This is a genomic window from Bacillus sp. SSR7 (assembly GCF_055902415.1).
Genome location: NZ_JBVVXV010000015.1, coordinates 1 through 115,343, shown reverse-complemented (window position 1 = coordinate 115,343; position 115,343 = coordinate 1). Strand labels below are relative to the sequence as shown.

Below are 115,343 nucleotides of genomic sequence, written 5' to 3'. Positions count from 1 at the left end.
TTTTTTATAATCCCTTTACAACTGCAGTTCCGACTAAGATCCATGCCACAATAAATGCCACACCACCAAGAGGTGTAATTGGGCCAAAGAACTTAATACCCGTCGTACTTAATGCGTACAAACTACCTGAAAACATAATAATCCCGGCTACCATAAGCCAGCCAGCAGTAGTTAAAAGTGATGATTGAATTTTATCCATCAATAAAGCAACTACAAATAGTCCGCCTGCATGAAACATTTGATATGTAACACCTGTTTTCCAAACTTCTAACATTTTCGCAGAAACTTTATTTTCTAAACCGTGTGCTCCGAAAGCCCCTAACGCAACAGATAGCCCCGCTGCAATACAACCTAGTAAAAAGAAAATTTTCATCTTAATTCCCCTTTTTTACTTTTATCATAAGCAATTTTTTCATATAAGCCAAACGATTTATCCTCTAAAAATCAAATAAAGAATTACCGTTTGCATCACTTTCTTTTATATATACTGGCTCATCAGAAACCGGTGCAATTGGTTGCATCGTGATTGGTTGTGATCCAATTATTTGTGATTGAATTTGTGGCTCTCTATACGTAGAAGATTCAACTTGCTCATCTAATAATAAATCACATAAAGCACGCACAACTAATACATGCTCTTTTGATTTTTGTCCTTCACTACTTTTTGCCTTTGCAATTTCATTCGCCATTTTATTTAAAATTTTATCACTCGATATTTGCATTCCTCGTCACCTCTTACTTTGTAGTTCTTTCTCAAATTGACCCAGTTTTTCTACTGAACCAAATACTATTATCATATCATGTTCTTGCAGTTTTTCCTGCCCCGTTGGATTATGTATAACATTCCCATTTCTCAAAATCGCTAAAATTGTTACATCAAATTGATTTCTCACATCACTCTCTAGTAACGATTTACTAGCTAAAATAGAGCCTTCGCCGACTGCAATTTCTTCAATTACAAATGACTGCTCCACACCATACAGTACTGTATCAATATAATGAACTGTTAACGGATTCGCAATACCTTTTGCAATATGAATTCCTGCCATACTAGATGGATTAATCACCTTATTTGCCCCAGCTCGCCTTAATTTTTCTTCGGTTTCTGGTTTTTCCGCTCTTGCCACAATTTTAATTGCATCGTTTAATCCTCTTGCCGTTAACGTAATAAATACATTTTCAGCGTCATTTGCTACGATAGCAACTAAACCAGCTGCCTTTGAAATCCCAGCATGATGTAACACTTGGTCTTCTGTTGCATCTCCATGTACATATAAAAGTTTTTCCTTCTCTAATATGCTTTCATCCTTATCCACGACGACAAATGGAATTTTCTTTTCTTGCAATTCATGTACAACTTGAAGCCCTACTCTACCGCATCCACATACAATAATATGATTTTGTAACTGTGCTATTTGTTTATCCATCTTCTTCCTCCGTACTGCATGAAATAGGTTCCCTTCAATAATCATAGCTGCCACTACACCGATTGCATACGTAACAATACCGACTCCAACAGGAATAATGAGAAGTGCAAATACTTTCCCTGCCTGCGTTATAGGTACCGCATCTCCGTATCCAACCGTTAATACAGTAATCATCGTCATCCAAAATGCTTGAAACAAACTAATCTCTTCAATTGTCATAAATCCTAACGTTCCTAGAATTACGACAAAAGTCATACATATAACTGCTATCCATAATTGCTTACGTGCATTCATATTGTGTTTCAACTCTTTTCTCTATCTACAATCTTTGCCAGTGGAAATGAAATACGTATATACTAGATACGGAATCTATGAAAGAGGTTGATATAATGAAAACATTTCTTTCCGCCTTACAATGGGCACTATTTATTTTAGCTGGAAGCCTTATTGTACCAATTAGCGTCGCAACTAGTTATGGCCTTGATGGCGCTGAAGCTATTGCATTCGTACAAAGAACATTATTTGTTCTTGGCTTTGCCGGTCTACTGCAAGCTATATTTGGACATAAACTTCCTATTCAAGAAGGTCCCGCAGGCCTTTGGTGGGGGATTTTCTCCCTTTACGCAAGTTTAGGTGTCGTATTATTTGGATCAAACAATGAGACACTTAAAGTTCTTCAATATGCTTTCTTATTAAGCGGTATCATTTGTATTATTCTTAGCGTTTTTGGACTTATTGATAAACTCGTTCGCTATTTTACACCGACAGTCATTGGAACGTACTTATTTCTTCTTGTTGCACAACTTAGTGGTTCCTTCTTAAAAGGAATGTTCGGTCTTGATGGAAAACATACAGAAGTACAACCTAACGTATTTATTCTTTCACTCATTGTTATTTTACTATCCTTTTTCATCATGAAGCTACCTATTATCGGACAATATTCTGTTCTTTTCAGTATCGTTTGCGGCTGGATATTATTCGCATGCTTTGGATTATCTAATCCAATAACACCAGTGACAGATATAATCCGTTTTCCATCCTTATTTGTTTTCGGAATGCCTCGTGTTGAATGGAACATGGTAATTACGGTCATTTTCGTTACACTCTTACTTCTAACAAATATGTTAGCAAGTATTCGTGTTGTGCAAAAGGTTGTCTCTAAATATGAAGAAAATGCTACATCAGATCGTTTTAAACAGGCCGGTATTATAACAGGAATCAATCAATTACTAGGCGGCCTGTTTTCGGCTATCGGACCTGTCGCTATTTCTGGATCAGCAGGTTTTATTGCAACGACTAATATTTATAAACGCCTCCCATTTATATTAGGATCAAGCTTTATTATTGTCGTTAGTATATTCCCAAAGATCACTTCATTCTTTGCGGCAATCCCAGTTGCAGTTGGTTATGCTGCCATTTATCCTGTATTTGCAAGCATGATCGGTCTTGCCTTTCGGGAATACGAAACGGTACAGGATAAAGAACAATTATTTAAAGTAGCGGGTCTTTCAATCTTCACAGGAATTGGGGTTATGTTCGTTCCAGCAGGAGCATATTCCACGCTTCCACCATTTCTAGCTTCGTTCCTAAGTAATGGTCTCGTTCTTGGGGCTGTAATGGCAATCTTGCTAGAAATACTATTTTCTCGTTCTACAGCAAAACAAGTATCGTAAATTGGAAAACTTCCATTATTGCACTCTACCTTTAGAGTTGTTACGATAAAATAAACATTTAATCATTGGGGTTTTGTACATCCCCAATGATTATTAATTAATATGATGAGAAAAACACTCATAAAGACGAATCTACTTCTTTTCAAAGAGGTTCGATGTCTTACTATTATTTCTTACATCTCCATGAACATATATTTGATTTAAATAAAGAAGGGACTTTTCAATATGACTTATAAAATGATTGTTTTAGATTTAGATGATACTTTATTACGTGACGACCATACTATTTCACCTCGTACGAAAGAAGCTCTAATGACTGCACAAGAACAAGGTGTAAAAGTTGTACTTGCTTCCGGACGTCCAACTTTTGGTATGCGCAATGTAGCGAAAGAACTTCGTTTAGAAGAATACGGCAGTTTCATTCTATCTTTTAATGGTGCAAAAATTATTAACTGGAAAACAAACGAAGAAATCTTTAGTAGTACGCTATCTCCTGAAATCGTTCACAACCTATTTGAAATTAGTAAAACTGAAGATGTATGGATTCATACTTATATTGGCGATGATATCGTAACAGAAGAAAATAATCCTTATACTGAAATTGAGGGCGATATTACTGGTATGCCAATTGTTGTTGTAGATGACTTTAAGGCTGCTGTTAAAGAGCCAGTAGTAAAAGTATTAATGAATAAAGAAGCTGAACGCCTTGTTGAAGTAGAATCAAAACTACAAAAACAACTAGAAGGACAATTAAGCGTTATGCGTTCTAAACCATTCTTCTTAGAATTTACTGAAGCTGGTGTTACAAAAGGAACGAGCTTAAACCAACTGATTCAAAAACTTGGCATTAAGCGCGAAGAAGTTATCGCAATGGGCGATAGCTATAATGACCAAGCAATGATCGAATTCGCTGGTCTTGGTGTTGCAATGGGCAATGCACCTGATGATATTAAAGAAATTGCAAACTATGTAACAGATACAAATATGAACGATGGTGTAGCAAAGGTTGTAGAGAAGTTCGTACTAAAAAGAGAAGCACTTGTTTAATATTTTCATTCATAAAACCTATTTGAAGTCAAACACTTCAAATAGGTTTTTATTTAAATTACCATGCTTTTGTGACTATATTTTGAACTTTGCACTATTCTCGTAGTGTAAACTTTCTTTTTGTATATAATGAAACAAAATAGACTATTTTATTTTGAAAAAGAATACAAATTTACTATAAACAAGCATACGTTAAGGGAGGCCACTTTACATGTTATCTACACCAATCGGACGATTAAGAGCAATTGGACTTATTGAAGGGATTTCTTTCCTACTACTATTATTTGTAGCAATGCCATTAAAATATTTCGCAGGATTTGCAACAGCTGTTAAAATTACAGGCATGGCTCACGGTGTTTTATTTATTTTATTTATCTTCGCAGTAATTCAAGTAACAATCGTACACCGTAAATCAATTTTATGGGCACTTGGGGCATTCATTTCATCGGTTATCCCATTTGGTACTTTTGTACTAGATGCAAAATTAAAAAACGAGCAACAATAATGAAAAGGTAGTTAACGACTGTTAACTACCTTTTTTATTTACAAATTTGGAATTTCCCAATCAATTTCCCTCTCGCCCATATTAGCTAAAATCGTATTTACTTTAGAATATGGTTTACTTCCAAAGAAACCACGTCTTGCTGATAATGGACTTGGATGTACGGATTCGATAATATGATGATTCGGATTCGTAATTAACTTCTTCTTCGCCTGTGCATGACGTCCCCACAATATGAAAATAACTGGCTTTTCACGTTCATTTAATAGCTCAATTACACGATCTGTGAAGTGCTCCCATCCTTTTCCTTTATGAGAATTTGCTTCACCTTGTCGAACTGTTAATACAGTATTTAATAATAAAACGCCTTGCTTTGCCCACTTTACTAAATAACCGTTATTTGGAATGTCATACCCATATTCATCTCGAAGTTCTTTATACATATTTAACAACGACGGTGGCGTTTTAATACCGGGTTGCACAGAAAAGCTTAAACCATGCGCTTGATTCGGTCCATGGTATGGATCTTGTCCTAAAATAACGACCTTTGTATTTTCATAACTTGTATACTCTAGAGCGTTAAAAATATCTTCTAGCTTTGGGTAAACAACATGTGTACTGTACTCTTCTTTCAAAAAATCAGCTAGCTTACGATAATACTCTTTCTCAAATTCTGGCGCCAATAATGGTCCCCAATCATTTGTTAAAATATTCTCCATATCTTCACTTCCCGTCCAATTAATTCACCATATCCTGCTTTGTAAATACTACAAATGAAATAATAAGAGACACAACTCCCCAAACAGTTAAATTCATTAAAGAAAATCCCATCGATAAACCTTGTAATGCAGGTAATTTTCCTGATAGATAATCCGTTAATGATAAATTCACACTAAAAATATATTTCGCACCTTCCCAAGATGTTGCGAATGAACTTAAAATGCCGCCCGCAATTAATGCGGCTAACATAACGCCCATACCAGCTGGTGTATTACGAATTAAAACAGAGACCATAAATGATATAGTTCCAACAACGATAGCAACAAACCAAGCTAATCCATATGCCATTAAGATGTATTGCCACTGCGGAATAAGGTGCACAAAGTTCGTATTTAACGTTTCCTTATCAATGACGAACCCTGTTAAAACAGGTAAATTCCATCCCGAGTAACCAAATACAAGCCCTGATAGTATGTAAGCAAACAAGCCTACAAGAAACAGTATGAGCGAAATAAAAAATAACATCGTCACGTATTTACTAAGGAGTATTTTCCAGCGCCGAATCGGCCGCGTAAGTAACATCTTCATCGTTCCATCACTTCGTTCTCCTGAAACGATATCAATGGCGACAATCATTACAAGAAGCGGAATAAATAATGTAATTCCTTGCTCAATAAAAGCCCTTACAAAAGTCGGTGCGCCCGGTGCCATCGGGTTAATATCATGATCTAAATAATATTGTTGCTGCTCAACTCTTACCTTTAACCAATCACGCCATTCTTCTGGCAACCTAGAATTGTTCAACCGGTTCTGAGAATCAACAATTTGCTGTTGTAATGAAACCTTCCAATCAGTTGTACCGAGCCTTTTCTGTGTCGTCTCTATTTCACGATACTGCGCGTACACAAAAAGTGGGATCAAGATTGCTAAAATAAGCATGACAACAAAAATACGTTTCTTGCGGTAAATCTTTTCTGATTCATTTAAAACTAGATTCGCAAATTCACGCATGCTGCTCACCCCTTGTGAGTTCAATAAATAAATCTTCTAGCGTAAATACAAGTTCCTTAACGCTATGTACATCTATCCCGTTTTCTACAAAATGTTTATTCCAATTACTTATAGATGCGATATTCATACGGCATAGTAATCGATCACCTTCTATACTCACTTCTCTTACTTCCTCAGCATCTTCTAGCATATCTTTTGCTTTCCCAATCGGCGTAACAATCCATTCTACGCGGTCACTTGCTGTTTTAATTAACTCTTCAACCTTGGCAACTGTTATCATCTTTCCTTTATGAATAATAGCAACGCGATCACATATCATTTGTACTTCGCTTAGCAAATGACTTGAAATAAACACGCTCATATTTTCTTCTTTCACAAGCTTATGTATAAATTCCCTAAGCTCTCTAATTCCGGCTGGGTCTAAACCATTTGTCGGCTCATCTAGTATGAGTAGTTTAGGATTTCCAAGAAGCGCTTGCGCAATGCCAAGTCGCTGTTTCATACCGAGTGAATATGTTTTTACCTTATCGTGAATTCTTTCATCCAAATGAACCATTTCAGCAATTTCAATAATACGTTCATCTGATATATCACCTAACATACGAGCAAATTGCTTTAAATTTTCCCATCCCGTTAAATATGTATACAACTCTGGGTTTTCAACGATACTCCCAATTTGACGCATCGCTTCTCTGAAATTTTCCTTAATCGAATAACCACCGATAGAAATCGTACCTTCTGTCGCCTTAATTAATCCAACTAACATTCGAATGGTAGTCGTCTTTCCAGCACCATTTGGTCCTAAGAACCCGAACACTTCTCCTTGCTTTACATCAAAGGAAATATTCTCTACAAGAGTCTTCTTTCCAATTACCTTCTTCACGTCTCGTACGGAAAGTATCGTCGTCATTTTACCCCTCCTTGTTCTAGTTTTAATTTACTTACAACATTTTGAACTAAACGTTCTGCCATATACGTATAACCTACTTCGTTCGGATGAAAATGATCAGAGTATAATAAATCTTTCCCGCGGTTTTGGAATAAATCAAATGTCGGTGTAATATATACATTTTTATTATTTATCGCTAACTTTTCTAAAGATGCATTCCAGTCTACAACAATGTTTGAAGACCCCTTTAAATCTTCTACATCTTCAAAAGGATTATATAAACCTAGCCAAAAAATAGGGCTATCTGTATTTAATTTACGAATTTCTTCTATAATTTTCTTCGCTTCATTTTGGAATGTTTCCGTATCAGGACGATATGTTTCTAAATCTATCTTTCCAAGCGATTCCCAACCCGGAAATAAATCATTTCCTCCAATCGTTAAAACGATTACATCTGCTTGCTTAATTGAATATTGAGCGCCACTACTCTCAATTTGTTTTAATAAGTCAGGCATTTTCGCACCACTAACAGCTAAGTTCGTTAAGGCAACCTTTTGCTTATAATCTTTTTGTAAATCTTCTTTCATCCGTCCAATATAGCCAATCCCTTCTTTATCACCAACACCGCGTGTTAATGAATCACCTAAACTAACGATTTGTAACGTTCCCGTTTTCTTTTTCTCTTTTGCCACTACATCGGTCTTTTTAATTAAATTTGAAGCTTTCGGATTTAATACATCATTTACACCTGAAACAAAGCCATATGCAAATAAACAGAAAGATGCAATTGTAATGAGTAGAATTACTTTTACTACTTTTGATCTCATATCAAAACCCCTTTTAGCCCTCATAGATTGTCCATAATTATACCAAACGCAATTTTGAAAAGCGATTTTCACACCTTATCTATTATGTTGTTTCCCTATGTACTAATTCTGGAAATAACTCTACGTGCTTTACATCTATTTTCTCATCATTAATCTTTTCATATAATAATTCAAATGCCTTTACACCAACATTTTTACTACAATACGAAATGGTCGTAATGCCTAAAATATCTGCCACATCTTGATCATCACAACCGATAATCGTAATATCTTCTGGAATACGAATTCCTTGTTTTTTCGCTTCCGTTACCATTCCTGCTGCAATATGGTTGCAAGATACAAGAAACGCAGTTGGTTTTACTGACATAGAGGCCCATTCCCTAATTACATTACGCCCATCTTCCACCGTAAAACAGCCTTTAAACTTCCAGGCTTCTATTGATGTTACAGCAATCTGTTGAAGTGAATCTTCATATGCTTGTTTTCTCCTTTGGCTATTAATACTGTTACTTCTTCCAATGCAATACCCAATACTTGTATGGCCCGCATCTATTAAGCTCTTCATCCCGCGCGAAAACACTTTATAATAATCAATATGCACACTCGAAATGTAGTTCGAGTCTATTTCTTCACACATAACAATAGGGCCAAACTTCGTATATTCTTCAAGCTTTTCCTTACTATTTGCCCGCGAACATATAATAACCCCATCAAGCTTTTTCATTTTTAACATATTCAAAATTTCTAATTCTCTTTCCTCACTATAATTCGTCTGACAAAGCATCATATTATAATTATTCTTTGCTGTTTCCTTTGATATTCCCTCAATAATAGCACTATAATATTGGTCATTTACATGCGGTAATAAAACGCCAATGACATTCGTTTTCCCTTTCACTAAATGAATTGCATTCACATTTTGCGTATAGTTTAATTCTTCTATAATTGCTAAAATTTCTTTTCGCTTCTGTTCATTCACATATGGATGATTATTTAGTACACGTGAAACAGTTGAAACAGATACCCCAGCAAGTTCAGCAATTTTTCTTATATTCGTCATCTCATTTTCCCCTTCTCACAAAAATTCTCCCTTGACCTGGTAAGCTTTCCACAATATATCCTTTCCTAGCAAATACTTTTTGAAAGGATATACAACTATGTTTCGACTCAAATTAGAACATATATTTTTCATTAGCGGTCTACTTATTCTCGCCATCGGCATTAATATGATGACGACAATTACTTCCTTTGGACTTAGCCCTTATGATTCCTTCTTTATTGCACTATATCAAAATTTCGGGATAAGTATCGGTTTTTGGATTTTCATGATTAACTTTGCTTTTACCCTTATCGTACTCTTTTGGAATAAAAAACAAATTACGATCGGTACAATTGTAACAATGGTTCTTATTTCTCTTTTTGTTGATTGGATCGGTTCCATTACAACTATTATGGACGCTATCCGTTCTCTTCCAAAATATATAACACTTATTTGCGGAAATCTATTCGTTGGAGCTGGAATTGGTCTTTACGTCTCTACAAATCTTTGTGCAGCACCTCAAGAAGCTTTCGTTTTAACAGTTGCTGAGAAAAAGAAATGGACATTTAGAAGGACAGAAATTTCGTTAGCATTCTTATTTTTAACATTAAGCTTCTTATTAGATGGACCTATCTATTTTGGAACAATTATTTTATCCTTTACAACAGGCTGGATTATACAAGCATTTATTCAAGTTGGTACACAAATTTTAAATAGAAAAAAACCTATTAAGCAAGCTGCTTAATAGGTTTTTTATTAGTAGAGATACTACTTAGCATCTCCTTCAATTCGATAGTTTGCTTTCAAACAATCTATTTCTTCATACCCTTGCAACGTATGTAGAATATAATCATAATCAGCAAGAGATGCACGATGCGTTACAATTACAATTTCAGCTTTTCCTTTCTCTTCAAGTGGCATTTGAATAATCTTTTCAAAGCTAACGCCACGCTCAGAGAATAACGAAGTAATTTTTGCAAATACACCAATTTCATCTTTCACATGAAGTCGTAAAAATTTCTTCACAACAATTTCGTCTGGCTCTTTTAATACTTTTTGATATTGCGGGACTACAGCACTATTTCCTGTTACCCCTAATCTAATATTTTGCATGACAGCTACTAAATCTGAAACAACAGCTGTTGCTGTCGGTAGACTTCCTGCACCTGGTCCATAAAACATCGTTTCTCCAACTGCTTCACCATACACATATACAGCGTTATATTCGTTTTGTACGGCCGCAAGAGGATGTGTATTTGGAAGTAGTGTCGGTTCAACTGTAACCTCTAATTTTTCACCATCTCGCTTCGCAAGACCGATTAATTTAATCGTGTATCCTAAACTCTTACTGTATTCAATATCTTCTTCTGTAATAGAAGTAATCCCTTTTACCTTTACATCTCCAAGCTCTACATTTGTAGAGAAACCAAGGGTAGCCAAAATCGTCATTTTTCTTGCTGCATCTAAACCTTCTACATCTGATGTTGGATCTGCTTCTGCAAATCCAAGTTGCTGGGCTTCTTTTAACACGTCGTTATATGCTCTCCCTTCATCTGACATTTTCGTCAAAATAAAATTTGTCGTTCCATTTACAATTCCCATTACTTTCGTAATAAGATCTGAAGAAAGTCCTTCTACGATACTTCGTAAAATCGGAATCCCTCCGGCCACACTGGCTTCATAAAATAAATCAGCTTTATTATCTTTTGCTACCGCTAATAGTTCCGCCCCATGTAACGCCATTAAATCTTTATTGGCAGTCACAACATGCTTCCCGCTTTGTAAAGCTTGCAAAATATATGCTTTTGCATCATCAATGCCACCCATTACTTCGATGACAACGTCGATGTTTGGATTGTCTAAAATTTCATGTGCATCTTGTGTTAATAGAGTAGAAGGTACCTCTACTTCTCTCTCTTTTTCAATATTTTGTACTAGTACTTTCGTTACTTTTACAGGACAACCTACTTGGTGTATAAGTCGCTCTTGGTGATCTGTAATGATACGAACTACCCCGCTACCAACTGTCCCAAGACCTAATAAGCCAACTTGAATTTCTTTCATAATACTGTCCACCCCTCAAAAATTGTGTTTAGATGAAATTATATGAATAAAAAATCTGAAAAACAATGTTTTTTGAACATTCGGAAAAATAAAGGTTAATCTTTACAAAGAAAACGTTGCCACGTGTGACACAATCTTTTTTTATAATACATAAGGGGTTTCTTGATACACGTAATAATTTAGCCAATTAGAGAATAATAGATTTCCATGGCTTCTCCACCTTACAAGCGGCTTCTCATTTGGATTATCATGCTTAAAATAGTTTTTCGGCACATCAATATTTAACCCTTTGTCACGATCTCGTTCGTATTCTTGCTTTAACGTATCACAACTATATTCACTATGACCGAGCGCAAACACTTGTCTTCCTTCTTGTCCAATAACAAGATGAACGCCCGCTTCCTCAGAGTTGGCTAATAACGTTAACTCCTTCACTTCTCTAATGTCACTCTCTCGTACTTCCGTATGACGAGAATGCGGGGCAAAAAATAACTCATCAAACCCTTGTAACAATTTCACATGTTGCTCACGAACTTCATGTTCAAATACACCAAACATTTTTTCCTTAAGAGGATACTTTTGAACACCATAATGATGATACAAACCAGCCTGTGCCCCCCAGCAAATATGAAGCGTAGATGTTACGTTCATTTTTGAATACTCCATAATGCGTTTAAGCTCTTCCCAATAATCTACCTCTTCAAAAGAAAGGGTTTCAACTGGTGCTCCTGTAATAATGAGTCCATCAAATTTCTCATTCTCAATATCACGGAATGTTTTATAGAAACTCGTTAAATGTTCCTGTGCGACATTACGGGACAGGTGTGATTCCATATGAAGTAAATGTACATCTAATTGCAACGGTGTATTGCCAATTAAACGAAGTAATTGCGCTTCTGTGTCTTGCTTTGTAGGCATTAAATTTAATATAGCAATTTTCAATGCCCGGATATCTTGTGTTTCTGCTCGCTCCTTCGTCATTACAAAAATATTTTCCTCCTGTAACACTTTGCGAGCTGGTAAATCTTTATCAATTATGATCGGCATGTTCTTTGCCTCCGACTAGCGCTGCTTCTAAATCTGCAATAATATCAGAAACATCTTCTATACCAACCGATAAACGAATTAAATCTGATGTAACGCCAGCTAAACGCTGATCTTCAGCACTTAATTGTCTATGCGTTGTGCTAGCAGGATGTATAACGCAAGTTCGTGCATCCGCTACATGCGTTACGAGAGTTGCTAGTTTTACATTTGCGATAAATTCTTTCGCGGCTTCTAATCCTCCCTTAATGCCGAATGTTAAAACACCACTAGCACCTTTTTTCAAATACTTTTGTGCTAACGAGTAATTTTCATTACTATTTAATCCCGGATAATTCACCCATTCAATACGTTCATGATCAGCGAGCCACTTAGCAACTGCAAGAGCATTTTCACTATGACGCTCCATTCGTAAATGCAATGTTTCTAAGCCGATATTGCTAATATATGCATTGAATGGGCTCATACAATTTCCATAATCTCTTAATAGCTGAACACGTGCTTTCACAATATACGCTGCTGCACCAAAATTTTGAATGTAACTTACGCCGTGGTAACTTGGATCAGGTTCAACAAGTTCAGGATATTTCCCATTTGTCCAATCGAAGTTCCCTCCGTCAATAACAATGCCGCCTAACGAACTTGCATGACCATCAATATATTTCGTCGTAGAATGGACGATAATATTTGCTCCGTGCTCAAATGCTTGGCATAAATAAGGAGTTGCTAATGTATTATCCACGATAAAAGGTACTTCCAACTCTTTCGCTGCATCTGAAAACTCTTTGAAATTTAAAACGTTCATCGCCGGATTTCCTAGCGATTCTGCATAAACAAGTTTCGTCTTATCATTAGCAAGGGCCACAATTTCATCAGCAGTTAAATTCGGATTAAAGAATGTAACATCAATACCAAGCTTACGCAAACTCACTCCAAATAAATTAAACGTCCCGCCATAAACTGTGGAAGAACAAAGCAAGTGGTCTCCACTACTACAAATATTTAAAACGGCAAGCATAATAGCAGCCTGCCCAGAAGCCGTTGCAACAGCTCCTACACCACCCTCTAAATCCGCTAACTTTTGCTCAAATGCAGCTAAAGTAGGATTTCCAATACGCGTGTAGATATATCCTTCTGCCTCTAAATTAAATAGCGCTGCTAAATCATCTGAAGTATCGTATTTATACGTTGTACTTTGATAAAGCGGTAAAACACGCGGTTCACCATTTTTTGGAGTATAGCCACCTTGCACACAAATTGTTCCTTTTCCCCATGATTCTCCCATCTTTTATTCTCCTTTCTTTTATACAAAATAAAAAACTGCCCCTTTCCTGAAAACAAGAAAGGAGCAGTTTGAAAACACGCTCTAAAGGCTCTTTCTTATCTCTCAGGGTTATTACCTGCAGGATTTGGCACAATTCCGTTATACGGCTGTTGCCAAGGTTTCATCGGGCCTGTCCCTCCACCTTTTCTTGATAAGACTATGCAATTACCGTTGATTTTATAGCAATAATTTCCTAATGTCAATCAGTTTTTCTGAATGTTCTAAATTAACTACAAATAATTTAATGTACATAACAAAAGAAATATATTCCATATTCATTTGAAAAAGACCTTTTAAAACCCTCAATTAATATATAGAATTAAATAAGTAGTTTAACTGTATACATTTCAGATTCTCACGAGACCTCAATATATTGAATAAGCCACCCTTTCAAAAAGATACTATACATATTCATTTCATTTCACAGTAGCATATTTAATCCTTTTGACATTAAAACTTACATAACGGAGGTATAACATGACAAACCAGAAAGACATGCACTATATACTCGCCCTATACGGCATTCTATTAGGCTCTATAGTCGGCGCAACAGTCTGGTTATTTTTAGTTACAATAAATATCGGCATTCACTTTATTTGGGGATACTTACCTACTATCTTCTCTTCTCCCCCGTATTACACCATTTGTGTAACAACTATCGGTGGTATTCTTGTTGGTTTAACTCAAAAATACTTCGGTACATATCCACGCCTTATGCCGGAAGTAATGAGTGAATATAAAAAAACAGGTAGAATTGAATACCGTTTCGTACATAAAGCCACTTTAACTGCGATTATCGTTTTAATATTTGGAGCTAGCTTAGGTCCTGAAGCAGCACTTGTTGGCATTATCGGTGGGCTTTGTACATGGGTCGGGGATCGCTTTACATTCGCCTTAAAAGGAATGAATGAACTAACAGAAGTTGGGATTGGTGCTACTTTAAGTGTAATTTTTAACGCGCCATTATTCGGTTATTTAGCTCCAAGTGAAAATGAGGGAGAGCAAATTAACGAATTCTCTAAAGGAAAAAAAGCAATTGTATATTTGGCTACCACTTTCGCTGGTTTTTCCGTTTATTTATTACTTAGTAAATTTGATAATCGTGGATCCTTTATCGTTAATTTCGGAGAAGGTTCTCTTTCTCTTAATGAATGGATTGCATTTCTTCCACTTGCTAGTATTGGTGCTATAGTTGGATTCTTTTATTTCAAATTAGAGTTCACATTAGAGAAATTAATCCATCCCTTAAAAGAATACAAACTATCGCTTGGAATTATCGGTGGCATTTTATTAGGGATTGCAGGAACTTTTCTCCCATACACATTATTCTCCGGAGAACATCAATTAAAAGATTTAGTCGTTGAATGGAGCCATTTATCCTTCTGGGTACTACTTCTTTCAGGGGTTTTAAAATTATGTATTACTGCTGTTTGTTTAAATACAGGCTGGCGCGGTGGACATATTTTCCCAATTATATTTTCTGGGTCAAGTATCGGATATGCTATAGCGTCCATTGCCCCAATAGATCCAATCGCTTCGGTCGCCATCGTCACGACAGCAATTTCAAGCTATGCACTAAGAAAACCAATTGCTATAACATTACTATTACTCATGTTTTTCCCGCTCAATTTACTATTACCGATGCTTGGGGCAGCAGCAATTGGTAATGCATTTCCACTTCCTAAAAATAACGAAGCTATAAACGAATAGAAATAGGCAGTAGGGACGAAAGTTCCACTGCCTATTCTCATTACACATGTTGCTTCAATAACGCGTATAACTCTTCAAAATTTTGCACTTCATATGTTGGCACAATCCCGCTATTATTAAATTTCTTTTCTGGATTAAACCAACAAGTATCAATTCCCGCTACATATCCACCTTTCATATCAGCGCTTAACGAATCCCCAATAATGAGCCCTTCTTCAGGAACAAAGTTAGGAATCCTTTCAAAAACATAATCAAAATACTCTTTCATCGGCTTTTGATAACCTGTATCTTCAGAAACGAAAATATCTTGAAACAAGGCATGTAATCCTGCATTACGTAATCGTTTATCTTGCGTCTTAGAAATACCGTTTGTCACAATATATAAATCGTACTCACTTTGAATTTGACTTATAAATTCAAATGCGCCTTGCATGAGCTGATTTCCTTCTTCTAAGTAGCTACGATAATTATTTTCGAATAATATCCCATCTACTTCTTCCCCGTATTCTTTAAATAAAATTGAAAATCGTGTATTTACAACTTCATCACGATTGATTTCACCTTCTTCAAAAGCAGTCCAAAGACTTTTATTAATTTTTTTATATTGCGCTTCAATCTCGCTAGTTAGAGACATCCCTTTCTCTTCAAAAAGCATACGTAATGCCGCTTTTTCCGCCTTTTGAAAATCTAACAATGTATCATCTACATCGAATAATAATGTTTTATATTTTTTCATAAGCCCTTCACACTCTCTTTTCTACAAAAACAAATTTACGTAAATCGTATCATTCTTTCTTGTAAACATAATAGGAGATATCTCATACTAAACATGAGGTGAAAACATGAAAGTCAGCAAAAATAGCGAAGAAATCTCTCGTTACATACAAACTTACAACTTCCATACTCTTTTTTCTTTTGACATCTTACCGTATGCTGAACTACATTCCTTTCAGAAGAGCGAAAAGATATGTAATGAAGGGGTTGATGTTTCTTATCTTTATTACTTAATTTCTGGGAAAGCAAAAATATATATGAGTCACAAAAACGGAAAGGTCTCCTTAATTAACTTTATTCAAGCACCTTCGTTCATTGGGGAATTAGGATTAATTGGCGTAGAATCTGTTACGAAAACGGTGGAAGTAATTGAAGATTGTATATGCTTAGCGCTTCCTCTTAAAGATTGTCAGCATCTTTTGTTACAAGATGCTACCTTTCTACAGAAACTATGCAAATTTATCGGTGAGAAAACAATTACCCGAACAGAAACTTATGCTAAAAATAATAGTTATCCGTTCGAAAATCGATTAGCGGCGTTTATTCTATTAACAGAACAAAGTAACAGTTATACAGAAAAACATACCGAGGTTTCGGAATACTTAAATGTTAGCTACCGTCACCTTTTATATGTATTAAACCAATTTTGCCAACAAAATTACTTAAAAAAAGACGGAAGAACCTATTATATACAAGATCGAATCCAATTGGAAAAACTGGCTGACGAACTTAAAATATAAAAAAGTAGCATTAACATGTACATGTTAATGCTACTTTTTTTGAGTGACGATTCTATTTTTAATTAAAATTTACTTGCTACTTTAGCTGCTTCTTCAAGACCAGCTGCAATGATTTCTTCTGCTTTATCTGGGAATTGATTATGTCCTTCAATAACTACTGTTTCCATGTTTGTTGCACCGAAGAAGCCCATCATGCTTGCTACATATTTAACAGCCATTTCTACTTCAGCTGCTGGACCTTCAGAGTATACGCCGCCGCGCGCGTTTAATAATGCAATCTTCTTATCCCCAATTAAACCAACTGGGCCTTCTGGCGTATATTTAAACGTTTTACCAGCTCGGTTTAAATAATCAATATATGTGTGTAATACTGCTGGAATCGTTAAGTTCCATAATGGGAAACCGAAAACGACTTTATCAGCTTCTAAGAATTGATTTAAATACTTATCAGCAACTGCTACTGCTTTTGCTTCCTCTTCAGTTAAATCAAATCCTTTACCTGCTTTGAATGTACCATTAATCATATCTACGCCTACATATGGTAATTCTTCTTTATATAAATCAAGTTCTATTACTGTATCATTTGGATGTGCTTCTTTATAGTTCGCTAAAAATGCCTCGTATAATTTCACACTAACTGCTTGTTCCGCTGGACGGTTGTTTGCTTTTACAAATAAAACTGTTGCCATTGTTTTTCCTCCTACTACTCACTCTTATGTTGTTATATGCTTTCAAAAAGGTATCCTTTGTAATTGTTGTTTTGTTGCTTACAAACATATTTTATCTTTATATCCAGACAATTTCGTCCTCACATAGACGTATTTTTCCATAAAAAAAGTCCACCTTCTAAAGGCGAACTAGGTCTTACGACTTTCGTCTTATACAATTCCATTTTTCACTGCATATAATGCCGCTTGCGTACGATCAGATAAATTCAACTTACTCAAAATACTACTTACATGAGCTTTTACCGTTTTTTCCGTAATAACTAAAACAGAAGCGATTTCTTTATTACTCATCCCTTTCGCCAATAACTGCAATACTTCATTTTCTCTCGCTGTTAGCACATCCACTTGAATTGAAGGCTCTTCTTCCTTTTCTTCTACAGGTAATGTTTGAGAGAGAAGAGCATTTGCTATATCAGGATGTAATTGAATATTACCTTTATATGCACTTCGAATAGCCTCAACAAGCTGATCTGGTTCTACATCTTTTAAAATATACCCGCTTGCTCCAGCCCTTAATGCTGGTAACACATGCGCCTGATCAGAAAAGCTAGTTAATACAATTACTTTCACATCCGGATATTCTTTTTTAATACACGCTGTCGCCTCAACACCATCCATTTCGGGCATATATAAATCCATTAGTACAACATCAGGATTCGTCTCCCCTACTTTTATTAGTGCCTCTTTCCCATTACTTGCTTCTCCAACTAACTCTATATCTTCCTGTGTACTTAAGAAAAATGCTAACCCTTTTAAAACGACTGTATGATCATCCACTAACAATACTTTTATTTTCACAAACTTCCCTCATTTTCACATCATAATGGTACGTTTACTTTTACACTTGTTCTTTTTTTATCACTTACAACTTTAATTGTTCCACCGACTAATTCTACTCTTTCGCGCATCGTAGTCATGCCAAGTGATTTCTTCTCTTTTATATCCTTTTCTACAAAGCCGTTTCCTTGATCTACTATTTCTAATGATACATTCTTCTCCGTCACTTTGAAATAAATCGTCGCTTCTCTAACATTCGCATGCTTACTTACATTATTTAAAGCTTCTTGTCCAATTCTCCACAGCGCTTCCTCTACTACACGTGGTAAATCACGGACACCTGTAACTTGTTCCCGAATTTTCAATCCCAAACTTTCACCATATTGCTTTAAAGCTGGTAATAATCCTTTCTCTAAACCCGCTGGACGTAGTTGCCAAATCAACGTCCTCATTTCTTTTAAAGCTCCTTGCGCTAGTTCACGCATATCATGCAAAGATCGATCTACTTTTTCATTTTGACCTTTTAAAACTGCCTCAGCGCCTTTTGTCATAAAGGTTAACGAAAATAGCTTTTGTGAGACGGAATCATGTAAGTCCCTTGCTAACCGATTTCTTTCTTCCATTCGTACAAGTTCACGCCGTTGCTCATTTAACCTTAAATTTTCTATCACGAAGGAAATATGATTTGTAATTGCTTGAAGTACATCTATCGTATTCACATCAAATTCACCATTATTTGAACTAACACATAAAACACCAAATATGTGAGTTTGAATCTGTATTGGTGTAGCAATAACCGTCCTATTAGAGGCTACCTTATGACTGATTTGATGATTTAATAAAGTAGGTTCACCTTTTTCTAATGCTTCTTTCGCTGCTTTTTTTATATCCTCTTGCAATTCTTCCTGGCAATAAGATGCCCGCAAGGATAATTCTTTCTCTTCCCTAATAAAGAATGCGACTTGATTCCACTGAAACACTTCACCTAATTGATCTACAACTTTTTCAGGCAATATATTAAATTGATGAATCGTTCTTAAAACTTGAATGAACCGTTCTAATTTCACATAATAATGTGCTCTTCGCTTTTCATTTTCATATAACTTTGCTCGTTTTAAAGCCGTTCCAATTTGGAAGGCAACTGATTGAAGCAATACTAATTCTTCTTCTGAAAAATGTGTTTTACCTGGGCTTGCCACATTTAACAAACCAAATTTTTCTCCTCCAGCCTTTAAAGGAACCGTAGCATGATGAAGAATTCCTTCTGTATCTCCCCAATTATATTCAATTGCATTATTAATTCTTTTACATTCAATAATATTAACAGCTCGCTCTAATTTCCCATCCACAAAGCCACGTAAACACCAACATTCCCCTTCACACATCGGGCGTTTGTTTTCATATGTAAGTGCCTCTGGTAATTGATAATCAATTAATTTTGTATACCTACCATTTTCATCCGCAAGAAATATCCATCCTGTCGTTAAACCTGTTACACTCAGTAATTTTTCTAGTACTGCTTGCAATACATGATATGTATCATTTGATGTATTTAGTGTTTCTGCAATCTCTTTTAATATAACTAATTCATTTGTACGATTCTCTTGAAACATAATTCGTCTCCTACATACAAGATTTTACATCGTTCCTAACATAAATCATCTACTTTTCACTTTGTACTTATTCGTAACATTGATATAATGGTGAAAACATAGTTTTCATTATATCACCTGAGGGGGCTTTTCATAATGACATTAAATAAAGCACTTACTATCGCTGGTTCTGACACAAGTGGCGGTGCTGGTATACAAGCAGATTTAAAAACATTCCAAGAACTTGGTGTGTACGGAATGACATCTCTTACGACAATCGTAACGATGGATCCACATAACGGTTGGGCACATAACGTATTCCCAATCCCAGCTTCTACATTAAAACCACAATTAGAAACGACAATTGAGGGCGTTGGCGTAGATGCTTTAAAAACAGGTATGCTTGGATCAGTAGAAATTATTGAAATGGTTGCAGAAACAATCGAAAAACATAATTTCAAAAATGTAGTAGTTGACCCTGTTATGGTATGTAAAGGTGCTGATGAAGCATTACATCCTGAAACGAACGATTGCTTACGTGACGTTCTTGTTCCAAAGGCATTAGTTGTCACACCAAACTTATTTGAAGCTTACCAATTAAGTGGCGTAAAGATTAATTCTCTTGAAGACATGAAAGAAGCAGCGAAAAAAATCCATGCTTTAGGTGCTAAATATGTCCTAATTAAAGGCGGTAGCAAGCTTGGTACCGAAACTGCAATCGACGTCCTATATGATGGAGAGACATTCGACATTCTAGAATCAGAAAAAATTGATACGACAAATACACACGGCGCAGGTTGCACATATTCTGCTGCAATTACAGCAGAACTTGCAAAAGGAAAACCTGTGAAAGAAGCAGTAAAAACTGCTAAAGAATTTATCACAGCTGCTATCCGTTATTCATTCAAGATCAACGAATACGTAGGCCCAACACATCACGGTGCATATCGTAAATTCGTTGTATCAAAAGAACTTGTCTAACCTATAAATAAAAACACCCACAGAGTGTGTATTTTCCCTCTCTGTGGGTGTTTTTATTTATAAGCTCTTCTGGTCATCCTATCTTTAAGATGCGGAACTAACCTGATTTCTACCATTTCTTTTGGAGTAATATAATGCATCATCAGCAGCTTGAATAAATTGCTCTGGTGATTGTTCATATACTGAAATCCCTACTGAAACTGTAATTTTTATTTTTGTTCCATCTAACAATTGGAATGAATGTTTTTCAACAGCTACGCGAACTTGTTCCCCCATACGCATTCCGTAAGCTAATCCCTTCTGCGGTATCAGAAGAGCGAACTCCTCTCCACCCTTTCGAAAAGCCAAATCTGGAAACGTTGAAACTTCTCTTAAAATACGACCTATTTGTTTTAACACTTCATCTCCTGCAGGATGCCCATACGTATCATTTACACACTTAAAGTGATCAATATCTATAAGTAGTAAACAAAGTGAATCATTTTTCATACGCTTATTACCAATATGATGATTCATTTCTAAATCAAACTGCCTTACATTTCCTAAACTTGTCAATGCATCTATCGTTGCATATTGCTTCATCTTTTGAAATAACTCATTGGATTGTAATACATAATTTGCGCTTATAAATGTGATATATGCTGCAACACTACTACAAACTAAATATAATGCTACTATAGACATATCCTTAAATAGCATAGAAAGTGGCACCGCTAAAATAAATAAACTATATACATTAAACCAGATCCATCTTGTAAACATAGAAACTTTCATCCGCCAAATGAAAGTAACTCCAATACCTATCAATACAATAGTATAACAAGCCAATTCAGAGGCTAAAGAGTACTCGGTTAACAATAATCGGGTAATTAAAATAATCGTAACTGTTATACTACTAGCTATCGGACCTCCGATTATAATTGCCAAAATAACCGCTAAATAACGTAGATCCAACATAATATTTTCTATATGTACACCAAAATACATTAACAGTACACTTAGTATTCCAGTAAGAATACCTACTACACATTTCTGCCAAAAAGAGAACCCTTCTTCTAACGGTTTATCTCTTAAAAGCTGACCTCCAACAAAAATAAAGGAAAGAATAATTGTTGTGTTTACAAATAAGTCCTTTAACATAAAATAATCTCCCTACTTTTCTATCTATCCTTTTCCTTATTTTATTGTATACGAAATACCTATAATTCCCAAAGATTTTTATTTTTTTGCTGTTCCACGTGAAACAGCAAAAAAATAAAAAGGACGAAAATTCGTCCTTTTCACTAACAACAGCGCGAGATTTTTCCGCCCTTTGCATTAAACCTTGCTTCTTGCGCTTCTGCAAAAAATTGTTTTTGACATACAACTTCTTCTTCTGGATGATGCTTTTTCATATGCTCTACATATGTTTCATAGCTTGGTACCCCAACAAGTAAGCTAATAAAGTGTTTCCTTTGTCCCCATACTTGCCGTAGTCTTTTAAGCATAGTTCCTCGACTCACTTTCATCTCTAGGGATATATGGTGCCTCTTTTAGCGGCATCGGCTTATTTCTTAATACTTGAATCCAAATTCGAATTGCAGAAATTAATACAGCGATTACAACGATCATAAAAATCCCACAAAGTGCCGCATCAATATAATCATTGAAAATAATTTGCTTCATTTGGGCAACATTTTTAGCTGGCGCTAACACTTTCCCTTCATCTAATGCTCCTTGAAACACCTTTGCGTGGGATAGAAATCCTATTTTAGGGTTTTCATGAAATAGCTTTTGATAACCCGCTGTCATCGTTACAATAAGCAATCCGACAGTTGGAATAAGCGTCACCCAAACATATGCCTTTTTTCCCATTTTGAATAAAATTGTCGTTCCAAGTAATAATGCAATACCTGCTAACATTTGATTTGCAATACCGAAAAGTGGCCATAATGTATTAATTCCACCAAGTGGATCAACTACCCCTTGATATAAGAAATAACCCCATCCTAATACACATAACGTTGTAGCTATTACATTCGCTAATGTAGAATCCGTTTGCCCAAATGGCTTATACACATGCCCCAAAATATCTTGAATCATAAATCGGCCGACACGCGTTCCAGCATCAATTGTTGTTAAAATGAATAGCGCTTCAAAGAGAATCGCAAAATGATACCAAAATGCCATCATGGCCGTTCCACCTATTACTTGTGAGAAAATATATGCCATACCTATCGCTAACGTTGGCGCACCACCTGTACGTGATAAAATCGTTTGCTCTCCAACGTTTACAGCGAGATCTTTTAGTTCATTTGGTGTAATAGCAAATCCCCATGAGGAAATAACTTGAGCTGCCTGCGAGACATCTGTACCGATAAGTGCTGCAGGACTATTAATTGCAAAATACGTTCCCGGTGTTAATACACAAGCTGCAATCATCGCCATGGCCGCTACAAACGACTCCATTAACATTGCTCCATAACCGATTGGCTGTGCGTGTCCCTCTTGCTCAATCATCTTCGGCGTCGTACCTGATGAAACAAGAGCATGGAATCCAGACACTGCACCACAAGCAATAGTAATAAATAAGAACGGGAATAAGTTTCCAGAGAACACAGGACCAGTTCCATCAATAAATTTCGAAACTGCTGGCATTTGTAAATCTGGTGCTACAATTAAAATACCGATTGCTAATCCTACAATTGTTCCGACTTTTAAAAATGTACTTAAATAATCACGTGGTGCTAAAAGCATCCAAACTGGTAATGCCGATGCGATAAATCCATATACAATAAGCATAATAGCAATTGTTTCTCCGCTAAACGTGAACATGCTTGCAAGCGCTGGATTTTTCGCTACATACTGCCCTCCAATAAGAGACAGTATAAGTAGGATAATTCCGATTACTGAACCTTCACCAACTCGTCCGGGCCTAATGTAACGCATATATACTCCCATTAAAATAGCAATAGGAATCGTTGCTGCTATCGTAAACATTCCCCAAGGGCTTCCGACAAGCGCCTTTACTACTACTAATGCTAATACTGCTAATAAAATAATCATAATGCCTAAAATACCAATCATTGCAATAAGTCCTGTAACAGGACCAATCTCATCTTTAATCATTTCACCGAGAGATTTACCATTACGTCTCATCGAAGCAAATAAAATAACAAAATCTTGCACAGCTCCAGCGACAACTACCCCTACAATAATCCATATTGTCCCTGGCAAATATCCCATTTGTGCCGCCAAAATTGGTCCTACTAAAGGCCCAGCCCCAGCGATTGCTGCAAAATGATGCCCAAATAATACCCATTTATTTGTCGGAACATAATCTTTTCCATCATTTAATGTATGAGCTGGCGTTTGCCGATTATTATCTAAACCGAATACCTTTCTGGCTATAAATCTACTATAAAAACGATAAGCAACTGCATACACACATACCGCAGCTACTAAGAGCCATACAGCATTAATAGTTTCACCTTGTGATAAAGCTATTACACCAAAAGCACCGGCTCCTACTGCTGCAATAACTCCCCAAAGTAAAATCGACTTCAATGTTCTCACATACAATCCCCCCAATACTATTTCTTAGTGGGATTGTACTAAATTTTCTGAATATTTAATTTGAATCCTCCCTATCATGAAGGATTTTTAGTTTATCATGTTAAAAACTTCGCATTATCTGCTATAATTCAATTTTATTTCGAAGTCGTTTCACATAATTACGACTTACTGGAATCGGTTGCTCATCATATTTATCTAAATACAGATTATATGTGCCATTATAGTAAGGCTTTAACTCTTGTACATATGACATATTAATTAAATAACTTTTATGCACACGTAAAAAATCATATGCATTTAGCTTATTTTCTAGCTCCTGGAGTGTATATGTTGAAATATACTGATTATTTGTTGTATAAATTGAAACTGTTTTGTTTTCCTTGTTTTTGCTTACATATACAATATCTTCAGGGAAAATATACCGAATCCCTTCTTGACCTTCTATCGGTAGTTTACGCAAATAGCTCTTTGCTTTCTCACCTTGCTCTTTAGCCATTCTATATAAAAGGAATTGCAAATCTTCCTCGCGAAATGGGCGTAGTAAATAATAAACTGCTTGAAAACGAAACGCTGTAATGGATTCTTCTATATCTTCACCCATAAAAATAAATTTCGTATAACAATTTACTTCCCGTAATAAACTCGCATATTCAAAACCCGTTCCATCTAGTAATTTTGAATTTAAAAAAACAAAATCTGGTGTATGCTTCTTCATCATAAATAATGATTCTGTTCCTGTATTTGCTTCAAAACATTCTACATTCCTTATATTTTCAATAAATTTTTCAGCTAAACTTTTTCGCTCTTCTGCATCTTCCATAATCAGTAAAATTTTCATTTCTTCAACCACCTAATTCTTTTGTCCGTATGTCCTGTTGTATACATTCGCTTTTATAAGGAACATTCCCTTTTTCTTACTATACCATTATTTATCTAAAAAAACAGAAAAAAGGGAACCATCATGGTTCCCCTGCCCTTTTATTCCGTTATTTGTAGGCAGTAAAACCCACTGAATGAGAAAACATGAGCTCTTAGTTTTACTACTCTAAAACATAATTGGTACGGGCCAATAATGAAATCACTTACCGATTAAAGTTTTACCTTATACTAATTCTCGTTGTTTCGTTTCTTGCCCAAGTATAATTACAGCAAATACGCCTATTAAAATTGATCCACAGAAAATCGTAAATATTAGTGATAGTGAAGCCTGTGAAGCCACTAAATATCCTACTAATAGCGGTCCAAGAATACCACCAATACGACCGAATGCTGCCGCCATCCCTGCACCTGTACCACGAATAACTGTTGGGTATTGTTCAGGTGTATAGGCATATAATGCACCCCAAGCACCTAAATTAAAGAATGATAGTAACATGCCTGCTACGATTAATACCGTTAATGACTCTGCCACTCCAAATAAGTAAGCACTGCAAGCTGTACCAATTAAATACGTAACTAAAACAAACTTACGACCAAGACGTTCAATAAACCAAGCAGCCGTGAAATAACCTGGCAATTGAGCTAACGTCATAATAAGTACGTATTGGAAACTTTTTATTAAACTAAATCCTTTTAATACCATTACACTAGGTAACCAAAGGAACATGCCATAATAGGAGAAGACAACAGAAAACCATAAAATCCATAACATAATTGTTGCCTTACGATATTCCCCAGACCAAACTGACTTTATATTTTCGGTAACGGATGGCCTTTTTTCAACCTTTTGGAATCTTGGAGAATCCGGTAAATTCCATCTTAAATATAAAGCATATAGCGCTGGAACCGCACTCAATATCATCGCAACTTCCCAACCATATTTCGGTATAACAAAATACGAGATAAGAGCTGCGATTAGCCATCCACCTGCCCAAAAACTTTCTAATAGCACAACTATTTTGCCACGTTCATGTGCTTCAACACTCTCCGATACTAATGTAGAAGCAACTGGAAGTTCTCCACCAAGCCCCATACCAATTAAAAATCGTAAAACAAGGAACATAGCAAGTGTCGTCGTTAAAGCCGTTAAACCACTACCGATAGAAAATAATAATAATGTAATAATAAAGACTGATTTCCGCCCTATTTTATCTGATAGTATTCCAAAAACGAGCGCCCCGACCGCCATACCAATTGAATTAATGCTGCCTATCCAGCCCATTTCTTGCGTACTTAATCCCCAATCTTTTTGCAATGCTACCATTACAAATGAAAGCATTCCAACATCCATTGCATCAAATAACCATCCAAGCCCCGCTATACCAAGTAGCTTTCGCTTCGAAATTTCTTTCACCTTGCCCACAAGAAGTCCTCCTTACACAGCTGTCTTTACACATCATTTTACATGTGTGAATTGTATAAGTAAAATACTTTCGTGTAAAAAATTCTCCTTCATCATTCCCAAAAAGTAAAATACTTATCCGACTATTTGATGGCAGTAAGCCCCCTCACCTCAAAATTCAGCTGAAGCAAAGGCGGACAGATAAAAAAACATGGCCATTAAACACTCGATTAGTGAGGGTCCACAATCGGTAGTAGATGAATAAAAACTCACTTTATTAAAAATGGACAAATAAAAAAGTAGCGATAGAACGCTACTTTTTTGAACGCATGACTTCTTTTAAAAATTCCGCTAATACTAACTGACGACGCCAACGCGTTGGATTGCTACATAATCTATAAAACCACTCTAAATGGATCGCTTGAATCCATTTTGGTGCACGTTTTACCTCTCCAGCCCATACATCTAAACTTCCGCCTACTCCAACAGCTATTTTCGTTTCTAAACGATGCTTATTCGTTTGGATAAAGTTCTCTTGTCTCGGGAAACCAAGTGCAACAAGCAATAAGTCTGGTTTTGCCTTTTGAATACGAGAAACAATATTCTCTTCTTCTTCTTGTTTAAAATACCCATCTTGTATACCCACAATAGATACAGCTGAATACGTCTTCGTTAAATGATCTGCTGCAGCTTGTACAACATGCGGTTTTGCACCTAATAAGAAAACTGATACTGGTTTACTGTCTTCTGATAACGCCGCAAGTAAATTACACATTAAATCAAAACCTGCTACACGTTCCTTTACAGGTGTACCCAACATACCACTTGCTTTTACGACTCCAATACCATCAGGTGTAATTAAATCTGCATTTAATAATGTTTGATGGAATGCTTCATCCTTTTTTGCACACATAACAATTTCAGGATTTGCTGTTACTACCTGAAAAGTATGTGTTCGCTCCACTTCTAGTTGTTCTTTTAAATATTGGACCGTTTCATCCATTGTCATTGTAGAAAAAGGAACGCCTAGAATATCAACTGTTTGTACTGCCATAGTTAACTATCCTCTCTATCATTACAAGTTTTTCGCTATTAATTGCTTATATGTTTCCTTTGTATCTTCATATAGTTTTTGAAGTGAGAAGTTCATAATAGCATGCTCATAAATATGTTTCCCCATTGCTGCTAATTCTCCAGTTTTCCACTTATCATACGCTTCTTCTAAAGCTAATGCTAATGCCCTTCCATCATCTGTTGGCACAATCCATCCGTACGTTTCATCTACAATTAATGGTTCAATTTCTCCAGCCCTAGTTACAATTGATGGTACGCGTTGATTTGCCGCTTCTAATAAAACTAGCGGGAACCCTTCACTATGGGAGGTTAATAAATTCACATGTGACGACGCAAATAATTGTTTTACATCTTGACGATGCCCTAAAAACTCAACTTTATTATTAATCCCTTTTTCAGTAGCCAATGACTTTAGATTTTCTTCTAACGGGCCATCGCCAACTAACAATACTTTAATTTTCTCTAATTTTGTTCGTTGTAACGCATCAAATAGAACTTCATGTCCTTTCACAGGATGCAATCGTGCTACTTGGATTGCCGTAAATACATCTTCATCAATATTGAACATTGCTTTTTTATTATAACCTTCTGCTTTTTCCTTATCGTATTCAATTCCATTATAAATAACATGCATCTTTTCATTAGAAATACCTAAAGCAGCTAAACTTTTCTTTAATCTATTTGTTACAACAAAAAATAAATCTACATTTTTTAAGGCTTTCAAATTTAATTTCGTAAAAATCCAACCTTTTAAGCCTTGTTTAGTAAAGTCTTCAAATGGATCACTATGAATAGTTGTTACCCATTTTGCCGTTATTCTCTTTTTCATTAAAGAAACATAGAAATTAGCCCTAGGACCATGCGTATGAACTATATCAAATTTTTCATTATTAATGAATTCGCTTATATTCTTTAAAATAGATAAATCATAGCGGGATTTTTGTGAAAACACATGGACTTTTATCCCTAACTCTCTTGCTTCTTTCGCAACAATTCCATCTTCAAATACCGCTAATTCTACTTCACCAGTTGGAAACTGATCGAGAAGTGAAATAATATGTGTTTTCCCTCCCCCATCTTCTGCTCCTGCATTCATATGCAATATCCTCATATTTTTTCCTCCTTTAAATCCTCGCTACATTTCCATCTATCTTTATTTTACTGTACTAAAAAATAAAAGCTAACAAAAGTTAGCTTTTATTTTGATCATTCAATTTCTAAGTCTACAATTAGATAAGCTAACACCACTACAAAATAAATCCCAACTCCTGGTGCTGTTAAAATATGTCCTGCAATATAAGCAATACCTAATGCTAACAATAAGCTTGCTGCAATCATTCCATATTTTATATTAAATATCTCTTTAAACCTTGTAATAAATACTAGTAGGATTCTTAAGCCGTAATAAATAAATGGAATCATTAGTAATGCAAAACCAATAATCCCAAAGTCATAAAACCAATCGTGGAAGTCCATTTCAATTAGCTTTGGATCTGGCTGCTTTTGTTCATTATATTTAAAATTACCTGCATAACCCATTCCTAATAACTTTTGTGACATTGGCGCTTCTTTAAAGAACTGCTTATGTCTTTCTTCATATACTTGACGTCCGCTGAAAATAAGGTTTTCTTGATTTTCTTTCTTTTGCTCTTTCTCAAGCTCTTTCTTAACTTCCTCTTCTATCTTCGCCTTTTCTTCTGGCTTTTCACCTTTATGATGAGTTTCTTCTTTTGCTTTAAGTTCTTGCTCTTTTTTCAGCTTCTCTTTAATTTCTTTTTCTTTTTGACCTTGCTGTGCTACATTTTGCTCTGATAAATAGTTATTGTGAATACCCATATTTTGTGCTAATGGTGTCTGTTTAAACGTTCCAACTACACCAGCTAATAGGACAATAGCAATTACTGCATTAAGCGCAAGGGATTTTTTGTTCGGATTTTTTCTATTAAATAATAATTGTAGTACAATGATCCCGATTGCTGCCGCTAACGTAGCACCAATTGAGCCCATTCCTACTTTCGTACCGACCTGAATTAATGAGTAAATCATTAAAAGCGATGGAATCCAATATAAAACGTGTTTCCAGCTCTTTGTTTTTTGAATAGAATATAGTACCACAATAGGGAAAATAATAGCTAAGATTGAACCTAGTTCATTCCCTGCATAGAACCAACCTCGAGAACCCACCTTCATCCATTCATAACTACCAAAGTCAGTAGATGTTGAAATAGAAATAACCATAATTGCGTTAATGATTAATGTAGAATATACAATACTATTTCGAACCTTATCACTAATATTAACTTTCTTTTTCAGTGATTTTAAAGCTAAAATGTATGATCCCAGCATGATATATATATATAATGCTTTCGCAACGAATTTAACTTCTTCACCAAGTACAATAGGATCCTTAACTAGTTTGTTATTAATAAATCCTACCCCTAAAACTCCGGCTAATAATATAAGATAAATTAAAAACTTTCTATTTCCCTTCTCTTTTGCCTGAATTAAAATGTAAATACCACCAACAGCCATAATAAGGAATCTTACTAAAATTCCAACGGTAGCACTTGACTTTAATAAAGTGATGCTAAGAGACGTTAATAAATCTAAAACAGGCTGTAAAATAATAAAAAAGAGCAAAAAACGCTCAAATCTAACCCTAGCTTGATTTGCTAACATTCCAAGACCTCCATACAAAATCTTAACATTATCTTTTAATCATAATTTTTTATCATTCAAACACACCTAGCAATTATAACATAACTCATATTCAAATCGAGAACTATTTTTCCGGCTAAAACTAGCAAGGACAAGTATTAATCAGTAATAGAAATTACTGTCCTTTCGCTATACTCCCTATTTTTACAAAAGCTATCTAACAACCATCCCCTTATTTTTGTCAGTATATACATATTTTTTTATCATTTTATACAGATGTAAACAGCATACCTAACATTGTAACATTTTACCAAATAGGTAGCATCAAAAAATGTAAAATTAATCTTTTCATATCTTTTTCAAATTACTTTATAGCTATTTTCCAAACATTTTCAAACGCTTTCTTTATGTATTTTATCCGTTTTTCTACATGTAGCGAAAAGTAATTGTTATTTCCAATACTTTAGTGTATATTTTTTCTCTGGAACATCTTTAAGAGGAAGGGATTAAGGCCATGTTATTAATCGATATATTTACGTTTCTTGGCATTATCGCCGCTGCCATTTCTGGTACATTAGTTGGTTTAAAAAAAGATTTAGATTTATTCGGTGTCCTTTGTTTAGCTGTAGCTACTGCGCTCGGCGGCGGTATTATTCGTGATATTATGATCGGTAACCTGCCTCCCGTCGCATTTGTTAAACCCATTTACTTTTTCGTAAGCGTATTATCAGCATTATTTACTTGTATGTTTTTTGAGCGTATCAATAAACTTCAAGTTGTTATTATGCTTTCTGATGCTGTTGGCTTAGGCGTTTTTACAGCTATTGGTGCAAATGCGGCAATGTCACATCATGTTGACGCCTCATTTTTAGTTGTTTCAATGGGAGTCATTACAGGTATTGGAGGCGGTATTTTGCGTGACATTTGCGCTCAAGATATCCCCTACGTATTCCGAAAAGAAATTTACGCTATCGCTTCTATTTTAGGGGCAATTAGTTTCCTAATCACATATGCAATGGGGGCACACGTATTGGCTTTCTATGTTTGTTTATTAGTAACATTCATTATTCGTGTTGTCACTGTCATATATAATGTACATTTCCCAGTTTTCTTTAAAACACATGCTAAAATTAATAAAGGTCATTAAGAGAATTCTATATGGAATTCTCTTAATTTATATACTATTCTACACACTAATATAGAGTAATTGCATATAAAAATATATAATTATATTAGAACCAAAAAATGAAAACGCTTTACAAACAGGGGGAAGAACGATGCTTGGGGTTTTTAAAAAACATAACAATAAAACAAACGTAAGTATACTTGAATTAAGTAAGAATCAACAAATCACTTTTAACGTTCCTACTAATTCTGAACTGAAAATTCAAATGGATATGCTACATATTTCAAAAGAAGATTTACAAATCGTAAAGGTACTACAGCCTTTTATTTATGAAGAAATTGATTGGATTACTGAAAAATTCTATTTCAATATTACAAAACAGCCTAATTTAATTACGATTATCGAACGTTATAGCTCTATTCCAAAACTAAAGCAAACTTTAAAAACACATATAAAAGAATTATTTAGCGGAGATATGCATGAAGACTTTATTGAACAACGTGTTAGAATTGCAAAAAGACATGTACAAATTGGGTTACATAGAAAATGGTATACTGCCGCTTATCAAGAATTATTCCGCTCTATCATAAAGATTTTAAAAACGAAAATTACAACAATTGACGATTTTTCTTATTCTATAAACGTAATAAATAAATTATTTACTCTTGAACAAGAACTCGTTATTGCGTCTTATGAATCTGAATATGAAAGAATGCAAAAAGAACTTGAAAAAGAAAAAGAAATAACAGCTATGACCATTACGCATATTGCAACAGAACTAGCATCTGTATCTGAAAAAACAAGCGCTTCTATTCAGCAGTTAACCGCTAAATCTGAAACGATTGTAGAAATTGCTAAAACAGGTACGTCATTAGCTACAACATCAGAAGAAAAAGCAAATAAAGGTAAAGAACAATTAAATGAGCAAAATAAACGAATGGAATACATTCAAACGAACATGGAAACGATTATTACAGATACACATGAACTTCTCGATATTTCTAACAAAATTAACGAAATTATAGATATTGTAAAATCAATTGCCGAGCAAACAAATTTACTCGCACTAAACGCAGCAATTGAATCTGCGCGTGCTGGGGAATTTGGCAAAGGCTTTTCTGTTGTAGCTGGAGAAATTAGAAAGTTATCAGAGCAAACGAAAGAATCTATATTTAACGTTACAAAGCTCGTTGAAAAAACAAATGAACAGATTGTTCGTGTCTCTTCTTCCGTGAAACAAATTAGCTCTCTCGTATCTGAAGGAACTGATAGTATGTCCGCAACGGACCAATACTTCCAAGAAATCGTAAAAGACATGTCTAACTCAAAAGAACAGAATAAAAAAATTGAAAATGAGTTAGAAACCATTTCACAAGTAATGAAAGGAATTCAAGACGATTCCTCAAAAATGGCTCTAACAGCTGATAGTTTACAACTAGAACTGAACCGATAGAGCGATTATGTCAGTAGAGATTCTTTATCTCTACTAGCTCTTAGTATTCATCTTCCATCAAAAAAAGAATCCGAATTGGATTCTTTTTATTTTCTAAAGAATATTTTTTGACAATATACATAACTCATATAAACACCAAAGCTTTGCAAAATAAACAATGCTGGCACAATAAGATTATAATATGCCATATCGACTTGGAAGAGCTTTAACAATACGTATCCACTAATTAACAATAAGAACAACATATATCCTTCGTTTTGTTGTTTCTTAATAAGAAAGTGTAATAAAGCGATAGACATAAACAATGTTACCGCTATATATATCAGTTTTTCATATTTGAAAAGGGTAGAATTTATCCCCTCATCTGAAAACTGATTTATCACCGGTTCTAAAAGTTTAAATCTTTCTCCCTCAATCTCTTTTAACTTTTGATCAATATGCTCTGTTACACTTTGATTTTTCGATACTTTTTCCTCACGTTGCGTTTTTCCAATTAAGACAGATTGAACATACATCTCATTCGTAATCGTATATTGTGACAGTCCCATTGTCTTAATTCCATAATTCACACTAAAATGAGCACTATAAAACAGAATAAGTATCCCTATCGTCTTTAGTAACACTTTTTGTTTCGTTGCTGATTGAAACACTTCAATTAATAATACATATATCGTGATAAAAATAGGAAGAAATAATCCCACTGGGAAAATCATATTACTACATGCAAATAAAATTGCTGAAAACACCCACATATAAGGATGATCTAATCCTTTATATAAAAGTATGTAGCAAGCAAAATAAAATAAAAATATTGCAAGTGATTCAGGAGTTAATACGGAACTCATGAATATATTTGGAATATACAGAGCATAAAATGTGGAAGCAATACGACCGCATCCTTCCCCAAAAACCATTGCCGCAATACGATAAATAAAAAATGCAGTTCCTGCGCAAAATAACACATTAAATAGTTGTAAAGCAAATAATGTATCACCAAATATACGAATAATTACTGACTCATATATAATAAACGGCAAATGAGTTACAGTCCCTATATTATTACCAATTGCAATCTCCTTTGCAGACTCATACATCACTTTCATATCACCAATTATTGGAACGTCTACAAATAACAGCATACTAAGCCTCACAACTATAGATATACTTATAAGAAAAATAAAAAATTGTTTGTCTGTAAAACGATATTGTAAAATTGATGCCACTAACAAAATGAGTATGACGAAAATTGCCAATATGATTGTTACACTTGTTGTACTTCCTCCAAAAAATTGCTTACTCGTCTCAAATGCTGTCCAACAACTATAAACAAAAAATGCGAGCATCGCACCGATCGTAATTTTATTGAAGAAAGATGAAAAATTTGTTTGTATATGATTCATATGTCCATTGCACCTCTATTTCCATTCATAACAAAACGATTCTATCATGAATGGGTACACGGCTGATAGGGAATTTCTATGACAAATACATAGTCATTACTTTTTACTTGCAATGTAAGCGAATCCTCTTTTACACTACATTTTAGATAAAATAAATTTTCTTTCAGTTACATGAATACAAATACAGAAGTTTAAATAATCCTCTTTTGGAATACGCTTTACTTTATTAAATATCTAATATGAGTAATCCAATTACACATATTATTCTGATTGAAAACAGACTATAGGGGCTGAATATATGGAAAAGAAATTCATGCGAGAATCAAAAGCAATTAAAACAACACGTGTTTTTCCTAACGATTTAAATAATCACCAAACACTATTTGGAGGGAAATTATTAGCAGAAATTGATAGTATTGCTTCAATTGCGGCTGCAAGACATAGTCGTAAACATTGCGTAACAGCATCTATTGATTCAGTTGATTTTTTAACTCCAATTCACCAAGCTGATTCTGTTTGTTATGAAGCATTTGTATGTTATACAGGGAAATCTTCAATGGAGGTTTTCGTAAAAGTAATCGCAGAAAATTTATTAGCAGGCGAGCGTAGAATTGCCGCCACTTGCTTCATTACATTTGTGGCAATAAAAGATGGAAAACCTTCGTCCGTACCACAAGTACTTCCTGAAACTGAGGAAGAACATTGGTTACACACAACCGGTTCAGAACGCGCGGAAAATAGAAAAAAAGGACGTTTAAAAAGTAAAGAAATGGCTGAGGTTTTAACTTTAAATAAACCTTGGAATATATAATGTTATTTAGCACAGGTAAGCATTCCTTTATCTTCACCTGTGCTTTTTTATTACAAATTAAATTATAAGTTACATATAGCTATCTAAACATAACGTCTATTCTTAAAATACCCCACTAACTTGTCCTTTATTTTTTTATACTATTAGTGGTATAGTAGATAATGTTTACTAAACAAGAATGATGCCTATTATTTGTAAAGGATGGTGCAATATGTCTGTTGAAGTACCAATTGTAATACCTAAAACCTTGATTATTATTCCCGCTTACAATGAAGAGGAAGCGATTGCAGATACATTAACAAGACTTTTAGAATTAAAAGAACATTTTGTAGGATTAGATATTTGTGTAATTAATGATGGATCTATGGATAAAACATCTGAAATTGTTACAACATTCCCAGTCCATCTTGTAAATCTACCTTATAATTTAGGAATTGGATCAGCTGTACAGACTGGATATAAGTATGCTTATGAAAATAGTTATGATATCGCTATTCAATTTGATGCTGATGGACAGCATAACCCCGATGATTTATATAAAATCATCCAACCTATAGCTGAAGATCAATGTGATATGGTACTAGGATCTCGATTTACGGAAAAAACCGCATATAAAGGCAGTCTTTCAAGAAGAATTGGAATATTTTATTTTACTGCCCTACTAAAATTACTAACAAAACAAACATTTATGGATCCAACATCTGGTTATCGTTCTATTAATCGCAAGGTAATTGAAATTTTCGCACAAAATTATCCGAAAGATTATCCAGAACCCGAAGTACTCATTCACTTAAAAAAGAAAAGTCTTCGCATTAAAGAAATATCTGTAAATATGCAAGAGAGACAAGGTGGACAATCTTCTATTACACCGTTAAAGTCTGCATATTACATGATTAAAGTCAGCTTGGCTATATTAATGCAAAAAATTGTGAAAGGTTGATAATCCATGCCCATAATTACCTTTTCATTTATCTTTATTCTATTATTATTTTTCCTGATTATTAACTCGATACGTAAAGGAACTTTAGAAACAAAATACGCCATTCTTTGGATTTTTGTTTGTATCGCAATGGCGATTTTAAGCTCTACAGATAAGATTATAAATTGGATTGGGAAGCTATTGCACGTAGAATACCCACCATCTGTTTTATTCCTGTTCGGGCTTTTATTCTGCTTTATTTTAATTTTTGATTTAACTCGTAAGGTTTCTAAACAGCATCACCAACTTGTAACATTGACACAAGATTATGCGTTGCTAAAACAAAAATTAAATAATAAAGAACAAAATGATTCTTTACACGATGCATAATTAAAAATGACCTACTTTCTAAAATAGAAAGTAGGTCATTTTTATATACCATTTAAATGTAAATTCTTTGATAGATTTAATGAGATTATTTACTTACTTTAGAAATGGCCTGCTAATCCTCATAACAGTTGCGACAATACCTACACCTATCATTATAAATAGCATTGGCATCAATGGGAGCGCATATCGATCATATGCAAAGTATAAGCTATTGAAAAAGGTTTGGAATAAAACATTTATCCATAAGAATGAATACTCTCTCCACCTTCTCCAACAGAATGCAAATGCTAGGATAGAGCAAATTATGAAGCCTGTTTTAATTGTGTCATAAATCTTCTTCATATCTTCTCCAGATATATCAAAAATACTAATTGTGGTGCCTGGATAATAATATGCTTTTTCCCAGAAAATTTGTGGTTTTAAAATTAAATAACTCTTTATCATTGACGCTTTATCTGTATGCCACCATTCCTTAATACGGTCCATCGCTACTTCTTGCTGCTTCGCTATCAACTCATGCGCTTCTATACCTGGATATTTTGCAAAGATTTCTGCATCGATTTCTTCCACACTTTTCCCAGATGGATAACCTTCACCTTGATATGTGCCAAGTAGTAAAGGATTACCTGAACCAGCTGTAAGCGGAATAAACTTGTTAAACTGAACATAGTTACGTGCCCACCAAGGACCAAGTACAACAAATAGTACCAATACACTAATAAGGGCTTGCTTTACCATTAAACGAGCCGGATAGCGTTTTGCTACAAGATATATAAATAATAAAATTGGATATAAAGCGATTTGTACCCTGAAATATAGTGTTACAAAGTAGAATAATAAAATAATATAAAAATCTTTCATTGAATGCGTATCTGCTAATTTTAAGCTCCAATATAACAGCCCTAGTGATAGAAAGAGATAAGGACTTTCTGTCAACGTTAAATTCTCCACCACCACTTCAGGTGGATATAGAGCTAATAACAATGCAGCAATCAATCCTACCGCCGGATTTAAAATATATGTACCAATCTTATAAGTCATATAAATACTTAAAATACCAAAAGCTATCATAACTAATTTTGCACATAAAACACCTAAACTTCCATGTCCGAATATGAAAAATATGCCTGCTAATAAAAATACTTGTCCAGGCATAATATGAATAGTTGGTTTTGTTGGATCATGATACGTTAACATGCCAGTTTCCAAAAAATTCACAGCATTTTTTTGATACATTAAATCATCGCTACCAAGTGTCAAATCACTACCGTATGTTTTTAAAGTCATTAACCGAAAGATTAGGCCAATAACTAGAATAATACCCAATATTATCAATTCAGGTCTTCGTATATACTTTTGTAACATTCTAAAGTTTCCTCCCTTTTATTACAATACATTTCTCTATTATAACCACCTTTCATATCTAACTTCTATACCTTTAATAATAATTATTATATACATAAAGTTGATTTACAAAGTTTATATGCGGTAAACTTATACAGATATTCTTTTAATCTTATTCCTTATAAAAGGAGTTAATTTAAAAACATAAAAATTTGAGGAGTTAAAATTCTATGATGGAACAAAACCAGCTTGTCTCAGTTGTTATTCCTCTATACAATGCAGAGAAATATATTGAAGAGACGATGCAGTCAATACTAGATCAAACATATAAAAATATCGAAATTGTAATTGTAGATGATGGAAGTAAAGATCGGTCACCTTCTATCGTAAAAAATCTTGCTGAAAAATACCCAGGTCAAGTAAAATACGTTCATCAAAAAAACCAAGGCGTTTCGGTAGCTCGTAATACAGGAATTGAAAACGCTAGTGGAGAATATATTGCTTTCCTTGATAGTGATGACTTATGGCATCCAACTAAAATTGAGAAGCAAGTCAAAAGTATACATAAAAACAACATGGACGCGTGCTATTGTGGTTATATGAATTTCTACGAAGAAACAGGCGAGAAGGTTGAACATACAACAAACTTTATTAAAGGTGATATGGCAAAAGCATTCCTAACACATCAAGTTGTTGCTCAAACAAGTACTTGGATTTTCAAACGATCCATCGTAATGGATCATAACATTCGTTTTACACCAGGATGTAGTTGGGGCGAAGATTTGGAGTTTTTATTTAAACTTATGAGTGTGACAAATGTATGTTATGTCGATGAATACTTAACTTATTATAGAATCTTATCAGAAGGGAATCTTTCTTCTAAGTATAAAGATTATGAATTAAAAACGACAAAAGAGCTGGAAGTATTCAATCGTATGAAGGACTGGGTACATAACAAATCTCAAGATTTCATTACAAAAGACTCCCAGTCACTTATTGAGATTCTTGAGACTTATTTATTCCCTTATACAGTCATCAATAACGCTTGTATATATATTAAGGGAAACTCTCAATTAGATAAATCACAAATTCAATTAATCAAAAAAGATATCAAGAAATATTGCCGTAAAATCTATTCAAAGAATGGAAAGCGTAGTAAAAAACTATATGCAATGCTTTGGTTTGTACGAATTAAATTTCTGTTTTCTTAAACTGAAAATATAACTATACTCTCTCTTTCTGTGAACAAATCAAATTTACAAATAGGACAAGCTAACCGGGTCCTAAAGAATAGAAAGGTCTTTTCTCATGAAAACAAATAAAATTCTAAAAAACGCATCCTACCTCTTTGTAGGAAACATTACTGTCCGTTTTGTACTGGCTATTGCAACAATTTTCTTTGCAAGATATGTTTCTCCAAGTGATTACGGTATGTTTACAACTGCGTTAGCAGTTTCAGCTGTTATTTGTTACTTTACAGATGCAGGTTTGACACATACGTTTATGCGTGAAGGAACGAGAAGCGATGCTAATATTAGCGTACTAATAAGTAGTTATTTACGTATTCGTTTAATATTAGCTATCGTAATTTCTGTACTATTCGCTATTTTTGCCCAGTTCTTCTATCCCGATGCTTACTTACGGGCGATGGTATATTGGGTTGTTCTACCAACAATGTTCGGAGCAACCTTACAAGGTGTTGGTATGGCTTACTTCCAAGTAACAGAACGCATGCAATTTACAGCTATTATTTCTGTACTACAAGGTGTAACAGCTGCTGCTGCCCTATTACTAGGGATGTCTTTCCAATGGTCACTTATGATGGTTGCTGCCATGTACGGGGTATCTAGTCTTGTAACAGGTGTTATCGCCTTTATAATGACAATACGTTATACGAAAGTCCATAAGGGTTGGGATAAAGGCATTTTAGATCAACTACTTATTTTCACAATCAATGGAATCATCATTATGCTCTTACCACAATTGGGCCCTATTATATTAGAAAAGGTTTCAACATATAATCAAGTTGGATTCTTTGGTGCTGCATCTAAAATACCTGCTGTACTATATCAAATACCTGGGGTAATTGCAGCCGCCTTTTATCCAAGGCTTTTTGCTTTTGGTAATGAGAAAAATATTGAAGAACATAGAAAATTATCAAGTTTCGAATTAAAACTTATGTCTTTTTTAGGAATGGGAATTTCTATCCCCTTTATTGCTGATCCAAGTTTCTGGATTGTTAGTTTATTAGGAGAAGAATACGCTCCCGCCGGTGACGCTCTTGCTATTCTAGCGTTTATGGTTATTTTACAATCAATTAACTATCCACTAGCCGATAATTTAACAACGATTGGCCAGCAATGGAAACGTGCAACAACAATGACTATTGGATTAGTTGTTGCCATCATAGGTTATATTGTATTAGGTAGTAAATATGGAATGATGGGGGCAGCTTTCGCAGCCATTCTTACCGAAATTACACTATTAATCGGATTTACCCTCTTTATTCGTAAAGGCATGCAATTATTAGTTAAAGGAATTATATTTAATTCCTTAGCCTTTATTATTAGTTACGGTTTATACCGAATTGCATTAATTAACTTACCACCACTAATTGCTTTAACTCTTACTGGTATACTATACGGTATAATCGGAATTGTAATTGATCCTCAAATACGTGGATTCGTTTTAGGGTTTATAAAACAAAAATTAGGTAAAAAGGTAGTATAAAGTTAAGTTCCTTTTCAAAATCATGAAAAGGAACTTAACTTCTTTATTTACATCTATTTTTCATATACATAATTGTTTCTTTTAACCCATCATAATAAGAAGTTTTTGGTAACTCTCCAATACATTTCTCGTATTTCTCTCCACTTAATACAACTGGTTTTCCCGTCAAATATAGCATTTCTACAAATTCTTTCATCTGCTTATCAAACAGACCAAAGAACTAGATTATTCCTCTTTTTACAGTTATTACTCGTTTGGTATATCCCTTTAATTCCCGTATGTGTTGAATCATTTCCTCACCTGTAATGGCACCATAATCTGATATGTTCCAATTTTGTCCATAGGCCTCGTCATGTGAAGCTAATTCAACTATTGCTTTTGCACCATCTGGTGTAAAAATATATTCACGGGCGATCTTTTTATCTCCAACAAAGCTAGACATTTTATTTGCAAGTATTTCTTTTAATGTATGATGGACAAGTGTGTTTTCTGCATTTGGACCATAAAAGTCTGGGAAATGAGCAATAAACATTCGTACATTGGATTGTTTTGAAAATATATACATTTTGAAATGATGGCATTATATGAAAGAATTTAGTATCATGATTCAAGGTACTATTTCAAGTTGGACGGAGGATACTATGAGCTTATTAACAGTTGAAAAATTAGGACATACATTTGGCGATCGTACATTATTTAAAGATGTATCTATGCGATTACTAGCAGGTGAACACGTTGGATTAGTTGGTGCAAACGGCGTTGGTAAATCAACATTTATGAATATCATTACTGGTCAACTTATTCATGACCAAGGTCGTGTAGAATGGACACCGGGCACACATTACGGCTACTTAGATCAGCATACTGTTTTAACGCCTGGACGTACAATTCGTGACGTACTGGCGGATGCATTTTTACCGTTATTCGAAAAGGAAAAAGCTTTAAATGAAGTTACAGAAAAAATGGGAACTGCTACACCAGAAGAGCTAGAAGAACTTCTTGAGCAAATGGCAGAAATACAAGATGCACTTGAAGCAGGTGGTTTCTATTTACTAGATATGAAAATTGAAGAGGCTGCACGTGGTCTTGGAATTGATGCGATTGGTTTAGATCGTGATGTTTCAGCACTAAGCGGTGGACAACGTACAAAAGTATTGCTTGCAAAGCTATTACTTGAACAACCAGAAGTGTTATTACTTGATGAACCTACTAACTATTTAGACGTTGAACACATTCATTGGTTAACAAATTATTTAAAAGAATACCCACATGCATTCTTATTAATTTCTCATGATACGGAATTTATGAACAAATGTGTTGATGTTATTTTCCATCTAGAATTCACAAAAATGACACGCTATACAGCGACATATGAAAAATTCCTAGAACTAGCAGAAATCAATAAAAATCAACATATAAACGCTTATGAAAAGCAGCGCGAGTTTATCAAAAAGCAAGAAGATTTCATTGCAAAGAACAAAGCCCGTTATTCAACAACAGGTCGTGCAAAGAGTCGTCAAAAACAACTTGATCGCATGGAACTTATTGATCGCCCGGAAACAGCAATTAAACCTGAATTCTCATTTAAAGAAAGTCGTGCAAGTAGTCGCTTCGTCTTTGAAGGTGAAAATGTAGAAATTGGATATACACATCCGCTACTACCAAAGCTATCAATGACAATTGAACGTGGTGAAAAAATTGCTATCGTTGGATGTAATGGTGTTGGTAAATCAACGCTACTAAAAACAATTTTAGGTAAAATTAAACCTTTAAGTGGTAAAACGAGTCTTGGTGACTTCTTAGAGCCAGCATACTTTGAGCAAGAAGTTAAAGCTGATAATATAACACCAATTGATGATGTATGGAATACATTCCCTGGCCTAGACCAGCATCAAATTCGTGCGATGTTAGCAAAATGCGGATTAAAAAATGAACATATTTCTCGCCCATTAAGTCAATTAAGTGGTGGAGAACAAGCAAAGGTTCGTTTATGTAAGCTAATGGGTGAAGAAAGTAACTGGCTACTATTTGATGAGCCGACAAACCATCTTGATGTTACAGCAAAAGCGGAACTTAAGAAGGCTATGAAAGCATATAAAGGAACAATTCTTCTTGTATGTCACGAACCGGACTTTTATGAAGATTGGATTACAAAAGTTTGGGATGTAGAAGAATGGTCTCAAAATAGTAAATAGTCTTTAAGAAAAAACTCCTTGTGTAGACAAGGAGTTTTTTACTTGTTTTTATTAAGAATTTTTTATATTGTAGTATCCTATAAGGCGTAATCGAAATTCTTTTAATTCCAGATACGCCTCTAAATTTGCTAACATACCTCTAATTACCGGAATTCTTGGATTAAGCAATCGCATTTCCGCCTCTAAAACATCTAACGTTACTAGCAACTCATCATCCTCTAATTGATCAGCTAAATTACGCTTAAACACAATAATTTCTTTTAAAAAATGCTCTTTAACTTGTTCCTTAATAAGCTCTGATTTACAAAGGAATTCTCCAAGCTTTTCTTCATGTAAAATAGGTTCTTCCGAAGATTCTACCAAGCCATCTACTAAATTATCTACTCTTTTTAAAATAAAAGCAGCTACATACGATAAATCAATTTCTGGTGCTTGTAAAATAATTAGTTCTAAATATCCACGGCATATGCCTTCTACCATAATGACTAAATCTAATAAATATGGCATAACCTTATCACCATAAATAGACAGTAAACTATTCCGATAAAATGCGTGAGACTCTAACTTCATCCGCATCATAAATTCTTCTACTTCTTTATTAAAAGGAATCGCATTTTCCCTTGCATGCATAATAATAAATTCTTTATGCTTTTGTATATCATTAAACTGGCAATGCAATTGTTTTGCAAATTTTTCACGTGGCAATAACGACTCTTTTTCAATATCCATCATTTTGTTCTGAATCTTGTCATAGTAATATCGAAGTGTCGCTAATAAAAGTTCCTCTTTTGATTTAAAGTATAAATAAAAGGCTCCCTTAGATATGCCACAAGCTGTCACAATTTCCTGCACTGATGTCGCATTTACACCCTTAGTCGCAAATAACTTCATAGCCATCTCTATAATTAAACGCTCTTTTTCTTTCATATCATGTCTCTCCTAAATTTAATCTCGCATCTTATTATGAATGTATTATACCATCCCTTTTCATTGACGGCTGACCAATCAGTCAGTTATATTATGTATTAGACTGACCAGTTGGTCAATACAATACAAAGGGAGCGCAAACATGAACAAAATTATTAATTTTTCGTTAAAAAATAAGTTCGCAGTTTGGCTACTAACCATTATTGTTACCATTGCAGGTATTTATTCTGGGCTGAATATGAAGCTAGAAACAATTCCTGATATTACAACACCTGTCGTAACAGTAACCACGGTTTATCCTGGTGCTACACCAGAAGAAGTAGCTGATAAAATTTCAAAACCGATGGAAGAGCAACTGCAAAATTTAAGTGGTGTAAACGTTGTTAGTTCATCATCTTTTCAAAATGCATCTTCTATTCAGGTAGAATATGATTTTGATAAAAATATGGAAAAGGCTGAAACAGAAATAAAAGAAGCTCTCGCAAATGTGAAAATGCCAGAAGGCGTAAAGGACCCGAAAGTTTCACGTGTAAACTTCAATGCCTTTCCTGTTATTTCATTAAGCGTAGCAAGTAAAAATGAATCTTTAGCTACCTTAACTGAAAATGTAGAAAAAAATGTTGTTCCAGGATTAAAAGGACTTGATGGGGTCGCATCTGTTCAAATTTCAGGTCAACAAGTAGATGAAGTACAACTTGTCTTCAAAAAAGATAAGATGAAAGAATTAGGTTTAAGTGAAGATACTGTAAAAAATGTAATTAAAGGATCGGACGTATCTTTACCACTTGGTTTATATACATTTAAAGACACAGAAAAGTCAGTTGTTGTAGATGGAAATATTACAACAATGAAAGCATTAAAAGAATTAAAAATCCCTGCTGTTCCTTCATCAGCAAGCGGTCAAGGTAGTCAAAATGCTGGGGCTGGTACACAAGTGCCGCAAATGAATCCAGCCGCTATGAACAACGGGATTCCGACAGTTACATTAGACGAAATTGCTGATATTAAGGAGGTCGGAAAAGCGGAATCTATTTCTCGAACAAATGGAAAAGAAGCAATTGGAATTCAAATTGTAAAAGCTGCTGACGCGAACACAGTTGATGTTGTAAATGCTGTTAAAGATAAAGTAAAAGAACTTGAGAAAAAATATAAAGACTTAGAGATTATTTCAACATTCGACCAAGGTGCACCTATTGAGAAATCAGTAGAAACAATGCTAAGTAAAGCCATTTTTGGTGCTATCTTTGCGATTGTTATTATTATGTTGTTCCTACGAAATATCCGAACAACATTAATCTCTGTCGTTTCCATACCACTTTCTTTATTAATTGCTGTATTAGTTATAAAACAAATGGATATTACGCTTAACATTATGACGCTCGGGGCAATGACAGTCGCTATCGGGCGCGTTGTGGATGACTCCATTGTTGTTATCGAAAATATTTACCGACGTATGTCGTTATCAGGAGAGAAACTACGCGGAAAAGATTTAATTCGTGAAGCTACGAAAGAAATGTTTATTCCGATTATGTCTTCTACCATTGTAACAATTGCTGTATTTTTACCGCTTGGACTAGTAAAAGGTATGATTGGTGAAATGTTCTTACCATTCGCCTTAACTATCGTCTTCGCTTTATTAGCATCGTTGCTAGTAGCAGTTACAATCGTACCGATGCTAGCTCACTCTTTATTTAAGAAAGAGAGCATGAGGGAAAAAGAAGTACATCATGAAGAAAAACCAAGTAAATTAGCAAATATTTATAAACGCATACTTGCATGGGCTTTAAATCACAAAATTATTACATCAAGTATCGCTATCCTTCTATTAGTTGGTAGTCTTGCACTTGTGCCAATCATTGGTGTAAGTTTCTTACCATCTGAAGAAGAAAAAATGATCATTGCAACATACAACCCTGAACCAGGTCAAACGTTAGAAGACGTTGAAAAAATCGCAACGAAAGCTGAGAAGCACTTCCAAGATAATAAAGACGTCAAAACAATTCAATTCTCATTAGGTGGCGAAAACCCAATGAGTCCTGGTCAATCAAACCAAGCAATGTTCTTCGTACAATATGATAACGACACGAAAAACTTCGAAAAAGAGAAAGAACAAGTCGTTAAAGATTTACAGAAGATGTCTGGAAAAGGCGAATGGAAAAACCAAGACTTCGGAGCAAGCGGCGGTAGTAATGAAATCAAACTATACGTTTACGGAGATAGCTCTGAAGAGATTAAGCCTGTCGTAAAAGATATTCAAAATATCATGAAGAAAAATAAAGACTTAAAGGATATAGACTCTAGTATTGCAAAAACGTATGCAGAATACACTTTAGTCGCAGATCAGGAAAAACTAAGTAAAATGGGTCTAACGGCTGCGCAAATCGGAATGGGACTTTCTAATCAACATGATCGCCCTGTTCTGACAACAATTAAAAAAGACGGTAAAGATGTCAACGTATATGTAGAAGCTGAAAAACAAAATTATGAAACAATCGATGACTTAACAAATCGTAAAATTACAACGCCACTTGGTAATGAAGTAGCTGTGAAAGATGTGATGACTGTAAAAGAAGGAGAAACTTCGAATACAGTGAAACACCGCGATGGCCGTGTTTATGCAGAAGTAAGTGCAAAACTAACATCTGATGACGTTTCAAAAGCATCTGCCGCTGTTCAAAAAGAAGTAGATAAAATGGATCTTCCTTCTGGCGTAGATGTTTCTATGGGCGGCGTTACAAAAGATATTGAAGAATCATTCAAACAACTTGGCTTAGCGATGTTAGCTGCGATTGCCATTGTATACTTCGTTCTTGTCGTTACATTTGGCGGGGCTCTTGCACCATTCGCAATTTTATTCTCGCTACCATTCACCATTATTGGGGCTCTTGTTGCCTTACTAATCTCTGGTGAAACGTTAAGTGTCTCTGCAATGATCGGTGCCCTTATGTTAATCGGTATCGTTGTAACAAACGCAATCGTGCTTATCGACCGCGTTATTCATAAAGAAAATGAAGGTCTATCAACACGTGAAGCTTTATTAGAAGCTGGCGCAACACGTCTTCGCCCGATTTTAATGACTGCAATTGCAACAATCGGTGCTCTTATCCCGCTAGCACTAGGATTTGAAGGTAGCGGCTTAATTTCTAAAGGACTTGGTGTAACAGTAATTGGTGGATTAACAAGTTCAACATTATTAACACTTCTTATTGTTCCAATCGTTTATGAAGTATTAAGCAAGTTTAAAAAGAAAAAAGTAAAGTAACAAAAAAATAACCTCGCTAACTGCGAGGTTATTTTTTGTTTTCAAACAAGATTAGGAAATCACCATAGCCTTCTTTTTCTAATTCCTCTTTTGGAATAAATCGAAGAGCTGCTGAATTTATACAATAGCGAAGTCCATTCGGTCCTGGACCATCTGGAAATACGTGCCCGAGATGTGAATCTCCTTCCTTACTTCTCACTTCTGTACGCGTCATATTATGACTCACATCCATTTTTTCTTTCACACTAGCTGACATAACTGGCTTCGTAAAACTAGGCCATCCACATCCACTATCAAATTTATCTAGAGAAGTGAACAAAGGTTCACCCGAAACGATATCTACATAAAGACCTTCTTCCTTATGATTCCAATACTCATTTCGAAATGGTGGTTCTGTACCATTTTCCTGTGTTACATAAAATTGCATCTCATTGAGTTTTTCCTTTAAATGAGCATTATCCTTTGGCCAATGTTGCTTAATAAACGCATCTCGCCCTGAGCCCTTACGGTATAACTCGTAGCGGAATTCATTTTTCTTATGATATCCTTGGTGATATTCCTCTGCGGGATGAAACGTAGCAGCTGGCAATATTTTTGTCGCAATCGGCTTTGAAAAGCGCCCACTCTTTGCAAGCTCTTCTTTTGAAGCCTCTGCTTTTTTATGTTGTTCTTCATTATGATAAAAAATCACTGTTTCGTAAGACTGTCCGCGATCGTGGAATTGCCCACCTACATCAGTCGGATCAATTTGTCTCCAATATATATTTAATAACTCCTCATACGGCATTTTATTTGCATCAAATGTAATCTGTACTGCCTCATAATGTCCCGTCGTTTCTGAACATACCTCTTTATATGTTGGATTCTCTTTATGACCACCTGTATAGCCAGAAACAACCTTTATAATTCCTTCCATCTCTTCAAATGGCGAAACCATACACCAGAAGCACCCTCCAGCAAATGTAGCTAATTCTACCTTTTCATTTACAGCCATTATTTCACCCCTATTCTATCTTCTTCTTACAGTATGGCATAAGAAACATCATGTTATAAAAGAAAAAGCATCGAATATCGATGCTTTTTTCTCTTCACTTTATTTTTTTCCAGCGTCCTTCTCCATTTCATCACTTGTCACATCTAAGACATCTAATAAGAAAATGAAGATTGGAATACCGATAATTAATCCCCATACACCTAAGAAGTGTTCCGAGAAGATTAATACCATAAACGTATAGAAAATTGGTAAGTTTGTTTTTTGCGACATAAACTTCGGATTTAACACGTAACTTTCAAGCGCATGAATGACTGTTACGATAACTAAAATATAAACAACGTACATAATACCGCCGATATTGTAAGCAATCATACAAAGCGGGAATAACGAAATGATAACCCCAGCTACTGGAATTAAACCAAGTAAGAAGATCATTAACGCTAAACCTAATAATTGTGGGAATCCTAATATCCATAATGCAATAACGGATAAAACGCAGTTAACAACTGCAATTAAAAATTGTGCCTCAATTACTTTTCCGAATGAACGTGCAAATTTCTTACCGAAGTACTCGATTTCAGTATAGAAAATTGCAAGTCTGCTCTCTTTAAATTTTGCAGTAAAAGCAACGATACGAGCTTTTTCCAATAAGAAAAATAAACTTAAAATTAAAGAAAGTAACACTTGAAGGCCAAATTTTCCAACATTCGTAATCGATTTATACAAAATGTCAACGCCTTGTCCTACATACTTCGAAAGTTCCATATGATTAACAGCATTAACTGCATACTTAATTAATTCACTGTCCGGTGGGTTTCTTAAAAATACGTTAAATTGATAAATCAATTGTGAAATTTGTATCGTTAATACTGGTAAATATTTAAATAGCGTAATAGCAATTCCGCCAATTAACATGACATATAGAAATGCTATAACGAGCTTTCGATTAATGGGCATAAAGTGGTCTAATTTACGAGAAATAAACTTTTGGAATCGATCCATTAAATACGTAAGAATAAACGTAATTAATATTAAATTCAACATACTTTGCAGCCCATATAATACGAGAGCAAGTATTACTAATACGAGTAACCTCTGAAATCCTTTGCTTTGAAACAGGTTTTTTATTTGCATAATCGACGAGTACTCTCTCCTGTCCTATAAAGTAAAACGTTAATAAGTAGATTTTTCTCTCTTTTCTACTTTTAATTATTCATTCATATTAAGATTTTTATAAGCTCATTATACGCCTACCTTAGCAGATCTATAGTAGCTTACTTCTTATTTTACAATACAATGACCTAATTCAAAACGTATTCTACACAGTATTAATGAAGATTTAAGGAAACTTACATTTTGTCACAATAGGTCTTACCACTACTGTAACATAAAAAGCAAACTATCAGTAGAAATCTGTCCTACAAATAGCTTGCTTTTCTCATTTTTTAAGTAAGTTTTACTATCCAATGAATGGCATGAACATCGGTATGACAACTACCGTTACAACTCCAACTACTGTTACAGCAATACTTGCCATAGCTGCCTCTACTTCACCCATTTCAATTCCTACTGCCACTCCTAATGCGTGACCTGCTGTTCCAAGTGCTAAACCTTTTGCAATTGGATGTTTCACTCTAAATGTTTTTAAGAATAACGCTCCTAATGCGTATACGATAACTGCGTTAAAGATTACTGCAAACGATGTAATTGCTGGTATACCACCAATACTTTCAGAGATTGGTAACGCAATTGCTGTTGTTGCCGCTTGTGGTAACATTGAATTCATTACTGCTGTATCTAGGCCAATTGCTTTTGCAACAATGAACACGACAATTACTGAACAAATAGATCCAACCACGATAGCTGATAAAATTTGCCACCAATATTTTTTCAACTTATCGACTTGTTTATATAATGGAATTGCAAACGCAATTGTTGCTGGCTCTAAGAAAAAGCTAATCATTTTTCCACCAGTATTATATTCTTCGAAAGTAAAGTTACCTACTTTTAAAAAGATAATCCCTAATACCATTGCTACGAATAATGGTGTGAATAAGAAGAACCCTTTTGAATGCTTGAATAATAATGTTCCGATTCCGTATGCGATTAATGAAACGACGATTCCGAAATATGGAGTCATTGTGCTTGCCATGTTCATTCCCTCCTAACAATATATACTAAAATGGTTACGCAACTTTTCCGTGCTTGCGTCCTTTATTTACTACTTTCAATTCTTTTGTATCTTCTGTTTCTTTTTCATCTTTTCCTAAAATAAATTGTGCAAATAATCCTGTTACAGCGAGTAAAATAACTGTCGCGACAACAATTACAGTTAAAATTTGTACAAAATATTGTCCCATTACACCAAGAGAATTAATAACCGAAATACCTGATGGGACGAAAAGGAATCCGATAATACCTGTTAAAGCTGTTCCAAGTGATTCAACTTGTTCCAATTTAATAACCTTTAAACATAATAGACTAAATAAAATGACTAACCCGATTACCGATGAAGGCATCGGAATTGGTAAATGTGTTGCAATAATATTAGAAATTAACATAATAGCTGAGAATATGAATGCTTGTGATAAGAAACTATATACTTTTTTCGTACTCATTTTGGCCACCTCTTTCGATTTGGTACCTTTATTGTATAGGATATAATTAACTTAGTAAGCGTTTACATAACAGAACGTCAAATATACAGAATCAGTTACAAATATAAAAGGATGAAATACAAAAGCTGCTTCTTAAATACGAAGCAGCTTCTTGAGTTCTTTTGCATATGTACGACTAACAGGTACTTTTGATCCTTCTTTCATAATTAAATTATAAGTAGAGTTGAACCATGGCTGAATTTCAGTAATGTGATTAATATTTGCAATAAAACTACGATGAACACGCATAAAACTTGCTTGTGGCAACTTCTTTTCCAAAATCACAAGTGTATCGTGTGTTACATACATTTCCCTCATTGTTTTTACTGTCACTTTCCCATCTACAAGTCCTACATATACAATATCTTCAATATTAACAAGTACGATTGATTCTTCAATTGGTAATGCTAATTTATGCATCTCTGCCGTTACATCTGTTCCTTTTATTTCTTGCTTTGTTTCTATTTGCGCTTGTTTTTGCTTTTTATACTTCTTTAATGTTTGTACAATACGTTCTTCATCAAATGGCTTTAAAATATAGTCTAACGCGTCTACTTCAAATGCTTGCAGCGCATACTGATCGTATGCAGTAGCAAATACAATTGCAGGTGGATTTTTCATCTTCTTTAATATATTCGCGATTTCAAATCCGTTATCATCAGATAACTGAATGTCTAGGAAAACAATATCTGGTTTGTTTTTCATTAACTCTTCTAATGCGTCCTCTACACAATCAGCCTCACCAATTATCTCAACTTCCTTCGTTCTTTCTAATAAATACTTTAGTTCATCACGTGCTAACATTTCATCATCAACTACTAGTACTTTTAACAATCTGCTCTTCCTCCCCTACTTTTTTTGGAATAACAAAAGTAACCTCTGTCCCCTCATTTAATTCACTTTCAATATGAAGCATCGTTTCTTTCCCAAATAATCCAATAAGACGTTCATTAATATTATATAAAGCTGTTCCAGTCCCTTTCTTTGACGAAACTACCATCTTTCCTAATTGTTCTAAACGTTCTTCCTCAATTCCCTGCCCATTATCTTTTACTTCAAAATGAACCATACCCTCTTTTTCAAAAACATGCACTTCCACTTCGCATACTGGTTGCTTCTTCGGAAAGGCGTGTCGCAACGCATTTTCAACCAATAGTTGAAGAACAAATGGTGGTACTAAAGTTGTCTTTAGCTCATCCTCAATATACATCTTTACTTCATACTTATTTGGAAACCTTGCTTGTTCTAGCGATAAGTATGCCTGTACATGGTTTAATTCTTGTTCTAGTGGAATCAATAACTGACGTGCCCCTTGTAAATTACAACGGAAATACACACTAAGCTGTAATAATAACTTCCTTGCTTTTTCTACATCTGTTCGGCATAAAGCTGATACTGTATTAATCGCATTAAATAAAAAGTGCGGGTTAATTTGTGCTTGTAATGCCTTTATTTCCGCATCTTGCAATAATTTACTTTGTAACTCAGCTTCCCCTAATTCAAGTTGTGTAGAGAATATTTTTGCTAATCCTTCTGCTAATTCCTCTTCCACACGACTTAACTGGTTAGGATTTTTGAAATACAGTTTTAATGTCCCTATTGTATTTCCATGTGAAGTTAGTGGAATAACAATCGCCGCTTGCAAAGGGCAGCCTTCATGTTGACAATTAATAACCTCACGTGATTTTGCTTTCATTATTTTCCCTGTGTGTAACACTTCTTTCGACAAACCAGTTATTAAACTATGTGAAGGAATATGGTGATCTGATGCTAATCCAACATGAGCTAATATTTTCTCTGTATCTGTTAAGGATACCGCATCTGTTCCTGTAAAACGGTGAATAATTTGTGCCACATGCTTACATGATTCTTCTGTTAAGCCTTGGCGAAAATACGGTAACGTTTTATCTGCAATACGTAATACCTTATGAGTCTGAAGTGCCTTTGCGTTCTCTTCCTGACGCAATATAGCTTGTATCATAGAAAGTAAAATAAAACTTCCAAAACTATTTACAAGGATCATTGGTATCGCAATTGTTTTCACAATACTCATTCCATCCTCTACAATTGATAAGATCATAATCATTTCTAAAGAAACGATAAACACACTTAAAACCGCTGAGAATTTAGGCGTAATTATACGATTATACTTTTTGAAAATGTATCCGATATAACCAGTTATAACACCTGCTAAAATTGAAGAGATTGCACAACTTAGCGCCGTCGTCCCGCCAAGCATATAACGATGAATACCAGCGATTGATCCTACCCCAATTCCAACGATAGGTCCGCCAAGCAATCCACTAATTCCAACGCCCATAATACGTGTATTCGCAATGGTACTCGATGATGAAACACCTTGTAGCCAATTTTCATTCATAATTGTATTCCCAGCAATTTCAATTCCCGTGTAATTGCTTACAATTGTAAACACTGAAAAAATACAAATAAGCTTAAGCTTATCTACATACCCATCTTGCTTATGAAGAAGGCGCCTGAACGTTTTAATATGCGAAAGTAAAAACCCTAAAATAACAATAAGCCCGACGCGTTCAATCATCATAAGTACTAAATTTAGCATCTGTGATTCATTCCTTTTTATATGAGTTAGTTTTATTATGGGAAAATAATGAAGTGGGCGTCAAGAAGAATGAAATATCTTTTGCAATATTTTACACATAACAATTCCCGCTCTATTTGACAATCCAATAGAAGAGTGCTAAAAATAAAGTAATATAATACAGTCCTTTAATCCAACCCCGTGAGGTTGAGAAGGAAGTCGGAATATACTATACGTATGGCCTTTTTTAGGAATACGTATGCTTTTTTGGCCTTCTCATCATATCAGGTGAGAAGGCCTTTTGTTATTCTTCCATAGCGACTGTAGAAGAAAATAAGGAGGAGTAATGATGAACGTCACTACTGATGTACAATCAACAACAGAGGAAACGAAAGAGAAAAGATATAAAACATTATTTGGGTCTGCGCTAGGATATGCAGCAGAAGGCTTAGATATGTTGCTCTTATCTTTCGTACTTGTCTACATTTTAAAAGAATTTCATTTAAGCCCTGTTGAAGGTGGAAACTTAACTTTAGCTACCACAATAGGAATGCTAATTGGGTCTTATTTATTTGGATTTATTGCTGATTTATTTGGGCGTATCCGTACAATGGCCTTCACGATCTTACTATTTTCACTCGCAACAGCACTTATTTATTTCGCAACAGATTATTGGCAATTATTAATTCTTCGCTTTTTAGTGGGAATGGGAGTTGGTGGTGAATTCGGGATTGGAATGGCCATCGTAACTGAAACATGGTCTAAAGAAATGCGCGCTAAGGCGACATCCGTTGTTGCACTTGGATGGCAATTTGGCGTACTAGTGGCTTCACTCCTTCCAGCATTTATTGTCCCGCATTTTGGATGGAGAGCTGTTTTCTTATTTGGACTTATTCCCGCTTTATTAGCTGTTTATGTACGAAAAAGTTTAAGTGAACCGAAAATATGGGAACAAAAACAACGATACAAAAAAGAATTGTTACAAAAAGAGGCTGAAGGCAGTTTAACAACTACTGAGGCTGAACAATTAAAACAAATGAAAAAGTTCCCACTTCGAAAGCTATTTGCAAATAAAAAAGTAACAATAACAACAATTGGGCTTATTATTATGTCATTCATCCAGAACTTCGGATATTATGGCATCTTTACATGGATGCCAACTATTTTAGCGAATAAATATAACTACACATTAGCAAAAGCAAGTGGTTGGATGTTCATTTCTACGATCGGTATGTTAATTGGAATTGCAACTTTTGGTATTCTAGCCGATAAAATTGGTCGCCGTAAAACTTTTACAATCTATTATGTCGGTGGTACTATATACTGTCTCATTTACTTCTTCTTATTCACAGACTCAACATTATTGTTATGGGGAAGCGCATTACTTGGATTCTTTGCAAATGGCATGATGGGAGGCTTCGGAGCAATTTTAGCTGAAAACTATCCTGCTGAAGCTCGATCTACAGCAGAAAACTTTATTTTCGGTACTGGACGTGGTTTAGCTGGCTTTGGACCTGTTATTATCGGATTACTTGCTGCAGGTGGCAATTTAATGGGAGCATTATCTCTTATCTTCATCATCTATCCAATCGGTTTAGTTACAATGTTACTATGTGTCCCAGAGACGAAAGATAAAGTATTAGAATAGATGGAAACTGCACAGTGTACGGTAGTTATATAAGTAGTAAAGAGGAAGCATCTCAAATGAAATGCTTCCTCTTTTGATATAAAATATACAATTATTTATTTTGATCTACTAGCTTTTTGGAACAAGAAGCTAGTTTTATCTTCTTCTTTTACAATGCCTTGTTTTAATGCTAGTTCCCCTGCAACTTTAGGCGCTAGCCATAGCATTGGGAGTAACAGGATGGATACCGGGACAGCTGTTACTACGATGAATGATTGCAATGCATTAATACTTCCCTCACCCATGTATAACAGAATTGCCGCAACTGCTCCCATAATAAGCGACCAAAAAATTCGTAAGCTAATTCTAGGATCTCCGTCTCCAGTCACTGCCATCGAAATCGAATAAGCCATTGAATCTCCTGTTGTCACTACAAATAAAATTGTTAATAAAAGAAATGCCGGCCCAATAATATGAGAGAGTGGCAGTTGCTCTGTAATTGCAATCATAGCAGCTGGCATACCCGATTCACTTAATGCGCTTGAAATAGAACCAGGTTTCATCAATTCATAAAACACACCTGATCCTCCCAGAATTGTAAACCAAAACGTTGTAATAATAGGTGCAATAATTCCAATTGCAACGATGATTTCTCGAATCGTTCTTCCTCTTGAAATACGGCTCACTAAAATTGCCATCATCGGTCCATATCCAATAAACCATCCCCAGAAAAAGATTGTCCACGATCCTAACCAACCTGTATCACCGCGGTATGTGCTCATTGGAATAAATTCATTTATATAAAATCCAAACGAAGATACAAACGAATCAATAATAAATCCACCTGGTCCACATAATAATACAAATACCATTAATAAAATCGCTAATTTAACATTTAAATCGCTTATAATTTGAATCCCTTTATTAATTCCTGTTACTGCAGATATAGTAGAAACCGCAACTACACAAATAATAATTGCTAATTGAGTAGTAAAAACATCAGGAATATTAAACAATGCTTGTAAGCCATAACTTGCTTGTAAGCCTAAAAATCCGATCGGTCCAATCGTCCCTGCAGCTACCGCAATAATGGCAAATGCATCAATCATTGTTCCAAGCAAACTCTTTCGCAATTTCTCACCAAAAATAGGATATAAAAGCGTTCGAGGTTTTAACGGCATACCTTTATGATAATGCCCATACATCATAACTACCGCACTGATTGTACCTAAAATCGTCCAAGCCAAGAAACCCCAATGCATATAACTTTGTGCTAAAGCAGGCATTACTGCTTCTTTCGTTCCAGCAGATATACCTTCATGTATCGGCGGCACCGTCATCAAGTGGTACATTGGCTCTGCAGCTGCCCAAAAAACGCCACCTCCGGCAAGTAATGTCGACATAATAATAGCAAGCCACTTTGCCGTACTAATCTCAGGCTTTTCTAATCCCCCAAGTTTAACTCTTCCATATTTCGAGAATGCCATACACATTGCAACAATAAATGTACCAATTAATAAAACTTGCCAGAAGGCACCAAAATATTTAATTGAAGCTGCAAAACTGCTATTAATGACTCCTTCTACATAATTTTTATTTAAGAAAACCGCAATTACAAATAATAAAAGCGAACCACCACTAATAAGAAATACAGGCCAATCCGTTTTTCGACTCTTCATCCTCATTTACACTTCCTCCTTCCTCAGCAATCTAAAAAAACAACTTTATTATGTTTTATTGTTTAAACCCAAAACACAATGATTATATAAGCATAATAATTCATCTATTTCCTACACACTTATGTTGTCCCTAAAAATATGCTAAACCCCTTATTTAAAAGAAAATTTCTATTCCTCTTACATAAAAAAGCAAAATAAAAGACCTTATATTTCTATAAGGTCTTTGAAACAGAAATTTGATTATAACATAAGGAACTCCTTGGTTCAAAAAGCCTCTTCCAAAAATAACCGATAGTAAAGGCTTCCATTTGCTACGTAACAGTAATTAAAAAAAATTATATTTTTACAGAAAATGCCCTATACTACAAACTATTTATGAAAAAAATTCGGCTTCAAAATTTCATTCGGATACGGTTTATGATAAATATGAGTGGTAGCTGGAGATAACGGCGGAATGAGCCACACCCAATTGCCCGTTACAACACGACCGCAAGCAGCTTCTTGCTTCTCAAATTGCTGAAATTGTTGAGCCGCAGTATGATGGTCAACAATACTAACTCCTTGTTTTTTAAAGGAATGTAAAACAGCCACGTTTAATTCAACTAACGCCTTATCTTTCCATAACGTACCGTTTCTCGATGTATCCAAATCCATCATTTCCGCAACTGCTGGAAGTAAATTATAACGATCGTGATCCGCTAAGTTACGTGCCCCAATCTCTGTTCCCATATACCATCCATTAAACGGAGCTGCTGTATAGGAAATACCGCCAATTTCTAAGCGCATATCTGAAATCATCGGAACCCCATACCATTTTGCTCCAAGTGACGAAATCGGGTATTCTGGGTGTTCAATTGGCACCTCTTTTACTTCTTCTTTCGGAATTTCTTTATATATAGGCGCTTTTCCATCTATAGAAAACACAAGTGGCAATACATCGAAATTCGTACCTTCTCCTTGCCAGCCAAGTTCCTGACAAAAATCTGTAAACGCAGCTGAATGAGAGTCACCAATCACTCCCATTTCTGTTTTATATCCTGCATACCGAATCAATTGGTGATTATAAATTCGTATATTATTTTCTTCACCTTGATATTGCTTAAATATTGTAATTGTCGGTTTCACTTTTCCGTCGTTCGTTGCATATTTAATATGATGAATTAATGCATTATATACACCTTCCTCATCATTTACTTCACGTGCATCTAATATGTGCATCTTACTCCAAAATAGTCTTCCTATACATCGATTACTATTGCGCCATGCCATTCGCGATCCGTGAACAAGTTCTTCAAATGTATGTTCATACGTCCCCGTCTTCTCTATTTCAACTCGAATTTCTTTCATGCGTTCTTCTATGAATTGTTCTTTATTAAGCTCTTTATAGCAAATCGTAATAAAATGACTCGCTTCCTCTATTAATTGCTTCGTTTTACTCATAAACGATCTCCTTCTATTTCAACAAAACGTTACTACTTTACAGTATAAGCAAAAAGAATAAGAGTCACAAACGAAATTCGAAGTGTTACTTTTATTGTAATATTTTTCAGAAAATTATAAGGATTGCTATTGACTTGTATAAAAAATAGTTGTATTTTTGACTCAGGTAAATTATTTTTACCAAGGTCAACTTTTAGAAAGAAAGGAGGGAATGTCATGTCTTCATTTCAATTGCCAAAGCTTTCATACGACTATGATGAACTAGAGCCATATATCGATAGCAATACACTTTCTATTCATCATGAAAAGCACCATGCGACATACGTAAATAATTTGAACGCTGCATTAGAAAACTATTCGGAATTACATAATAAATCTTTAGAAGAGTTACTATGTAATTTAGAAGCTTTACCAAAGGAAATTGTTACAGCTGTCAGAAATAACGGTGGTGGACATTATTGTCATAGTCTTTTTTGGGAAGTAATGAGCCCACGGGGTGGCGGCGAGCCTAATGGAGACGTTGCAAAAGTAATTGATTATTATTTCAATACCTTTGACAACTTAAAAGATCAACTGTCTAAAGTAGCAATTAGCCGCTTTGGAAGTGGTTATGGATGGCTTGTCCTTGATGGTGAAGAACTTACTGTAATGAGTACACCTAATCAAGATACACCTTTGCAAGAAGGTAAGATTCCATTACTCGTCATTGATGTATGGGAACATGCCTATTATTTAAAGTACCAAAATCGTCGCCCAGAATTTGTTACCAACTGGTGGCATACAGTGAACTGGGACTGGGTAAATGAAAAGTATTTACAAGCAATTCAATCACAAAAACATTAGTCGTGCGTATAAGGTAAGTTTGGTAATGTAAAATTAGTATTGTCGAAATCCTCCAGAATCCCCCGGATTGCCACCGGGGGATTTATGATCATTTCATTGCATGTATGTAATAACGTAATACTTTTTCTATTTCTATTTTCAACCCTCGGAACGGGAATCCTAATTCATTAGCTTTTCCATTATGTAATGTACAATTAGTCACTTCATTATAAGGTGCTACATGATCTCCTGCTTCTTGAACAAGTGCTTTTATTCCAGTAGTTTCTTCTATGAAATGAATAATGTCCCGAGCAGAAACTACCCCGTTGCTACAAGCATTAATTGGCCCTTCTATGTCTTTCATCCCACACCAAACTAAAAATCCCCCTGCTTCTTCTTCATGTATAAACGACAACTTTCCATCTAGATGATTCACTGCGACAGGTTCTTCTCTCACGATATGTTCAACGTAAAATTGTAACCTTTTCGTATAATCGTTTTCTCCAATAACAATCGGAAAACGAACTGCAACAACTGGGAATGTTGCTTGTTGAAATACAACGGCTTCGGCTAATCTCTTTCCTTCACCATAATTGAAGTCATTCCTATCTCCATACGCGATTGCATACTCGTAAGGATTGAAGTCTTCTTCTGATAAGCTTAGTGCAGGTTCATAGACGGCCATTGAAGATGTCATAACATATTTCTTCGTTTTCCCTCGTAAAACTTCACATATTATCTTCGCTGCATTCGAGCTATAGCATAAATTATCGTATACAATATCATAACTTTTATCTTCTAGACGCTCTGCTAGTTGTTTTTCATCTTCTCTATCTACAATAAGTCTTTTTACTGCACTTCCAAAAGAATCTTCCGTAATTCCTCTCGTCGCAATCGTTACATCGTGCCCCTCTTGCAAAAGTGCTTCTACTAAATGTTTACCAAAAAACCTTGTTCCCCCTAGCACCAATACTTTTTTCAACTTCATCATCCCCATTTTAGAAAATTGTAAGATACTACTTCTCTATTATAAGTGCTAACATATAAAAAGCATGGAATTCGTTTAACGATTCCATGCTTTTCTACAGAAAATATATTAACGTACTCGATATTTATAAATACAATAACAGAAGTATAAAATAGAAATTACAGATACATAAACCCATAATTCATATACGAATCCCTCTCCCCATACTCCCATAAAATAAAAGAGTGAAGGTAACGTCAATGTTACCCATGATTGTACGAAGGCAATCCTTCCAAGATATTGATTGATGTTCTTTTTTTGTGTATTTAATACAAAGAATAAATACCAAAGTAATGCCCACATAAACCACGTTAACGCATTCACAACATCGTGGAATTGAACAAATGAAACAATCATATAAAATAAAGCAATAATTGCTACCCAAATACAAAACCAACCTAGACCGCTACTATCCATTCCTTTTATAAAAGTAACACCTACATATAAATAGGTTAATCCGAATAAGAAAGTAGCTGCATATGAATATACCGTCCAATTACTTTGATCAGAAATCATGATTAAATAGAACGGAATAATAATTTGTAGTGCACCCACAAATAAATTAAAAACACCTGCACTTTTCATCTCTGCTTTTCCTAATATAACAAGACTATTTAAAAATAAAGCTGCACCCGAAAGTAATAATCCTACGTAACCCATATGTATTCGTGTGAAAGTCTTTCCCTTTCACACTTTTAACCTCCCCACAATATAAAGTGATTCTTTATTATTTTTCTTCCTATTTAAAACTACATACATAATTTTTAATCTAAATAAGTCAGACTTCCTACCTTTAAGAACACCAAATTTAAAACGCTTTCAATCATAAATAATCCTATCAGAACATTAATAGGATTCCTTGATTATAAACGTACTCTAACCATGACACAAGTATTGATGTTATTTTTAATATTACGTTTTTTATTTCTATAAAAATTAATAGGATAATGCATTTTTTCTATCTTATTCTACTAATTTCTAACATGGAATATTATAAAATGAGCTAGTCAGTAATACATTCATCTTTATAAGATAATCGTATACTGACCTAAACTTTCATAGTCAATATTGATAGCTTCTCATCCCTAATAATTGCTATTTATCATAAATATCATTCGGATTAATTGTAGGAATAAATCCATTTATAGAACTATATTTTTTAGATACGCTATTGGGAGTAACGGTAAACGTTACAATCTTATTACTTTCTTGTTTAAAATAGCGCATCCAATTTTGACTCCATTCATCTTTCGTAATAACTTGTTTATTGAAGTCCTCCCACAATACACCATGTATAAAATTCAAGGATGTATTTTTGATTGTGTCAAATCCCCAATTCTGTATAAGAAGCAAATCAGAATCAACACCTTTTATTTCTTTTAATAAATTTACATATGCTTCGCGAAATTTCCCTTGTGTAACTGGCTGATCATAAAAATAGTCATCAATATCACCAGCGGTATCTAAAAACACACCGTCTATTCCTTTTCCAATAACTTGCTGTTTCACCTTATTTACAATAATCCGCCGGTAATGTTCATCAGCTAAATTCATAATATATGTATCCCACTGCTCAATCTTCATTTTCTTACCGTCTCGATAATAATAGTCTGATTCAACTACTTGCGATTTATGCCACGATTCTAATTCTAAAACACTAACATACCCAAGGACTACTGTTCCTGATTTTTTTAATTGCTGAACTTGCTCTTTCGTAAATGCATATGGCTCTATAATGACCATGTCATACTTTGACAGTCCCTCAATTACTTGCTCATTTGCTTCACCATAATAAATTTTATAACTTCGTACATTTTTTAAAACTGGTTCCACGACATTTGCTTGGGCGGATGTACTTGAGGAAAAAAGAAAAGAAAATATAGCTAAAAAGCATATGGAACGTTTCCACTCCATAATAATATTACCCCCTATAAAACTGTAATTTTTTATCGTTTTAAATATTAATACAAGTATAGTAATACAATAACATTTTACATTTTTTCAAGCTCGATATTTAATAAAAATCCCAATAAATACAATACATTAACAAAAATTAGAATTTATTACACTTGAATTTACTACATCTCTGTTGATAAAATGATTTGGGCTTCATATATTATATATTTTAAAATAATTCTTTTAAATTATGTATTTTATTTCAGTGTACTATTCCTCAAAATTAAATTTGCAAACGAAAGAAGGGATTTTTTATGCACTATAGACAATCTAATTTATTACAAAAAATGATTGAACCTACGATTCTCTTTATTGCTCTATTTTTTCTCTCAATACTAACTGATTTTCTAACACCAACGTATGAATACTTCTTACTCTTATTTATTACATTAATTATTTCTAGCCGGTATGGCATATCTATCGCCCTTTTCACCTTTCTAGAAGCAATGATTTATATTTTTGTAAGCGGTATATATAAGGAAGATGATATATTACTGTACTTTTATTCATTAGATTACTGGATTAATTGGATTTTCTTACTTGTTATTAGTTTATGTTGTGGACTAATGAGTACTGCACAAAAAGAACGGTATGAAGATGTACATATGATAAATAATGAGCTAAAAGCCGAAAATAAAGAATTAAAATATGTTGTGAAACAATTGGATGAAACACGTATTACACTACGTTCTCGTGTACTTGAATCAAATAATCACTTATCTAAAATGTATCATATGTTTAAAGCTTTAAATCATACACATCCTGAAATTGTACTCGATGAGGGAATAAATGTATTAAAAATGTATTTCGGAGCAAAAAAAATTGGTATCTATCACGTCGATAACAATAAACAATCACTTCGTATTAAATTAAGAGCAGAAACTGGTAAAAATACCTTACCTCAATCCATTTTTGTTAAAAATGCTTCGCTAGTCATCAAAAATGCTCTAGCGCATAATCGACCTTTTTTCCGTACAGAAGAGGATTTTCAAGACGCTCCACTTTTAGTTGGTCCCGTCCTATTCCAAGATGATGTACAATACGTCATTATATTAGACGAAATTGAATTTTCAAAAGTAACTTCTGAGCAATTCGAACTTTTCACATGGTATTTACGCTGGATGGGTGATCGTTTACAAAACGCTTCTAATCTTTGGCTATCAAGTCAAGAGGATCGTACATTCCCTAAAACGAGCATTTATTATGAAGATGAATTTGAACATTTACTAAAAATAGAAAAGAAACGGTACGAAACATTATCTTATCCATATTCCTATTTTGAATTTACTGTTCCACAAGATTCCTTAGAAATGATAAATTCTATTTTAAAAGATCATTTGCGTGATATTGATATATTCGGTTATAACACGACCGAACAAAAAGTTATGATTCTATTACCTGGCACTGAAGAAAAGTTTTTATTACCAGTCCAAACTCGTATACAAAACGCTCTTTCTTCTAAAGGAGTGGTATTATAATGATTTTACTCCTTCTTTACTTTATTTATGCTATTTTGGTTTTTCTTTTATTTCGATTTACGAAAGGTTTGATTACTGAAGATAAGAAAGGAATTATTGAGTTTTGCTTGATTATCTCTCTCCTTTTCCCGCTTGTCGGACTTATTGTATCAGCAATCATGTTATTACTGAATATAAAACGCTCCAAAACCGAGTGGTTACAGCAATACTCTGAGTATGTTTCCTTTCAAGTTGATCATTATGAAGATATTTTGGCATCAGCAAAACAAGATATGGACCTAATTTCATTTTCTTCTGGATTAGAACTAGATAAGCCTGAATTACATAAACAACTCATTGTACAGTTAAGCTCCTCCCCTATTTCCAATGAAGGAGGCTTATTGAAAGAAGCCATTCACCATAAAGATCCTGAAACTGTACATTACGCAGCAACTACTATTAATTTACTAAATGAACGGTACGAAAAACAGATCGAATACTTAAATAAGCAATTTCTACAAAATCCACAAAATGAAATTGCAAAAGAGTTGGTTTCTAACTATTTAAGATATATAGACAGTGGTCTTCTTTCTAATCAGCAAAAGGAAAAAATAATCGCCGAATTTATGAATTTTATTACACAAAGTGTAGAACTTTTCCCTACTGAACCCCTTTATCCTTTCCACCTTGGAAATCTGTTTCTACATACAAAACAATATGCAAAGTCTGAAGAACAATTTTTAAATCTTATTCATTTCTATCCTGAATCATATTACGGTTACGTTGGATTACTTGAAATATATTATGAGCAAAAGTTATGGGACGAGCTCTATAACTTAATCAATAATCTAGCAGCTGCAAAAAGAGTTCATATACTACCGCGTAAATATCAATTATTTGTAAGGCAGTTTGGAGGCGCACACATTGAAAAAGGGGACTAATATATATATCGGCATTGTTAGTATCATTTTATTTCTCTTAATTATATCTATCCTTATATATCGAACAGAAAATTTCTATCAAAAGTTTTCTGTTCCTAAAACTAAAGAAACAGATACTGTTAAAACACTCAAAGCAAAAGATGTAGCCCAAAATGGACAAAAAATGCAATTATACGTTTTAAAAACGGATAATACATTAGGGCAACAAGTCGAATTTAATACGAAAAAGGCAATGGATTACGCACACCTACACTATAAAGATATTACAGCTAATGAAATTAAGGGACTTACTCCCTCTCCCTATACAGGAATTATTATTACAGGTGAAATAATGGCGCAACTTCCACAAGCTGATATTCAAAATTTTGTACAAATGGGCGGAAGGATTATTATCGCAAACCGACTTGATTCAGATCCTTCCTGGAACAAATTATTTGGTATTACCAAAAAAGAAGGCTTCAAAGATGTGAAAGGATTAACCTTTGAAGAAGTTTTATTCCCTGGTTATCCTGATCTCTCAAGTTCTTCTCCATTGTTCACTCATAGCTCAATGAATATTACGCTAGATGAGAATACAACTAATACTTGGATTACTGCAGAAGATACTCCCATCCTTTGGACCAATGACTACGGTGAAGGAAAAGTCTTATATTGGAATACAACAGCATTGAACGATAAATTAGGTAGAGGTATGTTCGTTCAATCACTGGGTACTATTTTCCCGACTTTCGCTACAGTACAACTTGGAGCGGAGATTATGTATATCGATGACTTCCCATCTCCAATTCCAAGTGGAGAACTAAAAAACTTAACAACAGAAAAAATTTCTGTTGAAGAATTTTATAAAAAACATTGGTGGAAAAATATGAAGGATATCTCTGAAGAGCTTGATATTAAATATACAGGGGTTGCAATTGGGACATACCAAAATAAAGTAACGCCACCTTTTGAAAATTTCACAGGTAAAAATAGAAATACCTATTTATTATTTGGGAGAGAATTATTAAGTCACGGTGGAGAAATCGGTATTCATGGCTATAACCATCAACCTTTATTATTACCACCAGACCCAGTAGATAAAGCACTTGAATATGTTCCATGGAATTCAAAAGAGGACATGGAGAGATCCTTAGATGCTTTACAAAAACTCGTGTATAACTTCTTTCCAAACGAAAAACTAAAAACCTATGTACCACCATCCAATATTATAAATACAACTGGATTAAGTGCATTAAACGACGCGGTTCCAACTATGGAAACAGTTGCTTCTCTATATGTGGGAAGTAAAAGTAACGGCAGTTTAATTCAAGAATTTGGACCAGACGAGCACAACAAAAATATTTATCACTTCCCGCGTATTACGAGTGGCTACGCTATCCCAGATGAAGAACAATTTATTTTAGCTGATGTTACCGCAAATTTAGGGGTTATCTCACATTTCGTCCATCCAGATGATATCCTTGATGAAAAACGTTCGGGTAATTTAACATGGGAAGAATTATTCAAAGCTTATAAAATGACAATTAAAGAAATACGAGAAAGATATCCTTATATAAAAAGTATGACACAAAGTGAAGCAACTGCTTCCATGAAAATTTATCAAACTGGTGATTTAGCTGTTTCTTATGAAGATGATGCTGTTCACATTGCATATAAAGGATTACCAAACCACACTGCAACGATTATACGTGTGGAAGAAGGGAAAAAATTGAAAACCGGTTCATTCCCATACGGCACAGTTACAAAGCTAGATTCACAAATTTATAGCGTTATATTAAAACAAGCTAACGCTACAATTCCAATTAAAGGGGTATAGCAGATGAGAATAGGTTTAGTCGTTGAAGGAAGTTATCCTTTTGTCAGTGGCGGAGTAGCAAGTTGGGTACAAATGATCATCCAACAATTTAAAGAACATGAATTCACCATTTTTGCGATCGTACCGCAAATAAAAACAGAAGAGGAATATCAATATGAAATTCCTAACAATGTAAAAGATATCATTATGATTCCCTTACAATCAGAAAGTGACTCAAAACATATAAAAACCAATTTAACGACTGATGAAGTACAAACACTTCAAAAATGGTTTACATTCCAGGCTAACGACACAGAAGCATTACAAATATTAGGGAACAAGCAAAAGCTAGGAACACTACATTCCTTCTTCGAAAGTCGTGAATTTTATGAAATAGTGAAAGAAAGCTATTTGTATGAAGAAAGTAGTGGTTCTTTCTTAAATTACTTTTGGATGTGGAGATCTATGTTCACACCAATCATTCAAATTTTACAAATTGATTTTCCTGAATTAGATCTTATCCATTCTGTATCTACAGGCTATGGTGGGCTTCTTGGAGCTGCAATTAGTGCCAAATCTGACATACCATTTATTCTAACAGAGCATGGTATTTATTCTCGGGAACGTGAAGAGGAAATACTCCAATCAACTTGGATACCAATCGAATACAAAAAAAGATGGGTTTCTTTCTTCCATCATTTATCTCACCAAGCATATGAACAAGCTGCTGATGTGATTACGTTATTCGGACGGAATAGTGCATATCAAAAAGAACTAGGAGCTCCGGCCCATAAACTGAAAATTGTTCCAAATGGTGTTACTTTATCTGACTATAAAGGGCTACGTAAGCCAAAACATAATTCAGATAAACTCATTATTTCTGCTATTATACGAGTTGTGCCAATTAAAGACGTAAAAACAATGATTTATGCAGCTAAATTATTATTAGAAAAAGATATTCCGTTTATCTTCTACTTATTAGGTCCTGATACAGAAGAACCAGAGTATGCCCAAGAATGTCGTGATTTAATTCAGCAACTTGGATTAAAAGAACATGTAATAATGACTGGCAGAGTAAACATTAAAGATTACTTAAAACAAACGGATATTCTCGTATTAACTAGCATATCTGAAGGACAACCACTAGCTATGTTAGAAGGAATGGCATCGGGATTACCATGGGTTGTTACAGACGTTGGTTCTTGTAAGGAGTTAATTTATGGACAAGATGAAGATCCTTACGGCCAATGTGGCTTTGTTGTACCACCTGTATCTCCTGAACAAGTTGCCACCCACTTAGAATGGTATTATCGCCACCCTGAATCCATTCAACAATTCGGAAACAATGGGCGTAATCGTATTGAAGCATATTATCAATTATCAGGTGTTGTTGATAGTTATCGTAAGCTTTATTTAGAAAGGGGTGCGAAAACATGGCAGGTATAGGATTTCGATTACAAAAATTATTTCAGGAAGACTACTATTCTTCAAGGGTAAAAGCTTATGGGTTTTCGTTATTTGTTACAGCTGGTCCTTGGTTAGTCGTTATTTTAGCAGTAACAACTATTCGATTCATTTTGAGTTTATTTCATTCTATTTCAATTGAAGAACAGCGCCTTTTCACTATTTCAATTTCATATTGCTTTATTTTTTCTCAAATTATTTACGGAGCATTGCAGCTCATTGTAACTAGATATGTAGCTGACCTTTTATACGAACAAAAAGCTGATAAAGTATTTTCTTCATTTTTAGGAATGACGAAGATCACACTTTTTTTAGCTATTATGTTATGGCTTTTGTTTGCATTTTTCACACCATTAGCTTTATATTATAAAATCGTGATGCTATTTTTATTTTTAGCTTTAAATATCATCTGGATTCAGTCCATTTATTTAACAGCAGCTAAAGATTATCAATCAATTGCACTGGCATTTTTAATCGGATCCATTTTTTCCCTATTAGGAATTATCCTAGTAGCTTACTGGCACCCTACACTTGGGTTAGAACATGGATCTGCCCTATTGCTTTTAATTTCGTTTACACTCGGTACTTTCATTACACTAGTATGGTTAAGTATCGTTATTGTACGAATGTTTCCAAATAGTGATGCTACTGAACAATTTACCTTTCTGTCTTATTTAGATAAATATCCAGAATTATTTTGGTCAAGCCTCTTTTACAATGTGGGTATTTGGGTATGTAATTTTGTTATTTGGTTTGGAGACGGTCGGGGAAATATTGAAAACACATTTATTTATCATCAAATTTATGATACTTCTGTTTTCTGGGCGTATTTAAGTATTATCCCAACCTATATTTTCTTTGTAGTATCCATTGAAACCAGGTTTTATGAAAGATATAAAAAGTTCTTCGGTTCGGTAAACAATGGCGGAACATTACATACGCTTTTACAATTGAAGGATTCCATGAACTTTGTCTTAAAGCAGGAAATGGAACGTATCCTTCGTAATCAAGGTATTTTTTCCTTACTTATTATTTTTATAATATGGATGTTTAGTTCGCAATCTGGAAACATAACACTTAATTACTCTATTCTGCAACTAACTATAGTTGGTGCTTATGCAAATGGAATGGTACTCGTTATTACATTACTACTCCTATACTTTGAGGATCGTAAAGGGGCATTTCGAACATCAGCTATTTTCTTTTTTGCAAACTTGTTATTAAGCCTTATCCTGCTTCCATTTGGATTCAATGGTTACGGCATTAGTTTTGCAGTTGGATCCTCTATTACATTCCTATATGCTATTTCTAGGCTCTTTACTTACATTAAAGATATTGATTATTATACATTTTGCCAGTCAAATATTCCTATAAAACAGCGGACTTTTTTTACCAAATTAGCTAATAAACTTAACGGGAAATAAATACAAAAATGACCTTTGCTTATGCAAAGGTCATTTTTTGTATCTACATATTAAACTTCCAAATAGCCATTTTTATTATTTGATTGCCATCTCCAAGAATCTGCACACATTTCTTCTAATCCACGTTTTGCTTCCCATCCTAGTTCACGTTTTGCCTTTGATGCATCTGCAAAACATATTGCCACATCACCAGGACGACGCTCTGTAATTTTATAAGGAACTTTTTTTCCTGAAACCCTTTCAAATGCTTCAACCATCTCAAGTACACTATACCCTGTACCTGTGCCCAGATTATAAGCATCTACTCCTGTTGTATTCAGTACTTTCTCTAGCGCTTTTACGTGACCTTTTGCTAAGTCTACAACATGTATGTAGTCACGGATGCCTGTTCCATCTTTCGTTGGGTAGTCATTTCCAAATACACTTAATTCTTTTAGCTTACCTACTGCCACTTGTGTGACATATGGCATTAAGTTATTTGGAATTCCATTTGGATCCTCTCCAATACGTCCACTTTCATGTGCACCAAATGGGTTGAAATAGCGAAGTAACGCGATACTCCATTCTCTATCTGCAAATGCTACATCACGCATAATTTGCTCAATCATTAATTTCGTTTGACCATATGGATTTGTTGCACTTAATGGAAACTCTTCTGTAATCGGTGACGTTTCCGGGATACCATATACAGTTGCGGATGAACTAAAAATCATCTTCTTTACATTATGTTTCTGCATTACTTCACATAGCACTAAAGTGCTCGTAATGTTGTTATGATAATATGTTAATGGAATTGCTACTGATTCCCCTACAGCTTTAAATCCTGCAAAGTGAATAACTGCTTCGATTGCATTTTCTTCAAAAATTGCGTCAAGTGCTTCTTGATTTAAAACATCTTCTTTATAAAACTTAAATTGTTTTCCTGTTATTTCTTTCACTCGATTTATAGATTCTACCGAGCTATTCGAAAGATTATCAACTACTATAATTTCGTAACCGCTATTTAGTAATTCTACACATGTATGACTACCAATGTACCCTGCTCCACCTGTTACAAGTATTGCCATAATTATAGTCCTCCATATTTTATTCATTATAAACTTCTCAAAGTATATCACATATTTCTTATCCTATGTTTAATATGCGAACACAGAAACTTACATTTTATCCCATAATAATTTTATAACATATACGATTCCGATCAAGTAATAAGAAAAACGCCACATAATTTTTGTTATGTGGCGTTTTTCTTATTAAATTACGTAACAATATACACTTAGAAAATGTGCAAGACTACCTAATAATACAAAAACGTGAAAAATTTCATGATGTCCCATATATTTAAACTCTAGCCATTTTGGCTTTGTTCCATAAATAAATCCACCAATTGTATAAAAAATGCCCCCAAGTACTAAGAACACAATGCCTCCTGTACTTAGATTCTCAGCTAACGGCGCAAAGAATAAAACAATTAACCAACCCATAGTAATATAAATTGCTGTCGATAACCATCTTGGACAATTAAACCAAAACATTTTAAACACAATGCCACAAATCGCAGTTGCATAGACTAAACAAAATAATAGCAAACCACTTGCTGAATTTAATGTAATTAAGCAAAAGGGTGCATATGTACCTGCAATTAATATAAAAATCATAGAATGATCTAGCTTCCTAAAGAAGTAAATAACACGTTCATTGGCCACAACACTATGATATACAGCTGATGCCGTATAAAGGACCATCATTCCAATCCCAAACAAAATAACAGCTGTAATTGCAGCAAATGATGGCATCTTGATAGAAACTTTCACAAGCATAGCTAATAAGGCAATAAATGATAATATCGCTCCACCTAAGTGAGTAAATGCATTAACTGGTTCCCTCACATAAGCATTCATAATAACACCCCTCATATAATTACATATAGTTTTAATAACTACATGTAATTATATACACATTTCTTTTTAAGGTCAACATTTACAATTTATTTGTTTCGTAATACCATATTTAAGGATGTATTAGACATTAAGTTCCACTAAGTTATAAAAGTGAGGGATTCTACGTGGAAAATATAAATGAATTACTTGAGACATTGCATTTAGAAAAAAATATTAAACTTGAGGATATTCCAAATGTTGACTTATATGTAGATCAAGTTGTCCAACTATTTGAGAATACTTATGCAGATACAACGAGAACTGATGATGAAAAAGTATTAACAAAAACGATGATTAATAATTACGCAAAAGGGAAACTATTCATCCCTATCAAAAATAAAAAGTATTCAAAAGAGCATATGATTTTAATTAGCCTAATTTATCAATTAAAAGGTGCTCTTTCCATTAACGACATAAAAAGTTCATTAGAAACTATAAATGACTCCTTATTAAATGATGATTCATTCGAATTAAATACGTTATACAAAAATTATCTTGCTCTTACTGAAAGCAATGTCGAAAGCTTTAAACAAGACGTAAATAACCGTGTTACAGAAGTAAATGAGATTTCTTCCTTAGAAGACACAGAGCTAGAAAAATTTCTACTACTAACATCCTTCGTGACTATGAGTAATATGTATAGACGTTTAGCGGAGCAACTAGTGGATGATTTAAAAGAATCATAAATAAAAAACTATCCACCTATTAAAGTGGATAGTTTTTTATTTACTTAATTGCTTCATGAACTTTTAGTTGTTTCCCTTTAATCGTTGTAGTCTTCATGACTTTCAAGACAAGTGGTCCTTTTCCATTTAATATTTCAACGTAAGAAACATTATCTTGTATCGTAATAATGCCTATATCTTCTGCTGTAACACCTTTAATTTTAGCAATTGTACCGACGAAATCTACCGCCCTAATTTTCTTTTTCTTCCCGCCATTAAAGTACAGCTTCATAATGCCTTTGTTGATGTCTGCATTTTTATCTTTCTTTATAATTGGTTTAGCATGTATCTTTTCTTCAAATACAGCTTTCCCTTTCATAACTTCTTCTTTTGAAGGTCCAATTGCCTTTGGAATTTCAAATCCAATATACTCCTCAATCTCTTCTAAAAATCTATTTTCATATGGTGTTATAAATGTAATAGCTTTTCCACTATTTCCAGCTCGTCCCGTTCTTCCAGTACGATGTACATAGCTTTCTTTTTCAAGTGGAATATCATAATTAATAACATGTGTAATATTATCAATATCAATTCCTCTCGCAGCTACGTCTGTTGCTACTAAATAACGGAATTTTCCTTTTCTAAAATCATCCATGACTTCAAAACGATCTTCTTGTACCATACCACCATGTATTTTGTCACAAGGATAGTTAGCTCGTTTTAATTGTCTATATACATGATCTACATTTTCTTGTGTACGGCAGAAAATGATACAGCTATCAGGATTCTCAATCGTTGTTACATCTTTAAGTAGTGAAAGCTTCTCGTCTTCTATCGCCTCAAAAAGAGTATGTTCAATTTTATCCGTCGTAATCCCAGCCGCTTTAATTTCAATATGAGTTGGTGCATTCATATATGTACGTGATAACCTTTCAACATCTTCCGGTAAAGTTGCTGAAAATAGCATTGTCATTCTATTTGTAGGTAATTCATCAATAATTGCCTCTACTTGATCGATAAAGCCCATGTTTAGCATTTCATCCGCTTCATCAATCACTAAATATTTTAATCGCTCTAAAGAAAGGGTCCCTTTTTCAATATGATCCAATACACGCCCTGGAGTCCCTACTACAATATGCGTCTTTTGCTTTAACTCTAATTTTTGACGTGCAAATGGGGATTTACCATAAATTGCGGCGGCTTTAATTCTTTTGAATCGCCCTATATTTGTAATATCTTCTTTCACCTGTACCGCAAGCTCTCTCGTTGGTGTTAAAACTAATGCTTGTGGTTTATTCTCTTCCCACTCCACCATTTCACAAAGTGGAATACCAAATGAAGCTGTTTTTCCACTTCCCGTCTGGGACTTCACAACAAGATCCTTCTTTTGTAATGCGACTGGAATAACCTCACCTTGTACTTCTGTTGGATGATCATACCCTAACCCAGTAAGTGCCCTTACAATTTCTTTACTTAATTTATACTCAAAAAAACCTTTTTTACTCATATATTAACCTCATTTTATTCTGTATTATTTTCTTTTTTATCTTTTGTATACGTTACTATCGCCCTACTTATTATACTTGAAACCTCGCATAAAAAGATGGATTATGCCAGATTCATCTTTTTATATAGAAATAAACCTTATCATTTCATATATTGTTCAACTACTTGATAACATCTTTTGCTCGTATTGTTAGCATTAACCTTTTCATAGAATCCTACATCCGCCCCAAAAAAATAAAAAGAATACATACATCCTTGTATAATTATCTTAATTTTTCAACCCTTTTTATAAACGAACAATACAAACAAAAAAACATTTTAAATTCGTTTTTAACGTTGTTTTTTAGATATAAAATCTACTTTTTAAAAAAACGTTAAGAAATCCTTTGACTTTTAAATGAAAACAATGTAAATTATCATATGGACGAACATTTTTGATTAATAAAAATAAAATATTCGTATTTTAGGGGTGTAAATGATGGAAAACGTATTCGACTATGAAGATATTCAATTAATTCCTGCAAAATGTATTGTGAACAGCCGCTCTGAATGTGATACAACTGTCACTTTAGGTAAACATAAATTTAAATTACCTGTCGTACCTGCAAATATGCAAACGATTATTGATGAAAGAATTGCAACTTATTTAGCTGAAAATAATTACTTCTATATCATGCATCGTTTCCAACCAGAGAAACGAATCTCATTCATTAGAGATATGCAATCACGTGGATTAATCGCTTCTATTAGCGTTGGTGTAAAAGAGGACGAGTATGAATTCGTACAACAGTTAGCTGCTGAACACCTTACACCTGAATACATCACGATTGATATCGCGCATGGACATTCTAATGCTGTAATCAACATGATTCAACATATTAAAAAGCATTTACCAGAAAGCTTCGTTATCGCTGGAAACGTTGGAACTCCAGAAGCGGTAAGAGAATTAGAAAACGCTGGTGCTGACGCAACAAAAGTTGGTATTGGACCTGGTAAAGTTTGTATTACTAAAATTAAAACAGGCTTTGGAACTGGTGGTTGGCAGCTAGCTGCACTTCGCTGGTGTGCAAAAGCTGCAAGTAAACCAATTATCGCTGACGGTGGTATTCGTACACATGGCGACGTAGCTAAATCTATTCGGTTTGGGGCGACTATGGTTATGATTGGTTCTCTATTCGCTGGTCATGAAGAGTCTCCAGGGGAAACAATCGAAAAAGATGGCAAACTTTATAAAGAGTACTTCGGTTCAGCTTCTGAATTCCAAAAAGGTGAGAAGAAAAACGTTGAAGGTAAGAAAATGTTCGTTGAGCATAAAGGTTCTTTAGAAGACACTTTAATCGAAATGGAACAAGATCTTCAATCTTCTATCTCTTATGCTGGTGGAACAAAATTAGACTCCATTCGTACTGTAGATTATGTAGTCGTGAAAAACTCTATTTTCAACGGTGATAAAGTATATTAATTTTTAAATTTAACTCGAGGGACAAGCATTTTTATGCTTGTCCTTTTTCATATATAGAAATGTAAAATATTTTCATTTTACTGAATTTTCTAGTATCATATTTTTAAATACTTATACTAAGGGGGATATACTATATGAAAGATGTAATTGAGAAACGCCATATTCGTGCAGAAGTTCCTACTGAATTAACATGGGACCTCTCTAATTTATACGTATCTGATAAAGAGTGGGAAACTGCATTACGTGTATTAACAGATGATATAAAAAAACTTGATGCGTTTAAAGGTCAATTACACACTAGTCCCACGACCTTATTACATTGCCTACTTTTAGAAGAAGAGCTTTTAATGAAGTTAACAAAACTATACTCCTATGCAAATTTAAAAGAATCTACTGATCGTACAAATCCAGTTATTCAAGCGAACTCTTCCAAAATTTCCGCTTTATGGACGAAAGTACATACGGCGCTATCCTTTATTCATAATGAAATTCTCTCATTAGAAGAAGGCACAATTGAAAAATATTTAACTGAAGAAACAAAACTTGAACCTTTCCGTAAATCATTACTAGACATATTACAAAAAAGGCAGCACACGCTCTCTCCTGAAACTGAAGAAGCACTTGCTGCACTTGGCGAAGTACATAGTTCTCCATACAAAATTTACGGTATGACTAAATTAGCCGATATGGATTTTAACTCCATACAAGACGAACAAGGAAATGAACTTCCTGTCTCATTTGCATTATTTGAAAGTAAATATGAGTTTTCTCCAAGCGCAGACATACGCAGAAAGGCATACTCATCATTTGTGTCCACTTTGAAGCGATATAAAAATACCGTGGCAACAACATATGCTACCGAGGTAAAAAAACAAGTAACACTCTCTCGTTTACGCAAATTTGAATCTGTTACTCATATGCTTTTAGAACCTCAAAAAGTTCCACTTGAAATGTATAACAATCAACTCGATATTATTTATAAAGAATTGGCGCCTCATATGCGCCGTTTTGCAGATTTAAAAAAGAAAGTATTAGGACTCGATCAAATGCTATTCTGCGACTTACATGCACCTTTAGATCCCGAATTTAATCCAGCAATTACTTACGGAGAAGCTGGAAAACTCATTCAAGAATCTTTACAAGTACTTGGCAATGAATATAGTGCCATTATCAAAAAAGGGTTCAAAGAAAGATGGGTGGACCTTGCAGATAACGTAGGCAAATCAACTGGAGCATTTTGTTCAAGTCCATATGGTTCTCATCCATACATTTTAATTACATGGCAAAATACGATGCGTGGCTGCTTCACATTAGCTCATGAATTTGGGCACGCTGGTCATTTTTATTTAGCAAATAAAAACCAGCGTATTATGAACGTACGTCCATCTATGTACTTCGTTGAAGCACCATCTACAATGAATGAATTACTATTAGCCCAGCATTTATTAGCGACCACTGACGATAAGAGAATGCGTAGATGGGTCATTCTGCAACTACTCGGCACATATTATCATAACTTTGTTACTCACTTACTTGAGGGAGAATATCAAAGGAGGGTATACACGCTAGCAGAAGCAGGAGAAGCACTTACAGCTACAACTTTAACTGAAATAAAAACAAATGTCCTTTCAACATTCTGGGGAGATTCCGTAGAAATTGATGAAGGTGCTGGCTTAACTTGGATGCGTCAACCTCATTATTATATGGGCTTATATTCTTACACATATTCCGCAGGCCTCACTGCATCTACTGCGGTGGCTCAAATGATTAAAGAGGAAGGACAACCTGCTGTTGATCGCTGGTTAGATGTACTTCGCGCTGGTGGTACGATGAAACCACTGGAATTAATGAAACATGCTGGAGTCGATATGTCAAAACCAGATACAATCCGCAAAGCTGTTTCTTACGTTGGTTCCTTAATTGATGAATTAGAGCGCTCTTATCAAGAATAAAGTGAAACTTTAATCAGTGGGGGCCATCCCCCACTGATTATTAGTTGAACCAATCGGGCTTTTACGGACAGTTGATTCCCTACCTAACTTCTTTGCTTCCGCTGAATTTTGAGGTAGGGATCTTACTGCCCGGCAAATAGCGGGATAAAAAATAAGCCCTCGCTTTATGAGGGCTTATTTCATATTTACTTTCCAAATCTTTTACGGTATCCACATTTTCTACATAGCTCTTCAACTGCAACTCTTCTAGAAAATCCATCAACAATGTTTGTTGCTCTTTCGCCTTCTATAATGTTAGAGAATGAATCATTATTAATATTTCCAAGGTTAATAATCCCTTCACCATCTAAACAACAAGGAATAACCGTTCCGTTCGCTAAAATACCAGCTTGATTTCGAAGACCATGACAGAATCCTTTTCCATCATCCTCTTCTTCATGCAATGCTGGCCACTGGAATTCATAGTCTTGATTAATAAAGACACGTTCCGCAATTTTTATACCTTTTCCTGGGGTAAGCTTCTCTTCAATTTGATAAGATAGATCAAACTCATTTTCAATGATGGATAATAGCTCTCTATTCTTCTGGATTTCAGCATTTGTTTTATTATCCTGCGTCAAATTCCATAATCTAAGTGAAACAATTAAATCCGATTGACTTGTCGCCTCTCTAATGAAGGAAAGTATACTTCTTACATAGCCTTCTTTATCTTGTGAACCTGGGTGTCCATCAAAACTATGCAGTGAAAAATTCATTTGTCTTAAAGCAGGCTTATTTAACAGTCTATGCCTTCTCTTATTAATTAACGTTCCGTTCGTTGTAATATTAACTTTAAACCCTTTTTCATGGCTTAAATCTAACAATTGATCTATTTTCGGATGTAGCAACGGCTCACCCTTCACGTGCAAATAAATGTAGTCTGTGTGTGGTTTAATTTGGTCTAACCTTTTCGCAAAATCCTCCACAGAAATGAATTGCTTCTGCCTTTCCGTCGGCGGACAAAAGCTGCACGCAAGATTACATACACTCGTAATCTCCAAGTAAAATTTCTTAAACTTCTTCACCTTTAACTCCTCACTTCTATGACTACTTATACTTTTTCCTCTTCATATTACAGCATACTTTTTTAGAAATAGAAACATACTTATTTTAGGAAATATAGAAAACGGCCACATCTGTAGCCGTTTGAATGTACTATTACTATTTATGATACGGTTCACCACGATTAATCCGAAACGCCCTATACACTTGCTCAAGCAATACTAATCGCATTAATTGATGTGGTAATGTCATCTTTGAAAAAGAAAGAGATTCGTTTGAACGATTCATTACTTCTGAACTTAGTCCAAGTGATCCACCAATCACGAAGGCAACTTTACTTTTTCCATATGTAGCAAGACGATCTAAGCTTACTGCAAATTCTTCTGATGATTTTTGCTTTCCTTCTATCGCTAACGCAATCACGTGCGTATCATCAGAAATTTTATCCAGTATACGTATACCTTCTTTTTCCTTTACAATTAACATTTCTGCTTCACTTAAATTTTCTGGTGCCTTTTCATCTGGTAATTCAATTACTTCCACTTTTGCGTATGCAGATAACCGTTTTAAGTATTCTGCTATACCTTGTTTTAAATATTTTTCTTTTAATTTCCCAATTGAAATAATCGAGATATTCACACGTATTCCCCACCTTACAAACATGTTATCCACATAACTTATCCACATATCCACAATTGTTACCCACATATTGTGTGAGAATCTGTGTTCGATACAACATATGTCGCCTCATTTTGACAAAATTCACATGTTTTTTTCTCTTTTTCCGAGTTATCCACATTGTTAATAACCGGCGGCACTTCACACTCATCCACAATAATATCTAAAGCTAATTCAACATGTTCTAAACAACAAGGTAAGTTCATATTCTTCACCTCACTTTTCTACAATAGAAAACAGGAGGTAGGCCCTCCTGTTTTTAATACTTTTGAATGCCTAGTTTAACCGTTGTTGTTGCTCGTTTTGTACCACGATAAAACGTAAGAGTCATTTTATCATTAATTTTTTTATCATATAAGGCCGTACGGAATCCGATAATATCGCGAACTGGTTTCCCATCTACTGCTACAATCACATCGTGTTCTCGCAAACCAGCATCTGTACCTGGCGAAGGACTTTTCACATCTAAAATGCAAACTCCCTCTGTTACATTACCTGGTAAATGCAATGTTTTTGACCAATAGTAGTTTGGAATTTCATTTAATGATCTCAGTTCAATTCCAACATACGGTCTTCTTACTTTTCCATACTTCTCTAATTCATTCATAATTGGAACAGCTCTAGTAACAGGAATAGCTAGTCCAATTCCTTCTACTTCTTTTGCAGCAATTTTCATTGAGTTAATACCAATTAATTGACCTGCTGCGTTTACAAGCGCACCACCGCTATTACCCGGATTAATTGCTGCGTCTGTTTGCAATACTTCTACTTGCCAATCATAATGTCCATCTTGATCTAAATCTACAGGGACAATACGCTCATTAGCCGAGATAATACCTTGTGTAACGGTTCCAGAAAATTGTAGCCCGAGCGGGTTTCCAATCGCAATGACTGGTTCTCCTCTACGAACAGTATTAGAATCGCCAATCTCAATTACTTTTTTCACATGCTTTGCATCTATCTCTAGTACAGCCAAATCTGTGACCACATCGGTTCCTAATACCTTTCCAGGGACCTTCTTACCATCACTTAAACTTACTTCAATACGATTTGCTCCAGCAACAACATGATTATTCGTTACAATATAAGCTTGACCATCTGTCTTCTTATAAATTACACCTGATCCCGTACCTGCTTCTGAATCTGCCTCTGAAAAATTATCTCGTTGAATATTAATAACTCCAACAACAGCTTCAGACGCACGATCAACAGCATCCACAAAGCTAATCTGTTTAATGCCTTGAGCTTCCGCCATATTACTTCCACTTGCTTCAGCTTGCGGAAACGCGTCCGTATCATTTGAAAATAAAGGAGCTCCAAATGCAAATAACGAAGCTCCTACAATTGTTCCTGCTATGCTAGAAATAACAATACCTTTTTGCTTCTTTTTCTTTGCACGTTTCATACGATAATTTTCTCCATCAATAAAGGACATATTTGTTCACCTATCTTCCTGAAAACAACTATATTCACCTTTATTGTTTACTAAAATGGAGAATTATACGTATTGAATTTTTGTAGGCATTTTTGGATCTGTATCGTGGATTTCAAAAGCTTCTCCCACTCCAAATCCCTTTTCCTCTAATACTTGTGATACTGACATTCGCGCCAATTCTTTCATGTTATTATCTAAACTTAAATGGGCTAAATAAATATGCTTTGTCTCATCTGTAATTACATCTGCCATCGCTAATGCAGCATCTTCATTACAAACGTGCCCTACGTCACTTAAAATACGTCGCTTAATACTCCATGGATAACGTCCCATACGAAGCATTTCCACGTCATGATTACTTTCAAACACGAAAGCATTAGCCCCCTTAATAACACCTTTCATACGGTCACTCACGTATCCTGTATCTGTAATAAGAGCTAACTTTCTATTATTGTTATGAAAAGCATAGAACATCGGCTCTGCCGCGTCATGTGAAACGCCAAATGACTCGACCTCAATATCACCGAATGTTTTTACATCCCCAACTGAGAAAATAAACTTTTGCTCAGTTGGGATATTTCCTATTAAGTGTTCCATTGCATTCCATGTTTTCTCATTTGCATAAACAGGTAAATCATATTTACGTGCCAATACACCTAATCCTTTAATATGATCACTATGTTCATGTGTTACAAGAATACCCGATACATCATTTATATTTAATTCTGCCTGTTTAAATAAAGCCTCAGTTGCTTTACCACTTAAACCTGCATCGACAAGTAACTTCTTTTCATCTGTTCCTACATATAGCATATTCCCTGTACTTCCACTTGCAAGTACGCTAAAATGCAAACCCATTCTTTCTCACTCCAGTATGTTCATCAACCACTTGATTTTCCCTTTCCCCTAATTCCATAACTTGTCCTTCAATTGCATTTACAAAGAAGTCCTGCTTCTGCTCCGTCTTTAAGTTCCACGTTGGAGCAAGTACTTGGTTATTAGAAGTAGATGCGGTAAGGTTGGCATAACCAATTTGCGCTTCTTTTACATGTGTATTCCCATGAATTTTATTTTTTAAATACAGATTTTCTAAAGCAGTTTGGGCAGTAATAATTTCTTGCTGTTTCGTTTTTTCACTTTCGCCCATTTCTTTTAAACCTGTTAGCATCGTCTGCGTGTACGACACAAGTTCATTTTTTTCATTTAATTCCACAACAATCATCGCCTGATCGTTATAGAAAATAGGCTTATCTTTATATTTTTGGAAGAAGTAAATTTTAGAATCTTTCATCGCCCCAAACTCATACTTTTGTCCATCCAATACATAGTTCTTCAAAAAATCATTATACTTATCTTTGGATAACGATTTTGTATTTAAAAAAGGCTCTTTTAGCTTACTTTCTATCTTGTACATATTTTGTATATGCGCCGTTTGATTTTTTAAAGACTGTACATCTTCTTCTTTAAATGCCTTGTTTTCAGCCCTAATAAATGACTCTTTTTTCGGTTCTTTAGGGAAATTACCCATAGTAATTTTGTTTGCTTTTAATTCTTGATCTATCTTTGTTTCTGCAATAAGCTCCAATTGATTACTATCTTGCTTTTGAATGAATTGAAAGATGAGAAAGAGGTCCAAAACAAAAAAGGTCACAATAAATATGGTTTTAATCCGATCCCAATCCATTTAGTCCTCCCTCACTCCACTCATATATTTTTTGTTTGCCAGCTTCATCTTCAACAAACTTTACATACCAAATTGGCTGTAGTCTCGCTACTTGCCCATCTAGTGATAATTTGTATCCAATCCCAATATCTTTAATGGACCTTTTATCTACTGCGGCATTATTTTCTAAGGATGCTATCACAACATGACCTGACGGAAGAGTAACCTTCTGTTCTATACCTTTCGTATTTAAAGAAAGCAACGGTCTTTCATATTCCATTACTTCTTCTGATCCCCATACTTGTCTCAATTCAGCTAATCCATCTGTATTGAATACGGGATATCCATCTTCCTGTAAGCGGAATACTGTCTGTCCTTTATTCATATAGTCCAAACGATATGAATCCAAACTCCCACTGTGACCATTTACAAAATCAAAACTTTTTTGTAAAAGCATTAAATTATCTGGCTTTTTCTCACTTAAAACAGAAGAATTTTTATACTTTAGCATATGCTGATCGTTTTCAATCTCCATAGACCTAATACCATCTGTAAATATTTCTTTCGATCTCTCGATAATAGGGCTTAAATAACGTGGGTCACTAAAAAGAGCATTCTTAAATGTATCAACCGCTAAATTAGATGAAATATATGTTATATTACTTAATTCTGTCGTTCCATCTGGTAAAAATAGCTTTTTTATATCATTAATTTGATAGTCAAAATAAGGTTTCGCTGATACTATAAATTGATTTTGTGCATTTACAATATCTTTTAAATACACACCACTTAATTTTGCTTCATATATTCTAGAGTTATCACCATCAGAAACAAAATTAATTTTTATTTCTTGATCCCTACTTCTAGAAGGATCAAGAATAATTCGATTAAAGTGTTTAGGCTTAGCTATACTTTTTTCTTTCATACTAAACATAGATTTAACTGCATCAAATGGGATATTGGTAGGGAAAATAAGTTCAATTTTCCCTTCACCATGAACATAAGAAAGGAAGTCAGCCTTAGCAATCGAGATCTCTTTGAACTCATGTAATTCCCCTGCTTCCAAAGTTCTATAGATTGATTCTATATCTCCCTCTCTTTTGCTCCCGTAATGATTTTTATCTTTATGCACGATGATAGAAGTAGGGCGGACAACATCAGCAATTTTAGTTTGAGTATTTCCCTCATTCCCCTGTACAAATTTTGCGTTTTGCATAGATGTGGAATCTGGCACATACGTCCATAAGTTAAAAGTAAGAAATAGACTAATTACAACTAAATTAATTAAAACTATCGTTTTAACATTCTCCATACTCATTCCCATTCGTCCTCTTCATCTGCTGCCATAGGCAAAGTGAAATAAATCGTTGTCCCTTTTCCTTCCTCACTCTTTGCCCAAATCGAGCCACCATGTGCCTCAATCATTTCTTTCGCAATTGCTAATCCAAGTCCTGTACCGCCCATTTGTCTTGAACGTGCTTTATCTACGCGATAAAAACGTTCAAAGATTTTATCAACATTTTCTTTCGGAATACCCATTCCTTGGTCACTTACACTAATCTCTAATAATTCTCCGCGATCACGTAAACGATATGTTACTGTTCCACCTTCTGGCGAATACTTTAATGCATTCGAAATAATGTTATACAATACTTGCGTAATTTTATCCGTATCCATATCAATAAATCGAGATTTTTTAGAGAAAGATCGTTTGAAGCTTACGTTTTGCTCTTTAGACATTTCAAAACGATCAATAATGTTATTAAAGAAGTCAGTAAAGTCGACCCACTCTTTCATTAAACGATGTTCTGTACTATCGAGTTTAGATAGTTGCAATAACGCATTTACAAGTCTAATCATTCTTTCTGTTTCTTCTTGTGTAACTGTTAAAAATTGTGGTGCAATATTTGGATCTTGCCACGCACCGTCTGTAAGTGCCTCTAAGTAGCTGCGCATTGTCGTTAATGGCGTTCTTAATTCATGAGAGACGTTTGCTACAAACTCGCGGCGTTCCCTTTCTATACGCTCCTGCTCAGTCACATCATATAATACGGCAATTAAACCATTTGCTTTCCCTGTCTCTTTTTGAATAACAGAGAAACTAGCGCGTAAAATATATGGCTCATTTCTCGTACTAAAATCTAATAAAACAGAATCCGGCTCTTCGTATAAATGATCGAGCGTAAATTCTTCTTGTATTCCCAATACTTCTAAAACAGATTGATCGAGCGCCGTTTCACGCGAAACATTTAGCATCTTTTCCGCAGGATCATTTAATAAAATAATGTCCCCTTTTCGGTCAGTAGCAATTACTCCATCTGTCATATGTGATAATACAGATGACAATTTACGTCTTTCACTTTCCGTTGAAGAACGAGCTTGTTGTAATTTTTTTGATAAATTATTGAAAGATAATGCTAATTGTCCAATTTCATCATGGCTATGCACTTTTACTTTTCTCGAATAGTTTCCTTTTGCCATTTCAATTGCTTGTCTTCGCATATCAGAGATTGGTCTCGTAATCGTTTGAGCTAACAAAATTCCAAGTACAGCTGTTACGAGTAATGCAATAACGGTTCCGGTCGCAAAGATTTGATTAATATCCTTCATCTGCTTATAAACATCTTCCATGGATGCAACAATGTAAATAGCACCAAGTGCATCTTTGTTGTTATCATCCATAATAGGAGTAATCATAACTTGTACACGGTGACCTGTACGACCATCCTTCTCAATTTTCACTTCTGGTTTTTTTTGTACCAATACCCGCTGAACAGCTATATCAGTTGATGTTCTATTTACCTTGTTTTGCTTTGACTCATCTGAAATAGCGAGCAGCTTTCTATTCGCATCAAATACACTTACCTCTTGAATATCCTTCTTTCGATCAGAGGCAAATTTTCGAATGGACGTTTTAATCGTCTCACCTGTTGATTCTGTCTCTGCTTTTGTATAACTTTTTTTAAACTCTTGTTTCAAGTTATACGATAATAAGTTCGTTTGTTGCGTTAAAGAATCTCTAAAACCTTGTACAAGACTCTTTTCTAACTCTCTTACGAAATATACCCCAATAACTTGCATAGCTATCAATATTAATAGCATATATATGAGTACAAATTTTAAATGAATAGATTGAAAAAAACCGACTTTCTTCATATACTATTCCTGCTCTGGGTCACGCAAGTAATACCCTACTCCACGTCTAGTGACAATTAATGTAGGATGACTTGGATTATCTTCAATTTTTTCACGTAGACGACGTACTGTTACATCCACTGTACGTACATCTCCAAAATAGTCATAACCCCAAACTGTTTGCAATAAATGTTCACGTGTCATAACTTGTCCTAAATGTTTTGCTAAATAGTGTAATAGCTCAAATTCACGGTGTGTAAGCTCAATATTTTCCTCACGTTTCGTTACACTATACGCATTTGGATTGATAACAATTGGTCCAATAACCATTTCTGTATTTTCTTCTTTTTCTGCCGCACCACCTTGCTGATGGCGACGTAAATTCGCCTTCACGCGAGCAAGTAATTCCCTCGTACTAAATGGCTTCGTTACATAATCATCTGCCCCAAGCTCAAGTCCTAATACTTTATCGATTTCAGAGTCCTTCGCTGTAAGCATAATAATCGGCATTTCTGAGCTTTTACGTATTTCACGGCAAACCTCTAAGCCATCCTTACCTGGTAGCATAATATCTAATAAAACCATATCTGGTTGTTCTTCAGTTGCTTTTTCAATTGCTTCATCACCATCATGCGCCATTACAATTTCAAAACCTTCTTTTTCTAGGTTGAACTTCAAAATATCTGCAATCGGCTTTTCATCATCAACTACTAAAATTTTCTTTCCCATCATCGTTTATTTCCTCCTTATAAAGTGAAACTTTAATCAGCCCTCACCAATTGGGCTTTTACGGGTAGCTCGCTCCCCACTTAACTTCTTTGCTTTCGCTGAATTTTAAGGTGTAGGCTTTACTGCCCATTAAATAGCGGGGTAAAAATATGGTCACTATCCCTAAACACATTGATGTCTACATAGTATGTCCCTATATGACCGCATCTTTTGCTTAAGTACTTTCTCCTCTATTCTCACAGACTCATGTATGATCCACTTTTACACGGAATCCTATACGATCTATAGAAAAACCTCTAGCTTCAACTGCTAGAGGCTCCTCATTCTATTTTAAAATAACTACTCAATTTTGTAAAATTACATAAATAAAAAGGATATTAAGTGGGCCCACTTAATATCCTGAGAGTGGCTCGGGACGGAATCGAACCGCCGACACGAGGATTTTCAGTCCTCTGCTCTACCGACTGAGCTACCGAGCCAAAACTATATATAAAACCACTAATGGTGGTATAAACAAAAGTGGCGGTCCCGACCGGGGTCGAACCGGCGATCTCCTGCGTGACAGGCAGGCATGTTAACCACTACACCACGGGACCAAAAATGAACATAAAAAAAACATGACCCGTACGGGATTCGAACCCGTGTTACCGCCGTGAAAGGGCGGTGTCTTAACCACTTGACCAACGGGCCACGAAAAATAAAATGGTGAGCCATGAAGGACTCGAACCTTCGACCCTCTGATTAAAAGTCAGATGCTCTACCAACTGAGCTAATGGCTCATACTCACCAACGTCATATTTTCGTGACGACAAGATGTATCATAACATGTTTCATTTATATTTTGCAATACCTTTTTTATTTTTTTTATAAAAGATAAGAAAAAACTCATGAGGACATGAGTTTTTTCTTAAAAATATCAATTAAGCTTCATATACGTTACGAACGATATTCGTTTGGTTACGATCTGGTCCAACTGAGAACATAGATAATTGAATTCCTGTTAACTCAGAAACACGTTCTACGTATTTTCGTGCATTTTCAGGAAGCTCATCTAATGATTTTACACCAGTAATATCTTCTGTCCAACCTGGAAGTTCTTCGTATACAGGTTCACACTTAGCTAAAATGTTTAAGTTTGCTGGAACTTCATCGATAACTTCGCCATTATATTTGTAAGCAACACAAATTTTAAGAGTTGGAATACCTGTTAGAACGTCGATAGAATTTAATGATAGATCTGTTAGACCACTAACACGACGTGCATGTCTTACAACAACACTATCGAACCAACCTACGCGGCGTGGACGACCAGTTGTCGTTCCATACTCACGACCAACTTCACGAATTTGGTGACCAATTTCATCATTAAGCTCAGTAGGGAATGGACCATCACCTACACGGCTTGTATATGCTTTACATACACCTACAACGCGTGTAACTTTCGCAGGACCAACTCCAGTTCCAACTGTTACACCACCAGCAATTGGGTTAGAAGATGTAACGAATGGGTACGTACCGTGATCAATATCAAGCATAACACCTTGTGCACCTTCAAATAATACACGGTGATTATTATCTAATGCATCATTTAATACAACAGACGTATCACATACATATTGTGCGATTTGTTGTCCATACTCGAAGTACTCTTCAAAGATTTCTTCTACACTGAAACCTTCTGCATCGTACATTTTTTCAAATAAACGATTTTTTTGTGCTAAATTGCGCGCAAGCTTCTCTTTAAATGCTTCACGGTCTAAAAGATCAGCCATACGAATACCAATACGAGCAGCTTTGTCCATATATGCAGGACCGATACCTTTTTTCGTTGTACCGATTTTGTCATCACCTTTACTTGCTTCTTCTAACTCATCTTGTTTTAAGTGATAAGGTAAAATAACGTGCGCACGGTTACTTACGCGTAAATTATCAGTACTTACACCACGATCGTGTAAGTATTTTAACTCTTCAAGTAATGCTTTCGGATCTACTACTAAGCCGTTTCCGATTACACAAATTTTTTCTTTATAGAAAATACCAGATGGAATTAAGTGTAATTTATATTTAACTCCGCCGAAAACAATTGTATGTCCTGCGTTATTTCCACCTTGATATCTTGCAACTACTTCCGCATGCTCAGAAAGAAAATCAGTGATTTTACCTTTTCCTTCGTCGCCCCATTGTGTTCCTACAACTACTACTGAAGACATTATTAAAGCACCTCCGCAATTTTCAAACGATCTATTCAAACAATATAATTGTACCAAAACCGAAAAAGAAGTCAACCAAAAAGCGAACATTTTTTTATTAAAAAACTTTTTCGTTCGTAAGAATTATATTTTTACACTATGAAAGCCTTATCTTTTCTATAAAAAAAAAGAAACACATCTTATTATAAGAAATGCGTTTCTTTTTTATACTATCTTTATGCCGGCGGCGCATGTCCATCTTCGAAGCGCCGTTCTAAGTTAACGAACTTATTGAACTCTTTAACGAATGCAAGCTCTACTGAGCCTACTGGACCATTACGCTGCTTTGCAATAATAATTTCAATTGTATTTTTATTTTCCGTTTCTCGGTCATAGTAATCTTCACGATATAGAAAGGCTACGATATCGGCATCCTGCTCGATACTTCCCGATTCACGAATATCAGACATCATCGGGCGTTTATCTTGACGAGATTCTACACCACGAGATAACTGTGACAAGGCAATAACAGGAACTTGTAATTCACGCGCAATCCCTTTTAGTGTACGAGAAATCTCAGATACTTCCTGCTGACGGTTCTCTCCAGATTTCCCACTTCCTTGAATAAGCTGTAAGTAGTCAATCAAGATCATACCAAGACCCTGTTCTTGTTTTAATCTACGACATTTTGCTCGGATCTCATTTACTTTAATCCCCGGCGTATCATCAATATAGATACCAGCATTAGAAAGGCTACCCATTGCCATCGTTAATTTCGCCCAATCATCAGAAGTTAACGATCCGGTACGAAGTCTTTGTGCGTCAATATTCCCTTCTGCACAAAGCATACGCATAACAAGCTGATCAGCACCCATCTCTAGACTAAAAATCGCTACATTTTCATCCGTTTTCGTCGCTACGTTTTGTGCGATATTTAATGAAAATGCCGTTTTACCTACCGATGGACGAGCTGCCACGATGATTAAATCATTTCGCTGGAACCCTGCCGTCATCTTATCTAATTCAGTAAATCCAGTTGGTATCCCGGTCACTTCACCTTTTTGATTATGCAAAAGTTCAATTTTATCGTAAGCATCTACAAGAACGTCTTTAATATTTTGGAACGCTTTCGCATTCGTCTGATGAGATACTTCTAATATTTTTTTCTCAGCCTCATTTAAAAGACCATCCACATCATCTTCTCTCTCATATCCATCAGACACAATATGAGTCGCCGTTCGAATTAAACGACGTAACAGTGCTTTTTCAGCGATGATTCTTGCATAATACTCTACGTTAGCAGCAGTCGGAACAACTTCTGCTAATTCTGCTAAGTAAGAAACTCCACCAACTTCTTCTAGTAATCCTTGATCAGCCATTGCTGACGTCATCATTACTAAGTCAATTGGCTCCCCCTTATCAGATAACCCAAGCATGACTTCAAAAATCTTTTGATGTTTCGTTCGATAAAATGAGTCAGGTACTAATAGTTCCGATGCTGAAGTTAATGCATCCTGATCAATCAATATAGCACCTAAGACTGCCTGCTCAGCTTCTATATTATGCGGAGGGGTACGATCAGCCATTACATCACTCATACGCAATCCTCCTTGCTTAACGTATTTTTATTGTTCACTAACATGAACTTTTACTGTTGCTGTTACTTGCGGATGCAATTTCACAGTAACGTTTGTATAGCCTAATGCACGAATTGCATCATCCATTTCAAATTTACGCTTATCAAGTTTAATATTGTGAGATTTTTGCATTGCATCTACGATTTGTTTACTTGTGATTGAACCAAATAGACGGCCGCCTTCTCCAGATTTAGCCTTTAATTCTACAGTTAGTTTCTCTAACGTTTCTTTTAATTGTTTTGCACTTTCAAGCTCTGCTGCTGCATCTTTTTCTTCTTTGCGCTTTTGAGCCTCTAAAGTTTTCATACTGCTATTCGTCGCTTCAGCAGCTAATCCTTGTTTTAGTAAGAAGTTATTTGCATAACCATCTGGTACGTTTTTTACTTCCCCTTTTTTCCCTTTACCTTTTACGTCTTTTAGAAAAATTACTTTCATGATTGTGTGCCTCCCTGTAAATAGTCATCAATAACAAATCGAAGCTTCTCCTCAGCTTCATCTACTGTAACATTTTTCATTTGTGTGGCTGCATTTGTTAAATGCCCGCCACCACCTAAGTTTTCCATAATTAGCTGCACATTCACTTCACCTAAAGACCTGCCGCTAATTCCAATGAAATTCTCGCCACGTTTTGCAATAACAAATGATGCAATAATTCCTGTCATTGTTAATAATGTGTCCGCTGATTGCGCAATAAGCACTTGATCATAGTAATCATCGCTATCAACTTTTGCAATCGCAATTCCATTTGTATAAATGTACGCATTTTTAATAGCTTTTGCAACCCGTAAATACTGATCCATATCTTCTTTTAAAAGCTCTTGTACAAGCACAGTATCTGCACCGTGTGAGCGTAAATAAGAAGCAGCATCAAACGTACGAGCACCTGTCCGGAATGTAAAGCTTTTCGTATCAACAATAATACCTGCTAATAATGCTGTTGCTTCTAACATTGTCATTTTTAAATTTTTCGGTTGGTATTCAAGTAATTCCGTAACAAGCTCTGCCGTAGAAGAAGCATATGGCTCCATGTAAACAAGCAATGGATCTTCAATAAAATCTTCTCCTCGGCGATGATGGTCAATAACAACTACATTTTCAATTTTGCGTAACAGTTTTTCTTCCATCACCATTGAAGGTTTATGCGTATCAACAACTACAAGTAAGGAATCATCATTTGCAAATTCCATTGCTTGTTCTGGTGTAATAAAGTGAGACCATAACTCTTCATTTTGTTTCACTTTATCCATTAAACGCTTAATTCCCTTATCAGAATCATTTTCATCGAGCACAATATATCCTTTTCGTTCATTTAATTGCGCTACCTTTAAAATACCAATCGCAGCACCAATCGCGTCCATATCAGGAGCCCTATGCCCCATTATAATGACATTGCTACTTTCTAATACTAAATCCTTTAATGCATGCGAAATCACTCTGGCACGTACACGGGTACGTTTTTCCACCGGATTTGTCTTACCACCATAAAACTTAACTTTACCTGTCGCCTGTTTAATAGCAACTTGATCTCCACCACGCCCAAGCGCAAGGTCTAAACCTGATTGAGCCATTGCCCCAAGTTCGGATAAAGGTAAATCACCTGATCCAACGCCTACACTTAATGTAAGTGGTATATTCCTTTTGGATGTTTCTTCACGTACTTGATCTAAAATGCTAAATTTTCCTTTCTCCATCTGCGCTAAAATACTTTCATTTAACACAACGAAGAATCTTTCTGAAGATGCACGTTTTAAATATGCCCCATACTTAACGGCCCACTCATTTAGTCTTGATGTTACAAGACTTGTTATATTCGTACGTAATTGATCATCTAACCCTTGTGTAACTTCATCATAATTATCTAAATAAATGACAGCTAAAACAGTACGTTGATCCTCGTACATCTTTTCAATCTCTGTTTGTTCTGTTACATCAAAGAAATAAATTAACTTTTCTTCTTTCCTTACAAAGACACGAAACTTTCGATTATTTAAAGAGACTATATCATCGGATGTTTCTCCCTTAATAAAAAGAAGTAACGTTTCTGATACATCATAAAGGTGCCATCCAGCTAATGCATGCTGCCCCAGGCATGAAGATAAATAAGGATTTGCCCAATCAATCCCATAATCCTTATTGTATAACAAAATACCAATCGGCATCTGGTTAAATGCCTCATTACTCACTTTCTTTACCCTTGTAATCATATCTGTCGTATGTTTTTCAAAATTCTTTTGGAAAGTAAGTTCAAATCGTACAACAACAAAAAGGACGATACAAAAAATAAAGAAGGAGACTATCCCCATTAGTAAATGAAAATAACAGAGAATTGAAATGAGCACAAACACAAAAAATGCCAAGACGTAAACAGGATATAAAAACCACTGTTTCTTATAAAATTCAGGCATGTATACAACTCCTATAAAGTAAAACTAACTCACCTTCCAGTTAGTAATACAGATTAAAATAGTATAAGGAATATTATTTTATCCCCCTATTTTAGAACGCAATGAAATCCCTAAATCAATTATACCTAAGATTATCACAAGAGGAAACAGCATCGGGATAAACATGCAGGCGATAAAACTAATAATAGGAACCCCTTTCGTAAAACCTTTGCTATGCGCTAGAAAAGCAATAAACGTCAGGCCTTGCAGCACTAGTAATAAAGCAAATATGACATATAGGTTAGAAAATACCATATGTAAATATGATGTCGGTTCTACTTTTATAAAAGTTGATAGCAAAATAAATATAACGTAATACCAAACAATACTCTTTGGTAATTGTATATCCTTAAATTTAGGCCAAGATATGACATCGTGTTTTAACTTTCTCAAAACACTACCTGATATCATAACTGTAATCCAAGAAAAACATACTGAGACCATGACAATTAAACTTGGGAATAACGTTTGTAACACATCATTAAATTGTGCAAATAGCTCTTTTTGCTCTTTACTAATCGGCATACCTGCAGCAGTAACTATCTTTTCGCTTTTTGTCATACTTTCATTAAACATATTTTGTATTTGCTTCATTAAATCTATGTTAAAAAACTTTATACTTGCAACATAAATGAGCATAATACCAATTAAGTAAGCAAGCGTCCCCACCATCAAAATTTCTACCGGCTTTTTTTGTTTTTTATACATATGTCCTAAAACGATACCTATTAATCCAAACATAGTTGTCTTTACCAAGTTCATCGGTTGACTAACAATAACAGTAATAAAAAGCGCTGCTGTAAAAATTACAAAAGCATTAGATATTTTATATCTTATCGTTAGCAATATAAATGGCAACGGCAACGCAAACGTTACAACTGTGCCTAAAATTGGAACATACATAGATATAAGCAATAACATTGCATATATCGCTAACAACGCTGCACCCTCAGTAATAAATTTCGTATTCCTCATCATCTAACCTCTCTTTCAAAAAAGAAAAGCATAGCAAAATGCACAGTAGAGTCGGACTCTACTGTGCATTTCATACGCTATTATTCACCAACATATGGTAAAAGTGCCATTTGACGAGCACGTTTAATTGCAACTGTAAGTTTGCGTTGGTATTTTGCGCTTGTTCCTGTTACACGACGAGGTAAAATTTTACCACGCTCAGAAACGAAACGTTTTAATAAATCAACATCTTTATAATCGATGCGAGTGATGCCGTTAGCTGTGAAGAAACACACCTTACGACGTTTCGCACGTCCACCTTTGCGTCCTGCCATGTCTATTTCCCTCCATTCTTTGTTAAAACTAACAAATTTACTGTATTAGAACGGTAAATCGTCGTCGGAAATGTCGATCGGTTGACCTACATTTGAAAATGGATCGTCATTCTTCGTAAATCCAGAGTTACCTTGGTTACCTGAATTACTAGATTGACCAAATGGGTTAGAGCCTTGGTTACCGAAACCAGCTCCTGATGGTTGCTGATTAAATGAACCGCGTTGCTCCCCACCGCCATTACGCGGCTCTAAAAATTGTACGCTTTCCGCAAGAACTTCTGTTACGTATACACGTTTACCATCTTGTCCCTCGTAATTACGAGTTTGAAGACGTCCATCTACGCCTGCTAAGCTACCTTTTTTCAAATAATTTGCTACGTTTTCTGCTTGTTTACGCCATATTACACAATTAATAAAGTCAGCTTCACGCTCACCTTGTTGATTGGCAAATGCGCGATTCACAGCTAACGTAAAAGTAGCTACTGCAACACCATTGGGCGTGTAACGTAAGTCAGGGTCCTTAGTTAAACGACCAACGAGGATAACACGATTCATCAATCGAACCACTCTCCCTTATATATCAATTATTTTTCTTCTTCTTTAACAACGATATGACGAAGGATGTCTTCGTTGATCTTAGCTAAACGGTCGAATTCGTTAATCGCTTCTGCGTTAGATTTCACGTTTAAGATCATGTAGAAACCTTCACGTAAGTCGTTGATTTCGTAAGCTAAACGACGCTTACCCCACTCTTTCGTGTTAATGATTTCTGCACCATTGTTTGTTAAAACACCTGCGAAACGTTCAACTAAAGCTTTTTGAGCTTCTTCTTCAACGCCAGGACGAATGATGTACATAATTTCGTACTTTCTCATTACACTTTCACCTCCTTTTGGTCTAAACGGCCCATAATGGGCAAGGAGCAATTAATTTATAGTAATTACTCACGAGTTTAGATTATATCATAGTAAGTTAGATGAATCAACTCACCCATACATAAAAAACTTGGCAAACATATAATATATTTGCCAAGCTTATATCTTTATTTTTCCTAGGAAATATTAAATTAAACGTTGAAACGGAAGTGCATAACGTCTCCGTCTTTTACGATATACTCTTTTCCTTCTAAACGAACTTTACCAGCTTCTTTTGCAGCTGTCATAGAACCATTTGTCATTAAGTCTTCGTAAGAAACTGTTTCTGCACGAATAAATCCACGCTCAAAGTCTGTATGAATTACACCAGCACATTGTGGTGCTTTCATACCTTGTTTGAATGTCCATGCACGTACTTCTTGTACACCAGCTGTGAAGTAAGTAGCAAGTCCTAATAAATCATATGCAGCACGAATTAATTGATCTAAACCAGATTCTTCAATGCCTAGTTCTTCAAGGAAGACTTTTTTCTCTTCCTCGTCTAGCTCGGCAATTTCTGATTCGATTTTTGCACATACAACGATTACTTGAGAATTTTCATTTGCAGCAAATTCTTTTACCATTTGTACGTATTTATTTTCAGAAGGATCGATAACATCGTCCTCGCTTACGTTTGCTACGTATAACATTTCTTTCGTTGTCAGTAAATGAAGACCTTTCACAATCTTCATTTGCTCTTCTGTAAATTCAACCGTACGAGCCGGTTTCCCCTCTTCGAAAGCTTCTTTTAAACGTACTAAAATTTCATGTTCATATACTGCTTCTTTATCCTTTTGTCTTGCTAATTTCGCAACACGTTCGATACGTTTATCAACTGATTCTAAATCGGCTAAGATTAGTTCTAGGTTGATTGTTTCAATATCATCAATTGGATCTACTTTCCCTGAAACGTGCGTAATATTTTCGTCTTCAAAACAACGAACAACTTGGCAAATTGCATCTACTTGGCGAATGTGAGATAAGAATTTATTTCCTAAACCTTCACCTTTACTAGCACCTTTTACGATACCTGCAATATCAGTAAACTCAAATACAGTCGGAACAGTTTTTTTCGGTTCTACTAATTCCGTTAATTTATTTAAACGCTCATCTGGTACTTCTACAATTCCTACGTTTGGATCAATTGTACAGAATGGATAGTTTGCAGATTCTGCTCCTGCTTGTGTAATTGCATTAAATAAAGTGGACTTCCCTACGTTAGGTAATCCAACAATCCCAGCCGTTAATCCCATATTTTTCACTCCTATGTCTCAATCTTTCATCATTATAGATAGTAACGAAAAAAATGACAAGTTTCCTCCAAACGAAAAAAAGTAACAGCTACCCACTGCAACTGTTACTTTCTCTCTATTCTTCGTGCTTCACAAGTATTTTTTTCACCTTACGATCAAACTCTCTTCGAGGAATCATTACTGAATGGTCACATCCCTCGCACTTAATGCGGATATCCATTCCCATACGAATAATCTTCCAACGATTCTCCCCACATGGGTGGGCTTTCTTCATTTCCACAACATCGTACAAGTTATACTGCTTTTGCTCCATTCTCCAAACCCCTCTCCATACTAAATTGCTTTTTCACTCACTAATTCTTCACGATTATATAAAACCATACGTGGATATGGAATTTCAATACCATGTAAATCTAAACGATTTTTAATTTCTTTACGAAGTGCTCTTGCAATAACTGCATGTTGCATTGGCTCTACTTCAGCAATAACACGTAATATAACTTCTGAAGCAGCTAATGTTTGTACACCTAACAATTGAGGTGTTGTTACCATTTTTTCGTACTTTGCAGGTAATTCTTGTAATAAGTCTTCAATGACTTGTTCTGCTTTCGCTATGTCAGCCTCATACGAAATAGATACATCAACAAATGCTACACTATTACTAACTGAATAGTTCGTAACTTGAATGATACTTCCGTTTGGTAAAGTATGAATTTCACCTGTCCAACTTTTTACTTTTGTTGTACGAAGTCCAATCTCTAAAACGACTCCTTCAAACTGACCAATTTTTACATAGTCACCGACTGAAAATTGATCTTCTAGCAAGATAAATAACCCTGTAATAACATCTTTTACTAAACTTTGAGCACCAAATCCGACTGCCAAACCAATTACCCCTGCACCGGCTAATAAACCTGATGCATTAATATTAAACACACCTAAAATCGCAATTAACATAATAAACATAACAACGTATGCCACAATATTTTCAAGTAACTTCGCTACTGTAACTGTACGACGTTCTGAAATTTGAATTGGCGAACGACTTCCCATACGAAACGCATTCCGTACAACCGCTCTTGCAATTCGTACTACAATTGCACCAATTGTTAAAATGATACATATTTTTAATGTCGCAATTCCAATATGAGCCCAACGATCAGCATCTAGTAAATACTGTTTCGTAGCATTAAACCACTTCGTTAATAAATCCATGTACCTCTACCTCTCCAGCCAAAATTTCTTTTTAGTTATCCTTCTTATTGTATCAGAAGTCTCCTAATTGCTGAAAAAATTTTATGACTTTAATTCCATTTGTTAACCTACATACAGGTATAAAATGGAACGAATATATATATACTAGTACTATTATTTCCGTTCTCACTTAAATTTTACAGCAAGTACGCACTTATAGTTTTCCATTTTACTCACCATATAACATATTTTGAAAATTTATTAAAAGGATGGGTGCTTCATGAATATTGGAAGTTTTCGCTTACCTTTTTTCGAAAAAGAAACTCAAAATGTTATGCACCAAGATTTAGAAGCCTCCGAGACAATTAGTAACTTCTTACTTTCTCATATCCCTGTTAAGACTCATATACCAATTATTCTCGTTTGTATCGGAACAGATCGTTCCACAGGAGATGCACTCGGTCCGTTAGTCGGTACGAAACTAGAACAAATAGAAATTACAAACTTCCAAGTGTTCGGCACACTAGATGATCCAGTACATGCGCTAAACTTAGAAGAAAAAATTCAGAATATACAGAAAGATAATCCTTCTTCATTTATAATTGCAGTTGATGCCTGTTTAGGAAAGTCTCAAAGTATTGGTTCCATCACTACTGGAATGGGACCTAGTAAACCTGGAGCTGCGATGAACAAGAAATTACCGGCAGTTGGTGATTTACATATTCATGGCATCGTAAATCTAAATGGTTTTATGGAATTTTTCGTCCTACAAAATACAAGATTAAGTTTAGTTATGAAAATGGCTGATGTAATTGCACAAAGTATAAAAGAAACAGACCAAAAATTATCTGTATTAAAAAAAGCAAACCATCTATAAATAATAAGATGGTTTGCTTTTTAGTTTTTCTGCGCTAATAATTCTAAAATACGATTTAAATCTTCTTTATTGAAAAATTCAATTTCGATTTTACCTTTTTCTTTTTTGGTTTCTTTAATTTTTACATCTGTGCCAAACTTTTCTCTTAAGAATGTTTCGCGTTCTACGAAAAATATATTTCTTTCTTTTTTCACTTGTTTTGTTTCACGTGAAACGCGTTGATTGATCTCCTGAACAATTTTCTCTAATTGCCGAACATTTAATCCTTCTTTTTCAATTCGTTTCAATAAAGCTTTCAATTGTTCTTCATCTTTTATCGTAAGCAAGGTTCTCCCATGAGCCATTGAAAGTTGACCATTTGCAATCATATCTTGAACAAAAGAAGGGAGGCTCAATAACCGCGTATAGTTTGCAATGTAAGGTCTACTCTTACCAAGGCGTTTTGCTAATTGTTCTTGCGTCACATTTAGCTCATTCATTAGCATTTGATATGCCATTGCTTCTTCCATTGGATTTAAATCTTCTCGTTGTAAGTTTTCAAGCAATGCAAACTCCATCATTTGCTGCTCATTTAATTGCCTTACAACGGCAGGTACTTTTTCGAGCCCTGCCTCTTTAGCAGCACGATATCTTCTTTCACCTGCAACAATTTCATATCCTTTAATACTCTTTCTAGCAATTAACGGTTGTAATATGCCGTGCTCTTTAATAGAGGCCGATAATTCCTGAATCGCCTCTTTATTAAAGTGTTTACGTGGTTGATATGGATTCGGCCTTAATTCAGTTATCGTAATCTCCTGAATTGTCTCTTCTTCTTTCACATCTAAATCAGGAAAAAACACATTGATTCCTCTTCCTAATCCTTTAGCCACCTGCAATCACTTCCTCTGCTAAATCTATATATACTTCTGCCCCTCTTGATTTAGCGTCATACTGCATAATTGGTTTCCCATGACTTGGTGCTTCACTCAAACGAACATTACGAGGGATAATCGAACGGTATACTTTATCTCTAAAGTATTTTTTCACTTCATCTATAACCTGAATCCCTAAATTTGTACGGGCATCTAACATTGTTAGCAATACGCCTTGAATTGCTAGATTTTTATTTAAGTGCTTTTGCACCAGTCGAACTGTATTTAATAGCTGACTTAACCCTTCTAGTGCGTAATATTCGCATTGAACAGGAATAATAACAGAATCTGCTGCAGTTAATGCATTAATCGTTAATAACCCTAAGGACGGGGGACAGTCAATAATAATATAATCATATTCATCACGAACTGGCTGTAATGCCCTTTGCAAACGTACTTCCCGGGAAATAGTCGGTACCAATTCAATTTCAGCACCTGCTAATTGAATTGTAGCGGGTAGAACATCTAAGTTTTCAGTTGCGGTTTTCTGTATAACCCCTTGAACATCTGCATCTTCCACAAGAACATTGTAAATACATTGATCTAATTCGGATTTTTCAATTCCCACACCCGTCGTTGCATTTCCTTGAGCATCAATATCTACAAGAAGGACCTTTTTACCTACTTGTGCCAATCCAGCCCCTAAATTAACAGATGTTGTTGTTTTTCCAACGCCACCCTTTTGATTGGCTATAGCAATGATTTTTCCCATGATGTCACCTACTTTCAACCTTTCTATCTTATTCTAGTAACAATTACGTTTATTGTAACATGAAATAAAAGTTTTTCTTTTACGTCCTTATTAAACTTCAAAATTTATTTGTAAACTCCTTCTTCATCTAACAAGAAAATATAGTAAAAGAGACCTATCCAATAGGATCAGGTCTCTAACACGCCATTATTATTTTTTCTTCGGAATTTGAATTGTAATTTGATAGTACTCATCAAACTCTTCTTCCTCAGAATTAACATTTAAACCACTGTCAGCAACCATTTGTAATGACTGCCTAATTGTATTCATGGCAATTCTCGTATCTCGACTTACTGCTTTTTGCTTTGCCTTACGCTTCGGTTTTGCTTCCTCTAGTAATTTCGCAATTCGTTCCTCTGTTTGCTTTACATTCAGTTGTTTCTCCACAATTTCCTGTAAAACCTTTAGTTGTAATTCCTCATTCTTTAAAGGGATGAGCGCACGGGCATGGCGTTCTGTAATACTTTTTTCTAATAACGCATTTTTTATTTCTTCAGGCAACTTTAACAATCGCAACTTATTTGCGATTGTGGATTGTCCTTTTCCGAGTCTTTGTGCCAATGCTTCTTGCGTTAAATTATGTAACTCAATTAGCTTTTGATATGCCACAGCTTCCTCGATTGCTGTTAGTTCCTCACGTTGCAAGTTTTCAATTAAAGCCACAGAAGCTGTTTCTGTATCATTTAAGTTTTTTATAATTGCAGGAACCTTTTCCCACCCTAACTTTGTTGCTGCACGGAAACGCCTTTCTCCAGCAATAATCTCGTACTTATCATCCTCATATTGCCTCACAACAATTGGCTGAATAAGTCCGTGTGTACGAATCGTTAATGCTAGTTCCTCAATACGTGCATCATCAAAAACTGTTCGTGGTTGATAACGGTTAGGGGTAATATTTACTATCGGAATTTCTTGTATTTCTTCATATACCTTTTTATCTATTTCTTCATGGCTTTCGTCTTGTAATTCGAATTCGCTCTCTTTATCTCCAAAGCCAAATAAACGAGAAAACGTATTTTTCATACATATTCCACCACCTTTAGGCCTATTGACTATTCTCCATAAAATGTTTCCTATGAAACATTTACGTTTTCATTTATATAATTTAATCTTACGTCTAATAAGATTTATTTTTCAATAGGTAATTTATTGGGTGTTCCCGGTTTGCGTGGATATTTCTTTGGTGTCTTGCGCTTTTTCTCGATTAATAAAATATTACGTTCACTTTCTTCAAACGGTAATTGGAACGTAGACATTTCTTTTAAATCACCGCCTAGCACCTCTAAAGCATACTTGCCATTTTCAATTTCTTCGTTTGCTGCAGCACCTTTCATTGCAATGAATGTTCCCCCAACTTTTACAAGTGGTAAACATAGCTCACTTAATACTGAAAGACGCGCGACTGCACGTGCCATTACAATGTCGTACGCTTCACGTACACCTTCTTTTTTTCCAAATGTTTCAGCACGATCATGACAAAACGCGACGTCACTCAATTCCAACTTTTGTGCTAAATGATTTAAGAAATTAATACGTTTTTGCAATGAGTCTACAATCGTCACTTTTAAATGCGGGAAACAGATTTTTAAAGGAATACTTGGGAATCCAGCTCCTGCGCCAACATCACAAATTGAGAATGGTTTTGAAAAATCGTAATAAAAAGCAGCTGTAATAGAATCAAAAAAGTGTTTTAAATATACTTCCTCTTTTTCCGTAATAGCCGTTAAGTTCATTTTTTCATTCCATTCTACTAATGTTTCGAAGTAGATTTCGAACTGCTCTAACTGTCTAGAAGAGAGGGTGATTCCCTTCTCTTCTAGCATAGATTGAAATTGTTCTATGTTCATCTAACAATATCTCCTTACTATTTATTGGTTCGATACTCGCGCAATTTTTCCTTGTTCAATATACACAAGTAAAATGGAAATGTCCGCTGGATTTACGCCTGATATACGTGAAGCCTGCCCCACTGAAAGTGGACGAACATCTTTCAATTTCTGTCTAGCTTCTGATGCAAGGCTAGAAATCGCATCATAATCAATATCCACAGGGATTTTTTTGTTTTCCATTTTCTTCATACGCTCTACTTGCTGTAAAGATTTTTCGATATATCCTTCGTACTTAATCTGAATTTCAACTTGTTCTGTAACTTCATCACTTAATTCTACTTCACTTGGTACTAAAAGATGGATATGCTCATATGTCATCTCTGGACGACGTAATAAGTCACTTGCACGTATTCCATCTTTCAATTCACTTCCACCAATATTGCGAATTAATTCTTGAACTTCAGGACGTGGTTTAATAATAATGCTACTTAAACGTTCCTTTTCCTGTTCAATTTGTAATTTTTTATTTGTAAATCGCTCATAGCGTTCTTCTTTAATTAATCCAATTTCACGACCAATTTCAGTTAAACGAAGATCCGCATTATCATGGCGTAATAATAGACGATACTCTGCACGAGATGTTAATAAACGATATGGTTCATTCGTCCCTTTCGTTACAAGATCATCAATTAAGACACCAATATAAGCATCCTCACGACCTAAAATAACTTCTTTTTTACCTAAAGAACGACATGCCGCATTAATTCCGGCCATAAGCCCTTGTCCTGCCGCCTCTTCGTAACCAGAAGTTCCGTTAATTTGTCCTGCTGTATATAAATTTTTAATTTTTTTCGTTTCAAGTGTCGGCCATAGTTGCGTTGGCACAATTGCATCATATTCAATTGCATAACCTGTACGCATCATTTCAACTTTTTCTAGACCAGGAATTGTTCTAAGCATATCACGCTGTACGTCTTCTGGTAAGCTTGTGGATAAACCTTGTACGTACACTTCTTGTGTGTTACGTCCTTCTGGCTCTAAGAAAATTTGATGACGTGGTTTATCATTAAACCTTACTACCTTGTCTTCAATTGAAGGACAGTATCTAGGACCTGTTCCCTTAATCATACCAGAATACATAGCTGAGCGATGTAGGTTTTCATCTATTAAACGATGTGTTTCCGTACTTGTATACGTTAACCAACATGGAATTTGATCCATAATAAACTTTGTCGTTTCAAAAGAGAAAGCTCGTGGTTTATCATCACCTGGCTGAATTTCTGTTTTACTGTAATCGATTGTATTACTATTTACGCGCGGAGGTGTACCTGTTTTAAATCTAACAAGATCAAATCCAAGCTCCTCTAAATGTTCCGATAAAGTAATAGATGGTTGTTGATTATTTGGACCACTCGAATATTTTAAATCTCCCATAATAATCTCACCACGTAAAAATGTACCAGTCGTAATTACGACTGTTTTTGCTGTATATTCAGCACCAGCTTGCGTAATTACCCCTTTACATTCGCCATCTTCAACGATTAAACGCTCTACCATTCCTTGGAACAACGTTAAGTTTGGTGTTTCTTCAATTGTTTTCTTTAATTCATGCTGGTAAGAGAATTTATCTGCTTGTGCTCGAAGTGCGCGTACAGCTGGTCCTTTACCTGTATTTAACATACGCATTTGAATATGCGTTTTATCAATGTTGCGTCCCATTTCTCCGCCTAATGCATCAATTTCACGAACAACAATCCCTTTTGCTGGTCCACCAACAGAAGGGTTACATGGCATAAACGCTACCATATCTAAGTTAATTGTTAACATTAATGTTTTGGAGCCCATTCGTGCTGCCGCAAGACCAGCTTCACATCCTGCATGACCTGCACCGATTACTATGACATCGTATGAACCGGCATTGTATCCCATTGTTTATTCCTCCTAATAATCTCTATCTTTCTGAAACATCACTATATTATTTTCCTAAACAAAATTGAGAGAACAACTGGTCAATTAGGCTTTCATGAACGGTATCACCAGTAATTTCACCAAGTATTTCCCACGTTCTTGTTAAATCAATTTGCACCATATCAATTGGAACACCATTTTCTATCGCCTCAATTGCATCTCCAATTGTTTTTCCTGCTTGTGTTAATAATCCAATATGTCTCGCGTTAGAAACATATGTTACATCTGCAGAATCAATTGTTCCTTCAAAGAATAAATCAGCGATTGCCGTTTCAAGCTCATCTATTCCTTGTTCCTCAATTAACGACGTTGTAATAATACGATTCCCCGCTGCCAATTCTATAACACGTTCCATATCAATTGCTTGCGGTAAATCTGTCTTATTTACAATAACAATGAAATCTTTTCCTTGTACGGCACGGAATAGATCTTCATCCTCATTTGTTAAAGCTTCGCTATAATTAACGACAACTAGCACTAAGTCAGCTTGACTCATCATTTCTTTTGAACGCTCTACACCAATTCGTTCAACAACATCTTCTGTTTCACGAATTCCAGCTGTATCTATAAGTTTAAGTGGTACACCACGCACATTAACGTACTCTTCAATAACATCACGAGTTGTTCCTGCAATATCAGTTACAATTGCCTTTTTCTCCTGAACGAGACTATTTAATAGCGATGATTTCCCAACATTAGGTCTACCGATAATTGCAGTAGCAATACCTTCACGTAAAATCTTTCCTTGCTTTGATGTTTCTAATATTTTTGCAATTTCAGCACGAACATGTGTAGCTTTCTCAATTAAGATATTATGTGTCATTTCTTCCACATCATCATATTCCGGGTAATCTATGTTTACCTCAACATGAGCTAACGTTTCTAATATATCCTGACGCAGACGGCCGATTAATTTAGATAATCGTCCTTCCATTTGATTAATCGCTACGTTCATTGCTCGATCTGTTTTTGCACGGATTAAGTCCATAACAGCTTCTGCTTGTGATAAATCAATACGGCCATTTAAAAAAGCACGTTTTGTAAATTCACCAGGCTCCGCTAATCGTACTCCTTGCGCTAAAATAAGCTGCAATACTTTATTTACCGAAACAAGTCCACCGTGACAGTTAATTTCTACTATATTTTCACGTGTAAAAGTCCTTGGTGCACGCATAATAGACACCATTACTTCTTCAATAACCTGATTTGTATCTAAATCAACAATATGACCATAATGAATTGTGTGAGAAGGAACCTCTGTTAAATCCTTCCCTTTAAAAATACGATTAACTTTTTCAACCGCATCATCCCCACTTACTCGAACAATGGCAATTGCACCCTCTCCAAGCGCTGTGGAAATCGCGGCAATTGTATCAAATTCCATGTCCTTTCACCTCACTTGCTTATTTATCTCTATTTCAACATGATTATTTTCTTCACTAAATTATTAGAATACCATAACGAACCTATCTACAAAAGAATAATAACTCATTTTATTATGTCCTCATGTAAAAAACACTAAACTTATTCACAGTGGATAAGTTTAGTGTTTTTTAGTTATCCACACCTATTTTCCCCTCAAAAAAACCGGCACTCAATTGAGTAACCGGTCACTTGGAAGATATTACAACATGTCGATGTGGTTCTTTTCCTTCAGAAGTTGTAATGATATTTTGATGATTAGATAATGCTTGATGGATAATCTTTCGTTCAAAAGATGGCATAGGCTCCAATACAACTCTTTTTTTCGTACTTACTACTTGTTTGGCTAATCGATAAGAAAGTACTTCTAACGTAGCTTTTCTTTTACTACGATAATTTTCAGCATCTAGTGTGATACCAATGTACTGCTTCGTATTGCGATTCGCCACAAGCTTTGTTAAATACTGTAAAGAGTTCAAGGTGTTTCCTCTTTTTCCAATCAAAACACCTATATTTTCGCCAGAAATTGTAAATTCAACTTCGCGTCCTTTTACAATTTTACTAATCTCAGCTTCTACACCCATATCGTGAATAACATTTTTTAAATATTCTTCACATTCTTGAATTGGGTCTTTCTTCAATACAACTTCTACTACTGCAGGTCGGTTCCCAAATAAACCTAAGAATCCTCTTTTACCTTCATCGATAATATTTATATCTACTCGGTCTTTTGAAGCATTTAATTGCCTTAAAGCATCCTCTACTGCCTGCTCAACTGTTTGACCTTTAGCAGTGATTACACTCACTTGCCTGATCCCTCAGCCTTACTAGCCTTAATTTCTGGCCCTTTGATAAAATACATTTGAGCGATACCAAAGATATTACCAACAACCCAGTAAAGTGATAATGCAGCTGGGAAGTTAATTGCAAAGATTAAAATCATAATCGGCATAAGCCAAATCATCATTGCCATTTGTGGATTTTGACCAGCAGTTCCTGCCATTGCAAGCTTTTGCTGAATAAATGTCGTAATCGCTGCAACAACCGGTAAGATATAGTAAGGGTCTGCCTGTCCTAAATCAAACCATAAAAATGTATGTTTACTAATTTCTGATGTTCTCATAATCGCATGATAAAATGCGAATAAAATAGGCATCTGAACAAATATTGGTAAACAACCGGCTAATGGATTTACACCATTTTTTTGATATAGCTGCATCATTTCTTGTTGTAATTTTTGCTGTGTCGCTTGGTCTTTCGAGCTATATTTCTCTTTTAACTTTACCATTTCTGGTTGTAACGCCTGCATAGCTTTCGTACTCTTCGTTTGCTTAATCATTAATGGTAATAATGCAAAACGAATAATAAGGGTCGTAATAACGATCGCTAAACCGTAATTATCACCAAGCCATGTCGCAAAATACGTGATTAACTGAGAAAGCGGGTATACGAAATATTCATTCCAAATCCCAGTGCTCTTCGATGTAATCGGCTGACTCGTTTCACTACAGCCGGTAGCAATTGCCATTAATGTAATAACCATGGCCAGTAAACCTATTTTCTTTTTCAAAGCCTGCTCCTCCTTGTTTCGGTATGTATATAGTGTAATTCATTTCCTTACGCTACTTTTTTATTCTTTTCATACCAGAGCGTTTAAAGACATGAATTAAGCTTTTCTTTACTTCTTCATATGTCATCTCTGCACAAGGCTTCCTTGCTATTATAACAAAATCTTTTCCAGAATCTATCTCATCTTGTAATTCTGTGATCGACTGGCGAATCATACGTTTAATTCGGTTACGCACTACTGCATTTCCTATTTTCTTGCTGACAGAAAGGCCAATACGAAAGTTTGGCTGCTCTTCTTTATCTAGTTGATACACAACAAATTGACGATTCGCATTCGATTTTCCTTTTTGAAAAACCGTCTGGAATTCATCATTCTTTTTTATACGATGTTTTTTCTTCATATCAATTGACACTCCTGTAGTTCATCAGCGGAAATTCACTATTATTAGAAAAAAAGACCACTGAACGATCAGTGGTCTACGCAGATAATACTTTTCTTCCTTTACGACGACGAGCTGCTAGCACTTTACGTCCGTTCGCTGTGCTCATACGGCTGCGGAAACCATGTACTTTGCTGCGCTTACGTTTATTTGGTTGGTAAGTTCTTTTCATTATATGACACCTCCCTGAGGAATATCTGTTAAAGACAGTCTTATAAATTATAGTTAATCAACTAGGAAAATGTCAATGGTTCTAGAAATTTTCATCAAATATTCATTTTGAACCTATTCACATACTTTTTCACAGACGCTATATTTCCTTGTGGATAAATGTTTTTTCATGTTTTTTATATCCACAAACTCTTTTCGTACTTTTACACAGTATATCGTGTTGTGGACAAGTTTATTCCACAAGGTATTGATTTTGTGGATAACTTTCTTAATTTCATTGCTATAGCTACTTTTTTTTGATATTATAGTTGTGTTTTCACTTTGAATAAGTTTTCCACATCTTTATCTTATCCACAATTTGTGTATAACATGTGGACAGTTTTAATCACATGTGGGTAAATAATTATCCACATTTGCTTTTTTTGTCGAAAACCCTATCTCATATACAAACGACGTTTTTAGGTTTTAAAATACGTTTCGTATAAATATACATTTTATATTTATTCGGGTTGTACATTTGTTGCGCAACCTTATTCTTTTACCATCTTAGTAAAGGAGGGACACCTTTGGAAAACATCTCTGATTTATGGAACAGCGCCTTAAAAGAACTAGAAAAAAAGGTCAGTAAACCAAGTTATGAAACATGGTTAAAATCAACAACCGCACATAATTTAAAGAAAGACGTATTAACAATTACGGCTCCAAATGAATTCGCCCGTGATTGGTTAGAATCTCATTATTCAGAGCTAATTTCAGAAACACTTTATGATTTAACAGGGGCAAAATTAGCTATTCGCTTTATTATTCCCCAAAGTCAAGCTGAAGAGGAGATTGATCTTCCTCCTTCTAAACCGAATTCAGCACAAGATGATTCTAATCATTTACCACAGAGTATGCTAAACCCAAAATATACGTTTGATACGTTTGTTATTGGCTCTGGTAATCGTTTTGCTCACGCTGCTTCATTGGCAGTAGCCGAAGCGCCAGCTAAAGCATATAATCCCCTCTTTATTTATGGGGGAGTTGGACTTGGAAAGACCCATTTAATGCATGCAATTGGTCATTATGTAATTGAACATAACCCAAATGCGAAAGTTGTATATTTATCATCAGAAAAATTTACAAATGAATTTATTAATTCTATTCGTGATAATAAAGCAGTCGATTTTCGTAATAAATACCGCAATGTGGATGTTTTATTGATAGATGATATTCAATTTTTAGCGGGAAAAGAACAAACTCAAGAAGAGTTTTTCCATACATTCAATGCATTACACGAAGAAAGTAAACAAATTGTAATTTCCAGTGATCGGCCACCAAAAGAAATTCCAACTTTAGAAGATCGTCTTCGTTCTCGCTTTGAATGGGGACTCATTACGGATATTACGCCACCAGATTTAGAAACACGAATTGCAATTTTGCGCAAAAAGGCAAAGGCTGAAGGACTTGATATACCAAATGAGGTCATGCTTTATATTGCAAATCAAATCGATTCAAATATTCGTGAACTAGAAGGTGCACTCATCCGAGTTGTAGCTTATTCATCTTTAATTAATAAAGATATTAATGCTGATTTAGCAGCTGAAGCACTTAAAGATATTATTCCAAATTCTAAACCAAAAATTATCTCCATTTATGATATTCAAAAAGCTGTCGGAGATGTTTATCAAGTAAAATTGGAAGATTTCAAGGCGAAAAAACGAACGAAATCAGTTGCCTTTCCTCGCCAAATTGCAATGTATTTATCACGTGAACTGACAGACTCCTCCTTACCTAAAATAGGTGAAGAATTCGGTGGACGCGATCATACAACCGTTATCCATGCTCATGAAAAAATTTCTAAGCTACTTAAGACGGATACGCAATTACAAAAGCAAGTTGAAGAAATTAACGATATTTTAAAGTAGTAGCTGAATAGTGTGAATAACTTTCCTTGTTTTACGCACAGTCTATCCACATGTAGATAGACTGTTTTTACATCCTTTAACGGGGTTATCCACATATCCACAAGCCCTATTACTATTACTACTATTTTTTATCTTTATTAATTAAATAAAATCTTATACTTACCGGAGGTTTTTCTTTATGCGTTTTACAATACAAAAAGACTATCTTGTAAGAAGTGTACAAGATGTAATGAAGGCTGTTTCTTCTCGTACAACAATTCCGATCCTTACAGGAATTAAAGTTGTCGCTACGGAAGAAGGAGTTACATTAACAGGAAGCGATGCTGATATTTCGATTGAATCTTTTATCCCAGTTGAAGAGGATGGAAAAGAAATCGTAGAAGTAAAACAATCAGGAAGTATTGTTTTACAGGCGAAATATTTTAGTGAAATTGTAAAAAAATTACCTAAAGAAACTGTAGAAATTTCTGTAGAAAATCATTTAATGACAAAAATAACTTCTGGGAAATCAGAGTTTAATTTAAATGGTTTAGATTCTGCAGAATATCCGTTGTTACCACAAATTGAAGAACATCATGTTTTTAAGATTCCGACGGATTTACTTAAACATATGATCAGACAAACTGTATTTGCAGTTTCCACTTCTGAAACAAGACCGATCTTGACAGGTGTAAACTGGAAGGTATATAACAGCGAACTAACTTGCATTGCTACAGATAGTCACAGGTTAGCTCTTCGAAAAGCAAAAATTGAAGGCATTGCAGATGAATTCCAAGCAAATGTTGTTATTCCGGGGAAAAGCTTAAATGAATTAAGCAAAATTCTAGATGAGTCTGAAGAAATGGTAGATATCGTTATTACGGAGTATCAAGTATTATTCCGTACAAAACATTTATTATTCTTCTCAAGATTGTTAGAAGGAAATTATCCTGATACAACTCGCTTAATTCCAGCGGAGAGTAAAACAGATATTTTTGTAAATACAAAAGAATTTTTACAAGCGATTGATCGTGCATCTCTGTTAGCAAGAGATGGTCGTAATAATGTTGTAAAATTATCAACTTTAGAGCAGGCAATGCTAGAAATTTCTTCGAATTCACCAGAAATCGGAAAAGTAGTAGAAGAAGTTCAATGTGAAAAAGTAGATGGGGAAGAGTTAAAAATATCTTTTAGTGCAAAATATATGATGGATGCACTAAAAGCATTAGATAGTACTGAAATTAAGATTAGCTTTACTGGAGCAATGAGACCATTCTTAATTCGTACAGTAAATGATGAATCCATTATTCAATTAATTTTACCGGTTCGTACTTACTAAGTAAGAAATAAGGGTTGCTAGTTTTCAGATGCTAGTAGCCCTTATTTGATTTTTGGGTATTACTTTCCTAATGTTAGTTTATTTAGTACAATGAAAGAATGAACACTTTCAGAAAGTGAGCGATTTTATGAAACGTATTAAAATTTCAACAGAGTATATTACACTAGGACAATTTTTAAAGTTAGCCGATGTAATTGATACAGGTGGCGCTGTAAAATGGTTTTTACAAGAATATGAAGTGTACGTGAATCAAGAACTTGAAAATAGAAGAGGTCGCAAACTATATGCGAACGATATTATTGAAATTCCAGGAAGCGGAAGTTTCCAAGTTCAATCATAAAGGGGGAGCCCTTTGTTTATTTCAGAAATACAATTAAAAAACTATCGCAATTATGAAAATTTAGAGCTTTCCTTTGAAGATAAGGTAAATGTAATTATCGGCGAGAATGCGCAAGGGAAAACGAATTTGATGGAAGCTATTTATGTTTTAGCGATGGCGAAATCTCATAGAACCTCTAATGATCGCGAGCTTATCCGTTGGGATGAAGATTTCGGTCAAATTAAAGGAAAGCTACAAAAGAGAAATAGTTCTTTGTCTTTGGAATTAAATATCTCGAAAAAAGGCAAAAAGGCAAAATTAAATCAACTTGAACAACAAAAATTGAGTCAATATATTGGCGTGATGAATGTTGTCATGTTTGCCCCAGAAGATTTAAATCTTGTAAAAGGAAGCCCTCAAGTAAGAAGACGCTTTTTAGATATGGAATTAGGCCAAATAGCTCCGGTCTATTTGTATGAATTGAGTCAATATCAAAAGGTGCTCACACAACGAAATCACTTGCTGAAAAAGATGCAAGGGAATAGTAAGAATGAGGAAACGATGTTGGATGTATTTACACTTCAACTTATTGAGCATGGTACAAAAATTTTGCAAAAACGCTTTGAATTTTTGCATTTACTACAAGAATGGGCAGCTCCAATTCATCGTGGTATAAGCCGTGGGCTAGAAGAATTAGAAATTGTCTATAAACCGAGCGTAGATGTATCAGAATCAATGGATTTGTCGAAAATAAAAGAAGTATACTATGAAAGTTTTCAATCCGTGAAACAACGTGAAATTTTCCGTGGTACGACTTTAATTGGTCCTCATCGTGATGATTTACAATTCTTCGTTAATAGTAAAAATGTTCAAGTCTTTGGTTCGCAAGGACAACAACGAACGACCGCACTGTCCCTAAAATTAGCTGAAATTGAATTGATTTACTCAGAAGTTAAGGAATATCCGATTCTTCTATTGGATGATGTATTATCAGAATTAGATGATTATCGTCAATCGCATCTGTTAAATACAATTCAAGGAAAAGTGCAAACATTTGTGACAACGACGAGTGTCGACGGAATTGAACACGAAACATTAAAAGAAGCGAAAACAATTCATGTAACGAACGGCACGGTAGATTGTGAAATAGATAGGGCGTAATCCCTGTTTAAATGGAAAAGTAGGTGATCTTTGTGTCAATGGAACAAAAGCAAATGCAAGAAAATTCATATGATGAAAGTCAAATACAGGTACTTGAAGGACTAGAAGCAGTTCGAAAACGCCCTGGTATGTATATTGGATCTACAAGCGGAAAAGGACTTCACCATCTTGTATGGGAAATCGTCGATAATAGTATTGATGAGGCACTTGCAGGGTACTGTGATGAAATTAACGTTAGTATCGAAGAAGATAATAGTATTCGTGTAACGGATAATGGACGTGGTATTCCAGTTGGTATACAAGAAAAAATGGGACGTCCTGCTGTAGAAGTTATTATGACCGTTCTTCATGCTGGTGGTAAGTTTGGCGGCGGCGGTTATAAAGTTTCTGGTGGTTTGCATGGTGTTGGGGCATCTGTAGTAAATGCCCTATCAACAGAACTAGAGGTATTTGTACATCGTGAAGGTAAAATCCATTATCAAAAATACGAAAGAGGTATTCCAGTTGCGGATTTAAAAGTCATTGGTGACACAGATCAAACAGGAACGATAACTCGATTTAAACCAGATCCAGAAATTTTTCAGGAAACAACAGTATACGAATTTGATACGCTAGCAACTCGTATGCGTGAATTAGCATTTTTAAATCGTAATATTAAATTGACGATTGAAGATAAACGTGAACATAAGCAAAAGAAAGAATTCCATTATGAAGGTGGAATTAAATCATACGTTGAGCATTTGAATCGCTCAAAACAACCAATCCATGAAGAACCTGTATATGTAGAAGGATCAAAAGATGGTATTCAAGTTGAGGTCTCCTTACAGTATAACGAAGGATATACAAATAATATTTACTCATTTACGAATAACATTCATACGTATGAAGGTGGAACACATGAAGTTGGGTTTAAAACAGCTTTAACTCGTGTGATTAACGATTATGGACGTAAAAATAGTATTTTAAAAGATGCAGACAGTAACTTAACGGGTGAGGATGTTCGTGAAGGTTTAACTGCAATTGTATCAATTAAACATCCAAACCCACAATTTGAAGGACAAACGAAGACGAAACTTGGGAATAGTGAAGCGAGAACGATTACAGAGTCTGTGTTTTCAGAGGCATTTGAAAAGTTCTTACTAGAAAACCCAAATGTTGCACGAAAAATCGTAGAAAAAGGTACGATGGCAGCACGTGCACGTGTTGCAGCAAAAAAAGCGCGTGAATTGACACGCCGCAAGAGTGCATTAGAAGTTTCAAGTTTACCTGGTAAATTAGCAGATTGTTCTTCGAAAGATCCAGCAATTAGTGAAATTTACATTGTAGAGGGTGACTCTGCAGGCGGATCAGCAAAGCAAGGTCGTGACCGTCACTTCCAAGCGATTTTACCGCTAAAAGGTAAAATTATTAACGTTGAAAAAGCAAGATTAGATAAAATTTTATCTAACGATGAAGTGCGTACAATTATTACTGCAATTGGTACGAACATTGGCGGAGATTTTGATATTGAGAAAGCTCGTTATCATAAAGTTATTATTATGACAGATGCCGACGTAGATGGTGCGCATATTCGTACCCTATTATTAACGTTCTTCTATCGTTATATGCGTCAAATTATTGAACATGGTTATATCTATATTGCACAGCCACCGTTGTTTAAAGTACAACAAGGTAAAAAAATTCAATATGCTTATAATGAGAAAGAGCTTGAAAAGATTTTAGCTGAATTACCAGCTCAACCGAAACCTGGTATCCAACGTTACAAAGGTTTAGGAGAAATGAATCCAACTCAGCTTTGGGAAACAACAATGGACCCAGAAGTACGTTCATTACTTCAAGTTTCCCTTCAAGATGCAATTGAAGCAGATGAAACATTTGAAATTTTAATGGGGGATAAAGTAGAGCCACGTCGTAACTTTATCCAAGAAAATGCAAAATACGTGAAAAACCTTGATATTTAAATGAGTAATGACAGGAATCTGAGTATTCCTGTCTTCTACATATAAATCAATGTATGTGTAACGGAAATGTAAGAGGAGGTGCTCGTTGATGTCAGACAATCAACAACAAGCACGAATTCGAGAAATTAATATTAGTCATGAAATGCGTACCTCATTTTTAGATTACGCAATGAGTGTTATCGTATCTCGTGCATTACCAGATGTTCGTGATGGATTAAAACCTGTGCATCGTAGGGTTTTATATGCGATGAATGATTTAGGAATTACGGCTGATAAAGCGTATAAGAAATCAGCACGTATTGTTGGTGAAGTAATCGGTAAGTATCACCCTCATGGTGATTCAGCTGTTTATGAAACAATGGTACGTATGGCGCAAGATTTCAGTCAACGTTATATGCTTGTTGATGGGCATGGTAACTTTGGATCTGTCGATGGAGATTCAGCGGCAGCAATGCGTTATACAGAAGCAAGAATGTCTAAAATCTCTATGGAATTAATACGTGATATTTCAAAAAATACGATTGATTATCAAGATAACTATGATGGTTCTGAAAGAGAGCCAATTGTATTACCAGCGCGTTTTCCTAACTTACTAGTAAATGGTACGACAGGTATTGCAGTTGGTATGGCAACGAATATTCCGCCGCATCAACTTGGCGAAGTAATTGATGGCGTATTGGCATTAAGTCATAATCCCGATATTACTATTGCAGAATTAATGGAGTGCATTCCAGGACCAGATTTCCCAACGGCAGGTTTAATTTTAGGAAGAAGTGGTATTCGTAGAGCGTATGAAACAGGACGCGGTTCTATTATACTTCGTGCTAAAGTTGAAATTGAAGAGAAGTCAAATGGCAAACAATCTATTATCGTAACGGAACTACCTTATCAAGTGAATAAGGCGCGATTAATTGAAAAAATTGCAGAGTTAGTTCGCGATAAGAAAATTGAAGGTATTACAGATTTACGTGATGAATCAGATCGAAATGGTATGCGTATTGTTATGGAAGTACGTCGTGATGCCAATGCTAATGTATTATTAAATAACTTATATAAACATACAGCACTTCAAACAAGTTTTGGTATTAACATGCTGTCTCTTGTAAATGGAGAGCCACAAGTGCTGAACTTAAAACAAAATTTATATCATTACTTGGAACATCAAAAGGTAGTAATTCGTAGGCGTACAGCTTATGAACTAGAAAAAGCAGAAGCGCGTGCTCATATTTTAGAAGGATTACGAATTGCCTTAGACCATCTGGATGAAGTTATTACATTAATTCGTAGTTCGAAAACGGCGGAAATTGCAAAGCAAGGTTTAATGGAACGTTTCGGCTTAAGTGAAAAACAAGCGCAAGCTATTTTAGATATGCGTTTGCAACGTTTAACAGGTTTAGAACGCGAAAAGATTGAACAAGAATATCAAGATTTAATGAAGTTGATCGCTGAATTAAAAGCAATCTTAGCAGATGAAGAAAAGGTTCTTGAGATTATTCGTGAAGAATTAACGGAAGTAAAAGAACGCTTCAATGATAAGAGACGCACAGAAATTACAATTGGTGGTATGGAGTCTATTGAAGATGAAGACTTGATTCCAGAACAAAATATCGCTATTACGTTAACTCATAATGGTTATATTAAGAGGTTACCAGCTTCTACGTACAAAACACAGAACCGTGGTGGACGTGGTGTACAAGGAATGGGAACAAATGATGATGATTTCGTAGAGCATTTATTAACTACTTCTACGCATGATCATATCCTATTCTTCACTAATAAGGGGAAAGTATACCGTACGAAAGGATATGAAATCCCAGAGTATAGTCGTACAGCGAAAGGTATACCTATTATTAACTTATTAGGTGTAGATAAGGGTGAATGGATTAACGCCATTATTCCAATTCGTGAATTTGGTGACGATGAATTCTTATTCTTCACAACAAAACAAGGCATCTCTAAGAGAACACCACTTTCATCATTTGCGAATATCCGTACAAATGGTTTGATTGCAATCTCTCTTCGTGAAGAGGATGAAGTAATATCTGTACGTTTAACATCTGGTGATAAGGATATTATTGTAGGAACAAGCAATGGTATGTTAATTCGTTTTAACGAGCAAGATGTGCGTTCTATGGGACGTAATGCGGCTGGTGTAAAAGCAATTACATTAGGTGAAGAGGATCAAGTTGTAGGTATGGAAATTGTCGAAGAGGATGTAAATGTTTTAATTGTAACGAAAAATGGTTATGGAAAACGTACCCCGATTGATGAATACCGTCTACAAAGCCGTGGTGGTAAAGGTCTGAAGACTTGTAATATTACAGATAAAAACGGTAAATTAGTAGCTGTTAAATCTGTAACAGGTGAAGAAGATATCATGTTAATTACAGCAGCAGGTGTTATTATTCGTATGCCAGTTGATCAAATCTCTCAAATGGGACGTAATACACAGGGTGTTCGTCTAATTCGACTAGAGGATGAGCAAGAGGTAGCGACAGTAGCAAAAGCACAAAAAGATGATGAGGAAGAAACGAGCGAAGAGGTTTCTTCAGAAGAATAAGAGGGGAGATATCTCCCCTCTTTATTTTTTTATAATAATACTTGCATAGGGGAGAGAAAGTCTATATAATAGGCAGAGTCAGCAAATGAGAGATACAAGTTATCGAAAAAACTTGTTGACGAAAATAATATACTATGATATATTATAAAAGTCGCTGAAACGCGATGTTGAACTTTGAAAACTAAACGAAACAAACAACGTGAAACGTCAATT

At 35.0% G+C, this 115,343-nt stretch carries 103 protein-coding genes, 4 tRNA genes, 2 pseudogenes and 1 riboswitch; of the genes and pseudogenes, 34 read left to right on the top strand and 75 right to left on the bottom strand.

Features of this window, described 5'->3' with window-relative positions; all coding sequences use genetic code 11:
* Positions 1-4: 4 nt before the first annotated feature.
* The 3 genes from AC0NJG_RS22490 to AC0NJG_RS22480 form a co-directional block, all read right to left on the bottom strand.
* Complete coding sequence (locus tag AC0NJG_RS22490) at positions 5-373, bottom strand: DUF423 domain-containing protein (RefSeq protein ID WP_000688322.1); 369 nt, start codon at positions 371-373, stop codon at positions 5-7.
* A 64-nt stretch (positions 374-437) separates the two neighbouring features.
* A complete protein-coding gene (locus AC0NJG_RS22485; protein WP_001167353.1) occupies positions 438-722 on the bottom strand; it encodes a YwdI family protein in 285 nt (94 codons plus the stop codon).
* Positions 723-728: 6 nt separating this feature from the next.
* On the bottom strand, positions 729-1,721 hold the full coding sequence (locus AC0NJG_RS22480; protein ID WP_270821950.1) for a potassium channel family protein: 993 nt from the start codon (positions 1,719-1,721) through the stop codon (positions 729-731).
* Between the two features lie 95 nt (positions 1,722-1,816).
* On the opposite strand from AC0NJG_RS22480, the gene AC0NJG_RS22475 reads away from it, so the two are divergent.
* From AC0NJG_RS22475 to AC0NJG_RS22465, 3 genes are all read left to right on the top strand, one after another.
* Complete coding sequence (locus AC0NJG_RS22475) at positions 1,817-3,100, top strand: purine/pyrimidine permease (RefSeq protein ID WP_140168591.1); 1,284 nt, start codon at positions 1,817-1,819, stop codon at positions 3,098-3,100.
* Positions 3,101-3,325: 225 nt separating this feature from the next.
* Positions 3,326-4,147, top strand: coding sequence for a Cof-type HAD-IIB family hydrolase (locus tag AC0NJG_RS22470; protein WP_474063460.1), 822 nt, complete (start codon positions 3,326-3,328; stop codon positions 4,145-4,147).
* A gap of 211 nt (positions 4,148-4,358) precedes the next feature.
* Positions 4,359-4,652 carry a DUF3817 domain-containing protein gene (locus AC0NJG_RS22465; protein ID WP_270821918.1) on the top strand — a complete coding sequence of 98 codons (294 nt, stop codon included), beginning with the start codon at positions 4,359-4,361 and terminating at the stop codon, positions 4,650-4,652.
* A gap of 38 nt (positions 4,653-4,690) precedes the next feature.
* Here AC0NJG_RS22465 and AC0NJG_RS22460 read toward each other — a convergent pair whose 3' ends face one another.
* From AC0NJG_RS22460 to AC0NJG_RS22440, 5 genes are read right to left on the bottom strand one after another with little or no spacing between them, the layout of a single operon-like run.
* Positions 4,691-5,368, bottom strand: coding sequence for a uracil-DNA glycosylase (locus AC0NJG_RS22460; RefSeq protein WP_087995294.1), 678 nt, complete (start codon positions 5,366-5,368; stop codon positions 4,691-4,693).
* Between the two features lie 19 nt (positions 5,369-5,387).
* Positions 5,388-6,380 carry an ABC transporter permease subunit gene (locus tag AC0NJG_RS22455; RefSeq protein WP_087955210.1) on the bottom strand — a complete coding sequence of 331 codons (993 nt, stop codon included), beginning with the start codon at positions 6,378-6,380 and terminating at the stop codon, positions 5,388-5,390.
* The gene (locus AC0NJG_RS22450) at positions 6,373-7,290 is read right to left on the bottom strand and encodes an ABC transporter ATP-binding protein (RefSeq protein ID WP_087955211.1); all 918 of its coding nucleotides are present in this window, start codon (positions 7,288-7,290) and stop codon (positions 6,373-6,375) included. The genes AC0NJG_RS22455 and AC0NJG_RS22450 overlap by 8 nt, the downstream gene beginning before the upstream one ends.
* Positions 7,287-8,168 (bottom strand): SGNH/GDSL hydrolase family protein, encoded by an 882-nt coding sequence (locus AC0NJG_RS22445; protein WP_140421169.1) that lies wholly within the window; start codon positions 8,166-8,168, stop codon positions 7,287-7,289. Before AC0NJG_RS22445 ends, AC0NJG_RS22450 begins: the two co-directional genes overlap by 4 nt.
* A 10-nt stretch (positions 8,169-8,178) precedes the next feature.
* Positions 8,179-9,156 carry a LacI family DNA-binding transcriptional regulator gene (locus tag AC0NJG_RS22440; protein ID WP_088326436.1) on the bottom strand — a complete coding sequence of 326 codons (978 nt, stop codon included), beginning with the start codon at positions 9,154-9,156 and terminating at the stop codon, positions 8,179-8,181.
* Between the two features lie 97 nt (positions 9,157-9,253).
* Between AC0NJG_RS22440 and AC0NJG_RS22435 the strand changes: the two genes are divergently transcribed.
* Positions 9,254-9,880 carry a YczE/YyaS/YitT family protein gene (locus AC0NJG_RS22435; RefSeq protein WP_087955214.1) on the top strand — a complete coding sequence of 209 codons (627 nt, stop codon included), beginning with the start codon at positions 9,254-9,256 and terminating at the stop codon, positions 9,878-9,880.
* Positions 9,881-9,903: 23 nt separating this feature from the next.
* Here the strand turns inward: AC0NJG_RS22435 and AC0NJG_RS22430 are convergent, their stop codons facing one another.
* The 3 genes from AC0NJG_RS22430 to AC0NJG_RS22420 form a co-directional block, all read right to left on the bottom strand.
* Positions 9,904-11,199 carry a homoserine dehydrogenase gene (locus tag AC0NJG_RS22430; protein ID WP_000659098.1) on the bottom strand — a complete coding sequence of 432 codons (1,296 nt, stop codon included), beginning with the start codon at positions 11,197-11,199 and terminating at the stop codon, positions 9,904-9,906.
* A 141-nt stretch (positions 11,200-11,340) separates the two neighbouring features.
* Positions 11,341-12,246, bottom strand: coding sequence for a homoserine O-acetyltransferase MetA (gene metA / locus AC0NJG_RS22425; protein ID WP_048553404.1), 906 nt, complete (start codon positions 12,244-12,246; stop codon positions 11,341-11,343).
* A complete protein-coding gene (locus tag AC0NJG_RS22420; RefSeq protein ID WP_087955216.1) occupies positions 12,230-13,528 on the bottom strand; it encodes a bifunctional O-acetylhomoserine aminocarboxypropyltransferase/cysteine synthase in 1,299 nt (432 codons plus the stop codon). The genes metA and AC0NJG_RS22420 overlap by 17 nt, the downstream gene beginning before the upstream one ends.
* Before the next feature lie 92 nt (positions 13,529-13,620).
* Positions 13,621-13,725, bottom strand: a riboswitch (SAM riboswitch).
* A 319-nt stretch (positions 13,726-14,044) separates the two neighbouring features.
* Between AC0NJG_RS22420 and AC0NJG_RS22415 the strand changes: the two genes are divergently transcribed.
* Positions 14,045-15,277 carry a chloride channel protein gene (locus tag AC0NJG_RS22415; protein ID WP_087995292.1) on the top strand — a complete coding sequence of 411 codons (1,233 nt, stop codon included), beginning with the start codon at positions 14,045-14,047 and terminating at the stop codon, positions 15,275-15,277.
* A 40-nt stretch (positions 15,278-15,317) separates the two neighbouring features.
* On the opposite strand, the gene AC0NJG_RS22410 is transcribed toward AC0NJG_RS22415, so the two are convergent.
* Positions 15,318-16,013: a YjjG family noncanonical pyrimidine nucleotidase gene (locus tag AC0NJG_RS22410; RefSeq protein WP_087955218.1), complete on the bottom strand. Its 696-nt coding sequence runs from the start codon at positions 16,011-16,013 to the stop codon at positions 15,318-15,320.
* 106 nt (positions 16,014-16,119) lie between these two features.
* On the opposite strand from AC0NJG_RS22410, the gene AC0NJG_RS22405 reads away from it, so the two are divergent.
* Complete coding sequence (locus AC0NJG_RS22405; RefSeq protein ID WP_087955219.1) at positions 16,120-16,791, top strand: transcriptional regulator YeiL; 672 nt, start codon at positions 16,120-16,122, stop codon at positions 16,789-16,791.
* A gap of 62 nt (positions 16,792-16,853) precedes the next feature.
* On the opposite strand, the gene AC0NJG_RS22400 is transcribed toward AC0NJG_RS22405, so the two are convergent.
* The 3 genes from AC0NJG_RS22400 to AC0NJG_RS22390 all read right to left on the bottom strand — a co-directional run bounded on the left by AC0NJG_RS22400 (position 16,854) and on the right by AC0NJG_RS22390 (position 19,909).
* Positions 16,854-17,480, bottom strand: coding sequence for an FMN-dependent NADH-azoreductase (locus AC0NJG_RS22400; RefSeq protein WP_087995290.1), 627 nt, complete (start codon positions 17,478-17,480; stop codon positions 16,854-16,856).
* A gap of 189 nt (positions 17,481-17,669) precedes the next feature.
* Positions 17,670-18,317, bottom strand: coding sequence for a response regulator (locus AC0NJG_RS22395; RefSeq protein WP_087955221.1), 648 nt, complete (start codon positions 18,315-18,317; stop codon positions 17,670-17,672).
* Between the two features lie 20 nt (positions 18,318-18,337).
* The gene (locus AC0NJG_RS22390; protein ID WP_474063459.1) at positions 18,338-19,909 is read right to left on the bottom strand and encodes a GAF domain-containing sensor histidine kinase; all 1,572 of its coding nucleotides are present in this window, start codon (positions 19,907-19,909) and stop codon (positions 18,338-18,340) included.
* Positions 19,910-20,044: 135 nt separating this feature from the next.
* On the opposite strand from AC0NJG_RS22390, the gene pdxK reads away from it, so the two are divergent.
* Positions 20,045-20,869, top strand: a complete 825-nt coding sequence (pdxK, locus tag AC0NJG_RS22385) for a pyridoxine/pyridoxal/pyridoxamine kinase (protein WP_000174249.1) — start codon at positions 20,045-20,047, stop codon at positions 20,867-20,869.
* Between the two features lie 84 nt (positions 20,870-20,953).
* Here pdxK and AC0NJG_RS22380 read toward each other — a convergent pair whose 3' ends face one another.
* From AC0NJG_RS22380 to AC0NJG_RS22345, 8 genes are all read right to left on the bottom strand, one after another.
* Entirely contained in the window at positions 20,954-22,009 is a 1,056-nt protein-coding gene (locus AC0NJG_RS22380) for a GGDEF domain-containing protein (RefSeq protein WP_474063458.1), read from the bottom strand.
* A 143-nt stretch (positions 22,010-22,152) separates the two neighbouring features.
* Positions 22,153-22,356 carry a YbdD/YjiX family protein gene (locus tag AC0NJG_RS22375; RefSeq protein ID WP_000919824.1) on the bottom strand — a complete coding sequence of 68 codons (204 nt, stop codon included), beginning with the start codon at positions 22,354-22,356 and terminating at the stop codon, positions 22,153-22,155.
* On the bottom strand, positions 22,349-24,424 hold the full coding sequence (cstA, locus tag AC0NJG_RS22370; protein ID WP_474063457.1) for a carbon starvation protein CstA: 2,076 nt from the start codon (positions 24,422-24,424) through the stop codon (positions 22,349-22,351). The genes AC0NJG_RS22375 and cstA overlap by 8 nt, the downstream gene beginning before the upstream one ends.
* A gap of 121 nt (positions 24,425-24,545) precedes the next feature.
* Positions 24,546-25,262: a LytR/AlgR family response regulator transcription factor gene (locus AC0NJG_RS22365; RefSeq protein WP_087955225.1), complete on the bottom strand. Its 717-nt coding sequence runs from the start codon at positions 25,260-25,262 to the stop codon at positions 24,546-24,548.
* Between the two features lie 264 nt (positions 25,263-25,526).
* On the bottom strand, positions 25,527-26,726 hold the full coding sequence (locus AC0NJG_RS22360) for an MFS transporter (RefSeq protein WP_474063456.1): 1,200 nt from the start codon (positions 26,724-26,726) through the stop codon (positions 25,527-25,529).
* 292 nt (positions 26,727-27,018) lie between these two features.
* Positions 27,019-27,759 (bottom strand): WecB/TagA/CpsF family glycosyltransferase, encoded by a 741-nt coding sequence (locus AC0NJG_RS22355; RefSeq protein ID WP_048553392.1) that lies wholly within the window; start codon positions 27,757-27,759, stop codon positions 27,019-27,021.
* A gap of 21 nt (positions 27,760-27,780) precedes the next feature.
* On the bottom strand, positions 27,781-28,890 hold the full coding sequence (locus AC0NJG_RS22350) for a glycosyltransferase family 4 protein (protein WP_088326468.1): 1,110 nt from the start codon (positions 28,888-28,890) through the stop codon (positions 27,781-27,783).
* Between the two features lie 95 nt (positions 28,891-28,985).
* Positions 28,986-30,458 (bottom strand): O-antigen ligase family protein, encoded by a 1,473-nt coding sequence (locus AC0NJG_RS22345; RefSeq protein WP_048553387.1) that lies wholly within the window; start codon positions 30,456-30,458, stop codon positions 28,986-28,988.
* Positions 30,459-30,951: 493 nt separating this feature from the next.
* On the opposite strand from AC0NJG_RS22345, the gene AC0NJG_RS22340 reads away from it, so the two are divergent.
* The 3 genes and pseudogenes from AC0NJG_RS22340 to AC0NJG_RS22330 all read left to right on the top strand — a co-directional run bounded on the left by AC0NJG_RS22340 (position 30,952) and on the right by AC0NJG_RS22330 (position 33,016).
* Positions 30,952-31,584 carry a trimeric intracellular cation channel family protein gene (locus tag AC0NJG_RS22340; protein ID WP_000924376.1) on the top strand — a complete coding sequence of 211 codons (633 nt, stop codon included), beginning with the start codon at positions 30,952-30,954 and terminating at the stop codon, positions 31,582-31,584.
* A 130-nt stretch (positions 31,585-31,714) separates the two neighbouring features.
* Positions 31,715-32,212, top strand: a pseudogene (locus AC0NJG_RS22335) (protoglobin family protein); the annotation flags it as partial.
* Positions 32,213-32,275: 63 nt separating this feature from the next.
* Positions 32,276-33,016, top strand: a complete 741-nt coding sequence (locus tag AC0NJG_RS22330; protein ID WP_370530095.1) for a methyl-accepting chemotaxis protein — start codon at positions 32,276-32,278, stop codon at positions 33,014-33,016.
* Positions 33,017-33,102: 86 nt separating this feature from the next.
* On the opposite strand, the gene AC0NJG_RS22325 is transcribed toward AC0NJG_RS22330, so the two are convergent.
* A complete protein-coding gene (locus tag AC0NJG_RS22325; protein WP_087955229.1) occupies positions 33,103-34,416 on the bottom strand; it encodes an ArnT family glycosyltransferase in 1,314 nt (437 codons plus the stop codon).
* Positions 34,417-34,714: 298 nt separating this feature from the next.
* Between AC0NJG_RS22325 and AC0NJG_RS22320 the strand changes: the two genes are divergently transcribed.
* The 3 genes from AC0NJG_RS22320 (at position 34,715) to AC0NJG_RS22310 (ending at position 36,536) form a co-directional block, all read left to right on the top strand.
* Positions 34,715-35,227, top strand: a complete 513-nt coding sequence (locus AC0NJG_RS22320) for an acyl-CoA thioesterase (protein ID WP_000412121.1) — start codon at positions 34,715-34,717, stop codon at positions 35,225-35,227.
* A gap of 211 nt (positions 35,228-35,438) precedes the next feature.
* Positions 35,439-36,167 carry a glycosyltransferase family 2 protein gene (locus tag AC0NJG_RS22315; RefSeq protein ID WP_000110208.1) on the top strand — a complete coding sequence of 243 codons (729 nt, stop codon included), beginning with the start codon at positions 35,439-35,441 and terminating at the stop codon, positions 36,165-36,167.
* A 6-nt stretch (positions 36,168-36,173) separates the two neighbouring features.
* Positions 36,174-36,536, top strand: coding sequence for a DUF2304 domain-containing protein (locus AC0NJG_RS22310; RefSeq protein WP_001121766.1), 363 nt, complete (start codon positions 36,174-36,176; stop codon positions 36,534-36,536).
* 93 nt (positions 36,537-36,629) lie between these two features.
* Here AC0NJG_RS22310 and AC0NJG_RS22305 read toward each other — a convergent pair whose 3' ends face one another.
* Positions 36,630-37,901, bottom strand: coding sequence for a glycosyltransferase family 39 protein (locus tag AC0NJG_RS22305; protein ID WP_474063455.1), 1,272 nt, complete (start codon positions 37,899-37,901; stop codon positions 36,630-36,632).
* Between the two features lie 209 nt (positions 37,902-38,110).
* On the opposite strand from AC0NJG_RS22305, the gene AC0NJG_RS22300 reads away from it, so the two are divergent.
* Complete coding sequence (locus tag AC0NJG_RS22300) at positions 38,111-39,091, top strand: glycosyltransferase family 2 protein (RefSeq protein WP_088326473.1); 981 nt, start codon at positions 38,111-38,113, stop codon at positions 39,089-39,091.
* A 97-nt stretch (positions 39,092-39,188) separates the two neighbouring features.
* Positions 39,189-40,610 carry an oligosaccharide flippase family protein gene (locus tag AC0NJG_RS22295; protein ID WP_088326476.1) on the top strand — a complete coding sequence of 474 codons (1,422 nt, stop codon included), beginning with the start codon at positions 39,189-39,191 and terminating at the stop codon, positions 40,608-40,610.
* 43 nt (positions 40,611-40,653) lie between these two features.
* Here AC0NJG_RS22295 and AC0NJG_RS22290 read toward each other — a convergent pair.
* Positions 40,654-41,160, bottom strand: a pseudogene (locus AC0NJG_RS22290) (Rossmann-fold NAD(P)-binding domain-containing protein); the annotation flags it as partial.
* 91 nt (positions 41,161-41,251) lie between these two features.
* On the opposite strand from AC0NJG_RS22290, the gene AC0NJG_RS22285 reads away from it, so the two are divergent.
* The gene (locus AC0NJG_RS22285) at positions 41,252-42,805 is read left to right on the top strand and encodes an ABC-F family ATP-binding cassette domain-containing protein (RefSeq protein ID WP_000055410.1); all 1,554 of its coding nucleotides are present in this window, start codon (positions 41,252-41,254) and stop codon (positions 42,803-42,805) included.
* 51 nt (positions 42,806-42,856) lie between these two features.
* Here AC0NJG_RS22285 and AC0NJG_RS22280 read toward each other — a convergent pair whose 3' ends face one another.
* The gene (locus AC0NJG_RS22280; protein WP_088326482.1) at positions 42,857-43,732 is read right to left on the bottom strand and encodes a TetR/AcrR family transcriptional regulator; all 876 of its coding nucleotides are present in this window, start codon (positions 43,730-43,732) and stop codon (positions 42,857-42,859) included.
* 142 nt (positions 43,733-43,874) lie between these two features.
* Between AC0NJG_RS22280 and AC0NJG_RS22275 the strand changes: the two genes are divergently transcribed.
* On the top strand, positions 43,875-46,994 hold the full coding sequence (locus AC0NJG_RS22275) for an efflux RND transporter permease subunit (RefSeq protein WP_474063454.1): 3,120 nt from the start codon (positions 43,875-43,877) through the stop codon (positions 46,992-46,994).
* 28 nt (positions 46,995-47,022) lie between these two features.
* On the opposite strand, the gene msrB is transcribed toward AC0NJG_RS22275, so the two are convergent.
* The 6 genes from msrB to lytS all read right to left on the bottom strand — a co-directional run bounded on the left by msrB (position 47,023) and on the right by lytS (position 53,226).
* Positions 47,023-47,988, bottom strand: coding sequence for a peptide-methionine (R)-S-oxide reductase MsrB (msrB, locus tag AC0NJG_RS22270; protein WP_474063453.1), 966 nt, complete (start codon positions 47,986-47,988; stop codon positions 47,023-47,025).
* A 99-nt stretch (positions 47,989-48,087) separates the two neighbouring features.
* Positions 48,088-49,122, bottom strand: a complete 1,035-nt coding sequence (locus AC0NJG_RS22265) for an AI-2E family transporter (RefSeq protein ID WP_001166019.1) — start codon at positions 49,120-49,122, stop codon at positions 48,088-48,090.
* A gap of 325 nt (positions 49,123-49,447) precedes the next feature.
* Complete coding sequence (lrgB, locus tag AC0NJG_RS22260) at positions 49,448-50,140, bottom strand: antiholin-like protein LrgB (RefSeq protein ID WP_029440323.1); 693 nt, start codon at positions 50,138-50,140, stop codon at positions 49,448-49,450.
* Positions 50,141-50,174: 34 nt separating this feature from the next.
* Positions 50,175-50,606: an antiholin-like murein hydrolase modulator LrgA gene (lrgA, locus tag AC0NJG_RS22255; protein ID WP_000104901.1), complete on the bottom strand. Its 432-nt coding sequence runs from the start codon at positions 50,604-50,606 to the stop codon at positions 50,175-50,177.
* Between the two features lie 132 nt (positions 50,607-50,738).
* A complete protein-coding gene (locus tag AC0NJG_RS22250; RefSeq protein ID WP_087955235.1) occupies positions 50,739-51,479 on the bottom strand; it encodes a LytR/AlgR family response regulator transcription factor in 741 nt (246 codons plus the stop codon).
* Positions 51,457-53,226 carry a two-component system sensor histidine kinase LytS gene (lytS, locus tag AC0NJG_RS22245; RefSeq protein WP_474063452.1) on the bottom strand — a complete coding sequence of 590 codons (1,770 nt, stop codon included), beginning with the start codon at positions 53,224-53,226 and terminating at the stop codon, positions 51,457-51,459. The genes AC0NJG_RS22250 and lytS overlap by 23 nt, the downstream gene beginning before the upstream one ends.
* A 328-nt stretch (positions 53,227-53,554) precedes the next feature.
* On the opposite strand from lytS, the gene AC0NJG_RS22240 reads away from it, so the two are divergent.
* Positions 53,555-54,853: an MFS transporter gene (locus tag AC0NJG_RS22240; protein WP_087955237.1), complete on the top strand. Its 1,299-nt coding sequence runs from the start codon at positions 53,555-53,557 to the stop codon at positions 54,851-54,853.
* Between the two features lie 95 nt (positions 54,854-54,948).
* Here AC0NJG_RS22240 and AC0NJG_RS22235 read toward each other — a convergent pair whose 3' ends face one another.
* Positions 54,949-56,517 (bottom strand): BCCT family transporter, encoded by a 1,569-nt coding sequence (locus AC0NJG_RS22235; RefSeq protein ID WP_061184141.1) that lies wholly within the window; start codon positions 56,515-56,517, stop codon positions 54,949-54,951.
* Positions 56,518-56,880: 363 nt separating this feature from the next.
* Complete coding sequence (locus AC0NJG_RS22230) at positions 56,881-57,951, bottom strand: nitric oxide synthase oxygenase (RefSeq protein ID WP_474063451.1); 1,071 nt, start codon at positions 57,949-57,951, stop codon at positions 56,881-56,883.
* Between the two features lie 216 nt (positions 57,952-58,167).
* Between AC0NJG_RS22230 and sodA the strand changes: the two genes are divergently transcribed.
* Positions 58,168-58,794: a superoxide dismutase [Mn] gene (gene sodA / locus AC0NJG_RS22225; RefSeq protein ID WP_474063450.1), complete on the top strand. Its 627-nt coding sequence runs from the start codon at positions 58,168-58,170 to the stop codon at positions 58,792-58,794.
* An 88-nt stretch (positions 58,795-58,882) separates the two neighbouring features.
* Here the strand turns inward: sodA and AC0NJG_RS22220 are convergent, their stop codons facing one another.
* The 3 genes from AC0NJG_RS22220 to AC0NJG_RS22210 form a co-directional block, all read right to left on the bottom strand.
* Entirely contained in the window at positions 58,883-59,764 is an 882-nt protein-coding gene (locus AC0NJG_RS22220) for an NAD-dependent epimerase/dehydratase family protein (RefSeq protein WP_087955241.1), read from the bottom strand.
* A gap of 105 nt (positions 59,765-59,869) precedes the next feature.
* Positions 59,870-60,460, bottom strand: coding sequence for an AmiS/UreI family transporter (locus AC0NJG_RS22215; protein WP_000542562.1), 591 nt, complete (start codon positions 60,458-60,460; stop codon positions 59,870-59,872).
* A 435-nt stretch (positions 60,461-60,895) separates the two neighbouring features.
* On the bottom strand, positions 60,896-61,714 hold the full coding sequence (locus AC0NJG_RS22210) for an endo alpha-1,4 polygalactosaminidase (RefSeq protein ID WP_088326491.1): 819 nt from the start codon (positions 61,712-61,714) through the stop codon (positions 60,896-60,898).
* 296 nt (positions 61,715-62,010) lie between these two features.
* On the opposite strand from AC0NJG_RS22210, the gene AC0NJG_RS22205 reads away from it, so the two are divergent.
* The 5 genes from AC0NJG_RS22205 to pelG are packed head-to-tail and all read left to right on the top strand — an operon-like array spanning position 62,011 to position 68,837.
* On the top strand, positions 62,011-63,234 hold the full coding sequence (locus tag AC0NJG_RS22205) for a GAF domain-containing protein (protein ID WP_087955243.1): 1,224 nt from the start codon (positions 62,011-62,013) through the stop codon (positions 63,232-63,234).
* A complete protein-coding gene (locus AC0NJG_RS22200) occupies positions 63,234-64,154 on the top strand; it encodes a tetratricopeptide repeat protein (protein WP_048553354.1) in 921 nt (306 codons plus the stop codon). The genes AC0NJG_RS22205 and AC0NJG_RS22200 overlap by 1 nt, the downstream gene beginning before the upstream one ends.
* Positions 64,138-65,970, top strand: a complete 1,833-nt coding sequence (locus tag AC0NJG_RS22195) for a DUF2194 domain-containing protein (RefSeq protein WP_474063449.1) — start codon at positions 64,138-64,140, stop codon at positions 65,968-65,970. The genes AC0NJG_RS22200 and AC0NJG_RS22195 overlap by 17 nt, the downstream gene beginning before the upstream one ends.
* Before the next feature lie 3 nt (positions 65,971-65,973).
* Positions 65,974-67,395, top strand: a complete 1,422-nt coding sequence (gene pelF, locus AC0NJG_RS22190) for a GT4 family glycosyltransferase PelF (protein WP_001219499.1) — start codon at positions 65,974-65,976, stop codon at positions 67,393-67,395.
* Positions 67,383-68,837, top strand: coding sequence for an exopolysaccharide Pel transporter PelG (gene pelG / locus AC0NJG_RS22185; RefSeq protein WP_014893388.1), 1,455 nt, complete (start codon positions 67,383-67,385; stop codon positions 68,835-68,837). The genes pelF and pelG overlap by 13 nt, the downstream gene beginning before the upstream one ends.
* 50 nt (positions 68,838-68,887) lie before the next feature.
* Here the strand turns inward: pelG and galE are convergent, their stop codons facing one another.
* Both galE and trhA read right to left on the bottom strand, forming a co-directional pair.
* Positions 68,888-69,904, bottom strand: a complete 1,017-nt coding sequence (gene galE / locus AC0NJG_RS22180; RefSeq protein WP_000996533.1) for a UDP-glucose 4-epimerase GalE — start codon at positions 69,902-69,904, stop codon at positions 68,888-68,890.
* A 186-nt stretch (positions 69,905-70,090) separates the two neighbouring features.
* Entirely contained in the window at positions 70,091-70,738 is a 648-nt protein-coding gene (trhA, locus tag AC0NJG_RS22175) for a PAQR family membrane homeostasis protein TrhA (RefSeq protein WP_000995364.1), read from the bottom strand.
* A 164-nt stretch (positions 70,739-70,902) separates the two neighbouring features.
* Between trhA and AC0NJG_RS22170 the strand changes: the two genes are divergently transcribed.
* Complete coding sequence (locus tag AC0NJG_RS22170) at positions 70,903-71,463, top strand: DUF1836 domain-containing protein (RefSeq protein ID WP_088327984.1); 561 nt, start codon at positions 70,903-70,905, stop codon at positions 71,461-71,463.
* A gap of 40 nt (positions 71,464-71,503) precedes the next feature.
* Here AC0NJG_RS22170 and dbpA read toward each other — a convergent pair whose 3' ends face one another.
* Positions 71,504-72,949, bottom strand: a complete 1,446-nt coding sequence (dbpA, locus tag AC0NJG_RS22165) for an ATP-dependent RNA helicase DbpA (protein ID WP_087995278.1) — start codon at positions 72,947-72,949, stop codon at positions 71,504-71,506.
* A 477-nt stretch (positions 72,950-73,426) separates the two neighbouring features.
* On the opposite strand from dbpA, the gene guaC reads away from it, so the two are divergent.
* Positions 73,427-74,410 carry a GMP reductase gene (guaC, locus tag AC0NJG_RS22160; protein ID WP_000432434.1) on the top strand — a complete coding sequence of 328 codons (984 nt, stop codon included), beginning with the start codon at positions 73,427-73,429 and terminating at the stop codon, positions 74,408-74,410.
* Between the two features lie 134 nt (positions 74,411-74,544).
* Positions 74,545-76,362 carry an oligoendopeptidase F gene (pepF, locus tag AC0NJG_RS22155; RefSeq protein WP_474063448.1) on the top strand — a complete coding sequence of 606 codons (1,818 nt, stop codon included), beginning with the start codon at positions 74,545-74,547 and terminating at the stop codon, positions 76,360-76,362.
* Between the two features lie 185 nt (positions 76,363-76,547).
* On the opposite strand, the gene AC0NJG_RS22150 is transcribed toward pepF, so the two are convergent.
* The 24 genes from AC0NJG_RS22150 to AC0NJG_RS22035 form a co-directional block, all read right to left on the bottom strand.
* Positions 76,548-77,426, bottom strand: coding sequence for a radical SAM/SPASM domain-containing protein (locus tag AC0NJG_RS22150; protein WP_000713634.1), 879 nt, complete (start codon positions 77,424-77,426; stop codon positions 76,548-76,550).
* A gap of 136 nt (positions 77,427-77,562) precedes the next feature.
* Positions 77,563-78,042: a 23S rRNA (pseudouridine(1915)-N(3))-methyltransferase RlmH gene (gene rlmH / locus AC0NJG_RS22145; protein WP_087955255.1), complete on the bottom strand. Its 480-nt coding sequence runs from the start codon at positions 78,040-78,042 to the stop codon at positions 77,563-77,565.
* A 59-nt stretch (positions 78,043-78,101) separates the two neighbouring features.
* Positions 78,102-78,287, bottom strand: coding sequence for a CxxH/CxxC protein (locus tag AC0NJG_RS22140; protein ID WP_001052835.1), 186 nt, complete (start codon positions 78,285-78,287; stop codon positions 78,102-78,104).
* A 53-nt stretch (positions 78,288-78,340) separates the two neighbouring features.
* Positions 78,341-79,516 (bottom strand): S1C family serine protease, encoded by a 1,176-nt coding sequence (locus tag AC0NJG_RS22135; protein WP_087955256.1) that lies wholly within the window; start codon positions 79,514-79,516, stop codon positions 78,341-78,343.
* A 63-nt stretch (positions 79,517-79,579) separates the two neighbouring features.
* Entirely contained in the window at positions 79,580-80,374 is a 795-nt protein-coding gene (locus tag AC0NJG_RS22130) for an MBL fold metallo-hydrolase (protein WP_000522836.1), read from the bottom strand.
* Positions 80,358-81,200: a two-component system regulatory protein YycI gene (locus AC0NJG_RS22125; RefSeq protein WP_474063447.1), complete on the bottom strand. Its 843-nt coding sequence runs from the start codon at positions 81,198-81,200 to the stop codon at positions 80,358-80,360. The genes AC0NJG_RS22130 and AC0NJG_RS22125 overlap by 17 nt, the downstream gene beginning before the upstream one ends.
* Positions 81,181-82,497, bottom strand: coding sequence for a YycH family regulatory protein (locus AC0NJG_RS22120; RefSeq protein ID WP_087955258.1), 1,317 nt, complete (start codon positions 82,495-82,497; stop codon positions 81,181-81,183). The genes AC0NJG_RS22125 and AC0NJG_RS22120 overlap by 20 nt, the downstream gene beginning before the upstream one ends.
* Positions 82,494-84,335 carry a cell wall metabolism sensor histidine kinase WalK gene (walK, locus tag AC0NJG_RS22115; protein ID WP_048553327.1) on the bottom strand — a complete coding sequence of 614 codons (1,842 nt, stop codon included), beginning with the start codon at positions 84,333-84,335 and terminating at the stop codon, positions 82,494-82,496. The genes AC0NJG_RS22120 and walK overlap by 4 nt, the downstream gene beginning before the upstream one ends.
* A gap of 3 nt (positions 84,336-84,338) precedes the next feature.
* Positions 84,339-85,046, bottom strand: coding sequence for a cell wall metabolism DNA-binding response regulator WalR (walR, locus tag AC0NJG_RS22110; protein ID WP_000971872.1), 708 nt, complete (start codon positions 85,044-85,046; stop codon positions 84,339-84,341).
* Positions 85,047-85,449: 403 nt separating this feature from the next.
* Positions 85,450-85,522, bottom strand: a tRNA-Phe gene (locus AC0NJG_RS22105).
* A gap of 41 nt (positions 85,523-85,563) precedes the next feature.
* A tRNA-Asp gene (locus AC0NJG_RS22100) sits at positions 85,564-85,639 on the bottom strand.
* 22 nt (positions 85,640-85,661) lie between these two features.
* Positions 85,662-85,733 (bottom strand) — tRNA-Glu (locus AC0NJG_RS22095).
* Between the two features lie 13 nt (positions 85,734-85,746).
* Positions 85,747-85,822 (bottom strand) — tRNA-Lys (locus AC0NJG_RS22090).
* A 141-nt stretch (positions 85,823-85,963) separates the two neighbouring features.
* Complete coding sequence (locus AC0NJG_RS22085) at positions 85,964-87,253, bottom strand: adenylosuccinate synthase (protein WP_087955259.1); 1,290 nt, start codon at positions 87,251-87,253, stop codon at positions 85,964-85,966.
* Positions 87,254-87,468: 215 nt separating this feature from the next.
* Positions 87,469-88,830 (bottom strand): replicative DNA helicase, encoded by a 1,362-nt coding sequence (gene dnaB, locus AC0NJG_RS22080; RefSeq protein ID WP_001286244.1) that lies wholly within the window; start codon positions 88,828-88,830, stop codon positions 87,469-87,471.
* A 27-nt stretch (positions 88,831-88,857) separates the two neighbouring features.
* The gene (gene rplI / locus AC0NJG_RS22075; protein ID WP_087995277.1) at positions 88,858-89,304 is read right to left on the bottom strand and encodes a 50S ribosomal protein L9; all 447 of its coding nucleotides are present in this window, start codon (positions 89,302-89,304) and stop codon (positions 88,858-88,860) included.
* Positions 89,301-91,274: a DHH family phosphoesterase gene (locus AC0NJG_RS22070; protein WP_087955261.1), complete on the bottom strand. Its 1,974-nt coding sequence runs from the start codon at positions 91,272-91,274 to the stop codon at positions 89,301-89,303. Before AC0NJG_RS22070 ends, rplI begins: the two co-directional genes overlap by 4 nt.
* A gap of 78 nt (positions 91,275-91,352) precedes the next feature.
* Positions 91,353-92,288: a YybS family protein gene (locus AC0NJG_RS22065; RefSeq protein WP_140421294.1), complete on the bottom strand. Its 936-nt coding sequence runs from the start codon at positions 92,286-92,288 to the stop codon at positions 91,353-91,355.
* 80 nt (positions 92,289-92,368) lie between these two features.
* Positions 92,369-92,602 (bottom strand): 30S ribosomal protein S18, encoded by a 234-nt coding sequence (gene rpsR / locus AC0NJG_RS22060; RefSeq protein WP_000918873.1) that lies wholly within the window; start codon positions 92,600-92,602, stop codon positions 92,369-92,371.
* A gap of 45 nt (positions 92,603-92,647) precedes the next feature.
* Positions 92,648-93,160, bottom strand: coding sequence for a single-stranded DNA-binding protein (ssb, locus tag AC0NJG_RS22055; protein WP_000981966.1), 513 nt, complete (start codon positions 93,158-93,160; stop codon positions 92,648-92,650).
* 26 nt (positions 93,161-93,186) lie between these two features.
* Positions 93,187-93,477 carry a 30S ribosomal protein S6 gene (gene rpsF, locus AC0NJG_RS22050; RefSeq protein ID WP_001233778.1) on the bottom strand — a complete coding sequence of 97 codons (291 nt, stop codon included), beginning with the start codon at positions 93,475-93,477 and terminating at the stop codon, positions 93,187-93,189.
* A 191-nt stretch (positions 93,478-93,668) separates the two neighbouring features.
* Positions 93,669-94,769, bottom strand: coding sequence for a redox-regulated ATPase YchF (gene ychF / locus AC0NJG_RS22045; RefSeq protein ID WP_000524669.1), 1,101 nt, complete (start codon positions 94,767-94,769; stop codon positions 93,669-93,671).
* A 115-nt stretch (positions 94,770-94,884) separates the two neighbouring features.
* Positions 94,885-95,082, bottom strand: coding sequence for a DUF951 domain-containing protein (locus AC0NJG_RS22040; RefSeq protein ID WP_000436051.1), 198 nt, complete (start codon positions 95,080-95,082; stop codon positions 94,885-94,887).
* Positions 95,083-95,102: 20 nt separating this feature from the next.
* Positions 95,103-95,984, bottom strand: a complete 882-nt coding sequence (locus tag AC0NJG_RS22035) for a mechanosensitive ion channel family protein (protein WP_087955263.1) — start codon at positions 95,982-95,984, stop codon at positions 95,103-95,105.
* Between the two features lie 259 nt (positions 95,985-96,243).
* On the opposite strand from AC0NJG_RS22035, the gene yyaC reads away from it, so the two are divergent.
* Complete coding sequence (gene yyaC / locus AC0NJG_RS22030) at positions 96,244-96,840, top strand: spore protease YyaC (RefSeq protein ID WP_474063446.1); 597 nt, start codon at positions 96,244-96,246, stop codon at positions 96,838-96,840.
* A 20-nt stretch (positions 96,841-96,860) separates the two neighbouring features.
* On the opposite strand, the gene spo0J is transcribed toward yyaC, so the two are convergent.
* From spo0J to rpmH, 10 genes are all read right to left on the bottom strand, one after another.
* Positions 96,861-97,712: a stage 0 sporulation protein Spo0J gene (gene spo0J, locus AC0NJG_RS22025; RefSeq protein ID WP_087955265.1), complete on the bottom strand. Its 852-nt coding sequence runs from the start codon at positions 97,710-97,712 to the stop codon at positions 96,861-96,863.
* Positions 97,705-98,466 carry a sporulation initiation inhibitor protein Soj gene (gene soj, locus AC0NJG_RS22020; protein ID WP_000516114.1) on the bottom strand — a complete coding sequence of 254 codons (762 nt, stop codon included), beginning with the start codon at positions 98,464-98,466 and terminating at the stop codon, positions 97,705-97,707. Before soj ends, spo0J begins: the two co-directional genes overlap by 8 nt.
* Positions 98,467-98,655: 189 nt before the next feature.
* Positions 98,656-99,528: a nucleoid occlusion protein gene (noc, locus tag AC0NJG_RS22015; protein WP_000799023.1), complete on the bottom strand. Its 873-nt coding sequence runs from the start codon at positions 99,526-99,528 to the stop codon at positions 98,656-98,658.
* Positions 99,529-99,632: 104 nt separating this feature from the next.
* A complete protein-coding gene (gene rsmG / locus AC0NJG_RS22010) occupies positions 99,633-100,352 on the bottom strand; it encodes a 16S rRNA (guanine(527)-N(7))-methyltransferase RsmG (protein ID WP_001019621.1) in 720 nt (239 codons plus the stop codon).
* A gap of 21 nt (positions 100,353-100,373) precedes the next feature.
* Positions 100,374-102,263: a tRNA uridine-5-carboxymethylaminomethyl(34) synthesis enzyme MnmG gene (gene mnmG / locus AC0NJG_RS22005; RefSeq protein ID WP_474063445.1), complete on the bottom strand. Its 1,890-nt coding sequence runs from the start codon at positions 102,261-102,263 to the stop codon at positions 100,374-100,376.
* Positions 102,264-102,309: 46 nt separating this feature from the next.
* Positions 102,310-103,686, bottom strand: coding sequence for a tRNA uridine-5-carboxymethylaminomethyl(34) synthesis GTPase MnmE (mnmE, locus tag AC0NJG_RS22000; protein WP_000393772.1), 1,377 nt, complete (start codon positions 103,684-103,686; stop codon positions 102,310-102,312).
* A 226-nt stretch (positions 103,687-103,912) separates the two neighbouring features.
* Complete coding sequence (gene jag / locus AC0NJG_RS21995; RefSeq protein ID WP_087995275.1) at positions 103,913-104,530, bottom strand: RNA-binding cell elongation regulator Jag/EloR; 618 nt, start codon at positions 104,528-104,530, stop codon at positions 103,913-103,915.
* The gene (gene spoIIIJ, locus AC0NJG_RS21990) at positions 104,527-105,294 is read right to left on the bottom strand and encodes a YidC family membrane integrase SpoIIIJ (RefSeq protein WP_474063444.1); all 768 of its coding nucleotides are present in this window, start codon (positions 105,292-105,294) and stop codon (positions 104,527-104,529) included. The genes jag and spoIIIJ overlap by 4 nt, the downstream gene beginning before the upstream one ends.
* 52 nt (positions 105,295-105,346) lie before the next feature.
* Complete coding sequence (gene rnpA / locus AC0NJG_RS21985; RefSeq protein ID WP_087955267.1) at positions 105,347-105,694, bottom strand: ribonuclease P protein component; 348 nt, start codon at positions 105,692-105,694, stop codon at positions 105,347-105,349.
* Positions 105,695-105,770: 76 nt separating this feature from the next.
* A complete protein-coding gene (rpmH, locus tag AC0NJG_RS21980; RefSeq protein WP_000831901.1) occupies positions 105,771-105,905 on the bottom strand; it encodes a 50S ribosomal protein L34 in 135 nt (44 codons plus the stop codon).
* 565 nt (positions 105,906-106,470) lie between these two features.
* Here rpmH and dnaA point away from each other — a divergent pair.
* The 6 genes from dnaA (at position 106,471) to gyrA (ending at position 115,130) form a co-directional block, all read left to right on the top strand.
* On the top strand, positions 106,471-107,811 hold the full coding sequence (gene dnaA, locus AC0NJG_RS21975) for a chromosomal replication initiator protein DnaA (RefSeq protein WP_000428025.1): 1,341 nt from the start codon (positions 106,471-106,473) through the stop codon (positions 107,809-107,811).
* Positions 107,812-107,989: 178 nt separating this feature from the next.
* The gene (gene dnaN, locus AC0NJG_RS21970) at positions 107,990-109,129 is read left to right on the top strand and encodes a DNA polymerase III subunit beta (RefSeq protein WP_001212891.1); all 1,140 of its coding nucleotides are present in this window, start codon (positions 107,990-107,992) and stop codon (positions 109,127-109,129) included.
* Positions 109,130-109,256: 127 nt separating this feature from the next.
* Positions 109,257-109,469 carry a S4 domain-containing protein YaaA gene (yaaA, locus tag AC0NJG_RS21965; RefSeq protein ID WP_000821367.1) on the top strand — a complete coding sequence of 71 codons (213 nt, stop codon included), beginning with the start codon at positions 109,257-109,259 and terminating at the stop codon, positions 109,467-109,469.
* A gap of 12 nt (positions 109,470-109,481) precedes the next feature.
* Entirely contained in the window at positions 109,482-110,609 is a 1,128-nt protein-coding gene (gene recF / locus AC0NJG_RS21960) for a DNA replication/repair protein RecF (protein ID WP_087955268.1), read from the top strand.
* 38 nt (positions 110,610-110,647) lie between these two features.
* Entirely contained in the window at positions 110,648-112,570 is a 1,923-nt protein-coding gene (gyrB, locus tag AC0NJG_RS21955) for a DNA topoisomerase (ATP-hydrolyzing) subunit B (protein ID WP_000435993.1), read from the top strand.
* Positions 112,571-112,658: 88 nt separating this feature from the next.
* Positions 112,659-115,130 carry a DNA gyrase subunit A gene (gene gyrA / locus AC0NJG_RS21950; RefSeq protein ID WP_001282851.1) on the top strand — a complete coding sequence of 824 codons (2,472 nt, stop codon included), beginning with the start codon at positions 112,659-112,661 and terminating at the stop codon, positions 115,128-115,130.
* The last annotated feature ends 213 nt before the right edge of the window (positions 115,131-115,343 follow it).

Excerpts from the sequence above, each read along its gene's own strand:
- AC0NJG_RS22490 (WP_000688322.1), bottom strand. The coding sequence starts at position 373 with ATGAAAATTTTCTTTTTACTAGGTTGTATTGCAGCGGGGCTATCTGTT.
- AC0NJG_RS22485 (WP_001167353.1), bottom strand. The coding sequence starts at position 722 with ATGCAAATATCGAGTGATAAAATTTTAAATAAAATGGCGAATGAAATT.
- AC0NJG_RS22480 (WP_270821950.1), bottom strand. The coding sequence starts at position 1,721 with ATGAATGCACGTAAGCAATTATGGATAGCAGTTATATGTATGACTTTT.
- AC0NJG_RS22475 (WP_140168591.1), top strand. The coding sequence starts at position 1,817 with ATGAAAACATTTCTTTCCGCCTTACAATGGGCACTATTTATTTTAGCT.
- AC0NJG_RS22470 (WP_474063460.1), top strand. The coding sequence starts at position 3,326 with ATGACTTATAAAATGATTGTTTTAGATTTAGATGATACTTTATTACGT.
- AC0NJG_RS22465 (WP_270821918.1), top strand. The coding sequence starts at position 4,359 with ATGTTATCTACACCAATCGGACGATTAAGAGCAATTGGACTTATTGAA.
- AC0NJG_RS22460 (WP_087995294.1), bottom strand. The coding sequence starts at position 5,368 with ATGGAGAATATTTTAACAAATGATTGGGGACCATTATTGGCGCCAGAA.
- AC0NJG_RS22455 (WP_087955210.1), bottom strand. The coding sequence starts at position 6,380 with ATGCGTGAATTTGCGAATCTAGTTTTAAATGAATCAGAAAAGATTTAC.
- AC0NJG_RS22450 (WP_087955211.1), bottom strand. The coding sequence starts at position 7,290 with ATGACGACGATACTTTCCGTACGAGACGTGAAGAAGGTAATTGGAAAG.
- AC0NJG_RS22440 (WP_088326436.1), bottom strand. The coding sequence starts at position 9,156 with ATGACGAATATAAGAAAAATTGCTGAACTTGCTGGGGTATCTGTTTCA.
- AC0NJG_RS22435 (WP_087955214.1), top strand. The coding sequence starts at position 9,254 with ATGTTTCGACTCAAATTAGAACATATATTTTTCATTAGCGGTCTACTT.
- AC0NJG_RS22430 (WP_000659098.1), bottom strand. The coding sequence starts at position 11,199 with ATGAAAGAAATTCAAGTTGGCTTATTAGGTCTTGGGACAGTTGGTAGC.
- metA (WP_048553404.1), bottom strand. The coding sequence starts at position 12,246 with ATGCCGATCATAATTGATAAAGATTTACCAGCTCGCAAAGTGTTACAG.
- AC0NJG_RS22420 (WP_087955216.1), bottom strand. The coding sequence starts at position 13,528 with ATGGGAGAATCATGGGGAAAAGGAACAATTTGTGTGCAAGGTGGCTAT.
- AC0NJG_RS22415 (WP_087995292.1), top strand. The coding sequence starts at position 14,045 with ATGACAAACCAGAAAGACATGCACTATATACTCGCCCTATACGGCATT.
- AC0NJG_RS22410 (WP_087955218.1), bottom strand. The coding sequence starts at position 16,013 with ATGAAAAAATATAAAACATTATTATTCGATGTAGATGATACATTGTTA.
- AC0NJG_RS22405 (WP_087955219.1), top strand. The coding sequence starts at position 16,120 with ATGAAAGTCAGCAAAAATAGCGAAGAAATCTCTCGTTACATACAAACT.
- AC0NJG_RS22400 (WP_087995290.1), bottom strand. The coding sequence starts at position 17,480 with ATGGCAACAGTTTTATTTGTAAAAGCAAACAACCGTCCAGCGGAACAA.
- AC0NJG_RS22390 (WP_474063459.1), bottom strand. The coding sequence starts at position 19,909 with ATGTTTCAAGAGAATCGTACAAATGAATTAGTTATATTAAAAGAGATT.
- pdxK (WP_000174249.1), top strand. The coding sequence starts at position 20,045 with ATGACATTAAATAAAGCACTTACTATCGCTGGTTCTGACACAAGTGGC.
- AC0NJG_RS22380 (WP_474063458.1), bottom strand. The coding sequence starts at position 22,009 with ATGTTAAAGGACTTATTTGTAAACACAACAATTATTCTTTCCTTTATT.
- AC0NJG_RS22375 (WP_000919824.1), bottom strand. The coding sequence starts at position 22,356 with ATGCTTAAAAGACTACGGCAAGTATGGGGACAAAGGAAACACTTTATT.
- AC0NJG_RS22365 (WP_087955225.1), bottom strand. The coding sequence starts at position 25,262 with ATGAAAATTTTACTGATTATGGAAGATGCAGAAGAGCGAAAAAGTTTA.
- AC0NJG_RS22355 (WP_048553392.1), bottom strand. The coding sequence starts at position 27,759 with ATGGCAGTACAAACAGTTGATATTCTAGGCGTTCCTTTTTCTACAATG.
- AC0NJG_RS22350 (WP_088326468.1), bottom strand. The coding sequence starts at position 28,890 with ATGAGGATATTGCATATGAATGCAGGAGCAGAAGATGGGGGAGGGAAA.
- AC0NJG_RS22345 (WP_048553387.1), bottom strand. The coding sequence starts at position 30,458 with ATGTTAGCAAATCAAGCTAGGGTTAGATTTGAGCGTTTTTTGCTCTTT.
- AC0NJG_RS22340 (WP_000924376.1), top strand. The coding sequence starts at position 30,952 with ATGTTATTAATCGATATATTTACGTTTCTTGGCATTATCGCCGCTGCC.
- AC0NJG_RS22330 (WP_370530095.1), top strand. The coding sequence starts at position 32,276 with ATGCAAAAAGAACTTGAAAAAGAAAAAGAAATAACAGCTATGACCATT.
- AC0NJG_RS22325 (WP_087955229.1), bottom strand. The coding sequence starts at position 34,416 with ATGAATCATATACAAACAAATTTTTCATCTTTCTTCAATAAAATTACG.
- AC0NJG_RS22320 (WP_000412121.1), top strand. The coding sequence starts at position 34,715 with ATGGAAAAGAAATTCATGCGAGAATCAAAAGCAATTAAAACAACACGT.
- AC0NJG_RS22315 (WP_000110208.1), top strand. The coding sequence starts at position 35,439 with ATGTCTGTTGAAGTACCAATTGTAATACCTAAAACCTTGATTATTATT.
- AC0NJG_RS22310 (WP_001121766.1), top strand. The coding sequence starts at position 36,174 with ATGCCCATAATTACCTTTTCATTTATCTTTATTCTATTATTATTTTTC.
- AC0NJG_RS22305 (WP_474063455.1), bottom strand. The coding sequence starts at position 37,901 with ATGTTACAAAAGTATATACGAAGACCTGAATTGATAATATTGGGTATT.
- AC0NJG_RS22300 (WP_088326473.1), top strand. The coding sequence starts at position 38,111 with ATGATGGAACAAAACCAGCTTGTCTCAGTTGTTATTCCTCTATACAAT.
- AC0NJG_RS22295 (WP_088326476.1), top strand. The coding sequence starts at position 39,189 with ATGAAAACAAATAAAATTCTAAAAAACGCATCCTACCTCTTTGTAGGA.
- AC0NJG_RS22285 (WP_000055410.1), top strand. The coding sequence starts at position 41,252 with ATGAGCTTATTAACAGTTGAAAAATTAGGACATACATTTGGCGATCGT.
- AC0NJG_RS22280 (WP_088326482.1), bottom strand. The coding sequence starts at position 43,732 with ATGAAAGAAAAAGAGCGTTTAATTATAGAGATGGCTATGAAGTTATTT.
- AC0NJG_RS22275 (WP_474063454.1), top strand. The coding sequence starts at position 43,875 with ATGAACAAAATTATTAATTTTTCGTTAAAAAATAAGTTCGCAGTTTGG.
- msrB (WP_474063453.1), bottom strand. The coding sequence starts at position 47,988 with ATGGCTGTAAATGAAAAGGTAGAATTAGCTACATTTGCTGGAGGGTGC.
- AC0NJG_RS22265 (WP_001166019.1), bottom strand. The coding sequence starts at position 49,122 with ATGCAAATAAAAAACCTGTTTCAAAGCAAAGGATTTCAGAGGTTACTC.
- lrgB (WP_029440323.1), bottom strand. The coding sequence starts at position 50,140 with ATGGCAAGCACAATGACTCCATATTTCGGAATCGTCGTTTCATTAATC.
- lrgA (WP_000104901.1), bottom strand. The coding sequence starts at position 50,606 with ATGAGTACGAAAAAAGTATATAGTTTCTTATCACAAGCATTCATATTC.
- lytS (WP_474063452.1), bottom strand. The coding sequence starts at position 53,226 with ATGCTAAATTTAGTACTTATGATGATTGAACGCGTCGGGCTTATTGTT.
- AC0NJG_RS22240 (WP_087955237.1), top strand. The coding sequence starts at position 53,555 with ATGAACGTCACTACTGATGTACAATCAACAACAGAGGAAACGAAAGAG.
- AC0NJG_RS22235 (WP_061184141.1), bottom strand. The coding sequence starts at position 56,517 with ATGAGGATGAAGAGTCGAAAAACGGATTGGCCTGTATTTCTTATTAGT.
- AC0NJG_RS22230 (WP_474063451.1), bottom strand. The coding sequence starts at position 57,951 with ATGAGTAAAACGAAGCAATTAATAGAGGAAGCGAGTCATTTTATTACG.
- sodA (WP_474063450.1), top strand. The coding sequence starts at position 58,168 with ATGTCTTCATTTCAATTGCCAAAGCTTTCATACGACTATGATGAACTA.
- AC0NJG_RS22220 (WP_087955241.1), bottom strand. The coding sequence starts at position 59,764 with ATGATGAAGTTGAAAAAAGTATTGGTGCTAGGGGGAACAAGGTTTTTT.
- AC0NJG_RS22215 (WP_000542562.1), bottom strand. The coding sequence starts at position 60,460 with ATGGGTTACGTAGGATTATTACTTTCGGGTGCAGCTTTATTTTTAAAT.
- AC0NJG_RS22210 (WP_088326491.1), bottom strand. The coding sequence starts at position 61,714 with ATGGAGTGGAAACGTTCCATATGCTTTTTAGCTATATTTTCTTTTCTT.
- AC0NJG_RS22205 (WP_087955243.1), top strand. The coding sequence starts at position 62,011 with ATGCACTATAGACAATCTAATTTATTACAAAAAATGATTGAACCTACG.
- AC0NJG_RS22200 (WP_048553354.1), top strand. The coding sequence starts at position 63,234 with ATGATTTTACTCCTTCTTTACTTTATTTATGCTATTTTGGTTTTTCTT.
- pelF (WP_001219499.1), top strand. The coding sequence starts at position 65,974 with ATGAGAATAGGTTTAGTCGTTGAAGGAAGTTATCCTTTTGTCAGTGGC.
- pelG (WP_014893388.1), top strand. The coding sequence starts at position 67,383 with ATGGCAGGTATAGGATTTCGATTACAAAAATTATTTCAGGAAGACTAC.
- galE (WP_000996533.1), bottom strand. The coding sequence starts at position 69,904 with ATGGCAATACTTGTAACAGGTGGAGCAGGGTACATTGGTAGTCATACA.
- trhA (WP_000995364.1), bottom strand. The coding sequence starts at position 70,738 with ATGAATGCTTATGTGAGGGAACCAGTTAATGCATTTACTCACTTAGGT.
- dbpA (WP_087995278.1), bottom strand. The coding sequence starts at position 72,949 with ATGAGTAAAAAAGGTTTTTTTGAGTATAAATTAAGTAAAGAAATTGTA.
- guaC (WP_000432434.1), top strand. The coding sequence starts at position 73,427 with ATGGAAAACGTATTCGACTATGAAGATATTCAATTAATTCCTGCAAAA.
- pepF (WP_474063448.1), top strand. The coding sequence starts at position 74,545 with ATGAAAGATGTAATTGAGAAACGCCATATTCGTGCAGAAGTTCCTACT.
- AC0NJG_RS22140 (WP_001052835.1), bottom strand. The coding sequence starts at position 78,287 with ATGAACTTACCTTGTTGTTTAGAACATGTTGAATTAGCTTTAGATATT.
- AC0NJG_RS22135 (WP_087955256.1), bottom strand. The coding sequence starts at position 79,516 with ATGTCCTTTATTGATGGAGAAAATTATCGTATGAAACGTGCAAAGAAA.
- AC0NJG_RS22130 (WP_000522836.1), bottom strand. The coding sequence starts at position 80,374 with ATGGGTTTGCATTTTAGCGTACTTGCAAGTGGAAGTACAGGGAATATG.
- AC0NJG_RS22125 (WP_474063447.1), bottom strand. The coding sequence starts at position 81,200 with ATGGATTGGGATCGGATTAAAACCATATTTATTGTGACCTTTTTTGTT.
- AC0NJG_RS22120 (WP_087955258.1), bottom strand. The coding sequence starts at position 82,497 with ATGAGTATGGAGAATGTTAAAACGATAGTTTTAATTAATTTAGTTGTA.
- walK (WP_048553327.1), bottom strand. The coding sequence starts at position 84,335 with ATGAAGAAAGTCGGTTTTTTTCAATCTATTCATTTAAAATTTGTACTC.
- walR (WP_000971872.1), bottom strand. The coding sequence starts at position 85,046 with ATGATGGGAAAGAAAATTTTAGTAGTTGATGATGAAAAGCCGATTGCA.
- AC0NJG_RS22085 (WP_087955259.1), bottom strand. The coding sequence starts at position 87,253 with ATGTCTTCAGTAGTAGTTGTAGGAACACAATGGGGCGACGAAGGAAAA.
- dnaB (WP_001286244.1), bottom strand. The coding sequence starts at position 88,830 with ATGAGTGATGTAATGGCTGATCGTACCCCTCCGCATAATATAGAAGCT.
- rplI (WP_087995277.1), bottom strand. The coding sequence starts at position 89,304 with ATGAAAGTAATTTTTCTAAAAGACGTAAAAGGTAAAGGGAAAAAAGGG.
- AC0NJG_RS22070 (WP_087955261.1), bottom strand. The coding sequence starts at position 91,274 with ATGCCTGAATTTTATAAGAAACAGTGGTTTTTATATCCTGTTTACGTC.
- AC0NJG_RS22065 (WP_140421294.1), bottom strand. The coding sequence starts at position 92,288 with ATGAGGAATACGAAATTTATTACTGAGGGTGCAGCGTTGTTAGCGATA.
- rpsR (WP_000918873.1), bottom strand. The coding sequence starts at position 92,602 with ATGGCAGGACGCAAAGGTGGACGTGCGAAACGTCGTAAGGTGTGTTTC.
- rpsF (WP_001233778.1), bottom strand. The coding sequence starts at position 93,477 with ATGAGAAAGTACGAAATTATGTACATCATTCGTCCTGGCGTTGAAGAA.
- ychF (WP_000524669.1), bottom strand. The coding sequence starts at position 94,769 with ATGGGATTAACGGCTGGGATTGTTGGATTACCTAACGTAGGGAAGTCC.
- AC0NJG_RS22040 (WP_000436051.1), bottom strand. The coding sequence starts at position 95,082 with ATGGAGCAAAAGCAGTATAACTTGTACGATGTTGTGGAAATGAAGAAA.
- AC0NJG_RS22035 (WP_087955263.1), bottom strand. The coding sequence starts at position 95,984 with ATGGATTTATTAACGAAGTGGTTTAATGCTACGAAACAGTATTTACTA.
- yyaC (WP_474063446.1), top strand. The coding sequence starts at position 96,244 with ATGAATATTGGAAGTTTTCGCTTACCTTTTTTCGAAAAAGAAACTCAA.
- soj (WP_000516114.1), bottom strand. The coding sequence starts at position 98,466 with ATGGGAAAAATCATTGCTATAGCCAATCAAAAGGGTGGCGTTGGAAAA.
- noc (WP_000799023.1), bottom strand. The coding sequence starts at position 99,528 with ATGAAAAATACGTTTTCTCGTTTATTTGGCTTTGGAGATAAAGAGAGC.
- rsmG (WP_001019621.1), bottom strand. The coding sequence starts at position 100,352 with ATGAACATAGAACAATTTCAATCTATGCTAGAAGAGAAGGGAATCACC.
- mnmG (WP_474063445.1), bottom strand. The coding sequence starts at position 102,263 with ATGGGATACAATGCCGGTTCATACGATGTCATAGTAATCGGTGCAGGT.
- mnmE (WP_000393772.1), bottom strand. The coding sequence starts at position 103,686 with ATGGAATTTGATACAATTGCCGCGATTTCCACAGCGCTTGGAGAGGGT.
- rnpA (WP_087955267.1), bottom strand. The coding sequence starts at position 105,694 with ATGAAGAAAAAACATCGTATAAAAAAGAATGATGAATTCCAGACGGTT.
- rpmH (WP_000831901.1), bottom strand. The coding sequence starts at position 105,905 with ATGAAAAGAACTTACCAACCAAATAAACGTAAGCGCAGCAAAGTACAT.
- dnaN (WP_001212891.1), top strand. The coding sequence starts at position 107,990 with ATGCGTTTTACAATACAAAAAGACTATCTTGTAAGAAGTGTACAAGAT.
- yaaA (WP_000821367.1), top strand. The coding sequence starts at position 109,257 with ATGAAACGTATTAAAATTTCAACAGAGTATATTACACTAGGACAATTT.
- gyrB (WP_000435993.1), top strand. The coding sequence starts at position 110,648 with ATGGAACAAAAGCAAATGCAAGAAAATTCATATGATGAAAGTCAAATA.
- gyrA (WP_001282851.1), top strand. The coding sequence starts at position 112,659 with ATGTCAGACAATCAACAACAAGCACGAATTCGAGAAATTAATATTAGT.